We start from the raw sequence: 110,167 nt of genomic DNA on the forward strand, positions 1-110,167 counted from the left end.
CTTGGCCTGTCCGGCAGCTTCGCGGCGGGCGGCACCGCGCTGCCGGCGACGACGGTCCTGGGCACGGCGGGGGATGACTGGCTGAAGGGCGGCACCGGGGCGGATTATTTGCAGGGCGGCGCGGGGTCGGACGATCTGCAAGGGCTGGGGGGCAATGACGTGCTGCGGGGCGGGCTTGGCGATGATGGGCTGACGGGCGGGGTGGGGGCGGATCTGTTCGTCTTCGCGAAGGGGGATGGGCAGGATTGGGTGGTGGATTTCGCCCGCGGCACGGACAGGCTGCGGCTGGAGGGCTATGCGGCGGGCGACCTGACCCAGGCGGTGGAGACGCGCTGGGGGATGGCCGGCCTGGCCATCGACCTTGGCACGGGGGGGGATGAGGTGTTCCTCCAGGGCGTCACCGCGGTTTTGGAAGCGACCGACCTCATTTTCGGCTGACCCTCACGCCCAACCCATGACCGGCGGCCCGGGGTTTGCTTAACTGCATTCCATGATCGGGACCTCCCTCAGCTTCATCCTCAACGGCCGGCCGGTCGTTCTGCCGGCCGGCACCTCGCCCACCACCTCCGTGCTGGACTGGCTGCGCGCCAGCGGCATGACCGGCACGAAGGAGGGCTGCGCGGAGGGCGATTGCGGCGCCTGCACGATTGTCCTGGAGGATGCGGACGGCGCCCGTACCCCGATCAACGCCTGCCTGGCCATGCTCGGCCAGATGCAGGGCCGCGCGATCCGCACGGTGGAGGGCCTGCGCGCCCCCGATGGCGGTGCCCACCCCATCCAGCGCGCCATGGCCGAAAGCGATGGCACGCAATGCGGCTTCTGCACCCCCGGCATCGTCATGACCGCCTGGGCACATGCGCGGGAGGGCGGGGAGGTGCATGGGGCCCTGGCCGGCAACCTCTGCCGCTGCACCGGCTACCGCCCGATCCTGGATGTCTTCGCGACCCTGGCCGATGACGGCGCGCCATCGCCCGCCCTGCCCGAACCCGCCCCCGCGCGCTTCGACGCCCCCGGCCAGGTCTTCCACCTGCCCGCCACCCTGCCCGAATTGCTGGCCCTTCGCGCCGCCCATCCGGAGGCCTGGCTGCTGGCCGGCGGCACCGATCTCGGCCTTCGCGTCTCCGATCACCGTGAACAGCCGCCCGCCATCATCTGCCTGCTGAACGTGCCGGAACTGCACCGGCTGGAAGCGACGCCCGACGCCATCGAGGCCGGCGCCGCCGTGCCCTATGCCCGCCTGCTGGCGATGTTCCGCCGCGAAGCCGGCTTCGGCCCCTATGCGGCGTTGCTCGCCCGGCTGGGATCGCGCCAGATCCGCGGCCTCGGCACCCTCGGCGGCAATCTCGGCACGGCCTCGCCGATCGGGGATGCGCTGCCGCCGCTGCTGGCGCTGGGCGCTTCCGTCACGCTGGCGTCGGAGGCCGGCACGCGGACCCTGCCCGTCGCCGATTTCCTGCTGGGCTACCGCCGCAACGCGCTGGCGCCCGGGGAAATCATCCTCTCCGTCACCCTCCCGCGCCCCGACCCCGCCGCGCTCTTCGCCTGCGAGAAGATCAGCAAGCGCCATGACCAGGACATCGCGACTGTCGGCGCCGCGATGATGCTGCGGCTCGATGCCGGGTTGGTCGTGGAAGCGCGCCTGGCCTTCGGCGGCGTCGGTCCCATCGCCGCCCGCGCGCCCCAGGCGGAGGCAGCCTTCCTCGGCCGCCCCTTCGACGACGCCGCCGTCAACGATGCCGCGGAGGCGCTGATGCAGGATATCGCGCCCCTGTCCGACTGGCGCGGCACCGCCGATTACCGCCGCCTGGTCGCGCAGGGCGTGCTGCGACGCCTCCATCTCCGCGCCACCCAGCCGGATTTGCCCGCCGACATCATGGAGGTGGTGTGATGGACGGCACGCTCCCCCGCCGCGGCGCCGGCGCCGCGCTGCGCCATGACAGCGCCTTGAAGCACACAACGGGCGAGGCCCGCTTCGCCGATGACGCGGCGGAAGCGCCCGGCACGCTGCATGGCGCGCTGGTGCTGTCCGATGTCCCGCACGGCCATGTCACGGCGCTGCACCTCGATGCCGCCCGCGCCATGGAAGGTGTCGTCGCCATCATCGGCCCCCGGGATATCCCGGGGAAGAACGACATCGCAGCGGTAGGCTCGGGCGAGCCGCTTTTCGCCGATCCGCTGGTGGAATTCGCGGGCCAGCCTTTGGCATTGGTGTTGGCGACGACGCGCGACCAGGCGCTGCGCGCCGCCGCCGCCGTGCGCGCCGATATCGCGCCGCTGGACCCCGTGTTGTCCATCGAGGCCGGGCTCGATCGCGCGCAATACGTCATCGCCCCGCAGACCATGAAGCGCGGCGACGCCGCCGCCGCCATCGCCGCCGCGCCGCGCCGGATGGAAGCGGAGTTCCGCGCCGGCGGGCAGGAGCATTTCTACCTCGAAGGCCAGATCGCCGTCGCGACGCCGGGGGAGGATGGCGACATCGCCGTCATCTCCTCCACCCAGCACCCCTCCGAAGGCCAGCATGTCGTCGCCCGCGTGCTGGGCTGCGACTACAACCGCGTCACCGTCACCTGCCGGCGCATGGGTGGCGGCTTCGGCGGCAAGGAGAGCAATGCGAGCTGGGTCGCCGCCGCCGCGGCGCTCGGCGCGCGCGTCAGCGGCCGGCCCGTGAAGCTGCGCCTGGCGCGGCGCGCGGACATGATCGCGACGGGCAAGCGCCATCCCTTCCTCTATCGCTGGACCGCCGGCTTCGATGCCTCGGGCCGCATCCTCGGATTGCAGGCGCTGCTGGCGGCCGATGGGGGCTGGAGCCTCGACATGTCCGGCGGCGTGGTGTTCCGCGCCATCACCCATGCCGTGAATTGCTGCGACGTCCCGGACGTGGAGATCACGGGCTGCGCGGTGAAGACCAACACCGTCTCCCACACCGCCTTCCGCGGCTTCGGCGGCCCGCAGGGCGCGCTGCTGATGGAGGATGTGGTCCATCGCGTCGCGAGCGCCTGCGGATTGCCGCCCGATGTCGTGCGCGCGCGCAACTTCCTCGGCAGCAACGGCAATTCCGATGAGCTGCCCTATGGCCAGAAGGTGGAAGGCGACCTGATCACCCGCGTCTGGGCGGAAGCGAAGCAGGACAGCGAATGGGATCGCCGCCGCGGTGAGATCGCGGCCTTCAACGCGCGCCACCCGACGCTGCGCCGCGGCCTCGGCTCCATGGTGCTGAGCTTCGGCATCTCCTTCGGCATCATGCATCTCAACCAGGCCGGCGCGCTGGTGCATGTCTATACCGATGGCTCCATCCGCCTGAACCATGGCGGGACGGAGATGGGGCAGGGGCTGTTCGTGAAGATCGCGCAGGTGGTCTCCGACGTCTTCGGCACGGACCTCGAGCGTGTCGCCATCACCGCGACCAGCACGGCGGAGGTGCCGAACACCGCGCCGACGGCGGCCAGCACCGGCAGCGACCTGAATGGCTGGGCCGCCCACAACGCCGCCATGACCATCCGCGACCGCATGGCCACTATCGCCGCCGCGCGCTGGGGCATCGCGCCCACCGATGTGGTCTTCGCCGACAACCGCGCCTGGGCCGAACGCGCGGGTTCCAACCGCTTCCTCGAATTCGGGGAGTTGGCGAAACTCTGCTACCTGGAACGGGTCTCGCTATCCTCCACCGGCTACTACCGCACGCCCGACATCCACTGGGACCCCAAGGCGATGCGGGGCAACCCGTTCTTCTACTTCTCCTATGGCGCCGCGGTGTCCGAGGTGATCGTGGATACGCTGACGGGGGAGCACCGGTGCCTGCGCACCGACGTCGTCCAGGATTGCGGCCGCAGCCTGAACCCCGCCGTCGATCGCGGCCAGATCGAAGGCGCCTTCGTCCAGGGCATGGGCTGGCTGACCTGCGAGGAACTCTGGTGGGACCAGGGCGGGCGGCTGCGCACCGTCGGGCCCTCCACCTACAAGATCCCTGGCAGCCGGGACGTCCCGCCCGCCTTCAGCGTCCGCCTGCTGGAAGGCGCGCCCGCGCGCAGCGAGACCATCTTCCGGTCCAAGGCGGTGGGAGAGCCCCCGCTGCTGCTGGCCATCAGCGTCGCCAACGCCATCAAGGACGCGATCGGGGTGGAGGGGCTGGACCTGCCCGCCACCCCCGAACGGGTGCTGATGGCGATCCGCGCGAAGGGCTAGGGGCGCGGGGCCAGAGAGGGTTATGCTCCCTGTGCTATCGCGGGGAGCAAGCCATGGCCGAGGACAGCGCTGCCGCCATCCGTCCCTTCTTCGACGGCGCCACCAACACCGTCAGCTACCTGGTCTGGGACCCCGCCACCAGGCGCGGCGCCGTGGTGGACCCCGTGCTGGACTGGGACAACCGGAGCGGGGAGGCCGATACCGCCTCCGCCGCCGCTATCCTCGCCGCGGCCGAGGCCGAGGGCGTCACCATCGACTGGGTGCTGGAAACCCATGTCCATGCCGACCACCTGACCGCCGCCCCCTGGATCAAGGCCCGCACCGGCGCGCGGATCGGCATCGGCGCGGGGGTGAAGCAGGTGCAGACCATCTTCCGCCCGGTCTTCGCGCTGTCCGATGTGTTGCCGGAGGGCGGCGACTTCGACCACCTCTTCGCGGATGGTGAGGTTTTCGCGCTGGGCAGCCTTCAGGTGGAGGTGCTGCACGTGCCCGGCCACACACCGGCCTGCGTCGCCTTCAAACTCGGCGCCGCGCCGGAAGCGCGGTCCAACCAGCCCGCCGATGTCTTCGTGGGCGACACGCTGTTCATGCATGATGCCGGCACGGCGCGGGCGGATTTCCCGGGCGGCGATGCGCGAACGCTCTACCGCTCCATCCGCCGCATCCTTTCCCTGCCGCCGGAAACGCGCCTCTGGATCTGCCATGACTACAAGGCGCCGGGGCGTGATGCCTTCGCCTGGCAATCCAGCGTCGCCGCCCAGCGCGCGCAGAACCCCCATGTGAAGGACGGCATGACGGAGGAGGATTTCATCGCCTTCCGCACCGCCCGCGACGCGACGCTCGCCGCGCCCACGCTGCTGTTGCCCTCCATCCAGGTGAACATCCGCGCGGGGCGGTTCCCGGCGGCGGAGGTGAATGGCGTGCGCTACCTGAAGATCCCCGTGACGGCCAAGCGCGGCGCCAGCCTGGGGTAGGGGCGGCTTGCCGAGGGCGGACCACGCCCGCATGCTTCCAGACGACGCGCATACCCCCACCCCGACCCTCCCCCGGCAGCCCGGGGGAGGGTCGGGGTAGGGGTCAGCCGCGCGCATCTGGTTTTCGGGAGGACACCCCAGAATGCGTCTCGGCATGGTCGGCCTCGGCCGCATGGGCGGCAACCTCGTCCGCCGCCTGGCTCGCGCCGGCATCTCCTCCGTCGTGTGGGACCGGGACCCCGCCGCCGTCGCGGCGCTGGCCGCGGAGGGCGCGGAAGCGGCGACCGACCTCGCCGACCTCGTCCGCCGCCTGGAAGGCCCGCGCGCCGTCTGGGTGATGCTGCCCGCCGGCGCGGCGACCGAGGACGCCATCGCGCAGCTCTCGACCCTGCTCTCCCCCGGCGATGTCGCCATCGATGGCGGCAACGGCATGTGGAAGGACGCCATCCGCCGCGCGGCACTGCTGCGCGAACGGGGGATCGACATGCTCGATATCGGCACCTCCGGCGGCGTCTGGGGCCTGGCGCGCGGCTACTGCCTGATGATCGGCGGGCCCGATGCGCCCGTCCGCCGCCTCGACCCCATCTTCGCGGCCCTGGCGCCTGGCGAGGCCGCCGCTTCGCCGACCCCCGGCCGCGCGCCCGATGCCGACCCTCGGGCGCCGAATGGCTACGTCCATGCCGGCCCGAACGGTGCCGGGCATTTCGTGAAAATGGTCCACAACGCCATCGAATACGGGATGATGCAGGCCATGGCGGAGGGGCTGGAACTGCTGGAACAGGCGGGCAGCGAGACCCTGCCGCCCGAACACCGCCTCGACCTCGATGTGCCGGAGATCACGGAAGCCTGGCGCCGCGGCTCCGTCGTCGCCTCCTGGCTGCTGGATTTGACGGCGCAGGCGCTGGCGGCGGATGGGGAGCTTTCCACCTATTCCGGTCGCGTCGGCGACAGTGGCGAAGGGCGCTGGGCGGTGCAGGCCGCGCTCGACTCCGCCGTGCCCGCGCCGGTGCTCTCCGCCGCCGTCTATGCGCGCTTCCGCTCGCGCCAGAATGGCCCCTTCGCGGATCGTGCGCTGTCCGCCATGCGCAACGCCTTCGGCGGGCATCTCGAGCCGAAATGACGCCGCTCATCCTCGTCATGGGCGTCTCGGGCGCGGGCAAATCCACGGTGGGCCAGGCCATCGCCGCGGCGCTCGGCCTGCCTTTCGCCGATGCCGATGATTTCCACCCCGAAGCCAATATCGCGAAGATGAGCCGGGGCGAGGCGCTCAACGACGACGACCGCTGGCCCTGGCTCGCTGCCATCGGTGCACATCTGGCGGCGCATCGCGGGCGCGGCTGCGTCGTCACCTGCTCCGCCCTCAAGCACGTCTATCGCGATGCGCTGCGGGAAGCGGCGCCGGACCTGCGGCTGGTGTTCCTGACCGGCGATCCCGCGCTTGTCGCCGCCCGCCAGGCCGCGCGCCAGAACCACTTCATGCCGCCGAGCCTGGTCGCCAGCCAGTTCGCCACGCTGGAACCACCTGCGCCCGAGGAAGCCGCCATCACCCTCGATGTCGGCGCCACGCCCGAAACTCTCGCCACCGCCGCCATCAACGCCCTGCAAGAGGCCCGAACGTCATGAACGGCATCTACCCGATCCTCTACGCCTATTTCACCGCGGATGGCCGGCTGGACGAAGCCGCGATGCGCAAGCAGGTGCGCTGCTGCCTGGCCGGCGGCGCGCATGGCATCGCGGTGCTGGGCCTGGCGACGGAGGTCAACAAGCTCTCGCCACAGGAAAAGCGCGACGTGGTCCGCTGGTCGGCGGAGGAGATCGCCGGCCGCGTGCCCCTCGCCGTCACGGTGGCGGAGGCGACGGCGCGGGAGGCCGCGGATTTCGTGGTGGAGGCCGCTGATCTCGGCGCCGCCTGGTGCATCCTCCAGCCGCCGCCCGTGCGCGGCCTGCCGGAGGCCGAGTACATCGCCTGGTATGGGGAGGTCGCGACGATGGTCGCGCGCCGCAGCGCCATCCCGATCGGCATCCAGAACGCCGCCGCCTATATCGGCGTGGGGCTCTCCGCTAACGGCGTCGCGACGCTGGCGCGCAACCACGCCAACGTCACGCTCATCAAGGCGGAGGACAGCGCCGTCGATGTCCAGCGGCTGATCGAGGTGACGGGCGGCGGCCTGACGGTCTTCAACGGCCGCGCGGGCATGGAACTGGTGGATTGCCTGCGCGCGGGCTGCGCCGGGCTGATCCCCGCCCCCGAATGCGCCGACATCCAGGCCAGCATCTACAACAGCTTCATCGCCGGTGACGAGGCCGCGGCGGAGCGCGACTACCAGCGCATCCTGCCGCTGATCGCCTTCGCCATGCAGGGCGTCGCCATGTTCCTCTGCTACGGCAAGCGCGTCACCGGCTGGCGGATGGGGCTGGGGGAGGTGATCGAACGCACGCCCGCCCTCGCGCCCACCCCCTTCGGCCTGGCCTGCGCCCGCCGCTTCGCCGATGCGCTGGGCCCCTATCCCGGCGCCTGAAGGCGTGGTCTGATCGGCCCCGAGGAAGCAAGCTGCCAGGGCGTCCGCCGCGGGAATGATCCCCGGGGCCGGAGGAACTTCCCATGCGTATCGCGCTGCTCGCCGACATCCATGCCAACCGGGAGGCCTTCGAGGCCTGCCTCCTCGACATCGCCCGCCGCGATGTCGATCGCCTGGTGCTGCTGGGCGACCTCGTCGGCTATGGCGCCGATCCCGGCTGGGCGGTGGCGAAGGCGCGGGAGTTGCTGTCGCAGGGCGCCGTCATCATCCGCGGCAACCATGACGAGGCCGCGGCCTTCCCGCGCGGCGGCATGACGAATGACGCCGCTGCCGCCATCGCCTGGACGCGCAACGCGATCAGCGCGGAGGACGCCGCCTTCCTCGGCGCCCTGCCGATGGAGGTGGAGGAGGATGACCGCCTCTATGTCCATGCCGATGCCTCCGCCCCCGATCGCTGGATCTATGTGCGGGATGCCGATGATGCGCGTCGCAGCCTGGAAGCTGCGACCGCGCGCCTCATCTTCTGCGGCCATGTCCATGCGCCGGCGCTCTATGGCCTGACGGCCACGGCGAAGCTGGTTCCCTTCAAGCCGGTGACCGGCGTTCCCGTGCCGCTGCCCCGGCCGCGCCGATGGCTGGCGGTCTGCGGCGCCGTCGGCCAGCCCAGGGATGGCGACCCCGCCGCCGCCTGGCACCTGTTCGACGTGATCAGCGGCGAGATCACGCTGCACCGCGTGCCCTATGATGTCGTCGCCGCCAGCGACAAGGTCCGCCAGGCCGGCCTGCCGGAGACCCTCGCCGCCCGTCTGCTGCGGGGGCGCTGAGATGATCCGCCTGGTGGAGGGCGAGGTGCTCGATGGCTTCACCATCGGGCGCCTGCTGCATGTCGGCGGCATGGCCGTGCTCTGGCAGGTGACGCACCCCGACCACGATTCCGACCTGCTGATGAAGGTGCCCCGCCTGGCGGAAGGGGAGGACCCCGCCGCCATCGTCAGCTTCGAGATGGAGCAGATGATCCTGCCCCGCCTCACGGGTCCGCACGTCCCCCGCTTCATCGCTTCCGGCGGCTTCGACCGCCAGCCCTACCTGGTAATGGAACGAATCCCCGGCCGCAGCCTGCTGCCGCTGATCGACGACTTGCCACGCCCCATCGAGGAAGTCGCCGATATCGGTGCGCGGGTGGCGGAGGCGCTGGACGCGCTGCACCGCCAGCACGTGGTGCACCTGGACGTGAAGCCCTCCAACATCCTGATGCGCGACAGCGGAGAGGCCGTGCTGATCGATTTCGGCCTGTCGCGCCATGCGCAACTGCCGGATCTGATGGAGGAGGAGTTCCGCCTGCCCTACGGCACCGCGCCCTACATGGCGCCGGAACAGGTGATGGGCATCCGGTCCGACCCGCGCAGCGATCTGTTTGCGCTGGGGGCCATGCTGTATTTCCTGGTGACGGGCACGCGACCTTTCGGCGATCCGCAGCGCCTCAAGGGATTGCAGCGCCGGCTGTGGCGGGACCCCGTGCCGCCCCGCGCGCGGCGTGCGGAATGCCCGGACTGGATGCAGGAGATCATCCTGCGCTGCCTGGAAGTGCGCCCCGAGCGCCGCCACCCCACCGCCGCGCAACTCGCCTTCGACCTGCGGCACCCCGACCAGGTGGCGCTGACCGCACGCGCCGCGAAGCAGCGCCAGGATGGCTGGGCCACCACGATGCGCCGACGCTTCCACCCCGATCATCGCGTGCGCTTCGACCGTGCCGTTGCGATGACGGTGGAGGATGCGCCGATCCTGGCCGTCGCGGTGGATGTGACGGAGCAGGATGAAGCACTGTCGGCGACGCTGCGCGGCACAGTGGAGAAACTGCTGGCCACCATGCCGGGCGCGCGCCTCGCCTGCCTGAATGTGCTGCGGCAGAACCGCATCGCGCTGGACAGCACGCTGGATGATGTCGGCCGCAACAAGCATGTGCAGCGCCTGGTGGAGTTGAAGCACTGGGCCGCGCCGCTCGGCCTGGCGGAGGGGCGCGTGACGTTTCATGTGCTGGAGGCCGTGAACCCCGCCCACGCCCTGCTGGATTATGTCCGCATGAATGGCGTGGACCATCTGGTGATGGGCGCGCGCGCCGTGTCGCTGAAGCGCAAGCTGCTCGGCAGCGTCAGCGGGGAGCTGGCGGCGGAGGCGCCTTGCAGCGTGACGGTGGTGCGGGCGCGGACCTAGCTTCCGGCGCCGAACTTCCGCACCAGCGCCACCCAGGCCGCGAAGCCATCCGGCATCGCGCTCTCCCGCCAATTCTCGTCCGGCGCGTGGAAATCCTCATCCGCCGTGGCGAAGGAGAACATGACGGTGTCGATGCCGAGCACCCGCTGCACGATATCCGTCAGTGGCAGCGTGGCGCCCATGCGCACGCGGAGTGGCTTGCGCCCCGTCGTCGCTTCCAGCGCCGCTTCCGCCGCCAGCAGCAGGGGGTGGTCGCCGGGCACGGCGGTGGCGAGCGATCCGTCGCGCGCGGAGGTCACGGTCAGCGTCGCGCCTGGCGGGCAATGCTGGCGCAGATGCGCCTCCACCGCCGCCGCCACGCGCTTCGGCTGCTGCCCTGGCACGATCCGCATGGAGAGTTTTGCGTGTGCCTCCGCCGGGATCACGGTCTTGCCGCCCGCGCCGGTATAGCCGCCCCATAGCCCATTCACGTCGAGCGTCGGCTTCAGCCAGAGCCGTTCGAGAAACCCCGCCGCATCCCGCCCGCTCGGCGCGATGCCGATGGAGGCGTCATGCGCCGCCACATCGTAGGGAATCGCGGACAGCGCGGCGCGATCTTCCTCCGTCACCGGCGCGGCGCCTTCGCCGAAGCCCTCGACCAGGATCGTGCCCTGTTCATCGTGCAAGGTGGCGACCAGCCGCGCCATCGCGTGCAGCGCATTCGGTGCGACGCCGCCATAGCGGCCGCTATGCAGATCCTTCGCCGCGGTGCGCAGCGAAATCTCCATCGCCATGTTGCCGCGCGTCGCCACCGTCATCGTCGGCAGGTCAGCCCGCCAGCGCGCGCCATCGGCCGACAGCACCGCATCGGCGCGCAGCCAATCCCGGTTCTGATCGAGGATGCGCGCCAGGGACGCGGAGCCGCATTCCTCCTCCCCCTCCAGCAGCACCGTGACGTTGAAGGGCAGCCGCCCTTCCTCCGCCAGGAAGGCGCCGAGCGTTTCCATCGCCAGCAGCGATGGCCCCTTGTCGTCGGAGACCCCGCGCCCGTAGAGCCGCCCGTTGCGCGACGCCAGCACGAAGGGGGCGGAGGTCCAGGCCTCCACCGGATCGGGCGGCTGGACGTCGTAATGGCCATAGACCAGCAGCGTCGGGGCGCCGGCTCGCGCGCCATGCCAGCGCGCCGTCACCGCGGGGTGCCCGCCCGCGCCCAGTTCGCGCGCGCCCTCGAACCCCATCGCCGTCAAGCGCGCGATCCACCACTCCCGCGCCTGCGCCATCCCTTCGGCATAGGCGGGATCGGTGGAAACGGATTGGCAGGCCACCAGCGCCGCCAGCCGCGCGACGAAGCCTTCCTGCCCGGCCAGCAGCCGGGCCAGTACCGCATCGCTCATCAGATCGAATCCAGCAGCGCCTGGAAGGTATCCCGCGACTGTTCGCGGCGGCCTTCCTCGATATCCGCGATCAGCCGGCCAACGGCGGACAGGGCAGGGGTCGGGATGCCGAGTTCCGCGGCGAGCCGCGGCGTGATGTTCAGCTGCGATGCGGCTTCCGTCTTCCGCTTGCGTACCGCCAGGTCGCGCCAGATGCCGCTATGGGTCTTGGCGGATTGGGAGGTGAATTCGCGCAGCCAGGCCACGACCGCGATGCCATCCGCATCGGGCCGCCCTGGCGCGAAGGCCATGGGCTCATACCCCCCGAAGCCCCGCGGCGCGACACCACGCGCCAGCGCCACCGCCACCACTTCCCGCCCCAGCGCCAGCCAGGCCTTCATGCGGGCGGGATCGGCGAAATTCTCCGTCATGCTGTCATGGGTCAGCGCGGTCGCGAACAGCATCGCCCCATAGCCCATCTTGCCCCAGAGATAGCCCCAGATGTCCTCCGTCAGGATCGCATCAGGCTCGAAGATCCGGCACAGATCGAACATCGCCCGCGTGCGGTCGCGAACGCTGCCATCGATCTCCCCTACCACGACGGAGCCGCGGCTGCCGTAGAGGATCTCCCCTGGCCCGTGCCAATCCGCGGAGAAGTTGACGAAGCAGCCCATTGTGCGCTCGGCGCCCACGGCTTCCGCGATTTCCACCTCGTTCAGCCCGTTCTGGGCGGAGAAGACGTAGCCGCCAGGCGCGAGGTGCGGCGCCAGCATCGGCAGCGCATCCTTCGTCGCCTGCGCCTTCACCGCCAGCACGATGCGGGAATAGGTGCCCTTGAGTTCAGCGGGCGTCACCGCCGGGATGGTCAGGCGAAAATCCTCCACCGGCCCGAAGATGTGCAGGCCCGTGGTGCGGCAGGCCTCGACATGCTCGGCCACGGTATCGACCAGCAGGACGTCATGCCCCGCCCGCGCCCAATAGGCGCCGAGCGTGCCGCCGATGGCGCCCGCGCCCCAGATGACTATCGGGTCTGCCATGGTCCCTCCAGCGCCTCGCGAGTCTCGGCCACGCCTTCGTCCCAGATGCGCTGCATCAATTCATCCGGCAGTTGCCACGGCCCGCCGAAGGCGCCGTCGCCCAGGATCTCCCGCACCCTGGCCGGACCGCTCGCCTTCATCAGCGCGAGATCCGGCCTCGGCTTCACGCCTTCCGGCGCCTTCGCATGGGGCAGGCGCGTCCAGGGGAAATTCTCGAACCAATTGCCATGGCTGGCCGAGGGATCGGCCGCCATTGCCGCCGCCCAGGTGCGCGGCGCATTGTACCAGTTGTGGAACTTGATGGAGAGCTCCGGCCGCTCCGTCATCATCTCCTGCGCCAGCGCGCCGACCGGCGCATTCCCGCCATGGCCGTTGACCAGCAGGATGCGCTTGAAGCCGACGCGCGCCACGCTCTCGATCAGGTCGCGCGCCACAGCCAGCAGCGTCTCCACCCGCAGGCTCACGCTGCCCGGAAACGCCGCGAAGTAGGGCGCCAGCCCGAAGGGCATGGCCGGATAGACCGGCACCCCCAGCGGCGTGGCGGCTTCCACCGCCACCCGCTCCGCCAGGATCGCATCGACGCAGAGCGAGAGCTGCGCGTGCTGTTCCGTGCTGCCGAAGGGCAGCACGACCCGGTCATCGAGGCGAAGATACGCCTCGATGTCCATCCAGTTGCTGTCGGCGATTCTCATCGTGTCGCCGGCGTCACGTCCCAGGCGTAGGTCTCCTCATCCGCGCGGCCGGATGGCATGGACACACGGTCCCGTCGCATCGCCCAGGCGGAGCCGACGGAGGCCAGCGGCAGGGAGACGCGTTCGCGGTTGAACAGCGCCCCGATCTGCTGCAGCAACTCCCGCCGCTTGGCGTCGTCCAGCTCGAACTCCGAGGCCTGGATCAGGCGGTCCATCTCCGGGTTCGAATAGCCGTGCCAGTTGAAGGCGCCGAGCCTCAGTTGCGGGTTGTTGGTGTGGGCGTTGGAGGAATAGGTGTAGCTGGCCTCACCGGTCAGCGTGCCCCAGCCCGCCATGATATTGGACAACTCGCCGCGCGCGCGGGCGGGGAAGATCACCGCCGCGGGCTGGCCGGCGGCCTGAACCTCGATCCCGATCCGCGCCAGCATCTGCGCCATGGCGGTGCCGACGCCGCGGTCGCCGGGCAGGCGGTCATTGCTGAAGTTCAGCACCATGCGGAAGCCGTTCGGGAAGCCGGCCTCGGCCAGCAGCGCGCGGGCGCGGGCCAGGTTCGGCGTCGGGATCGGCAGGGCCGGGTTGAAGCCGAAGATGTTGGGCGTGACCATCTGCCCCTGCGGCGTGCCCATGCCCTCCATCGCGATTTCCGCCAGCGCGCGGCGGTCGATGGCGAGGTCGATGGCTTCGCGGACGCGGGGGTCGCGATAGGGGTTGGCGGCCAGGCGCGACCCGTCCCGCGCCGTCACCTGCGGCGTGTTCTCCCGGAAGTCGAACTGGAAGTTGAAGACATAGACGGTGTCGGACTTCACGACGGACAGCGTCCGGTCACGCTCCAGCGTCGCGACGTCGGCGGCCGGCACGCGGACGATCATGTCCACCTGGCCGGTGCGAAGCTGTGCAACGCGGTTCGCGTCGTTCGGGATCTCCCGGCGCACATGCCGCGCCCAGGCCGGGCGGCCGGACCAATGGCCTTCGAACCGATCCACCACGAATTGCTCGCGCGGCGTCCAGGACACGAAGCGGTAGGGGCCCGTGCCGATGGCGGCGCGGCCGGTGTTGAAGGCCTCGTTGCTCGCCTCCGGCGTCAGACCCGCGGTGGCGCGGGCGGAGACGACGAAGAGGCGGATGAAATCGTTCGGCAGGGTGGGGGAGGGCCCGCCCGTGATGATGTGCAGCGTGTGCGGATCGACGATGCGGACATCGGTGATGCGGCGCACATAGATGCGCGTCGGGTTCGGCCCCGACAGGGTCTGCATCCGCCGGATGGAGGCGACGACATCCTCCGCCGTCATGTCGCTGCCGTCATGGAACTTCACGCCGCGGCGCAGCTTGAATTCCCAGGTCGTCGCATCGATCGGGCGCCAGGATTCCGCCAGCCCCGGCTCGATCTGCAATTGCGGGCCGGAATGCGTCAGCGTGTCGAAGATGTGCTTCAGCGCCTCGCTATGCGTGCCGGTGGCGGTGAAATGCGGGTCGATCGATTCCGGCCCGGCGCGCACGCCCATGGTCAGGGTCTGCGCGTTCGCCGCGCCCACGAGCATCGCGCCCATGGTGGCGGACAAGGCAAGGTGGACAAATCTGCGGCTCATCGACGTGTCTCCGGGGGCTTCGTTCAATCACATGCTAGGAACGGCTTGCGTCCGCTGTCCATGCCCCGATACTGCGAAGGATGCTCGGCTTCATCATTCAGCGGCTGCTCCAGGCCGGCCTCGTCATGCTGGCGATGTCGGCGCTGGTCTTCATCGGCGTATACGCCATCGGCAACCCGATCGACGTCCTGATCTCCCCGGACGCGACGCAGGACATCCGCGCGGCCGCCATCAAATCCATGGGGCTGGACCTGCCGTTGTGGCAGCAATACCTGGCCTTCCTCGGCCGGTTGCTGTCCGGCGATTTCGGGCGGTCCTTCGTTTTCGGCACGCCCGTGATCGATCTTGTGCTGGCGCGGCTGCCGGCGACGCTGGAACTGGCACTCGCTTCCGTGCTGATCGGCGCCTTCATCGGCATCCCTCTCGGCATCTATGCCGGCTACAAGCCGGAAAGCCCGATCGCGCGCGGGATCATGGCGGTCTCCGTGCTCGGCTTCTCCGTCCCCACCTTCTGGGTGGGGCTGATCCTGATCCTGTTCTTCGCCGTGCACCTGGACTGGCTGCCGGCCGGCAATCGCGGGCCGACCGCCGAATTCCTCGGCATCCAGTGGTCCTTCCTGACGAAGGAAGGGCTGACCTTCCTGATCCTGCCGGCCTTGAACCTAAGCCTCTTCAAGCTCGCGATGATGATCCGCCTGGCGAGGGCCGGGACGCGGGAGGTGATGCTGACGGATACCGTGAAATTCGCCCGGGCCGCGGGGCTGTCGGAGATGACGATCCTGCGCCGCCACGTGCTGCGGCTGATCTCCATCCCGCTTGTGACGGTGTTCGGCCTGGAATTCGGATCGACGCTGGCCTTCGCGGTGGTGACGGAGACGATCTTCTCCTGGCCCGGCGTCGGCAAGCTGATCATCGAGAGCATCACCTCCCTCGACCGCCCCGTGATGGTCGCCTACCTGGTGCTGGTGGCGTTCCTGTTCGTGACGATCAACCTGGTGGTCGATTTGTCCTACGCACTGCTTGATCCACGGTTGCGTCGTGGTGGTCGCGGGGCATGAAGGCCTTCTGGCAGGAATACCGGGAGAACTGGATCGCCGTCGTCGCGCTGGCGGTGGTGGTCATCATCGTCCTGGCGGCGCTGCTGGCGCCCTGGATCACGCCGCAGAACCCCTATGATCTGGCGTCGCTCGACCTCATGGATGCCCGCAAGCCGCCGGGCTTCGTGGGGTCGGAAGGCTATGTCCACTGGCTCGGCACCGATGCGCAGGGGCGGGATTTGCTGAGCGCGATCATCCACGGGCTGCGCATCTCGCTCCAGATGGGCATCGCCGCGGGCCTCTTCGCCATGACCATCGGTGCGACGCTCGGCATCCTCTCCGCCCATGCCGGCGGATGGGTGGAAGCCGCGATCATGCGGGTCGTGGATCTGCAGCTGTCCTTCCCGGCCATCCTGCTCGCCCTGGTGCTGGTGGCGGTGCTGGGGCAGGGGAAGTACCAGCTCGTCATCGCGCTCGTCGCCGCGCAATACGCCTACTTCGCCCGCACCGCCTATGGCGCCGCGACCGCGGAACGCCAGAAGGATTATGTGGAGGCCGCGCATGCCACGCCCCTGCCGGGCTGGCGCATCGTGCTGCGCCACATCCTGCCGAACTGCCTGCCGCCGCTGATCGTCGTCGGCACCGTGCAGGTCGCCAACGCCATCGCGCTGGAGGCGACGCTCTCCTTCCTGGGCCTCGGCCTGCCGCCGACGGAGCCCAGCCTCGGCATGCTCATCGCCAACGGCTTCCAGTACATGATGAGCGGCCGCACCTGGATTTCCGTCTATCCCGGCATCGCGCTGATCGTGCTGATCGTCGCCATCAACATCGTGGGCGACCAGATACGCGACCAGTTCAACCCGAGGCTCCGCCGATGAGCCTTCTCGAGGTCCGCGACCTCCGCACCCATTTCTTCACCCGCGCCGGCGTGGTGAAGGCGGTCGAAGGCGTTTCCTTCTCGCTCGAGAAGGGCGAGATATTGGGCCTGGTCGGTGAAAGCGGGTCCGGCAAATCCGTCACCGGCTTCTCCCTCATCGGCCTGGTCGATCCCCCCGGGCGCATCGCTTCCGGCTCGATCAAGTTCGAGGGCCGCGAACTCGTCGGCCTTCCGCCCGCAGAGATGCGCGCGCTGCGCGGCAAGCGCATCGCCATGGTCTTCCAGGACCCGGCGGCGACGCTGAACCCCGTGCTCTCCATCGGCCAGCAGATGACGCTGGCGGTGCAGGCGCATGGCCGCATCAGTGACAACGCGGCGCGGGACCTGGCGGCGCGGACGCTGACGCGCGTCGGCATTCCCGATGCGGCGGCGCGGCTCGATGCCTATCCCCATGAATTCTCCGGCGGCATGCGCCAGCGCGTCGCCATCGCGACGGCGCTGCTGCACGGCCCCGACCTCATCATCGCGGATGAGCCGACGACGGCGCTCGACGTCTCCATCCAGGCGCAGATCCTGGCGGAGATGAAGTCGCTGGCGAAGGAAACTGGCACCGCCCTGGTCTGGATCAGCCATGACCTCGCGACCGTGTCGTCCCTCGCGGATCGCGTGCTGGTCATGTATGCCGGCCGCATCGTGGAGGCCGGCGCGGTGGGAGAGACGCTGCGCGCGCCGCGCCACCACTACACCCGCGGGCTGCTGGACAGCCTGCCCGCCATGGCGCGTCCTGGCCAGAAGTTGAACCAGATTCCCGGGACCACGCCATCGCTGCTCTCGCTGCCGCCCGGCTGCCCCTTCGCACCCCGCTGCCCGCGCGCCGATGCGGTGTGCGCAACTGACCCGCCCGATGTCGTCACCGCATCCCGCCTGGTGCGCTGCCACCACCCGCTGGAGGCCGCATGAACCAGATCCTGGTGGCTGAGGGCGTCACCAAGCGCTTCTCGCCCAGCCTTTCCCTCGGTGACCGCATCGCCGGCGCGCTGGGCGCGAAGGTGGACAGGCGCGCCGTCCATGCCGTGACGGATGTGTCCCTCAGCGTCACCGCCGGCGAAACGCTCGGCCTGGTCGGGGAAAGCGGCTGCGGGAAATCCACGCTCGGCCGCATGCTGGCCGGCATCATGCCGCCAACGGAAGGCCGCGTGCTGGTCAGCGGCACCGCGCCGATGCGGGGCCGCCACAAGGCCACCACGCGCATCCAGACCGTCTTCCAGGACCCCTTCGCCTCGCTCAACCCGCGCATGCGCATCGGCGACAGCATCGCTGAAGGCCCCGTCACCCACGGCCTGACCACCCGCGCCGATGCGCCTGGGATGGTGGCGGATTGGCTGGCCCGCGTCGGCCTCGACCCCGCCTTCGCTGCGCGCTTCCCGCACCAATTCTCCGGCGGCCAGCGCCAGCGTGTCGCCATCGCGCGGGCGCTGGCGATGCAGCCGGATGTGCTGGTCTGCGACGAACCTGTCGCTTCGCTCGATGTGTCGATCCAGGCCCAGATCCTGAACCTGTTTCTCGACCTGCGGCGCGACCTCGGCCTGACCTGCCTGTTCATCTCCCACGACCTGAGCGTGGTGCGGCATGTCAGCGACCGCGTCGCCATCATGTATCTCGGCCGCATCGTGGAGGCCGGGAGCGCGGCCAAGGTCTATGCGAGCCCACGCCACCCCTACACCCAGGGCCTGCTGGACAGCGTGCCGAAGCTGCGGCTGTCCCTCGACGATGTGGCAAACTTCAAGCCCATCGCCGGCGAATTGCCCTCGCCCCTCTCACCGCCCTCCGGCTGCGCCTTCCACCCGCGCTGCCCGAAGGCCACGGCGCTGTGCCGTGCCGAACGCCCCGCGCTGACGGCGCGGGATGATGGGACGCTGGTCGCCTGCCATCACGCCTGAGGCGTGCCGCGCATCCAGGGCAGCACGCTGCGCTGCGCGACCATCGCCGCCAGGAAGCCGATCCCCAGCACCACCACCGTGACCGCCACGGGGTCCGACCGCTGCACGCCCGCGACCGGCACTGCCTGGTGCAGCACGCCCAGAACCAGCGCCAGCGCGCAGACCACGCCCAGGCACAGCACCACCAGGTGCCGCGGCCCGTGGCGATACATAGCCCATGCAGCGATCCCGAAGCCAAGCCAGGAGATGCCACGTTCGTCCAGCCAGTCCGGCAGCCGGAGGGGCACGACCTGCATCACGAAGGAACGCCACGCCAACAGCGTGAAGCCCATCACGCTGGCGCCAGCCCAGCCCCACCACACGCGCCCACGGGCCAGGCCCTGCGCCAGCAGCCCCAGCGTCCCATGCAGCAGGATGGCCGCCGCCAAGGGCACGACCCAGCCGATGGATGGCGCGAAGAAGCGCGGGAAGCGGATCGCATTCCCCACCAGCTGCCAAAGGTCCCAGCAGGCGGCGAGCGTGCCATAGGCGATGCCGAGCGCGAACCATTGCCCGGTGTTCCGCCCCAGCAGCCACCACAGCACCGCCAGCTTGCAGCCTTCCACCACTGCGGTTCGCAGCAGAGGGGCCAGGTTCAGCCACCACTCCAGCATGGCCGCGGGCATGAACGCCGGCAGCACGCGCTGCGTCACCATCCCCAGCGGGATCAGCAGCCCGAAGGCCAGCAGCGACGCCGCCAGCGCCGCCAGCCATACGCGGCCGTACCGCAACCCGCGCAGCGCCTCCGCGATCACAGCGCCACCGCCGCTACGGCCAGCAGCGCGCACCCCACGGGATGCAGCGGCAGGATCCTGCCGAAGCTCTTCATGCGCGCGGCCTCGTCCCCGATCATCGCGACCTGCGGCAGGAAGGACGCGACCCCCACCAGCGTTACGACGCTGAGATAGACCGGCAGGCGCCAGATGCCCGGGCTGGCCGGCGCAACGACATAGCCCACCACCAGGCAGAGCACGGCCAGGCCATGCAGGCCGAGCAGCCAGAGGATCAGCCGCAGCCCCGCCCCGTGCCGAGGGTCACGCGCCCGCCCGGATCGCCAGCCCAGCAGCGCCACCGCGGCGATCACGACCTGGATCGCCGCGAAGGCCGCGCGCCACGCCCACGGAAAGGGTTCGGGCTCGATCGGCACGGTGCGTCCTCAGAACCCCACCTTGTCCCCGCCCTTGAGGCTCAGGATCTCCCGCGCCTCATCCGGCGTCGCGACTTCCATCCCCAGCCCCTCGATGATCTGCCGCGCCAGGCGCACCTGCTGGGCGTTGCTCTCCGCCAGCTTGCCCGGCCCGGCCCATAGGCTGTCTTCCAACCCCACGCGGATGTTGCCGCCCATCGCCGCCGCCATCGCCGCGACGCGAAGCTGGGACGCGCCGGCGCCGAGAACGCTCCACTTGTACTGGTCGCCGAACAGGCGATCCGCGGTGCGCTTCATGTGCAGCACATCCTCGGGATGCGCGCCGATGCCGCCCTGGATGCCGAAGACCGTCTGGATGAATAGCGGCGCCTTCACCAGCCCCTGATCCAGGAAGTACTTCAGATTGTAGAGATGCGCGGTGTCGTAGCACTCGAACTCGAAGCGCGTGTCGTTCTCCGCGCAGGTGGTCAGGATGTACTCGATATCCGCGAAGCTGTTGCGGAACACGATGTCCTTGTTGGCGAGGTAGTCGGCCTCCCACTGATGCTTGAAGCTCTTGAAGCGATTCAGCATCCCGAACAGGCCGAAATTCATCGATCCCATGTTGAGCGACGCGACCTCCGGCTTGAACGCCGCGGCGGGGGAGACGCGCTGCTGGATCGACATGGTCGGCGCGCCGCCGGTCGTCAGGTTCAGCACGGCATCGGTGCGCTGCTTGATGACGCGGAGGAAGGGCGCGAAGGCCTCCGGCGTCTGGTCCGGCCTTCCATCCTTCGGGTCGCGCGCATGAAGATGCACGATGGCCGCGCCGGCCTCCGCCGCGCCGATCGCGGCATCCGCGATCTCCTCCGCCGTCACCGGCAGATGGGGGGACATGGAGGGCGTGTGGATCGCGCCCGTCACCGCGCAGGTGATGATGACTTTGCGGCTCATCTTTTCTTTCCCTCAGACGCCGGGCGCCGGCTCCGCCGGCTTGGCTTCGCCGCATAGGCGGCGGCGGCCATTCGGCCGCTCGGATTGCGCTCAGGCGCAATCCGCAGGTCTTGCATCAAGACGCAGTTCATCCCTGCTTCTCCTGCTTCCGCTTATGCGCGGCCAGTGCCGCCAGCCGCTTGTCCCGCCGTGCGCTCCGCGCCGCGATCTCCTCGCGCGATGGGCTCTCCCCCCACGCCTCCACGACCTTGGCACAACCCTCCGCGCCGAACACCGCGGGGGAGGGCGGCTTCTCGATCATGCGCTGGAACAGGCCGCCGTAGCGCGCGCAGTAATCCGCCATGCCGCCTGGCGCGTTCAACTCGATCGTCGCGAAGGGGCCGAGGAAGGACCAGCGCAGGCCGAGCCCCTCCGCCACCGTCACGTCGAGGTCGCGCGGCGTCACATAGCCTTCCTGCACCAGGCGGAAGGCCTCCGCCAGCAACGCGCCCTGCAACCGGTTGAGGATGAAGCCCTCGATCTCCTTCAGCACCGTGATCGGCGCCTGGTCCACGCTTTCATGAACCGCTCGCGCGGCGGCGATGGTCTCGGCGGAGGTCCAGGGTGCGCCGGACAATTCGACGACGGGCACGAGGTGCGGCGGGTTGACGGGGTGCGCCACCAGGCAGCGCGCGCGGCCCGGCAGCGCCTCCGTGAAGGCGGAACACGGGATGCCGCTGGTGGAGGACGCCAGGATGCAACCCGGCGCCGCCAGGCGGTCGAGCTCCGCGAAGATCGCGATCTTCTCGGCCACGCGTTCCGGCCCGTTCTCCTGCACGTATTCCGCGCCGGCCAAGGCATCGGCCAGCACCGGCACCACGCGGATGCGCGCGGCGGCGCCGGCGGGGTCCTCGCACAGCCCCTGTCGATGCTGCTCCGCCAGCCCTTCGGCGCAAAGCGCGGGTGCTGCATCCAGAGCGGCCGCCACCGGATCGTACAGCGCCACATCCCAGCCCGCGCGAGCAAAAACCATCGCCCAGGCGCGGCCGATCAGCCCCGCGCCCACCACCGCCATCTTCCGCGCCATGCAGCCGCACCCCCCGAGATCCTGGGTGCCACGATACCCCGCGGCCGGCGCGCCGCAACCTCAGTCCCGCGCCGGCACGGCCATCAGCAACAGCGCATCCGCCAGGAAGGCCAGCGCCGCCGTCGCCGCGGCGCCCTGCAGCACCAGCACCTGGTTCTGGTTCTGCAGCCCTATCACGATCGGCGTGCCCAGCGTCGCCGCCCCCGCCAGCGCGCCCACGGCGGTGGTCGCGACGGCCAGCACCAGCGCCACGCGCAAGCCATCCAGCACCAGCGGCCAGGCCAGGGCCAACTCGACCTCCTGCAAGACCTGGCGGGGGGAGAGGCCCACCGCCTCCGCCGCCAGCCTGGTCTCCGGCGGCACGGCTTCCAGCGCGCCCACCGTCGCCCGCAGCACCGGCATCACGCCGTAGAGCATCAACGCCAGGATGGTCGGCGCCCAGCCGAAACCGAAGGCTGGCACCGCCAACGCCACCACCACCACGGGCGGCACGGCCTGCGCCACCGCGGCCGCCGCATCCGCCGCCGGCCGCAAGCCGCGCCCGCCAGGCCTGGTCACCACGACGCCCAGCAGCAGCCCGATCAGCCCCGCCGGCAGCACCCCCGCGAGCGACAGCGCCGCATGGTCCAGCGCCAGATCCATCAGCCGTGCGGCGGGGTAGGGGCCCTGGCTGCCCCCCATCAGCCACCCCGCCACCCCCGGCATCGCCAGCACTGCCAGTGCCACGGCCAGCAGCAACGCCGGCAGCCCGCGCCGGAAGCGGATCACCGCCGGGCGCCCAATATGCCCTCGGCGCGGAGCGACCCTTGCTCCCCCTCCAGCCCCAGCGCCTCATCCCCACTTTCCGCCAGGGAGGAGAGCGCATCCGCGAGGCTCGCATCCCGCGCCAGCACCGTGCAGCCTTCCGGCGCCGGCCGAGGGTCCAGCGCCCCCCGCGCCGGCAGCAGCGACAGCCACCGCAGCCCTGGCTGCCCGCCACCCAGCAGTTCCCGCACGAAGGGCGCCGCATCCGGCGCGACCAGTTCGGCGGGTGCCCCATCGGCCTCGATCCGCCCATCCCGCAACACCACGACATGGCTGGCGAGTTCCAGCGCCTCCTCCGGGTCATGCGTCACCAGCAGGATGGTCTTGCCGGTCTCCGCATGGATGCGCCGCATCTCCGCCCGCAATTCCCGCCGCGTGATGGGGTCCACCGCGCCGAAGGGCTCGTCCATCAGCAATATGTCGGGGTCGGCCGCCAGCGCGCGGGCGATGCCGACGCGCTGCGCCTGGCCGCCGGACAGCGCCCGCGGCAGCCTGGCCCCCATGGAGGGGTCGAGCCGCAGCAGCGCCAGCAATTCCTCCACCCGCCGGGCGATGCGGGGCGCGTCCCAGCCCAGCAGCCGCGGCACCGTGCCGATATTCTCGGCCACCGTCCGATGCGGGAACAGGCCGACGGATTGCATGGCATAGCCGATCGACCGCCGCAGCACTGGCGCGGCCTCCGTCGCCACATCCCGCCCGCGTACCCGCACCTGCCCGGCACTCGGCACCACCAGCCGGTTCACCAGCCGCATCAGCGTGGATTTCCCCGAACCCGATGGCCCCACCAGCGCGCAGAATTCGCCGGCATTCACATGCAGCGTCACGTCCCGAAGCGCCTCGGTCCCCCCGAAGCGGACGGTCACGCCCTCGATCGCGATGACGGGCTGAGCGATCATGCGGGCCTCCGGAGGCGCGTTTCCGCCGCGCGGGCCAGCGTATCCGCCGCCAGCGCCAGCACCAGGATGGGCAAGGCGCCCAGCAGCATCAGGTCGGTCGCGAACTGGCTCAGCCCTTCGAACACCAGCGCGCCAAGGCCCCCCGCGCCGACCAGCCCGCCCAGCGTCACCAGCCCGATCGCCTGCACCACGGCCACGCGCAGCCCGCCCGCGAAGACCGGCAGCGCCAGGGGCAGGCGCACCTCCACCAGGATGCGCCCTTCCGTCATGCCCATCGCCTCCGCCGCCTGCACCGCCGCCGGGTCAGCCGCCGCCAACCCACCCGACAGGCTCCGCCACAGCGGCAGCGCCAGATAGGCCGCGGTCGCCAGCACCGCCGGCAGCCACCCCACGGCGCCGAGGCCCCATTCCCGCAACGCCGGCACGGCCCGCAGCAGCGCCGCCAGCAGCGGGATCAGCAGGGCAAACAGCGCGATGGCCGGCACCACCTGCACGCCCGAGAGCGCCGCCCCCATCACGGCGCCGATCCGCGGCCGCCGGAACCCTGCCCAGGCCAGCGGCACCGCCACCAGCAGCGCCAGGGCCAGCGCCGCGCCCGCCAGCGCCAGATGCGTCCAGATCGCGGCCCGCAGGGCATCCGCCCGCGCCGTCGCCTCCACCACCAGGGAAAGCCGGTCGAGCCAGCCCAGCCACCACAGCATCACGGCCCCCGCGGCAACGGCCAGGCCCATCCAGGCCCCACGCATCGCGACCAGTGCCAGCCCCGCCGCCACCGCCACCCAGAACCCCGCGCCGAAGCTGGCCCGCGCCGCCGGGGCCAGGTCGGCCAGCCGTTCCGCCGCCGCCATGCCCGCCAGGCCGAGCATCGCGACCACCGCCAGCCCCGCCGCCGCGGCTCCCGCCCAGCCCGGCAGCCGACGCCAGGCGCCGAGGCCCAGCAGCGCCACCGGCACCACCAGCCAGAAGCCCATCGCGGCCATGGCGGAAACGCCTTCGCCCGGCAGCAGCCGGTTCGGCGCCACGCCGATGAAGCCCAGCGGCAGCAGCAGCGCCATGATCGCAGCCAGGGCCGGGATCACCGGCCGAGATGCGCCCGCGCCACCGCCTCCGGCGTCCGCCCCTCCACCGCCACCTGGCCGTTCAGGCGCTGCAGCACTTCCTGCGTCAGCCCGGCGAAGACCGGGGCGAGAGCCGTGCGGATCTGGGGAAAGCGTTCCAGCACGGCCTGGCGGACCACCGGCGCGGGCTCATAGACGATCTGCGCCTGCTTGTTGTCCTGCATCACCACCAGGCCCAGCGGCTGGATCGCGCCATCCGTGCCGTAGACCATCGCGGCATTCACGCCCGAAAGGCCCTGCGCCGCCGCGCGCATCGTCACCGCCGTGTCGCCGCCCGGCAGGATGGTGATGCGGTCGCGCGGGAAGGTCGCGCTATAGGCACGTTCGAAGGCCGGCAGCGCCACCGGGCTCTCGACGAACTCGGCCGAGGCCGCCAGCCGCAGCTGCCCCGCCTTGGCGAAGAACTGTTCCAGCGTGACCAGCCCTTCCCGCTGCGCGACATCGCGCCGCACGGCGATGGCCCAGGTGTTGTTCGCCCGCGCGCGTTCCAGCCAGACCAGCCGGTTGGCCTCCAGGTCCAGCCGCGCCACCAACGCCGCGCCCTGGTCGCCGTCGCGCCAGGCCGCGTCCGCCAGGCGTTCGAAGAAGTAGGCGCCATTGCCGGTGTATTCGGGATAGAGGTCGACCTCCCCGGCCAGCAGCGCGCCCCGCACGATCCGCGTCGGGCCGAGTGCCAGGCGCGGCTCCACCGTCAGCCCCGCGCCCCGCAGCGCCTGCACGATCAGATTGCCGAGCAGCGCGCCTTCGGTGTCGATCTTGGAGGCAACGACGATCCGCTGGTCCCGCCCTTGCGCCATCACGGCGCGCGGCGCGGCCATCAGCCCCGCCGCCGCCATGGCTACCCCGCGCCGTCCCCAGTTCCGCATGCCCGCCATCCCGATGCTCCCTCTCGCAGGGTCATCGCATGTCGGGGCCGGGCGGTTACTGTCCAGACACAGCTGCGCGGGCGGGCACGGTTCCTATCGCCGGGTGTCGAGCGCTTTCCACAATCCGATGATGGCGGTCCGGGCCGTTTCCTCATCGGCCGACAGGCGCATCAGCCTGCCGTCCCGGGACATGAGGTGGATTTCGGAGCCCTTGTCGGATGTCAGCAACGATGCCGCGATGAGTTCCGGTGCAGGGTGGTCGCGGCGTGCCGGCGCGCGCGCCTGGCCGTGGTTTTTCGGCGTCATGGGTGGCCCTCTTGCCGTCTCGCCGTGATTTTCGCGGCCTATGGCAACAGCTTGGCCTGTCTCGGTTGCGCCTTCGTGAATCGCCGACGCAACCCGACAATGTTCCGCCCGCGGTTTACCGTTTCGCGCGGCCGTTGCGGCGCGGCGCGGGCGCCGCTTCCGGGCTGTCGGGCTGCGCCGGTAGGGCAGGGGGCGCCGCCAGCACATGCCGCAGCCGCGCCATCATCGCCAGCGCGCGGTCGCCCAGCTCCTCCTCCGGCCCCGCTACATCGGCCACGGTGGCCAGGGCGCGGCTGCGGTCGGCGGCTTCCGGCAGCAAATCGGGCAGGGTCGCCAGCGCCTCCTCCGGCGCCATCTCCACCACCACCGTCTGTTCCCGGATCAGCGCCTGCCGCGCCGCGGCGGAGAGGGAGGCGAAGGGTTCCTCCCCCGTCAGCAGCGCGTTGGACCGGGCAAGCCGGTTGCGCCGCACGCCACCGCGGGCCTTGGCCAGCAGGATCATCATGCGCACGACGGCCTCGGCGTATCCGCCTTCCGCGATGCGGGACAGGGCGGCGCGCACGTCGGGCGTGTCGTCCAGCATCCCCACCACGCCATCCTGCACCACATCCACGGGGGCGGAGGCGACGCCGAAGGCCGCGAGGCTGCCATAGACCGCGTGGAAGGCGCTTTCCTGCCAGGCGTCGCGCATGTCCCGCCAGCGGTCGATGGATTGCTCCACCGCATCGGCCCAGGCGCGTTCCATCGCCAGGAAGGGGTTGTCCGGCGACAGCGGCGCGCGGTTCTCCTTCACCACCGCGGCCAGTCCCGCCAGCGGCTTCATCGCCGGGTTCTGGTCGCTCACCATGTAGCGCCGCGCCCGCATCGGGTTCATCTGGCGCCGCATCTCGGCCGTCTTCTCCGTCGCGAATTGCCGGATCACCGGGGACGCGAAGGTGTCGTAGGCCATCTGGTTCATCGCGGAGATGCGGGCCACCGCCGGGAAGGCCTCATTCGCCGCCTCGCCACTCACGGCGCGGATGTCGGCGACGGTGCGCTCCACCAACTCCACCTGGTAGCCGGCATTGAGGCCCGATCCCTCCGCCCCCGTGATCCGCATCTCATACAGCCCCGGCGCCACGCTCTCGATCAGGTCGAGGGTGTTGGCGATCTCGGTATGCTCCTTGTTGGCGATCTTGCCGGAGACGAAGATGCCGAGATGGCCGATATCGTCATGCACGAGATAGACGATGGTCTGGCCGAGCGTCTTGATCTCCTGCTCGTCCCGATAGACGTCGGCGATCCAGCGCAGCGCCTGGCCGGGCGGCGTGATATTGTCGCCGGCGGAGGCGAAGACCACGATCGGCGACTTCACCGACCGCATGTTGAAGGACGCACCCTTGCCCGCGCTGATCTCGCCGCGGGCGAAGCGGTCGCCGATGAACAGGTTCTCGACGATCCAGCGGATCTCGTCCCGCGTCATCAGGAAGTAGCCGCCCCACCACTTCTCGAATTCCAGGAAGCGTTCGGATTCGGTATCAACCTTCTCGTACAGGTTGAAGTACTTGCGGAATTTCGTGTTGCCGGGGGACAGGCTCTCGAAATTCGCCACCAGATTGGCGCCGTCGAAGGTCCCGTTGCCGAGGTCCGCCAGCATCGCGGCGGGCCAGGAGCCACCGGCCAGGCCGCCGGTGTAGCGCATGGGGTTGCGCCCCTTCTCCCCGGCCCAGTAGGACAGCGGCGCGCCGTTCAGCACCAGCGGCCCCGTCAGCTCCGGCTCGCTCGCCCCCAGCATCATCACCGCCCAGCCGCCCTGGCAATTGCCGATCACGACCGGCCGCTGCGCCTGCGGGTGGCGTTCATGGATGGTGCGGAGGAAGGTGGCCTCCGCGCTGGTGATGTCGAGGATCGTCTGCCCCGGCTCCGGGTCCCGGAAGAAGATCACGAAATAGACGGGGTGGCCGCGCCGCAGCGCGACACCCACCTGACTGTCCGATTTGAACCCGCCGATCCCCGCCCCGTGGCCCGCGCGCGGGTCGATGATGACGAAGGGGCGCATGGTGGGGTCGGTGGGCTTGGACCCCTCCGGCGGCTTGATGCGCACCAGGGCGTAGTTGCAGCGGCGCGGCAATTCGCGGCCATCCACCACCATGTCCCAGTCGAAGACCAGCACGGGCGGGCAGCCCGCCTTCTCATGCGCCACGAAGGCGTTGCCGGCCTGGCGCATCGTGTCCCAGAACAGGATCGACCGCTGGGAGGCATCGACCGCATAGGCCATGGCGTCCTGCGCCAGCGCGACGGGCGACTTGCCCGCCAGCGCCGCCGTCGGCAGGCGCTCACTCGGCGCGGAGAAGGTGGGGCGCATCACCGGGGCGAGGGCCGCCATCTGCCTTGCCGCCACATCGCCCATCTGCCGCGCCTGGTCGAAGAAGCGGGCCATGGTTTCCACGCCCCTGGCCATCAGGTCGGGGCCCCCGGGCCGGCTCGTTGACGTGCTCATCCTTGCTCTTCCTTGCCGTCTGGCGTCCGGTCATGCCCGGGCGGGTTGCAGCCCCAACGGGGCCGGCTTGCCGCCGGTTCGCCAGCAACCCAGGCTTCTGCCGTGCATTTTGCTGCGCTGCAACACAACTCCGTGAAGTCTAGGCTGCGAGTGTGAACCGATCCTGGTGGAAAGCCGCGATCGGCAGGTTCGTCGCCCCCCGCGCCAGCAACTCCGCCACCGCGGCCCCGGCGGCCGGCGAGAGCTGGAAACCGTGCCCGGAGAAGCCGAAGGAGTGAAACAGCCCCGGCATGGCCCGGCTTTCCCCGATGATCGGCACCTCGTCGGCCGTCCGAGCCTCGATCCCCGCCCAGCTGCGGACCATCCGCGCGTGCTTCATGATCGGGAACAGCTCGCAGGAGATGCGCGCGGCGTGGGAGAGGCTGCCGAACAGCACGGTGGAGGTCTCGCCTTCCACATCGTTCAGCCCCTGGTGCCCGCCGCCGATCACGACGGTGCCATTCGCCACCTGCTTGAAGGACAAGGATCGGGACGTGGCCCCCACCGTCGGGTCGCAGAAGGGCGGCAGCCTCTCCGTCACGATCATCATGCTGGCCTTCACGCCGCAGGGGATTTCCTCCCCCACCATCCGCGCCACGCGCGTCGCCCAGGCGCCGGCGCAATTCGCCACGCGCTCGGCCTCATGCCCGCCCTGGTCGGTCTCCACGGTGATGGTGCCGGCGGCCGTCGCGCGCAGGCCGGTGACGGCAACGCCCTCGATGATCCGCACCCCCGCCTGTTCGGCAGCACGGCGGAAGGCCATGACGGTGCGCATGGGGTCGGCCGAGCCATCATCCCGCGTCACCAGCGCGCCCACGACATGGGGTGCCACGGCGGGCAGCAGGCGCCGCACCTCCGCCTGGTCCACCACCTCCTCATGGTTCCAGCCGAGTGCGCGCACGGCAGCGACGCGGGCCTCGTTCTTCGCCATGTCGGCCGCGCTTTCCGCGACCTTCACCTGGCCGGTGGCGCGGAAGCCGCAATCATCGCCGACGAGTTTCTCGATCCCCGCCCACATCTCCGCCGAGACGACGGAGAGCGCGATCTCCCGCAGATCCCGCCCGAGCCGCCGGACACCGCCCGCATTCACGCCGGAGGAATGCCGCCCGACATGCCGCCTTTCCAGCACCGTGACCTGCCACCCGGGCGTGCGTTGCAGGTGCAGCGCGGTGGAAAGCCCGTGCAGACCCCCGCCGATGACGATCGCCTTTTTCATCGGCCCGGCCGATTCAGATGTCCGCGCCGTTCGGCGCTCCCATCATCGGACGGGCTCGTCACGATGCGAGCGCCGCCAGTTCGCCCAGCGTCAGCGGCTTGGTCGGAAACCGCGTGCGGAAGGGATCGACCGAAGCGGGATCGACGCCGCGCGCCGCCGCGATCACCCCATGCACCGCCGGCCCGCAGATGCGCCCCTGGCACGCCCCCATGCCGGCGCGGGTGAATGCCTTGGTCTGGTTGGCGCCGAGGCAGCCCAGCGCGACCGCGCCCCGCAGCTTCCCCGCCGTCACTTCCTCACATCGGCAGACGATGGTGGCGTCTTCGATCGCCGCTTCCGGCAAGGGCGGGAAGAGCGCGTCGAGGAAGCGCCGCGGCGCCCTCTGCCGCTTCCATTCCAGCCGGGTGCGGCCGGCTTCCGCATTGCGCTGGTCCACCGTCAGCTTGCCGAGTGCCCGCGCCGCTTCCATCGCCGCCAGGCGCCCCGCCAGCGCGGCGACCTTCGCACCGCCGATGCCGCCGGAATCGCCGGCGACCATCACGCCCTCGACGGTCGTGTTGCCCCATTCATCCAGCGTCGGCCGCCAGCAGCGCTGGCGCTCATCCCATTCATGCGCGCAGCCCGGGATCGCGCGCGTCACCTGCGTATTCGGCACCACGCCATCATGCAGCAGCAGCAGATCCGCCGGCCGTGACCATCCGTCGAGGATGATGCGCTCCAGCCGGCCATCGCCTTCCGCCACCAGCCGCGTCGCGCGGCGGATGGGGATGCCGGCGTTGCGGATGCGCTGCTGCCAGGCCAGACCCTTCAGCAGGTATTCCGGCGCCCGCAGCGCATTCGGCAAATGCCACGCCGCCCGCGCCAGGCCTCCGGGCGGGGAGAGGTCGATGACCCCCTGCACCGTCCCGCCGCGCGCCACCACCTGGTTGGCATAGAGCCACAACAGCGGCCCCTGGCCTGCGATCCAGGCCTTCCCTTCCGGCACCATCCCCGCCGTCTTCAGCGCGATCTGCGCCGCACCCACGGTCATCACCCCCGGCAGCGTCCAGCCCGGGATCGGCACCGGCCGTTCCGTCGCGCCCGCACACAGGATCAGCCGCTTCGCGCTGATGCTGCGCGCCGCGCCCGCTTCGGACCAGAAGACCTTGCCGCCCGGCTCCACGGCCCAGAGCGTCGCATCCGGCCGGTATTCGGCGCCGGAGGCCCGGAACGCCGCCGCCAGCCTGGCCCCGTCCCGGTCCTGCCCATCCTTCGCCGCGCGCGCTTCGACCGCGCGATGCACCTGCCCGCCCGGCCGCGCATTCTCATCCAGCACGAGGACCGAAAAGCCGCGCGCCCGCGCCTCCGTCGCCGCGGCCATGCCGGCGGGCCCGGCGCCGAGGACCAGGATATCCACCTCGCTCACGCCGCATCCTCCGATTGATGAAAATGCCGTGCGCCGCGCTGCATCGCCGCCACCATCCCCGGCCGCACCGGCGCCAGGCAGGCCTGGACGTTCTGCTGCCCGTCCAGCTCCACCAGGCAATCATAGCAGGCGCCCATCAGGCACAGAGGCCCGCGCTCCGTCCCCGTCACCGGCGTCTGCCGGAAGGCCGTGACACCAGCGGCCAGCAGCGCCACCGCCAGGCTCTCCCCGGCCCGGGCGGGAATGTCCCGCCCCTCCCAGCTGATGGTGCAATCCGTGGGTTCAGTGCGACGAAACATGGGTCATCCCCCGGAAGCGGTCCGGATGCAGGTCGATGGCGAATTCGGGCAGATGCCCGGCGAGGATCCCCGCCGCGAGCGGCCCCGCATGAACAGCGGCGAGCGTCACGCCGGAATGGCAGGTGGCGACGAAGCAGCCGCGATGCGTGGCGCTTTCCGCATAGGCGGGAAAGCCATCCGGCGTCATCGGCCGTAGCGCCGCCCAGGCGCGGTTCATGCGGGCGGCCTTGATGGCAGGCAGCACGCGCACCGCCCGCGCCGCCATGCGCGCCAGCGCCGCGGTGGTTGTCGCGATCTCGAAGCTGCCGTCATCCTCGTTGGTCACGCCGATCTGGATGGTGCCGTCGCCGGTCTGGCGCAGCGCGCTGGCGGGCAAGGGCAGGATCGGGTCCAGCCTCTCCGTCACGATGTTCTGGCCGCGCACGGGCCGAACCGGCACATCCATCCCGACCATCGCCGCGATGGGCGTCGTCGCCACCCCCGCGGCGATCACCACGCGCGAAGCCTCGATGGCGCTGCCATCGGCGCGCGTGATCCGCCAGAGCCCCGCGGCATCATCGATGCCCGTGACGGCCGCGCCCGGCAAATGCCGCCCGCCCGCCCGCAGCAGCCCCGCCTGCATCCCGTGCAGCAGCACCAGCGGATCGGCATGACCGTCGGAAGGATCGAAACTCGCCCCCAGAACCTCCGGCCCCAGCGGGCAGCCCGGCATCAGCTCCAGCAATTCCCGCCGGTCCAGCATCCGCAGCGTCGCGTGCCCGTCATTGTGGCGGCGGCGGACGAAATCCGCCTTGGCCGCCAGCTCCTTCTCATCCAGGCAGAAGCCGAGGCCGCCCGTCGCGCGGTAATGCACATCCCGCCCCGCCAGGCCCGACACGCGCGCGGCCAACTCCGGCCACAACCGGATGCTCTGCCTGGTCCAGTCGCCATAGGCGGGCATGCCATCGCCCTTGGACTGGCCCCAGACCAGGCCGAAATTCCCGCGCGCCGCCCGCAGCGCCACGTCGCCCTCATCCAGCACCGCCACGCGCGCGCCCAACGCGGCACAGCCATAGCCGATTGCCGTGCCGACCATGCCGCCACCGATCACCGCGACGTCGAAGCGTTCCATGGTTGCGAGCGTGGCCCGCATGGCCCCATCCTGCAAGCCATCAAGGGGTGGGGAACAGCACGGTGGCATCAAGGACATGGCTGGCGCTGGCGGCAACACTGCCGCTGCTGGCAACCGCGCCGGTCGCGGCGCAGACACTTCGCGTCGGCATGATCGCCGACACCATGGGCACAACGGACCCGCACCGCGCCACCGCATCCCAGGACAAGGCGCCGATGTCCTGGGCGCATGACGGACTTCTCCGCTTTCCCCCCGGCAGCGCCGACCCCGCCGCGATCGAGCCCGATCTGGCCGAGCGCTTCGAACGATCCGCCGATGGCCGCACCTTCACCTTCCACCTCCGCGCCAATGTCCGCTTCCACGACGGCAGCCCGCTGGAAGCCGAGGACGTCGCCTTCTCCCTCCGCCGCGCCGCCCATGCCGCGCGCAGCAGCTTCGCCGGCGACTACGCCGCGATGACGGCGGTGGAGGTGGTGGATGCCCGCACCGTTCGCGTCACGCTGCGCGAAGCGGTGGCGGGCGCGCAGGGCCTTTTCGCCAACTACCATGGCGGGCTCATCGTCTCCCGCCGCGCCGATGCCGCGGGCTACCAGCAGGGCACGGGGCCCTTCCGCCTGGCCAGCCATGGCGGCGCCCAGGCGCGCATGGTGGCCTTCGACGACCATTGGCGCGGCCGCCCCGCGCTGCGCGCCATCGACATCCGCTTCATCAACTCCGACGCAACCCGCGAACTCGCCTTCACGGCCGGTGAACTGGATCTCATCAGCGGCCGGCGCGAACAGCGCTGGGTGGAACGCATGAAGGCGCAGGCGAACACGGTGGTGGACGTCTTCTCCCCCGGCGAATTCCGCACCCTGCTCATCAACACGCGCAGCCCGCCGCTGAACGACCCGCGCGTGCGCCGCGCGCTGCAGCACGCGCTCGATGTCCCCGGCATCGCGCGCTTCGTCGGTCTCGATGTCGCGACGCCCTGGCCGAGCCCGGTGCCGCCCGGCTACCTCGGCGCCACGCAGGATGTGCCGCGCTTCGCCCCCGATCCCGCCCGCGCCCGCGCGCTGCTGGCGGAGGCCGGGCACCGCGACGGCATCACCATCCGCGCCGTCGTCTCCTCCATCAACTCCCAGCTTCCCATCATGGAAGTCGTGCAGGCCCAGCTTCGCCGCGCGAACATCCGCCTCGACATGGATGTGGTGGAACACCCGACCTACCACGCCCGCATCCGGGAGAACCTGTCCCAGCTCACCTTCTACGGCGCCGCGCGCTACCCCGTGGCAGACAGCTACCTGAGCCAATTCTACCACTCCCGCAGCGCGCCCGGCCTGCCCACCATGTCGCTCAATTTCGCGCATTGCAGCGCAGCCGATGAGGAAATCGACGCCGCCCGCGCCGAACCGGACGAGGCACGCCAGATGGCGCTCTGGGCCACCGCCCAACGCAAGATACTCGACGCGGGCTGCAGCGTTCCCCTCTTCGACCTCAAGCAGGTCTGGGTCCGCCGCGCGAACGTGAACCTGGGCTACACCCTGACCGGCGCACTCAACCTGGGACCGGCGGTGACGTTCCAGACGCGGGTGGAGTGAGGCGCTGGTTGCTCCTGGAGAGGGGCTGCGCGCCCCTCTCCAGACCTCTCCCGCGCCAGGGGCGTCGCGCCCCTGGACCGCGAGGTTTTGAAAGGTGATGGGAGGGGCATTGAACGCGCATGTGACATGAGCGCGCACCGAGCCCCTCCCATCACCTTTCAAGTCACATGGGTTCAAAGGGCCCGCTGGCCCTTTGCGGGGAAGGGGTACGGGGAAGGGGCGGAGCCTCTTCCCCGGGCCACCAGCGCTACATCACACCCGCGTCACGGAAACGCCGCGCAGGCGTCCCAGCCGATCTCGCGGGCCTGGGCGTGGGCGCCGTCCACCCATTCCTGCACGAAGGGATGGGCGAGGACGGCGTCGGCGTAGGCTTGCGCGTCGGCGGCCAGCGGCACGGAGTATGTGCGGAAGCGCGACGCCATGGGGGCCCACATCGCATCCGCGAAGCAGAAGCGGTCGCCGAACAGGTAGGGCCCGCCGGCGCCCCATGTGGCGCGCGTCTGGCGCCAGGATTCCTGCGCGCGCGCGACCTGCCCGGCGACGCCGGGGCGCCCGAGCAGCTTGGCGTTGGAGGGGACGCCATTCGCGACCGGCCAGCGCTTCACCAGGTTCATCGGCATGGCCGCGCGCAGTTCGACGAAATGCGCGTGCATCTCCCCGGCCGAGGATCGCGCCGCGGTGCGGGCGGGAAGGGCGGTTGGCCAGATGTCGCAACCCGGCGCCTTCTCCCAGAGGTATTCCGCGATCGCCCAGGTGTCGGTGATGGCAAGGTCGCCGTCGAACAGGATGGGGATGAGCCCGGTGGGGGAGATGGCGGCGAGTTGCGCCTTGCTGTCATCGCGCGAGAGGAACAGCGTCTCCGCCTCGAAGGGCAGGCCGGAGAGTTTACAGGCAAGCCATCCCCGCATGGTCCAGGTGGAGGACCACTTCCCCCCGATGATGAGCTTCACGCCGCCGGCCTCCCTGCTGTCACCATTCCGAGAGCGGCTGCGCGAGTGGCGCGGTCCTGTCGCCATCACGGCATACGATCACACGGAATGGCCTGTCTTCCTGGCCATGACGCGATCGCGAGCCATGCTGCCGGGACGCGCGAGGATGGACAGAAGCCCCGATCCATCGCAACCCCGCCATGTTGACGCGACGCGCGCCGCGCTGAACCATCGCGATGACAGGCACAAGGACAACGAGACCCCATGGACAGCATCGCGACCAAGGTTGACCAGGCGGCGGAAGCCCATGGCGAAGCGGCGGTTGGCTTCCTGCGCGACCTGATCCGCCTGCAGGCGCAGGGGGAGGAAGCGGTCCAGGCGCGCATCGCCGCGGCGTGCGAGGAACTCGGCTGCGTCGTGGAAAAGCGTCGCTACAAGCCGGCCTCCGTCGTGCTGAAGGAGGAATTCGCATCCGATGCCGCCATGGCGGCGGAGGAGCGTGAGGCCGTCCTCGCCCGCTTCCCCGGCAGCGGCGGTGGCCGCAGCGTGATCTTCTTCGCGCATCCCGATGGGGAGCCGTTCCAGCCCCAGCATGGCTGGGTGCATGACCCGCTGGCCGGCGAGATCGACAAGGGCCGCATGTACGGCTGGGGCGTGGCGGATGATCTGGCCGGCGTGGCGACGATGGTGGAGGCGCTGCGCGCGGTCCTCGCCGCCGGCGTTAAGCCGAAGGGCGATGTCATCATGGCCAGCACGCCGTCCAAGCGCCATGCGCGTGGCGTCCATGCGCTGCTGCATGGGGGCGTCCATGCCGATGCGGCGGTCTACCTGCATCCCGCGGAATCCGGCGTCGGCATGCGGGAGGTGAAGGCGCTGGCCTCGGGCCAGCTCATCATCCGCATCATCGTGAAGGGCCGCCTGCCGGATACGCAGGAACCCGGCCACGCCGCCTTCGCGCATACCGCGATCAACCCGATCATGAAGGCGCAGGCCGTGCTGGCGGCGCTGGCCGCGCTGGATGCGAAGCGCGGCGCCCGCGTGCATCATCCCGCGCTGGATGCCGCCATCGGCCGCAGCACCAATCTTCTCGTTGGCGACTTCAAGACGCTCGGCGATGGCCGCGCCGCCCGCGTGCCGCCGGCGGTGCAACTCTCCTGCGCGCTCGCTTTCCCGCCCGGGGAAAAGCTGGCCGATGTGCAGGCGGAGGTGGAGGCCGCGCTGGCCGAAGCCCGCGCCGCCGATCCGGAGCTGAATGTCGAGGCCATCTTCCTCTCCGGCGTCACCGGCGCGGAAGTGCCGCTCGACCACCCGCTCTGGGTCGAGACCTCGGCCGCCGTGCTGCGTGGAACGGGCACCGCGCCGCACATCAACCCGCTGCACACCTCCTCCGACATCCGCAACCCGATGGTGCAGTCGGGCATTCCCTGCGTCGGCCTCGGCCCGCTCTGCGGCGACCTGACGCAGAATGGCGGGCGGGACGAATGGGTGGATGTCGCGGATTACCGCCGCGGCGTCGCTGTGGTGGCGGCGCTGATCGCGGGGTGGTGCGGCGCCGCCTGACGGCGAATTTGCTTCCCCTCGGTGTCGCGGCTTGCGCAAGCTGGCCGCGACACCGGGGAGTGCCCAAGCATGATGCCGCCGATTCCGATCACCGAACCCGCTTGGCTGCGCGAGTTCAAGGCTTTCATCATGCGCGGCAATGTCATCGACCTTGCCGTCGGCATCGTCATCGGCGCCGCCTTCACCACCATCGTCGGCAGCCTGGTGGAGGATTTGATCAACCCGCTGATCGGCCTTCTGATCGGCGGTATCGACTTCTCCAACCTCTTCATCGTCCTGACGGGCGAACGCCGGCCGAGCCTGGAGGCGACGCGGGAGGGCGGCGCGGCCGTGCTGGCGATCGGCCGCTTCATCAACGCCATCATCAAGTTCCTGATCGTGGCGATGGCGATATTCTGGCTGCTGAAGATCCTGACCAGGCTGCGGGTGCGGGAGGAAGCGGTGAAGGGCCCGACGCCGTCGGAGAAGCTGCTGGCGGAGATCCTTGAGGAACTGAAGAAGAAGCCCTGATCAGGGCTTCCATTCCGTGCCGGAAAACTGTTCCGGCACCGCCACCGCGCCGCCGAGGATCGCGATGCGCAGCGCCTCGCACCGCGCCGCGATCTCCGGCGCCACATCGGACGCATAGGCCAGGCGCACCGCGGCCGGATCCTCCAGCCCGATGCGCCGGTCCTCCCACCGATCGGCCAGGAAGGCTGCGATCGCGGCTTCCATCGTCACGCCATTGTCGGCGATGGCGGAGGCGATGAACACCGCATCCTCCCGCGTCCAGTCATGGACATTGCCGATGCAGCGGATGCCCGCTTCGCGGCAGGCCTCGATGGCGCCGGGGCGGCCGGCATCCAGCATCTGGAACTGCACCTCCGCCCCCGCGCCCGCCTGCGCCGCGGTCCATGCCTTCGCCAGTGCGGGGTCGTGCTGGTTGCCGCAGAAGCCCGTCAGCAGCCTTGCACCCGGTCGCGCATGGGCCAGGCCCGCCGCGAAGCCCGCGCGACCGCGCAGCCCCGGTGGCACGGGTTCGCCGGACAGATGCGCCGCCACGCCGCGCTGCATCCACCACCCCGCCAGCGCGCCGGCCAGGTAGGCGGATTGCTCCTGCAGCACCTCGAAGCACGCGATGTTGGGGCCGCTGATCCGGCCCTGCGTCACCGCGAAGGCGACATCCGGGAAGGCTGGCGCCACCTGGCGCACCGCTTCCTCCCCTTGCCCGCCATGGGCGATCACCAGGTCGCTGGCCCGCGCCGCTTCCTCCACCGTATCCGCGCGCCGCGCGGGGTCGTGCTGCCAGGCCTCCTGCACCGCGACAGGCAGGCGCGCGGCCGCGCGGCGGATTCCCGCCACCCCCGCGGCATTGAAGGCGCCGCCGCCGGGCTGGCCGAAGAAGATGGCGGTGACGCGTGGCTGGGTGCTCATGCCCACACGTCCCGCGCCCTCAATTCGCCGTCAAGCCGAGTGCCCTGACCGCGCCGCCCACCGTTCGGACCTCCTCCGCCACGAAGGCGGTGAATTCGGGCGGGGTCATCGCGCGCATGGCGATGCCGTGTTCGTCGATGCGCGCCCGCACCTGCGGGCTGGCCAGGGCGGCCATGGTTTCGGTGTGAAGCCGCTGGGTGATGGCGGGCGGCAGGCCGCGCGGCCCTGCCAGGCCAAGCCAATTCTCCGCCAGCAGGCCGGGGAAGCCGGCTTCCGCCGTGGTCGGCACCTCCGGCGCCATGTCCTGCCGGGCGGGGGCGGTGATGGCGATGGCGCGCAGCCTTCCCGCGCGGATGTTCTCCACATTCTGCGGCAGCGTGTCGAAGGACAGGGGAATGGCGCCGCCGAGCAGATCCGCCTGCATCGGCGCGCTGCCGCGATAGGGCACATGCGTCAACTGCGCGCCGGTGCGCTGCATGAACTGCTCTCCGAAGATATGGGCGACGGACCCGGCGCCGGATGTCCCGAAGCCCGGCGGCACGCGCTGCGCCTTCACCCAGGCCACCAGCCCCGCCAGGTCGGTCGCCGGCACCAGGCGCGGGTTCACCACGATCACCAGCGGCGTCGCGCCGAGATAGGCGATGTGCGTGAAGCCGCCGACCGGGTCGTAGGTCACGGATGGATAGATCGGCGGGGACATCACGATCGGCGCTGTGTTGGACAGCATCAGCGTGTAGCCATCCGCCGGCTGCGCCGCGACATAGGCGGCACCCAGCGTGCCGCCCGCGCCCGGCCTGTTGTCCACCAGGACCCGCTGCGGCAGGCGCTGGGACAGCACATCCGCCAGCACCCGCGCGACAATGTCGGACGACCCGCCGGGAGGAAAGGTGACAATGATTCGAATGGGCCGGTTGGGCCAATCCGTGGTTTGCGCCAGCGCCGGGATGGGCAGAAAAGGGGCGACAAGTGCTGCAATAACGGGCAGTTGGCGACGGCGCATGGGCAGAACTCCGGATGGCCGGCCACCCCCGCAAACCTCATGCCGGGGCCATGATCAACTGTCATGATTTACTGACATCAGAAAGTGTAAGGTTCCGATAGTGATTGCTGGCGGAGTCGTCAGGCTCGGTGCTAGGGTTTTGTTCAATGATCACCCAGCCCGCCCGCGACCGAGCCTGCCAGCCCCACCGGGGCCGGTATGCCGTCGCCGCCCAGGTATGGGTGGCGCGATGAGTGCCGGCGGCATTTCCACCCACGCGGTCGATGTGGCGCATGGTCGCCCCGGCACCGGCATGCGCGTCGAAATCCACCGCATCATGCCGGATGGCGAACGCCTTGTCCTGGCCGATGGCGTGCTCGGCGCCGATGGCGCGCTGGACCATCCCGTGAAGACCGGCGAAGGCGTGGAAGCCGGGGTGCATGAGGTGCTGTTCCACCTCGGCGCCTTCTTCGCCGCCACCGCGGAACGCCTGCCGCCGCCCTTCCTGGAAGTGGTGCCCTTCCGCTTCCGCGTCTTCGATGCGAGCCTGCACTACCACCTGCCCATCAAGTTCACGCCCTGGGGCTTTTCGCTCTACAGAGGCGCGTGAACTGGCATAGGGCTCGGGTCGTGCGTCTTCTCGTCATCAACAGCAACACCACCGATAGCGTCACCGCGCGCATCGCCGCCGCCGCCCGCGCGGCCGCGCGCACCGGCACGCTGGTCGAAGCCGTCTCCGCCCCCTTCGGCCTGCCGCTCATCGTCAGCCGCGCGGATTGGCTGGTGGCCGGCCCGGCGACGCTGGCCGCGCTCGCGGAACGGCGCGGCAGCTATGACGCCGCCATCATCGCCTGCTTCGGCGATCCCGGCCTCGATGCCGCCAAGGAACTGGCCGGCGTCCCCGTCATCGGCATCAGCGAGGCCGCCTTCCACGCCGCCTGCATGCTCGGCCGCCGTTTCGGCATCGTCAGCTTCACCGCCGCACTCCGCCCGATGTTCGAGGATGTGCTGGCCCATCACGGCCTGGCGTCCCGCTGCGCCGGCTTCCGCATGGGCCCCGCCTTCGCCGGCGACCCCGGCCTGGTGGCGGAGGAACGGTCCGCGCTGCTGGTCGATCTCTGCCGCCAATCGGTGGAACAGGATGGGGCGGAGGCCGTGATCCTCGCCGGCGGTCCGCTCGCGGGCCTGGCGCCCGTCATCGCATCCCAGGTCCCGGTGCCGCTGGTGGATGGCACCGTCGCCGCGGTCCGCCTGGCGGAGGCGCTGGTCGGCCTGGCGCCACCGCACGCCGCCGCCGCGCCCCGGCCCCGCGCGCTGACCGGCTTCGGCGACGGATTGGCGCGCCTCTACGGGGGATAGCGGCACGCGGATTGCTCCCCTCCCGGTCGCGTTTCAACACCGGAAGGCCCGCATGACCCCGAACCGCCGCAGCCTGCTGCTTGCCGCCGCTGCCACGACCCTCGCTGCCCCCCGCTTCGGCCATGCCCAGGCCGCCTGGCCCAACCGGCCCGTCCGCATCCTGAACCCCTATGCCCCCGGCGGCACCAGCGACCTCATCATCCGCCCGCTGCTGGAACGGCTGGAACGCGCCTTCGGCCGGCCCTTCGTGGTGGAGAACAGGGCCGGCGCCGGCGGGTCGCTCGCGACCGGGGAAGCCGCTCGCGCCGCGCCGGATGGCCATACGCTGCTCGTCTCCAACACCGGCCCGCTTGCCGTGGCACCCTTCCTCTTCACCAACCTGGCCTATGACCCGCGGCGCGCCTTCACCTGGGTCGGCATGCTCGGCGGCGCGCCCATCGTCTGCGCGGTGAAGGGCGATGGCCCGATCCGGGACCTGGCGCAGTATCGCGCCATGGCGGCCCGTGGGGCGGAGGAAGTGTCCTTCGGCTCCTCCGGCATCGGCTCCGTCGGCCACCTGACCGGCGTGATGTGGGGCATGCAGGCGGGCGTCCGGATGCTGCACGTGCCGTTCCGCGGTGCGGCGGAGGCGCAGCAGAGCGTGCTGGGTAACAACACCACCTCCCTCTGGGACACTTCCGGCGCCAATGCGGGCGCGATTCGTGGCGGGTTGCTGCGCGGCATCGCCGTCTCCTCCGCCCAGCGCATCAGCGCCATGCCCGATGTGCCGACGGTGGGGGAGGCCGGCTTCCCCGGTGCCGTCGCCACCAACTGGTTCCTGATGGCCGCCCCCGCCGGCATGGACCCCGGCATCGCGGCACGGGTGAATGAGGTGCTGCAACAGGGCCTCAACGATCCCACGGTGAAGGAGAGGCTGGAGGGCATCGGCGTCGTCTCCCTCGGCAACCCATCGCCGGCGGAGATCGCTGCCTTCGTCGCTTCGGAAGCGGATCGCTGGGGCCCCGTGGTGCGCGCCGCCGGCGTCCAGCCGAGTTGATCGGAACCGGGCGGCGGGGCCTTCGCGCCGCCCGATCGTCCTGGCAGCATGGGCACCCAACCGAGGTGACGCCCATGACCCCTTCGCGCCGCCGCCTTCTCCTGCTGACCATGGTCGCCACGCCGTCTCTGGCGCTGGCGCAGCCACAACCCTGGCCGACGCGGGCCGTGCGGATCATCGTCCCCTTTCCCGGCGGCGCGGGCACGGACACGCTGGCGCGCGCCTATGCGCACCGCCTGTCGGAGATCTGGGGCCAGCCGGTGGTGGTGGAAAACCGCGCCGGCGCCGCCGGCATCATCGGGACGGAGGCCGCCTTCCGCGCGCCGCGCGACGGCTACACGATCCTGATGGCCAATTCCTCCGTCCTCGCCATCGGCCCCGCCATCAACCCGACCCTGCCCTATGACCCCATCGCGGGCTTCGATCCCGTGGCGCTGGTAGGGTCCAACGACAATGCGCTGGTCGTGCGCATGCAATCGCCCTTCCAGACCGTGGCCGATGTGGTCGCCGCCGCCCGCGCCCGCCCCGGCATCCTGACCTATGCCACGCCCGGCACCGGCACCTCCGGCCACATGGCCGGGGAGTTCTTCAAGCAGCTCGCCAACATCGACATCACCCATGTCCCCTATCGCGGCAGCCCGCAGGCGCTGACGGATACGCTGGGCGGCCAGGTGGACATGACGATGACGACGCTGAATTCCATCGTCGCCGCCGTGCGCAGCGGCCAGGCCCGGGCGCTGGCCACCACCGGCCGCACGCGGGACCCGCTGCTGCCGGATGTGGCCACCCTCGCGGAACTCGGCTTCGCGGGCTACGAGGCCAGCGGCTGGCTCGGCTTCGTGGTGCCCGCCGGCACGCCGGCTGAGATCACCCGGAAGATCGCGGCCGACATCCGCCGCATCTATGACGATGCCAGCTTCACCGCCCGCATCGCCTCCCAGGGCATGCGCCCCATCATCAGCACCCCGGAGGAGTTCCGCGCCATCCTCGCCCCCGAACTGGCGCGGTGGCGAGAGGTCGCGCAGAAGGCCGGCGTCAAGCCGGAGTGATACCAACGGCCGGACGGAGTGACCTGCGGCGGGCGAAGCCGGCCGAGGCCGCGAATGCGGTCCGCCGGTCGTCCGGCGAGCCAAGGCCGCGAAGCGGCTGCCCGGCGCTTGAGGGCGGCAGAAGAATACCAACGAGTCGCTGCAAGCGGCCGTTGGCATGAGTCGCCTCCGCGCCATCCTGGTCCTGGCGGCGCCGACGGCCCTCGGCTCCATCCTCCAGGCCGGGGCGCAACTCGTGGAGATGTGGCTCGCGGCGCGGCAGGGCACGCCGGCGCTGGCGGGCTGGGCGGTGGTGCTGCCCTTCGCGCTGCTGATGCAGATGATGTCGGGCGGCGCCATGGGCGGCGGCGTCGTCTCCGCCATCGCGCGCTCGCTCGGCAGCGGGCGGCCGGACCAGGCGGCGGGGCTGGTGCTGCATGCCGGGCTGATCGCCGTGCTGGCGGGCCTGGCCTTCGCCATCCCGCTGGCGGTCTTCCCGAGGGAGGTGCTGGGCCTGGTCGGCGGCCCGGCGGCCGCGGAGGCAGCGGCGGCCTATTCCATGTGGCTCTTCGGCCTCGGCGCCGTGCCGTCCTGGATGGCGAATACCCTGGCCTCCGTCCTGCGCGGCGGCGGGCGCCATGCGCTGGCGGCGCGGGTGCTGGTCATCGCCTGGGCGGCCTATCCGCCGATCGGCTGGCTGCTGGCGGAGCCTTTCGGGATGGGGCTCGCGGGCCTCGGCGCCGCCTTCGGGGGTGTGTTCCTGGTGGCGTCGCTGGCGATGATGGTGGTGGTCTGGCGCGGCGGCGCGGGCTTCCGGCCGACGCTGCGCGTGCGTCCCTCCGGCGCCATGTTCTGGCGCATCCTCTCGGTCGGGCTTGTTGCCTGCGTCATCGCGGCCATCGCCAACATGACGACCATCATGGTGACGGCGCAGCTTGCCCCGCTGGGTCCGGCCGTGGTCGCGGGCTATGGCATCTCCGCCCGGCTGGAATTCCTGATGATCCCGCTGGTCTTCGCGGTGGGATCGGCGCTGACGGCGCTGGTGGGCCGCGCGGTCGGCGCCGGGGATTGGGCGGAGGCACGGCGCATCGCCTGGACCGGCGGCGCCATGGCCTTCGGCGTCGCCTTTTCCATCGGCGTGGTGGTGGCGATCTTCCCCGCCTTCTTCGCCCGCCTGTTCAGCGGCGATCCGGCGGTGGTGGCGGTGGCGACGCAGGCGCTGGGCATCATCGGGCCGGCCTATGGCGGCTTCGGGCTCGGCATGGCGCTGTACTTCGCCTCCCAGGGTGCCGGGCGGATGCGCTGGCCGCTGGCGGCCGCGGCGTCCCGCTTCGCCTTCGCGGTCGGCGGCGGCTTCGTGCTGGCGCAGTGGCTGGACATGGGCCTGGCGGGCCATTTCATCGGCGTGGCGCTCGGCATCACCGCCTATGGCGCCGTCATCGCCGCCAGCATCCGTCCAAGCCTCTGGCGCTGAAAACGCGCGGGCGGCATCCTGGCCGCGGAGGAAACACCATGACCCAGGACATCGCCGCATGAGCCGCCCCGTCGCGCTGGTGACGGGCGCACGACGCGGCATCGGCCGCGCTTCCTGCGTGGCCCTGGCCCGCAAGGGCTACGACATCCTGGGCTGCGACCTGGCGGAGGACGGCTTCGCCGAGACCGCGTCAGCCGTGGAGGCCGCCGGCGCGCGCTTCGACTGGACGCTTTGCGATGTCGCGGACCTCGATGCCGTCGCCGCCATGGTCGCCTGGGCCTGGGACGCGGGGCAGGGGCTGGAGGCGCTGGTGAACAATGCCGGTGTCGGCGCCATGCAGCGGGGCGACATCCTCGATGTTTCCGCCGAATCCTGGGACCGCTGCATGGACATCAACGCCCGCGCGCCCTTCTTCGTGACCCAGGCGGTGGCGCGGCGGATGGTGGCGGAAGGCGCGCCGATGCGGGGCAACCGCGCGGTCGTCTTCGTCTCCTCCGCCAACGCCCTGATGGCGTCCCCCGACCGCACCGAATACACTGCCAGCAAGACCGCGGTCAGCATGGTGGCGCGCTGCTACGCCTTCCGCCTGGCGGAGGACGGCATCCCCGTCTTCGACATCCGCCCCGGCGTCATCCGCACCGACATGACGGCACCCGTGGTGGCGAAATACGAACAGCGCATCGCCGATGGCCTGTCCCCCATCCGCCGCTGGGGCCAGCCGGAGGATGTCGGCAACGCCATCGCCGGCCTGGTCAGCGGCGCCATCCCCTTCAGCACCGGCGACGCCTTCCACATCGATGGCGGCCTGCACATGCACAAGCTGTGAAACTCGACCCCGCCCTGCTGCGGTTCGAGGACGCGGCCATCGGCCTGCAATTCGAGACCGGCGGCATCGTGGTGACGGAGGCGCATATCGTCGCCTTCGCCGGCCTCACCGGGGATTTCTTCGACATCCACATGGATGACGACTACGCCCGCGCCCTCGGCTACCCCGGCCGTGTCGCGCATGGCCTGCTGGGCCTGGCGCTTTGCGATGGCCTCAAGAACCGCGCGCCGGTGAAATTCGCGGCCATCGTGTCGCTGAACTGGCGATGGAGTTTTGCCGGTCCGATCCTGGTGAATGACCGCATCGCCGCGCGCATCACCGTGCTGTCGAAACGCGCCACGAAGAACCCGGCCCGCGGCATCATCACGCTGGGCTTCGACCTGCTGAACCAGAAGAACGACGTGGTGCAGCGGGGTGAGAACGACCTGATGGTCCACACCCGCGCTGCGCCCTGAGGCGACGCTACCGCGCCGCCTTCCGGATGTTCCACGCGATGATGATGCCCGGCATCGCCAGCACGTCGCTGATCCGTGGCGTGACGGCGGATGGCAGGTACCACTGGCCGAAGGGGACGTAGGGCACCAGGCGATAGGCGCTGGCGTGCAACTCATCCAGGATGCGCTTCCGCTCCTCCGCCGTCGCGGCATAGGGGAAGCTGTCGATCAGCGCCTGGTGTGCCGCATCGCAGGGCCAGCCCGGCCAGGCCGCATCGCAGCTCGCCGCCATCGGCACATTGCCCACGGGATCGCTGGCGCCGAGGCCGTTCCAGAAGGTCAGGCCGATATGCCAGCCGCCCTCCGCCGGCGGTCGCCTGTTCGCCCGCCGCCCGGCCATGGAGGCGAAATCCGTGGCCTGCACATCCGTCCGGAACCCCACGGACTGCATCTGCTGCGCCAGCACCAGCGTCGCCGCATGCATGAAGGGATTGTCGGTCGGGTCCATGATGACGATCGGCGCGCCATCATACCCGCTCTCCCGCAGCAGCTGCCGCGCCCGTTCGCGCGCCGCCGGTGAACCGAGCCCCGCCGGCACCCCCGCATTCGTCTCCTGCGGCGACCCGCAGACGAAGAAGGCGTGGCACACCTGGTACAGCGAGGGGTCCGGGAACATCGCCTGGAGGAATTCCTCCTGGTTCACCAGCTGCATCAACGCCTGCCGCGCGCGCGGATCGTTGAAGGGCGGGTGGATGTGGTTCATGCGGATCATGCCCGGCGCGCCGAGCGTGTTGGTCCGCACGATCCGCATTCCCCGTCGCTGCAGCAGCGGCAGGAAATCGACGCCGGGGCTTTCGATGTAGTCGATCTCGCCCTGGATCAGCGCGAGCGCCGAGGTCTGCGCATTGGCGATGTTCAGCCATTCCACGCGATCGACATGCGCGACCTTGCCGCCCGCCGTGCCGGAAGCGGGTTCCCGCCGCGGCACATAGGCCGGGTTGCGGCGATAGACGACGGTGCTGCCCGGCACCCATTCCTCACGGACAAACATGAAGGGCCCGCTGCCGATGGTGTCGCGGATGGCGGTGAAGGGATCGGCCGCGGCGATGCGCGCGGGCATGATCGCCGGCATGTTGCCCGCGGGCTTCGACAGCGCATCCAGCATCAGCGCATAGGGCCGGCGCAGCTGCCACACCACGGTCTTCCCATCCGCATCGGCGGCCAGGCTGGTGGTGATGGCAATGATCTGCCGCCCATGCGGGTCCCGCGCCCCCCAGCGGCGCAGCGACACCACCACATCCTCCGCCGTCACCGGCGCGCCGTCATGAAAGGCCAGGCCATCGCGCAGCGTGAAGCGCCAGGTCAGCGAGTCCGCCGAAACGCTCCAGGCACCGACCATCTGCGGCTGCGGCCGCTGCTCCGCATCCCGCCCGAACAGCTGGTCGTAGATCATCTGGGCGTGGGAGGAGACGACGCCGGCGGTGGTGTTGATGGGATCGAGCGTCTGGAGATCCGCATTCGGCACCATCCGCAGCACGCGGTCCGGCGGCACCGTCTGCGCCACGGCACCGCCCGCCATCAGCGCGAGGGCCGCCGCCAGCCAGGTCTTCTTCATGGTGTCTCTCCCGATCCTCATTCCAGCCTCGCCCCTTCCGGCACGCGCATGCCGCGCCGCACCGCGGGCCTTTCGCCCATTCGCGCGAACCAGGCCGCGAGATACGGCGTCGCGGATAATTCACGCGCGGCCCAGTGGTGCTTCGCCACCCAGGGATAGGCCGCGATATCGGCGATGCTGCATGCCTGGCCCGCGAGGTAGGGAACCGCCGCCAGCCGCCCCTCCAGCAGCCGATAGACGCGATCCACCAGCGCCGTGCTGTGCGCCCGCGCCGCTTCCGGCTTCTCCGGCGCCAGGCCCGTCCAGTGATGCGCCTGGCCGGTGAAGGGGCCGAGCGAGGTCAGCGCCACCATCAGCCAGGACAGCGTCGTCGCCCGGTCCTCCCCCCACAGCACGCCGTGGCGTTCCGCCAGGTGCAGCAGGATGGCGCCGCTTTCGATGATGGCGCGCCCGTCCTCCACCAGGATCGGGATCTTGCCATAGGGATTCAGCGCCAGGATTTCCGGCGCGAATTGTTCACGCGCGCGGATGTTCACGCCCGTGACGGCGTAGGTGAGCCCGCATTCCTCCAGCATGATGGAGACGCGCTGCGAATTCGGCGTCGCCCATCCGTAGAAATGCAGCATGAGGGCCCCGTCGCGGTGTCGCGGGACCCTGCCATCATGCCGGCGGCAAGCGCAAGCCGCGCGGTCAGCCGATGGCGGCGCGCGCCGCGGCGATCCAGCTTTCCGGCCGCAGCAGGCGACTGACCTCGCCGAGCTGCTGCGCCAGCCGCGCGGGGTCCGCCTCCGCCAGATCCTCGCAGCTGCGATAGCCGATCTGCGCAAGACGGTGGCGCATCCCCGGGCCGAGTTCGCGGATCGCGGAAAGGTCCGTGGCCACGGCAACCAGGTCGATCGCGGTCGGCGCATCCGCCGTCACGTCGATTGCCGCTTCCACGGCGATGGGCTGCGCGATGACGGGCTCATCGACGACCGGTTCATCGAAGACCGGTTCATCGTTGACCGTCTCGGCGACGCTGGACTCATCGGCGATGGGGCTCTCCGCCACCATCGCCTCCTCCGCCGGCGCCGTGTCGTCCTCGACCGGCAGAGGGACCTCCGCCACCGCGGGCGGGGGCGGTTCCGGTGGCGCCAGGGCGCGCTCCGCCTCCATCAGGCTGGCGAAGACGGAACGCGGTGCCGCCTCCGTCACAAGCGGAGCGGGCGCATCCGCCATCGCCGCCGCCTCCGGCGTCTTCTTCGCGGGCGGCAGGATCCGGGCGGCGCGCAGCGCCTCCCGGTTCGCCCGCAGCGCGGCGCGCAGATCGCCGCGCTGGGCCACGCGCGCGGCCCGGTAGGCTTCCAGCGCCGCGCGGCCACCCAGGCCGTGCGACACCTGTTCCCGTTCCTCCGTCACGGCGCGCGCGGCGCGCTTCAGGCCGCGGCCGCGGCCGGGTCGGTCGTCAGGCCCACCGCCTCGGCATATTTCAGGTAGGTCTCGACGGAGGCGACCACCGCGCGGATCTCGATGGCGATGAGCTCGATGCCCACCAGCGCGACGCGGATGAAGGCGTCGACGACGACGCCCTTGTCGAGGATGCGGTCGATCACCTCGGCGAGGGAGGAGGAGGCGAGGCTCTTGTTGATGGTCATCGGGCGACTCCATGTTGGGTTCCGCGCCGCCCGGACATCCGGGATGGCGCCGCGCCGCCCGCTCCGCGGTGGCGACATCCGTCACTCTCGTCGCGCCAGATTGCGGAACGGTTCACGCGGGGGCCGTCAAGCAAAAATGACGCGATCATCATGAATCACTCAGTGCCGCGCCATCACTGCCGGTGCATCGCGGTCAGGAAGGCGGACAGCACGGCGCGATAGCCCGAAACCGCTTCCGCCAGGCGCACCTTCAGCGTCGCCGCATGCACCATCAGCTCCGCGGGGGACAGCGCGGCATCGTCGATCGGGATGTCGCTCACCACGTCGCGCCGCGCGTCATGGGCCTCGAAGAAGCGCAGCGCCTCCTCCAGCTCGTTGAAGGTGGCGACATGGAACTGCCCGGCATTGCCATGCGTCTCCCCCAGCACGCGGATATCGGCGACAAAGCCGCCCTCATCCGTCTCGTAGAGGCTCAGCTCATGCCACTGGCTCGCGCCCGCGCGTTCGCCGCTGTGGCGGCTGACCAGGCGCCCCGTGAAGCTCAGCGGCCGCGCGCCGCTGCGCCGCAGCGTGAAGCTGCCAGGCGCCGCCCTGTCGGCGCGGGCGACGCCGGCGCGCGCGAAGGCCGGCGCCGCATCGCGCAGGCTCACCGGTTCATCCACGCCATAGGCTTCATAGACGCCGATCGGCTCATGCACGTTGATGACGTTCATCGTGATTCTCCTCCGGGGGCGGGATGGCGGGATGCCGTCCGGCCTGGGTCGTTCTCCGCGTCGTCCGGCGCCGATACCGGGCCGAAGCTCGCCGCCAGCAGGTCCCGCCACACTGCGCGCAGCCGCGGCGCGATGGTCGCGGCCTCCGCCAGCGCGGCGCGGCTTGGCCCGGATGTCGCGGCCTGCGGCACCAGCGCCGCCGGCGGCAGGTCGCGCAGCGGGTCATGGCCGTGCAGGAAGCGCAGCAGCGTCGGCGCATCGCCTGCCGCCAGCGCGTAGCAGCGTTCCTCCGCCCCCGCCGCATCGCGCAGCCGGTGGCGGATGGCGCAGACGAAACCGCCGGAGGCCGCTTCATGCAGCGTGACGCAGGACGCCACCGGCAGGTCCGGCGGCGCCGCTTCCATCCGCGCCAGCAGCCGTCCCTGGAAGCCCAGCGGGCGGAGGCCATGGCGCGGCAGCAGGATGAAGTCGAAGCCAGCCGCCATCTCCGCCCCCGGCGCCGTCATGCCGGGATGTCCGCATCCAGCACGAACAGGACATCGCCCAGCAGCCCGCGCCATTCGCGCGTCACTGCCTCCGCCCGTCCGCGCAGCGCCGCCGCGCGCAGCGCCACCTCCACGCCGGAAAGCCGCCGGTCGGAGGCATCGAAATCCACGCTCAGGTCAGCCAGCGGGTCGAAGGCCTCCAGCCAGTCCAGCGCCTCCGCCAGATCGGGGAACAGCTCCGCGCGATGCACATCCGCGGCGTCCCCGCCCGGGCTTCGCGTGCGCAGCGCCACCGCGACCTCCCGCGATCCCTCGATCTGCCAGATCGAGACCTCATGCCAGGCGGTGCTGGCCGCCGCGCAGGACCGGCCTTCGGTCAGCAGCCGGCCGCGCAGCCGCACCGGCTTCGCGCCGCTGACCCGCAGCGTCACCGGCCGCACTGCCGGATCGGCCGCGGGCGGCCCCGCGGCGGTGGCCTGGCCGATGATTGCCACTGACACCATGGCCAACCTCCTGTCGCCCCGCTCGGCGCGGGGCCTGGCGCGCGCATGGCGGCGCGCCTCGTGGCTTCCCCTGGCCTACACCCGCCGCAGTGAAGCGCGGGTTAAGGTCATGCCGCGCGGGCCGCCGTGGTCGCTGGGCTGCCCGCCGCGTCGCTCGCCAAGGCCAGCGCCGTGGCCACCGCCTGCAACTGCCCGATGACGGTGCCGATGCTGTCCAGCAGCGCCGGAGTTTCCGCGCCGAAGGCCGCGGGCAGGGCAGGGGGCGCGGGCCCCGCGCTGGCCTCCGCCAGGCTTTCCGCGGCCGCCAGCAGGGCGGAGGCTTCCCGCCCCACCGCGCCCAGATGGTCCAGCGCCTCCTGCAGCGCCGCCGGCGCGGCCTGGCCCGTCAGCGCCGCCCGCAGCCGCCCGGCAGCACCCTCCACTGGGCCGCTATCCGCTGGAGCAGTCAGGTCGCGCAGCGTTCCCACCTGGCGCGCCAGCTCCGCCATCACCTCCTGCCCCGGCCGGGCGGCGTCCTGCAGCAGCCGGGCCGCGGCTTCCACCGCGCCGGCGCTTTCCTCCATCCGCTCCCGCGCCGTCCCGGCGGATTGCGTGAGTTGCGTGGCCAGCGACACCAGCTCCCCCGTCGCCTGGGCGCGGGAAGCCGCTTCCGCCTCCGCCTGCCGCGCCAGGCGTCCGGCCAGGTCGGTCGCGGCGGCGGAAACACTCGCCCCCGCCGCCGCCGCGGCCTCCGCCAGGCCCTCCAGCCGCGCCGCCGGGGCGGCCAGCGCTTCGGTCACCTGGTCCGGCAGCCCGGCCTCCAACTGCTCCGCCAGCGCGGCGGACAGCGTCGCGGCCTGGGCCACCAGATTGTCCTCCAGCCGCTGGTCCAGCGCCTCTCCGATGCGCGCCGGCAGCCCTTCCAGCGCCGCGAGCCCGGCTTCCAGCCTTTCCCCGATCCCCGCCGCCGCCACCCGTTCGCCCACCGCCTCGGGCAGCGTGGAGAGCGCCGATTCCAGCCGCTCCACCTGCGCCAGGGCTGCGGCGGCCAGCGCCGGCTCCATTCGCGCTGCCACCGCTTCCGGCAACTCCGCCAGGCCCGCTTCCAGCGCCATGGCCGCCTGTTCCGCCTGCATCGCCGCCGCCGCGATCGCCGGCTGCACCTGCGCGGCCAGCGCGCCCGGCATGGCCGCCAGCCCGGCATCCAGCCGCTGCGCGACGGCGGCGGAAACGGCATCCGCCACCGCCATCCCCTGCGCCGCCGTCGCCGTCGCCAGCCCGGCCTTCACCCGGTCCGCGATCGCGCCCGGCAGCGCGGCCAGCCCGGCGCCGACGCGCTCCGCCAGCCGCTCCGCCACCGCGGCCGAGACCTCCGCCCCCTGCGCGGCCGAAGCCGAGAGCAGCGCCGTCTCCACCCGGTCCCCCACCAGCGAGGGCAGCGCCACCATCCCCGCCTCCAGCCTTTCGGAGGCCACGGCCAGCGCCACGCGGTTCTCCTCCAGCTTCGGCATCACCGCGTCCCGCATCTGCGCGCCGAGTTGCGCCGGCAGCGCCGCCAGCGCCTCCTCCATCCAGGCCGCGCGGCCCGCCTGTTCCACGCGCCCGCTTGCCACCAGCGTCTCCAGCCGCGCGGCCAGCGGCGTGATCGCGGCATCCACCCGCGCGGCGGCTTCCTCGCCCTGGCGCAGCACCTCGGCCGTCACCGTCTCCGTCGCCGCGGCGACGCGCGCTTCCAGCCGCGCCGCCGTCGCCTCGGCCCGCGCCTCGGCGCCTTCGGCCACCCGCGCCATCGCCGCCCGAGCCTCGGCCGCCTGGCTGGCGAGGGGTTCGATCTCCTCCGCCAGGCTGCCCATCGCCGCCTGCGCGGAGGACGCCTGCTCGACCACCGCCGCCACTTCCGCCCGCAGCGCATCGAGCGTCGGCGTCGCCTGCCCGGCCGCTTCCAGCCGCGCCATCAATTCATCGATCCGTGCCCGCAGCGGCTCCAGCCCCTCGGTCGATCGGTCGATCCGCGCGGCGGAGGTGACGAGCCGCGCCTCCGCCCCCTTGGCGATTGCCTCGATCAGCCGCGCCGATTCCTGCGCGGTGGCGAGCGCGCCGCCGATCGCGGCCTGTTCCCCCGCCGCGCCGTCCCGCGCCGCATCCCGTGCCGCGCCACCGGCCAGCGCCGCCAGCGCCGCCGCCAGCGCCAGGCCCGCGGCCAGCAGCAGCCGCAGATCGACGGGGCCGGACCGCCCCTGTTCCCGCAGCGCCGCCACGGTGCCGTCCAGCCGCTGCACCAGCGATGTCAGCACCAGGGCCGGCGGCGTTTCCTGCGCCCGCCGATCCTCCGCCGCCGCCACGGCTTCCAGCCTGGCCCGCGCCACCCGCGCCGCCAGCGGCAGGTCGCTGCCCTGCAGCAGCGCCGCGACGCCGCGCAGATCCTCCACCAGCGCGCCGCGGTCCCCCGCCGTCAGCGCCGCCACCAGCGCCGCCGGATCGGCCGCCGCCATCGGCGCACCCGCCGGCATCACCGGTTGCGGTTGCAGCACCGCCCAGCCCAGCAGCGCCGCGCTGGCCAGCGCCGTCCCGCCCGCCAGCCAGCGCCCCAATTCCATCCCGCCGGGAGCCCTCATCGGCATCGCCCTTCAGAGCAGACGGCCCAGCGGGCCGAGATCAAGGTTCAGATCCTGCGGCCGGATTCCCAGCCGCCCGCACAGCGTCTCCACGGCGCCGCGAAGCTGCATCAGGCCAAGGCCCAGCCGCTCCGCCTCCTCCGCCGTCACCGTGCCGGCCTCCAGCCGCCGCAGCGCCTGGCCTTCCATCAGCCGGCGCACCAGTTCGACCAGCGTCAGCACCAGCCGCGCCAGGTCCTGTTCGATGGTCGCTGGGTCCAGCGCGATCCGCGCCAGCGGCGCCATGGGCTGCACCGGGGGTGGTGCTTCCCGCACCGGCATGTCCTGCAAGCCGATCATCGCATCCCCTCCGGCCGCGCCGCGGTCAGGCCGGCCGCGCGATCGACGGAAGCGAGCAGCGCCCGCAGCCCGAGATGCACGAGGTCCACGCCCGCCAGCGACAGCACGATCTGCCCATCCACCACCACGCCGGTGTCCAGCAGCCGGTCCAGCACATCGACCAGCGCCTGCGGTTCGCTGCCCAGCGGCGGCAGCGGCGTCTTCAATGAATCACGCATGCGAAAGCGCCGCCCGCGCGAAGGCATAGGGCGGCCAGGGCCCGACAAGGCGCAGCGCGATGCCGCTTTCCGCCAGGTCGCTGGCCGTTGCCGCGACATCATCCATCAGCGCCGGCAGGTCGGCGCGCCGCACCAGCGCCGTCAGCGCCTCCGGCATCACATGCGCATGCCGGCCGAGCCTGGCCGCCACATCCCGCGCCAGCATCGTCGCCCGCGCCGCGCGCGCCTCAGCCATCCGCTTCTCCCGCGTGCGGGCCAGCAGGAAGGCCGTGCCCGCCGTCGCATCCCGGGCGCGCCGCGCCAGGTCGCGCAGATTCTCGTCATGCTCGTCGAGCCAGGCGGCGTGGCGCGCCGGGTCTTCCTCCAGCTTCGCGGTGCATTCCGCGCAGCCTTCCACCTGCGCCAGCGCCGCCATCAGCGCCGCCTCCCGCGCCGCCAGCCAGGCGGCCAGGGGTGCGGCGCCGGAGAACAGCGCCCCGAAGGCCAGCGGCAGCACCGCCCCCGGCAGCGCCGCGACCACGGCGTGATGCGCCGCCGCCCGCGCCGCCACCCAGGCGGGATCATCCCCGCGGCAGCCCGGCCCGGCCTCGAAGGGCTCCCGCGCCACCAGGCTTACCAGCGCCGCGCAGCCGCCCGCCTGCACCAGGGCGAAGCCGGCGCCGGGCAGGATGGCGTCCACGTCGCGTGGCAGCGCCGCATCCGCCGACACCACGGCATAGGCGTAGAGCGCTTCCATCACAGCGCCTCCGGCAGCAGCAGCCGGCAGGCATCGCGCCCGACCAGCGCCGCGCGCCGCACCTCCCCGGCCCCGGCCAGGCTGTGCAGCAGGCGGTAGGCTTCCGCCGCTTCCGCGAAGCGCCCGGGATCGGCTTCCGGCCCGGTATGGTCGGGGTGCAGCCGCCCGGCGATGCCGCGCCAGCGCCGCTGCAATTCCGCCGGCGCCACGGCATCAGGCAGTTCGAGCAGGCTCCACGCCCGGTCGATCGCATCCGCCGGCACCGCCGCCACGCGCGCCGCGGCGAAGGACAGCGGCGGCAGCGGCCCCCGCAGATCCGCCGCCACATCGGCGGTCAACTCCCCCGGCATGGCGAAGAGCGCCGCTTCGATCGCCGCCTCCCCGCCCGCCGGCACCCGCACCGTCAGGCCCACGGCCGTGTCCTCCGCTACCGGCGCGGCCTCCGCCACCGCCAGCACGCGCCCCGTCAGCGCCGCGCGCAGCGCTGCAAGCCGCGCCATGCGCGCTTCCGCCAGCAGGCCGGACACCGTCGCCGCCATCGCTGCCCGGCCCAGGCCCTGCAGCGCGCCGCGCGCCGGCCCCAGCACGCTGTCCGGCGACCAGCGCAGGATCACGTCCCACTGATGCGTGCCGCCGTGATCCGCCAGCGCGCGCGCCGCGGCCTCCGCCTGCGCCGCCAGCAAAGCGGGCCAGGTCTCCGCCGGCAGGGTGGCCGCGCCCGGATCGGCGGGCAGGAAGGGGCCGGCCATGCAGCCCGCCTCCAGCCGCCGCTGCAGCGCCGCCAGGCGCTTCAGCAGCCCCGCGCGATCCCTTGCCAGCAGCAGCGCCTGGGCCGGCGCCTCCGCCTCCTGCATCAGCGCCGCCACCCCGCCCGCGCGCAGCAGCGCCATGGGCGGCCCGGGCAGCGCCTCCATCCGCGCCAGCAGCGCGCCCGCATCCCCGCCCGGCGCGATGCCGAGCATCCGCAAATCCGCGTTCATGGCGCATCTCCCCGTGTCATCGCCAGCGCGGCCGCGAAATGCGCGGCGGAGACCACCGCGCCCATCGGCTCCGCCGCCTCCTCCATCGCCGCCAGCGCGGCCCGGCGGCACAGCCCCGCGAGGTCCGCGCCCACCATCCCGTCGCTGGCCTGCGCCAGCGCATCCAGGTCCACATCCGCTGCCAGCGCCATGCGCCCGGCATGCAGGCCGAGGATCGCGCGCCGCGCCTCGGCCCCCGGCGCCTGCATCCGCACCACCAGGTCGAAGCGCCCGGGCCGCAGCAACGCGGGGTCCATCGCCTCCACGCGGTTGGTGGCGCCCAGCACCACGATCCCCGGCGGGTCCGAAATCCCGTCGAGTTCCGCCAGCAAGGTCGCCACCATGCGTTCCACCGTCGCGCCATCGCCGCCGCCGCGGCGCCCCGCGATGCAGTCGATCTCGTCGAAGAACACCAGGCAGGGCCGCGATTGCCGCGCCCGGTCGAACACCCGCCGCAGCGTCGCTTCCGACGTGCCCTGCCAGGGGGAGAGCAGTTCGGCGCCCCGCACCGCGATGAAGGCGATCCCCGCTTCCGCCGCCAGGGCGCGGGCCAGCAGCGTCTTGCCCGTGCCCGGCGCGCCATGCAGCAGCACGCCCCGCGGCGGCCGCAGCCCCATCCGCGCGAAGGCACCGGGATGGCGCAGCGGCCACAGCACCGCGCGTTCCAGCGTGCCGCGCAGCGCCTCCATCCCCGCCACGTCGCCCCAGCCGCCGCGCGGCATCTCCAGATGCGTCTCCCGCAGCGCGCTCGGCACGATGCCCGCCAGCGCCTCCGCGAAGTCGCCCTGCGTCACGGCCAGCCCCGGCGCGATCTCCGCCGCCTCCAGCGCGCCCGCCCGCCGCAGCGCCGCGATCGCCGCTTCCCGGCACAGCGCGGCGAGGTCCGCGCCCACATACCCCGCCGTCAGACCCGCCAGCACGGCCAAATCCACATCGCCCGCCAGCGGCATCGCCCGCGTATGCACGCCCAGGATTTCCCGCCGCCCCTGCTCATCCGGCGGATCGACGCGGATCTCGCGGTCGAAGCGCCCCGGGCGGCGCAAAGCGGGGTCCAGCGAGTCCGCCATGTTGGTGGCCGCCAGCACCACCACATCGCCCCGCGCGCCCAGCCCATCCATCAGGGTCAGCAGCTGCGCGACGATGCGCTTTTCCACCTGCTTCTCGCCGGACAGCCCATCGCGACGCGGCGCGATCGCATCCAGCTCATCGATGAAGATGATGGCGGGCGCTTCCTTGCGCGCGCGTTCGAACACCGCCCGCAGCGCGCCTTCGCTGGCGCCGTAGTAGCGGTCCATGATCTCCGGCCCGTTCACCGCGATGAAGGCGGCGCGGCTTTCGGTCGCGACGGCGCGTGCGATCAGCGTCTTGCCCGTGCCCGGCGGCCCCACCAGCAGCACGCCCCGGGGGGGCGAGATGCCGAGCCGCGCGAAGGCATCGCGATGCCGCAGCGGCAGTTCCACCACCTCCCGGATCCGCTCCACCACGCGCGACAATCCGCCGAGGTCCTCATACCGCACCGCGCCGGCGGCTTCCGGCGCCGCCGAACCCTCCAGCGCCACCACCGTCGTCGCATCCACCAGCGCAGGGCCCTCGGGCTGCATGGCATGCACGCGCAGCGCCGCCTCCCGCCCGCCGGGCAGCGCGATGAGGAGCGAATCCCCCGCCGCCAGGGGCATCCCTTCCAGCACGCGCCCCAGCGCGATCAGCCCCGGCTTGATGGCGGGGCCCGCCAGCACCACCCGCGTCGCCCGGGGCACATCCCCCGCCGCGCGCACCGTCACGGCTTCACCGAGTGCCGCGCCCGCATTGCCGCGCGTCACGCCATCCAGCGCGATCCGCCCGCCGCCGCGCGACGCCACCGGTAGCGGCAGCGCCCGCGCATGGGCGATGCGCCGCCCCTCGATCGCCAGCACATCGCCGATCCGGCAGCCCAGCGCCGCCATCGCATCCGGGTCCAGCCGCGCGATGCCGCGATTGGCATCATCGATGGCGGCGCCGATGACGCCGAGCGAAAGCCCGCTCATCCCCGCGCCGCCCGGATCGCGGCGAGTTCCGCCAGCTGCTCGGCTTCCGCCGCCTCGAACTGCTCCTCCGTGATCTCGCCGGCCTCCAGCCTGCGTTCCAGCGCCAGCAGCGCGGCTTCCACCCGGCGCGGGTCGTGCCATTGCTGGTCCACCGCCTGCGCCACCTGGTTCGCCACCCAGCCGATGCCGCCCACGGGCAGGGAGATCGGCAGCGTCAGCAGCGTGCGCAGGATGCCCATTCGCGCCTCACGCCGCCTGCGCCGGCGCGCCGAACCATTCGGCACGGAGCGAGACGAAGTTGAAGGGCGGCACCGGGCCGACATAGCGGAACAGCAGCCGCGCACCCTGCCTCGCCTCCAGCGCCGCCACCGCGGCATCGAAGCGCTGTTCGTCGCAGCGCCTGACAAGGAAGGCGCGGTTGGCGATCATCGCCTCATCCACCTCCCGCAGCGCCACCATCTGCGCGGCGAGTGGCGCCAGCGCCGCATCCAGCGCGGCGGCTTCCTGCGCGCGCCGTTGCGCCAGCGCCGCTTCCACGCGCCGGCCCAGCGCGATGCGGTCCTGGTAGGTCTCCTGCATCGGCCGCGTGGCGAGGCGATCGCGCAGCGCGCGCAGCGAAGGCTCCGCGGCCAGGATCTCCTCGAAGATCACGCCCTCGCGCCACGAGACGCGCAGGCCGAGCTCCACGCTATCGCTGATCCCCGCCATGGCGTCGCGCAGCTTCATCGCGTTCACCGCCAGGCATCGCGCCAGCGTCACCGCGCAGGGCGCCACCGTGCCGAAGCGCACCGGCAGCACATCCGCCGCCGCCGTCGCGCGTTCCAGCACCGCGGTATGCGTCAGCATGTGCCGCCGCGTTGGCGCCGGCCGTTCCGCCGGCGCCTGGGAGACGAGGGCCACGAACCCCGCCGCATCCATCGCCTCCACCGCCGCGCCGGCGACACCATCGCCCAGCGGCGCGCCGCCCGGCGCCGCCATCCCGATGCCGTAGAGCCAGAGCCCGCCGCTCATGCGCCCGGCTCCAGGCGCAGCAGCCGGACTTCCAGGATGCCGTTGCGCAGCGCATGGCTCATGCCCGCCGCCGTCACCGTGCAGGGCAGCGTCACCAGGCGGTGGTAGCGCGCGCGCCCGGTGCCGGTGATCTCCAGCGCGCCTTCCCGCACCGTGAGTGTCAGGCCATCCGGCGCCACCCCCGGCACTTCCGCGACGATGAGGATCGCCTCCGCTTCCTCGAACACGTCCACCAGCGGCTCCCGCGCCGCCGGCTCCTCGCGCCTCGGCTGCACGGAGGGGGAGAATCCCGGCATGGAGGAACCCTGGACCGCGCCTTCCATCGTCCGCACCGCATAGCCGAAGGCGATCTTCGGCTCCCCGTCGGCGGATTTCGCAGTCTCGGCGAGCTTGCCGAGCCCCTCCGCCAGCCCCTTCAGCCCCTCCATCATGCCCGTGATGGAGGCGACGGGATCGATCGCCGGCCGGTCGCCACGCGCCTGTTCCGCCATCGCCCTTGCCACGGAAATCGGCCGCCGCGGCCCGCGCGCGCCGCTCATGCGCCCACCCCTGCCAGCCGCTTCTCCAGCAGCGCCACGCGTTCCGCGAGCATCGCATTCTCCTGCGTCAGCTTCTGCGCCTGGCCCGTCAGGCCCGTATCCGCCTCCCACCAGCGGATGCCCATCTCCAGCGCGCGATCGACGGAGGCGACGACAAGCCGCACCCGGATGGTCAGCAGTTCCACGCCGACCAGGCTGACGGAGATGTCGCCCGCCACCACGATCCCCTTGTCGAGGATCCGCTCCAGGATATCGGCGAGGGAGGAGCCGCCAACCGCGTGCTGCATGGGATCAGGCTTCCTCGCGCGCCTGGCCGCGCTGGAAGCGGCCCGTGCGCTTCCAGCGCAGGATGCGCCCGCCATTGTCCAGCGTGACCTCGAAGGCCGCGATCAGGTCATGCGTGCGCGGGATGGCGCGGTGTTCCAGCATGTCGATCGCGACCGCCCAGCCATCCTCCGCCGGGTCCAGCCGCGCGACGGTATCGGCCGGCAGGCCGGTGATCACCGTCATCTGCCGCTTCGCCGTCTCCACGATCTCGGTGAGTTCCATGGTCTCCGTTCCTCAATAGGTCATCGGCACGCCGCGGCGGCGCGCCACGGGGGGCGGCTTTTCCGCCTGGGGTTCCGTCGCATCCTCGGGCACCAGCGTGCCGATGCGGGTGGACAGCGCGGCCATGCGCGCCATCACCTGTCCCATCGTCGTCGCCGCGGCCTCATGCTGGCGCCGCAGCAATTCCATCTGCCGCGACAGCCGCGACCGCCGCTGCGCCAGCAGCGCGAATTCCGTGGCGGCGCCTTCCAGCGCCGTCTCCACGCCCTGCCGCCGGGCACGCGGCCGCGTGGTGGCCAGGCTGCTGCGCGGGCGTGCCATCACGCCACCTGCCCGGCCAGGCGCGGCCCGCAGAAATGCTCCACCAGCCGCACCAGCATCTGCCGGTGCTTCGGGTCCTGCGCCCCGGCGAGGGAGGGCTTCACCCGGCTGCCCAGCACGTCCAGCACGATCTCCACGAAGCGTTCCTCCTCGGCCGAGGCATCGATCCCCTGCGCCTTGGTCAGCCGCGCGATCATGACGGAGGCGCGGAGCGTCGGTCGCCGCGTCCATTCGCGGGAGATGCGGAAATCCCTGACCAGGTCGACGATCCTGCCGGCCTGATCGGGATCGAGCCCGGACCGCGCCACCGCGATCGCCACTTCCGTGTCCCGGTCGAAGCCATCGAGGTCGATGGTCACCATCCGGTCCAGCAGCGCATCCTGCGCCTCCTCCGTCCCCGCATGGTCCTCGGGGTTGGAGGTGAAGATGGCGCGGAAATTCGGATGCACGCGGATCGCGGTGTCGCTGCCGCGCGCCTTGGGCAGCGACAGCACGCGTTCCTCCAGCACCGTCAGCAGCACATTGTTGGCGGCGGGCGGCGCGCGGTTGAATTCGTCATAGACCAGCGTGCAGCCTTCGGTGCACGCGACCGTCAGCGCGCGGTCCAGCCAGACCGGCACCGTCTCCGTCTCCACCTTCATCACGCTGGTGATGTAGCGGTCCACCACACGCCGTGTGCGGCTGCCGGCTTCCCGCCCCACCAGCGCCGCCGTGTCGAAGCTGGCATCGCCCACCAGCAGCAGCACGGGCCGGCCCAGCCGATCCGCCAGATCCATCGCCGTCTTGGTCTTGCCGCTGCCGGCCGGCCCCCGGAAATGCACGGGAAACCCGGCATCGAGATAGGCCAGCGCGCGCGCCGCCAGCCTTTCCGTCGCCGGCGTCCGCACATGGTCGGGCCCCGGCTGCAACTGCAGCAGCCCTTCCGCCTCTGCCACCGCCCGCTCACGCGCCATCGTCTTCATGCTCCACTGAGTTCGAGCGCGACGCCGCGCCGCCAGGCGACAAGGACGGAGGCGTGGCGCGCGGGATCGTCGGTCCATTCCAGATGCTGGTCGGCCAGCAGCCGCAGGCGCGGCAGCGCCGCATCACGGAAGGCATCGCCGCCCGCATCCTCCGCCGCCAGCACCAGCGCCGCCTCAGGCCCCAGGCCGCCGCCGGCCAGCAGCGCCGCACCGATGTCGCAGGCCGCCTGCATCGCGGGATGCACGACGATGCCGCCCAGCGCATGCCCGCAGGCCGCGCCGAAATCCGCCGCCAGGCCGGGCGCGATGCCGCGCCGGTGCGCCGACAGCTGCGCCAGCGCCGTCACGCTGCGCGCCAGGGCCGATGCCGCGTGCGGCGCAGGCCCGGCCAGCGCCAGCCCATCCGCCCAGGCCAGGCGCGGCATGGCGCCCGGCGCTTCCGCCGCGGGCCACAGCGTGATGGCGCATTCCGCCAGCGGCAGCGCATGGCCCTCGATCCCCAGCCCCTCCGACAGCAGCGCCCACACACGTGCGAAGGCAGCGCGCGCCGCCCTCAGGTCGGGCTGCAACACCAGTTCGGGGCGCAGCCCGTCGCGCAGCGCCACGCGGCACGCCAGCCCCGCCAGGCCGCGGAAGGCCGGGGGCAGCGTGACCTCGACGCTGCCGCTGCCCTGCCCGGCGGACCGGATGCTCCGCGTGCCGAATTCCATGCGCGCCGTGGCCTCCTGCCACCTGCGGCCCACCGGGATCGCCGGGCCTAGCAGCATGGCTAGCAGCCCACTGGTTTCGCCTTCGTGAAGATGCGGAAGGCGGCAATCCGCTTACCAGATGGGCAAGGTTGCCGCCGGTTTGCCCGAATTTCATGCGTCATCACACGACGTCAGCCCCGAAACAAACCTGTCCTTAAGTCTCCTCTCGCCATGATGATCGTCGCCATCCCGACCGACGGGATGCCAGGCGATCACGCCCGGCATTGATGCGATGTCTCCGGATGTCCCACGTGGCAGGGCCGAGAAGGGAAGCCGAGGCATGGCGAACATCCGAGCACACATCTGGAACGGGCGCCCCGCGCCCTGCGAGCATGATGCGCTGCCACTGGCGCGCATCGGCACCGTCCAGCCGCATGGCGTGATGATGGTGGTGGTGCCGGAAACCGGCATCGTCGAGCATGTCAGCGCCAATGTGCAGGAGATCCTGGGCGTCGCGCCGCAGGCCGTGCTGGGCCACTCGCCGGCCGCGGCCTTCCGCGATGCCGAAAGCCTGGCAAGGCTGGGGGAGATCCTGCGCCCCGGCCGCCGCTACTTCGACAACCCGACGCCCATCGTTGCGCAGGGCCGGCGCTTCGAAGCCATCTGCCACATCCGCGACGGCCGCCTCTTCATCGAGATCGAGCCCTTCGTGGAGGCCGAGCACGACTACCAGACGATGGTCACGACCGCGCTCGATGCCGTGGCGCGGCAGACCACCGTGCAGGGGCTGTTCGAGGCCTCCGCGAAGATGATGCATTTCGTGACGCGGTATGACCGCGTGAAGCTCTATCGCTTCCTCGCCCATGGCCATGGCGTCGTCGCCGCGGAATTCCATGCGCCCGACAGCAGGCTGCCGAATTCCTTCCTCGGCTACCACTTCTCCGCCTCCGACGTGCCGGAGAATGCGAAGGAGATCCTGCGCAGCGGCAAGACCCGCCAGAAGCCGACCCAGCGCGGCTCCGTGCCCCTGCTCACCATGGGCGGCGGCGGCGAACCGGTGCCGAGCGGCGATGCCATCGACATGACGGATTGCTGGCTGCGCGGCATCCACCCCTGCGACAACGGCTACAACCGCAACCTCGGCGTCGGCAGCAACATCATCTTCCCCGTGAACATCGACAACAATGTCTGGGGCCTCTTCGTCGTCCACAACAAGGACGAGAAGTTCCTGAACTACGACAGCCGCGCGGTCATCGAACAGCTCACCATGATGTTCGCCTCCCGCCTCGTGGAGCTGGAGGCGCAGGAAGCCCGCATCGCGGACCGCCAGCGCCTGAGCGCCGAGATGATCGCGACGGTCGATGGCAGCCAGGCCATGCTCGCCGCCGCCGCCGCCATGCGCGGCGAACATTTGACCAGCGCGCGGCTGCACGCCATGCACGCGGTCTCCCGCCACGTCGCGGCGCTGGCCCCCACCTATGTCTCGATCAGCGGGGTGGAGGTCGCGGCCGCGGGAAGGGCGGAGGATCGCTTCTCCTCCGACCTGCTGCGCCTCGCGGATGCCGATGGCGCCGCCGTGCTGCGCGCGGGCCCCGCGGGCCATGTGCATCTGGTAGGCACGACGCCCGATGCGCTGACGGTGCGCGGCATCGCCTCCCTCTTCGGCTCCCGCCTGCCGGCCTTCGACACGTCGGAATGGCGCGTCTTCGCCACCGATGCGCTGGGCGACTACACCCCGGCGGGGCCCGAACTGCGCGCGATCGCCAGCGGCCTCCTCGCCGCCCCCATCGGCAACCGCGGCGACATGATCATGTGGTTCCGGCGCGAAAGGGTCATCGACGCCGTCTGGGCCGGACGCCCGCCGAGTGGGGCGGAGTTGAACAGCGAGAAGATGTTCAAGCCCCGAGAGGATTTCGCCGCGCATCGCGCGCCGCTCGGTGGCGCATCGCGCCCCTGGCTGGATCAGGAAATCCTTCTCGCCGCGAAATTCGCCGGCGCCATCGGCGATGTCTGGTTGCGCCAGGCGCGCGGCGTCTCCGCCCCCGCCTCCGACCAGCCCGGCGATCCTGTGGTGGTCGACGCCCGTTCGGAAGCCGATCTCTTCGCCCCGCGCGGTGCGGGCACCCTGCCGGCCACGCTGCCTGCCGCCCCCGGCAGCCGCTGGCATTCCGTGGCCTGAGGAGACACGCCATGTCCATCAACGTCTCCGTCCAGGCCAGCGGTTCGCAGGCCTCCGTCACGCTCCGCGGCGTGCTCGACAGCATGAGCCAGGTGACGCTCAAGCAGCAGCTCGAACCCGTCCTCGCCAATGGCGCGGTCACGCAGATCCGCCTCGATTTCGCCGGTGTGCAGAGCATGGAGGCCGCGAGTGCCGGCATGCTGATGATGCGGAGCCACACGGCAAAGTCGAAGAACAAATCCGTCGGCATCGTCAACGCGAACCCGGCGGTGCTGTCCCTGATGCACAAGGCCAATCTCGGCAAGGTGCTGCAAATCCAATAGCAACGGCCGGAGGCCATCATGGACGGCATGTCGATGGTTGCCGGTTCCGGGGATTCCGCGGGGGGCGAAGACCGCCGCGGCAGGCCCCGGCCCGAAGGGGAGAAGGATTTCTCCCGCCTGGATTTCCTCTCCTCCCGCGTGCTGGAGGAATGCTCGGTGATCCGCGACGCGGGCGCCAAGCTGTCCAACACGCTGGAAGGCACGATGATGGAGGCGTGCTCGCTTTCCGTCAGCGCGGCGGAGACGTCGGACTTCCTTCAGCGTTCGGAGGCCGCCGGCCAGGCCCTGCTGTCCTCGACGCAGGAGATGACGAGCCTGACGGATGCCGCCCGCGCCCAGGCGGAGGATGCCGAAAGCCGCGCCGCCGCCGGCGCCACCTCCATCGATGCGCTGGTCTCCACCTTCGGCACGATCGGGGAGTTCCTGCGCGGCATCAACAAGATCTCCGCCCAGACCAACCTGCTCTCGCTCAATGCGCGGATCGAGGCGACGCGCGCCGGCCAGCACGGCGCCGGCTTTGCCGTCATCGCGCAGGAGGTGAAGGCCCTGGCCGGGGAGGCCGGGACCCTCAGCGCCAATATCGAATCCCGCCTGCGCGACCTCGTCTCCGCCACCCGTGGCGTGCAGGCGGATTTCGGCGCCATCGTCGGCGCCGTTCATGGCGCGACGGCGACGCTGACGGACCTGCTGCAACGCCAGCGGTCGCTTGCGGAGCGCATCGGCGATGGCTGCCAGCAGACCGTGGACGCCGCCGCCATGATGGCCGGCGTGAATGATGTGATCACCCGCATGCAACTCGCGATCAGCGATACGGGGGAAGCCTATGTCCAGCTCACCCGCTCGCTCGACACGCTCACCGTTTCCGCCGAGGGCGTGGTGCGCAACCGCGAGGGCCTGCTGAATGCCACGATCGAAACGCAGAAGGCGCTGACATGATGTCCATCGCACTGGCGGAAGCCCCCGTCTTTCCCGCCTTGGCCCCGCCGCTGACGCTGCGCCTGCGGCAGGAAACGCGGGATCTGCATGACCGGATCGAGGCGAATGCCCGCTTTGCCCGCCTCATGGCGCCAGACCTGACCATGGCGGAATATCGCCGCCTGGTCGCGCGCCTGCACGGCCATCACGGGCCGCTGGAAACGGCGCTGGATGCCGTCTCCCATCGCCTGCCGGCCTGCCTGGTGCTGCACCGCCGCCTGACGCGCCGGGCGGCGCTGGCCGCGGATCTCCGTGCCCTCGGCTTCGCGCCGGATGACATCGCCGCCCTGCCGCGCTGCGAGGCCCATGCCATCCGCAGCGTCGAACAGGCGCTCGGCGCGCTCTACGTCCTCGAAGGCTCGACGCTCGGCGGCCAGCTCATCGCGCGGCACCTGAACGCGGCACTCGGCATCGGTCCCACCAACGGCGCCGCGCATGTCGTGCCGCATGGCGCGGAGACCGGCACGCTCTGGCGCGATTTCCGCCTTGCGCTGGATGCGGGGGCGGAGGCCGCGCAATTCGACCCGGACGCCGTCATCGCCGCGGCCCGGCACGCCTTCGATGTGCTGGATCGCTGGGTGGCGGGCGCCTGATCCATGTCCCTGTTGCAGAAGCTGGAGGAAGCGGTCGATGCGCTGGCCACGACGGCCGCCTCGATACCCGGCGCGCGCATCCTGCCCATGCCGGATTGGCGTTCCCGCGCCGCCGCGGAAGGCACGCTCCGCCGCCCCATCGCCTGGCGCAACACCGTGGTCCGCACCCCCGCGCTGCGGCGCCTGCATGTCGAGTATTTCGCCATCCCCGGTGAGATCGCGGTGCTGCATGCCTGCGCCTTCCCGCATCTCGACCAGGCGCTGCCGATCTACGGTTTCGATGTCATCGCTGGCCAGGATCGCGCCACGGGCTGCTTCCTCGATCTCTCGCCGACGGTGCCGGAGGCCGATCCGCTGATCGCCGCCTGGGCCGATGGCCTGGAACCGCACCGCGCTGCCCTTGGCACGCAGCGCGTCCTGCCGGAGTGGACGGCGATCTTCTCGCCGCGTGTCATCGCCGTGCGGCCCGCGGATGCGACGGCCTTCCAGGCGGGGCTCGATCTCGGCGCGGCGACGCTCCGCTGCCTCCTTCCCGCCACGCGCTGCGATCCCGCCGCCATGGCCGCCGCGCAGGCCCGCTACATCGAGGGCCAGCGCCGGAACGACCGCACGCGCCGCATGCTGGCGGGCTGCATTGGCGCCGACATCGCCGACGCCTTCATCGCGGAATGCCTATTCCCGCCCGTGCCGGCGGTGGAAGCCGCTTAGGCGCGCGCGCGCCGTTCCCGCGCATTCCGCAGCAGCGCGATGCCGCGATACACGCCGTGCACCATCTTGCTGTAGGGCAGCACGGCGAAGAACGCGAGGACCAGGCCGAAATGCAGGGCCAGCATGAAGCCCATGGCGCCGGTATGCCGCACCGCCAGCAGCAGCAGGCCCGTCGATCCGATCAGGAACAGCAGGCCGAGCATCGCGAATTCACCGCCGAGCAGCTTGCGCGCCACCGGCACCGGATCGGTGATGACCTTCACCCGCATCAGCCCCGCCGTGCCGATGCACAGCAGCACGCCGCCCCAGGTGCCCAGCTGCACCGGCAGGCTCAGGAAGGCATGCGGCGACTTCCAGCCGAAGACATGGTGGTAGATGGCGCCCGTCGTCGTTGCCGCGAAGCACAGCATGAAGCCGTAGAACATGGCCTGGTGCAGCCAGCGCCGCTGCTGGGCGAAGCTGTCATCCACATCGTTGCAGCCATGCCCGCCACCGCCGAGGTTGCGCAGCGTCAGCACATCCACCGCCGCATCCGCCACGGGCGCCGGCGCGATCGGCCCACCCAGCCAGCCCGTGCCCCTGAGGTAGCGCACAGCCCCCATCGCCATCGCCAGGATCCCGAAGCCGAAGCTCGCCCCCGCCAGCGTGTTGATCAGCCAGAGCGGGATGATGCGGAAGAAGGCGCCCGTGCCCGTCTGCGCCGTCCACAGCCTGGACGGGTCCACCAGCGCCACCGCCAGCAGCAGCGCCAGCGTCACGAACAGCGTGGCAACGGCGACGACGACGGTGCCGTTCTTCTCGAAGGCGCGGCCCATTGCCGGCGGCCAGGCGTATTGCGCGTAGCTTTCCTGCCGGATCGTCGCGAAGGTGGCGGGGATGTTGATGGCGAAGGCGTGCGGCGGCGCATACTGGCAGGCGTGGTAGCAGCCCTTGCAGCCATGGCAGAGATTGGCCAGGTGCGTGAGGTCAGCGGTGGCGAATTCCCGCCGCGCCGCCATCGCCGGGAAGACGGCGCAGTAGCCCTCGCAATACCGGCAGGCATTGCACACCGCCATCTGGCGCCGCGCATCCTGGTAGGCATCGCTTTCCGTCACTTCCGCCTCGCGCAGCAGCGCGTCCAGCTTGCTCATCTCAGTTGCGGACATGCTTCGCCGCTCCCTCTCCGGCCAGGCGGCCGAACACCGTGCCCAGCGTCATGCCGAAACCCGCCAGGTAGCCCTGGCCCAGGATGTTGCCGGACATGATCTCGCCGCTGGCGAACATGTTTCCGGAAGGCTTGCCATCCGCCATCAGCACGCGGGCCTTGTCGTCCACCTTCACGCTGAGGAAGGTGAAGGTGATGCCGGGGCGCAGCGGGTAGGCGTAGTAGGGCGGCTTGTCGATGCGCCGTGCCCAATGGCTTTTCGGCGGGCTGAGCCCTTCTGTCCGGCAATCATCGGGCACCATCGGCGTGAAGGTGCCGGGCACGACGGCGGCGTTGTAGTCCGCGATCACCTTCTCCAGCTTCGCCGCATCCATGCCCGCCTGGGCCGCGATGCCCGCGATGCTGTCGGCCTTGTAGGGCGGATAGACGGACGGCAGGAAATTCATCACCGCCTGGCTGTCCGTGACGGCCAGCGCTACCTGGCCCGGCTGCTGCGCGATCAGGCGGCCCCAGATGGCGTAGCGCTTCGGCCAGACATCCTCGCCCTCATCGTAGAAACGCTCGACGTTCCGGTTCACCACCACGGCGAAGGGCACGCAATCCAGCCGCATGGCCAGGCCGCCATCCTCCATCGGCGCGCGGGCGTCATTCGCTACCGCGTGGAACTGCGTGGGATCGCCCACTTCCTGCACGCCCTGCGCCAGCAGATCCTTCAGCACGACGCCCTGGGCATAGGGCGTGCCGCGAATCTGGAAATTGTCGGCCGCATCGCCCCAGTATTCCCGCAGCCAGTTCCGATTGGCCTGGAAGCCGCCGGAGGATGCCACCAGCGCCTTGAAGCGGATGCGTTCGGGGAAGCCGGCATGGCTGACCACCGCCTCCGTCGCCCAGCCTTCCTCGACCTTGATGTGCTGCACTTCCGTGTCGAACAGCGTGACGATGCCAAGCCGCGCGCATTCCCGGTACAGCGCATTCACCAGCGCCTTGCCGCCGCCCAGGAAGAACGCATTGGTGCGGGACAGGGACAGCGTGCCGGACAACGAGGGCTGGAACACCACGCCGCAGCTCGCCAGGAAATCCGGCGCATGCTGGCTCGCCCGGATGCACATCCGCGCCAGATGCTCATCCGTCTTGCCCGCGGTCACGCGGCGGAGGTCGTCCCAGTACTCCTCCTCCAGGTAGCTGTCCGTCATCACCTGGGTCGGGCCGGGATGCATGGTCCGCAGGTTGCGCGTGTGCCGCGAATTGCCGCCGCGCAGCGGGGGAGGGGACGCCTCGCACAGGATCACGCTCGCCCCCGCCCGCGCGGCGGTGATGGCGGCGCAGAGCGCGGCATTGCCGCCACCCACGACCAGCACGTCATAGACACGGGAGAAATCGGGCATGGCGGCCCCTCGGTCAGCTTCTGAGGCTCTTTGTATCCAACGGTATCCACCGATGTCCAGATACCCGTTCCAATCCAGGCCTGCCCTGCGCTAGACCGGGCGCATGGACATGCCCCTGCCCAGCCGCGACCTCGGCCAGGAAGCCTATGCGCGCATCCGCGCCGCCATCCGGGACGGCACCCTGGCCCCCGGCCTGCGCCTGACGGAAACGGACCTCGCCGCCCGCTTCGGCGTCTCCCGCACCCCCGTCCGCCAGGCGATCGCGCGGCTGGAATCGGAGGGGCTGCTGACCCACGAGGCCCGCCGCGGCCTGACCGTCACCCGGCCCGATCACGCCCAGGTGGTCGAACTCTACGTCATGCGCGAAGTGCTCGAAGGCGCGGCCGCGCGCCTCGCCGCCCAGCACGCCAGCCCGACGGAGATCGGCGCCATGGCCGAACTCATCGCCTCCGAACCCGGGCATTTCGACGATGCGCGCGCCCTGGCCGAGACCAACCAGCGCCTGCACGGCCTGCTCTATTTGGCCGCCCACAACCGCTACCTGCTGCGCAGCCTGGAACAACTCGGCGCCACCATGGCCCTGCTGCCCACCCTGCTGACATTCGGCGGCCGCGCCGCCCAAGCCCACGCCGAACACCAGGCCATCCTCGCTGCCCTGCAAGCCCGCGACGGCAACGCCGCCGAGGCCGCCGCCCGCGCCCACGCCCAGGCGGCGCAGCGCCACCGCCTGGCCTGGCTGGTGCGCACGGTGGGGGTGCCCTACGCGGCGCCGGGCGGGGGGTAGGCGGGCACGTGCGCGCGTTGGTGGCCTGCAGGGGGACGCTGTCCCCCTGCACCCCCTGCAAAGGGGCAGCGGCCCCTTTGATCCCCCTTCAATCGATGGGTGACGGGAGGGGCCAGGAACGCGCGCTTGTCCCGCGGTCGTTCTGTGCCCCTCCCGTCACCCATCGATAAAAAGCCTGGGGTCCAGGGGCCCGCTGGTCCCTGGCAAAGGGGGTGCGGGGGAAACGGCGTTTCCCCCGCGAGCCACCCGCGCATACCGTGCCCGCCTACCCCCCGCCCGGCGCCCCGCCGGCGCCCTCATCGTGTCGCGCCAGGCTGACGCGGCGGCGCAGCAGGTTCGCGTGGCCGTCGCCGGTGATGGCGGGTTGGTAGGCGAGGGGGATGGCATCCCGCATGCGGGTCCAGGTGGTGGTGTCGGTGTTGTCCGGCACGGTCACCGTGGTGACGCCGCAGCGCAGCAGCGCCGCGTATTGGTCGGGGATCACGTGGCCGGTGGCGCGGATCTCCCCGGTGTAGCCGTGGTATTCGCGGAGCGCCCGCGCCTGGGTGAAGGCGCGGCCGTCGCGGTGTTTCGGCAGGGTCAGCGCCACCAGCGCCAGGCGGGGCAGCCAGCGTGCCAGCACGGCGGGGTTGGTCCCGGGCGGCAGCGCCACGCCGAGGGGCGCGTTGCGCCCGGCCAGCGCATCGCCTTCGCGGTGGAGGCGATCGATCGACACCAGCGCCGCGCAATCCGGCAATGCTTCGTCGTCAGCGACGTTGAGGAATGGGTCCGCGACCAGCCGGCCGTCTTCAAGCAGGGGCATAGAGCGCCTCCTTGAATGGCGCCGGGCCGATGCGGCGGTAGGTGTCCTTGAAGGGTTCGCCGGGCTCGCGATGCGCGACATAGGTGTGCACGAGTGTTTCGACGGCGTCGACGACGCTGTCGTAGCTGAAGGCGGGGCCGATCAGCTCGCCGATCGTCGCGTCGTTCGTCGCCGATCCGCCGAGGGTGATCTGGTAGACTTCCTCCCCCCGCTTATCCACGCCGAGCAGCCCGATATGGCCGACATGGTGATGCCCGCAGGCGTTGATGCAGCCGGAGATGTTGACGTGCAGCGTCCCGATATCGAGCTGCCGGTCGAGGCTCGCGAAGCGTTCGCTGATGCGCTGCGCGACGGGGATGCTGCGGGCCGTCGCCAGCGCGCAGTAATCCATCCCCGGGCAGGCGATGATGTCGCTGATCAGCCCGACATTCGGCGTGGCGAGGCCGTGCTGCTTCAGCCCCTGCCACAGCGCGTGCAGGTCTTCCTGCCGTACATGCGGCAGCACCAAATTCTGCACGTGGCTGACGCGGATTTCGCCGAAGGAGAACGCCTCCGCCAGCGCCGCCACCGCCTCCATCTGCTCGGCCGAGGCATCGCCCGGAATGCCACCGATGGGCTTGAGCGAGATGACGACGGAGACGTAGCCCGGCGCGCGGTGGGGATGCGTGCTGTTGCGCGCCCAGGTCGCGAATTCCGCATCGGCTTGCATCGCACGGCGATACCGCGGCGGGTCGTCCCGTAGGGTAGCGAAGGGCGGCGGCGCGAAATGCGCCTCGATCGCTTGCACCACCGCGGGGTCCAGCCGGTAGCGGCCTGCCGGCATCGCCGCCAACTCCGCCTCGACCAGGCGACGGAACTCATCGCCGAGGTCGCGGACCAGGATCTTGATGCGCGCCTTGTAGATGTTGTCGCGCTGGCCGAGCGCGTTGTAGACGCGCAGCACCGCTTCCATCGTCGCCAGGAAGTCGGCTTCCGGCACGAAGTCGAACAGCTTCGTCCCGATGATCGGCGTGCGCCCGAGCCCGCCGCCGACCCAGATCTCGAAGCCCGTCTCGCCGGCCTCGTTCCGCTTCGCCGTCACGCCGATGTCGTGCACCTTGATCGCCGCGCGGTCATGCGGCGCGCCGGTGATGGCGATCTTGAACTTGCGCGGCAGGTAGGTGAATTCGGGGTGCAGCGTGGACCATTGCCGCAGCACCTCCGCATAGACGCGCGGGTCCACCAGCTCATCCTTCGTGGCGCCGGCGAATTCATCGGTGGTCACGTTGCGCACGCAGTTCCCGCTGGTCTGGATGGCGTGCATGTCCACGTCGGCCAGCGCCTGGAGCATGTCCACCACATCCTCCAGCTTCGTCCAGTTGAACTGGATGTTCTGCCGCGTGGTGAAATGGCCGAAGCCGCGGTCCCAGCGCCGCGCGATGTGGCCGAGCTGCCGCATCTGCCGCGCATCGATCACGCCATAGGGGATGGCGACGCGCAGCATGTAGGCGTGGAGTTGCAGGTATAGGCCGTTCATCAGCCGCAGCGGCTTGAACTCGTCCTCCGTCAATTCACCGGACAGACGCCGCGCCACCTGGTCGCCAAATTCCGCGATGCGCGCGGCCAGGAAGTCCCGGTCCACCTCGTCATGGCGATAGGTGCGGGCATGGGGCGGGATCGCGTGGGTCATCTGGTCCATGGCGGTCAGGACGCCAGGCGCAGCGTCGCGCGCGGCGCCGCATCGATGGTCGGGCCCTGCGCCCGCAGCCTTTCCCGGAATTTCAGCGGCACCGCCCCGGCCGAGACCTCCACCAGATAGGCGCCGACCACGATCCGCGCCTTCTCCGCCGCCTGACCCAGCGCCAGCGCCGCCGCGGCGTCCGCGGCCGCGAAGACCCGTGCGGCGGCGACATCGCCGGTCCAGCCGGCGCTGCCCAGCCAAACCACGCGCCCGGTGCGCAGATCATTGGCGGTGACGACCACCGGGGCGGTGGCTGGGCGGATCTTCGCCGGTGCGGACATGGCTGCTTCCTTCCCGTCGGCGTGGGGCGCACGCCGCAATGACCAGGGGATGCCTGATTAACGCAGCACGGTCGCGTATTCAACGGTATCAAACGACAAAAGATCGCGAAAACAGAAAACCTTCCATAGAACGGACATGATATCGGTGATTCGGCCGCCAAATACGCTATTGTTGATCGTGATAGAGTGTGGTGTTCTCCGGATGGCAAGACACACGATGGTATTCCGTGAATAATTGCTCTGCCCTAGGCCCCGCCCATGGTCCACGCCCCGGCGAGGTCTGGCTGGTCGGCGCCGGCCCCGGCGACCCCGGCCTTCTCACGCTGCGCGCGGCGGAGGCGCTGAAGCGCGCCGACCTGGTGCTGCACGATGCCCTGCCGGGCCGCGCCGTGCTGCGCCTTGTCCGCCCGGGGGCGGAGGTCGTGGCGGTCGGCAAGCGCAAGGGCGCCGCCCCCGTCAGCCAGGCCCGGATCAACGCCCGCCTGGTGGCCGGCGCGCGGGCAGGGCTCCGCGTCATCCGCCTCAAGGGCGGCGACCCCTTCGTCTTCGGGCGGGGCGGGGAGGAGGCTCAGGCGTTGGAGGAGGCCGGCATCCCCTGGAAGGTCGTGCCCGGCGTCACCGCCGGCACCGCCGCCCCCGCCGCCGCCGGCATCCCGCTGACGCATCGCGGCGTCGCCAGCGCCGTCACCTTCGTCACCGGCCATGATGAGGGTGGCAACCTGCCCGGCGCGGTGGATTGGCATGCCCTGGCGCGGGTCGGCGGCACCATCGCCGCCTTCATGGCGCTGTCGCGGCTGGATGAGATCGCGCTGCGCCTGCTCGCCGGCGGCCTGAGCGCCGCGACACCGGTCGCCGTCATCGCCCAGGCGACGACGCCCGGCCAGCAGGTGCTGCACAGCATGCTCGGCACCTGCACCCTCGATGCCCGCCGCGCGAACCTGCCCACGCCGGCCCTGGTGGTGATCGGGGAGGTCACGGCGCTCGGCCTCGGCGCCCTCCAGCCGGCGGAGGAAGCGCGCCGGGCGGCGTTCTAGATCGCGAAGTTCAGCGGCTCCGTCGCCGGTCGCTTCAGCCCGGCGGCCTGGGCGCGCTTCAGCAAATCATCCAGCGTCAGGCCGGCGAAGCGTTCCCGCAGCCCGTCCTCCATCTCCCGCCACAGCGGCGCCACCACCGCCACCTGCAACTTGCCGGTCAGGTCGCCCGGCATCGCCTCCGGCTCCTCCGTCACTGCGCCGATGATCTCCAGCAGCTTGATGTCCCGCGGTCTGCGCCCCAGCCGGTAGCCGCCGCGCGGCCCGCGCACGCTGTCCAGCAACCCCGTGCGCGAGAGCGCCTGGAAGACGGGCTCGATCCCCCGCCGCGCCGCGCCCATCCGCTCCGCCACCTCGGCGCCGCCCGTCACCTCTCCCCCGCGCCCGGCGTGGAACCCCACATCCAGCATCACGGCGATTGCGGTCATGACACGGTCCTGGCGGAGCAGCATTTTTCTCGAATCCCGCGCGTTGGAGGCAACGCTATCTACGGCTTTTCCGCGTGATTTGCCAGCCCTGGCATGGACAGCCCGTTCCGCCCGCGCCAGAACAGCCGCATCAACGCCGCGCGCAGCCGAAGGCTTCCCCGCATGCCCGACCGTTCCAGCCGGAAATCCACGCCCGCCTTGGCCACCGGCCACGGCCGTGTCTATGGCAGCGTCCTCGACATCGTCGGCAACACCCCGGTCGTGCGGCTGCCAAGGCTGGAGGCGAAGGAAGGCCTCGCCGCCCACCTCGCCCTCAAGCTGGAATTCTTCAACCCGCTCGGCTCCGTGAAGGACCGCATCGGCCTTGCGATGGTGGAAGCCGCGGAGCGCGAGGGCCTGATCGCCCCCGGCCGCTCAACCCTGGTGGAGCCCACCTCCGGCAATACCGGCATCGCGCTCGCCTTCGTCGCCGCCGCCAAGGGCTACCGCCTGATCGTCGTCATGCCCGACGGCGCCAGCATCGAACGTCGCAAGATGATGAAGCTGATGGGCGCGGAGCTCGAACTCACCCCCGCCCGCCGCGGCATGGCCGGCGCCATCCAGCGGGCGGAGCAGATCATCGCCGCCACCCCCGGCGCCTGGATGCCCCGGCAGTTCGACAACCCCGCCAACCCCGCGGTGCATGAGGCAACGACGGCGGAGGAGATCTGGGCCGATACGGGCGGGGAGGTCGATGCCATCATCGGCGGCGTCGGCACCGGGGGCACGCTGACCGGCATCGCCCGCGCCCTCAAGCCCCGGCGCGCCGGCCTGCGCATCATCGGCGTCGAGCCCGCCGAATCGGCGGTCCTGTCCGGGGAGGAACCAGGCCCGCACGATATCCAGGGCATCGGCGCCGGTTTCCGCCCCTCCGTCCTCGAACTCGAACGCCTCGACTCGATCATGCGCGTGTCGGAACGAGAGGCCCTGGCCGCCGCCCGCGCCTGCGCACGGGAGGAAGGGCTGCCCATCGGCATCTCCTCCGGCGCCGTCCTGCACGCGGCGCTGGAGGTGGCGCGCGATCCCGCGATGAAGGGCCGCCTCGTCATCGGTATCGCCGCCAGCTTCGCCGAACGCTACCTCAGCACCAGGCTGTTCGAGGGGATCTGAGGGTCCTCACGCTTCCCCGAACTGAAGCGCCGCCAGGCGGGCATAGAGCCCGCCCTCCCGCACCAGCGCCTCATGCGTCCCCATCGCCACGATGCGCCCGGCCTCCATCACCACGATCCGGTCGGCGTTGCGCACGGTGGCCAGGCGGTGCGCCACCACCAGCGTGGTGCGGCCGCGGGACAATGCCTCCAGCGCCTGCTGCACCACCTGCTCGCTTTCCGCATCCAGCGCGCTCGTCGCCTCGTCCAGCAGCAGGATCGGCGCATCGCGCAGGATGGCGCGCGCGATCGCGATGCGCTGCCGCTGCCCGCCGGACAGCGTGACGCCCCGCGCGCCGAGATGCGTGTCATAGCCCTGCGGCAGCAGCCCGATGAAGCGATCCGCCGCCGCCGCCTCCGCCGCCGCGCGCACCTCGGCATCGCTCGCATCCGGCCGCCCGTAGCGGATATTCTCCGCCACGCTGGCGGAGAAGATCGCCGCATCCTGCGGCACGATGCCGATCCGCCCCCGCAGCGCCGCCGGATCGGCCTGCGCCACATCCACCCCATCCACCAGCACGCGCCCGGATTGCGGATCGTAGAAGCGCAGCAACAGCTGGAAAACCGTCGTCTTGCCGGCGCCGGAGGGCCCGACCAGCGCCACCGTCTCCCCCGGCTCCACGGTCAGCGAAAACCCGTCCAGCGCCGCCGCATCCGGCCGGGTCGGGTAGCGGAAGCCCACATCCTGGAAGGCCAGGCGCCCAGCGGCCGGCACCGGCAGCGCCACCGGGTTCGCCGGCGCCGCGATGGCGGGCACCGCGGCCAGGATCTCCAGCAGCCGGTCCGCCGCGGCCGCCGCGCGCTGGATCTCGCCCCACAGCTCGCTCATCGTGGCGCCCGAACTCGCCAGCAGCACGGCGTAGAAGACGAAGGCGGACAGCTCGCCCCCCGTCATCCGCCCCGCCACCACATCCTGCCCGCCCACCCAGAGGCTGAAGGTGATGGCGCCGAAGCCGAACAGGATCACCGCCAGGATCAGCGCGGTACGTGATGCGATGCGGCGCAGGGCGGCGCCGACGGACCGCTCCACCTCCTCCCCGAAGCGCTTGCGGTCCTGCGGTTCATGCGTGAAGGCCTGCACGATGCGCAGCCCGTTCAGCGCTTCCTCCGCCGTCGCCGCCAGATCGGCCACCCGTTCCTGCGCGGTCTTGGAGAGTTTGCGTTCCCGCCGCCCGAACAGCACCAGCGGCGCCACCACCAGCGGCAGCACCACCAGCATGATGCCGGCGAGCTTCGCGCTGGTCGCCACCAGCATCGCCAGCGCCCCCAGCCCCGTGAGCGCGTTGCGCAACCCCATGGAGATGGCGGAGCCGATCAGCGATTGCAGCAGCCCCACATCCGCCGTCATGCGGGACAGGATGTCGCCGGTGCGCGCCGTTTCGAAGAAGGCGGGGGACAGGGACAGCACATGGTCGAAGACCCGCCGCCGGAGGTCCGCCGCCACCCGTTCGCCGAGCCATGACACCAGATAGTATCGGGCCGATGTCGCCACCGCGAGCACGGCGACGATCCCCCCCATGGCCAGCGCGGCGCCGTTCAGCCCCTCCGCGCCGCCGCTGAAGCCGTTGTCGATCAGCCCCTTCAGCCCCTGGCCGATGGCCAGCGTCATGGCCGCGGCCACGAACAGCGCGACCACGGCGCCGATGGCGCGGGGCAGGTAGGGGCGAAGCTGCGGCAGCAGCAGACGCAGCGAGGTGATCGGCGCGCGGGGGGGATTCGGGTTCACCCCCCCAAGGTGGCGCTTCCCCGCCGGGTCGGAAACCCCCGCAACCCGGCATGAAAAAACCCTCTCCCCCGGGCGGGGGAGAGGGTGGGATGAGCGTGGGCGCGCGCCTTTCGGCGTGGAGTGCCACGCCTATTTGAGAAAGTCCGGCTCGATCAGACGGGGCAGCAGCAGCGCCATGTCCGGCCACAGGATCAGCAGCGCCAGCACCCCGAACATCGGGATCAGCATGATCATCGTGTCCTTCAGTGCATCCGTCATCCGGATGCCTGCCACCGAACAGGCGATCATCAGGCACAGCCCGTAGGGCGGCGTCACCAGCCCGAAGGCCAGCGACACGATGGAGATCATCGCGAAGTGGATGGGATGCAGCCCCGCATGTTCCGCCATGGGCTGCAGGATGGTGCCGACGATGATGATCGCCGGGATCGCATCCAGGAAGCAGCCCACGATGAGGAAGACGAGGGAGATGAAGAACCCCGTCGCGACCGGCCCCATGTCCCAGGCGATGACGCCGGACAGCATGGCTTCCGGGATCTTGTAGTAGGCCAGCAGCCAGCCGAAGGCGCTGGCCGTGCCCACGCAGAACAGCGTGATGCCGGACAGCTTGCCCGTATCCATGAAGGCCGTGCGCAGGCCCTTCATGTCCATCTCCCGGTACACGAAGATGGACAGCGCGCCGGCGTAGAGCACCGCGATGCAGGCCGCTTCCGTCGCCGTGAACCAGCCGAAGATCTTGCCGCCGATGATGATGAAGGGCGTCAGCAGGGCCGGCACCGCCACGATGAAGGCGGCGAAGAATTCGCGCAGCGTCGCCCGCGTATAGGTCGGGTAGTTTCGCATCTTCGCATAGACATGCACGGTGGCCATCTGCGCCACGCCGATCAGCAGCCCCGGCAGCACGCCGGCCAGGAACAGCCCGCCGATGGACACCGTCAGCACGCCACCCCAGACGATCATCAGGATGGATGGCGGGATGATGACGGCGAGCACGGCGGAGACGGCGGTGATGGCGACGGAGAAGCTGTCATCATAGCCCTCCCGCCGCTGCGCATCGATGAAGATCTTGGACTGGCTGGCCGCATCCGCCGTCGAACTGCCGGAGATGCCCGCGAAGAAGATCGAGAGCACGACATTGATCTGCGCCAGGCTGCCCGGCATGTGGCCGACGATGGCGCGGGAGAATCGCACCAGCCTGTCCGTGATCCCGCCGATGTTCATGAGGTTCGCGGCCAGCAGGAAGAAGGGCACCGCGATCAGGATGAAGCTGTTGAAGCCGTTGAACGTCTCCTGCACCATGATCATGGGCCAGAGGCGATCTTCCAGCAGCAGCAGCGGCAGGCAGGAAAGGCCCAGCGCCACGGCGACCGGCACGCGCAGGAATAGCAGCCCGAAGAAGCCACCGAAGAGGAAGGCCGCGGCCTGCCCCGCCGAAAGGGTGGAGGCCATCATTTCAGGGGTTCCTCGGCACCGGTCAGCACCGCCAGGTCATCCCAGATGCGCTCTGCCATGAAGATCAGGAAGGTCAGGCCGGTGATCGGCCAGGCGATGTAGATGGTCCAGAGCGGCAGCTCCGCCAATTCGCTGATGCGGTACCAGGCGCTGTCCGTGAATTCCCAGCCCCACCACACGAAGACCAGGGCGAAGATCACCACGAAGAAACCTGCCAGCAGATCCGCCGCCGCCTTTCCGCGTCCCTTCAGGTTGGGGAAGAGATCGACGTTGAAATGCGTGCCTTCCCGGATCGCGACCATGGCGCCGATCATCACGGTCCAGACCAGCAGGAAGCGGCTCGCCTCCTCCGTCCAGATGTAGCGCGGCAGCAATTCCGTGAAGCGCGCGAAGATCTGCAGCGCGACGGGCGGGATGATGCTGGCGACGGAGAAGACCAGCAGCCATTCCAGGAAGCGGGCGTAGTATTCGTTGAAGCGGCGCAGCGCGCCACGAACGCCGGATTGCGGCGCCATGCTGGTGATTCCTTGGAATGGCGGCATAGGGAAGATAGGCGGGGTGGCACGCGCCACCCCGCCGGTCACGTCACCCGATCACGTCACGAGGTGATGGCGTTGATGCGGGACTGGATGCCCTCGGCATCGATTTCCCGCGCATAGGCCGCCATCACCGGCAGCACGGCGGCGTTCATCGCCGCGCGCTCGGTGAAGGGGATGCGGCGCAGGCGGCCCGCGGTCTCCAGCGCCGTGATCTTCTGCTCATCCTCGCTGCTCTCGGTCTGGCGGCCGAAGACGCCGGCTTCACGACCCGCGCGGCGGACCGCTTCCTGCAGTTCACGCGGCAGGCGCGCCAGCGTCTGGGAGGAGAAGCAGAGCGGGCGGATGGTGATGGCGTGCTGCGTCATCAGCAGGTTCGGCCCCACCTCGAAGAACCGCATCTGCTCGACACCCGCGGCCTCGTTCTCGCCGGCCTCGATGACGTTGTTCTGGATGGCGTTGTAGACCTCGTTATAGGCGATGACCTGCGGCGCCATGCCGATCGCCTGGAAGGTCCGCGACCAGATCGGCGCGCCCTGCACGCGCACGCGCAGGTTCCGCAACTCCGCCATGTTTCGCGCGGGGCGGGAGGAGAAGATGTTGCGGACGCCGCCGCCGGCATAGCCGATCAGCTCGACGCGCGCGCGCCGCGCCACCTCATCCGCCACCGGCTTGAACAGATCCTGGTCCAGCACCGTGTTCCAATGGGCCAGGTCGCGGAACAGGAAGGGCGCGTCGATGAAGGGCGCCGCGCGGCTGAAGGTGGACATGTGGGCGGGGCTGACGATCGCGTAATCCACCGCGCGGCCGGCCGACATGTATTCGAAGAACTGCTTCTCCAGCCCCAGCGAGCTGTTCTTGTGCATGACGAAGTTGATGGGCCGCCCGTAATACTGCTTCACCAGTTCCTCGAACCGCGTCATGCAGCGGTTGAAGACGTGATCGTCGTTGAACTGGCTGGCGCCGTTCAGCGTGATCGGGGCCTGGGCGATGACGACACTGGGCGCGGCCAGCAGGCCGGAGGCAGCGGCGATGCCGCCGAGCAAGGCGCGACGTTCCATGAACTTTCTCCCCATTGATGTGGCCGGGTCAGGCGCCCGGCTCCGGCAGGGAGGCTAGCGCGGTCCCGCCCCGCTTGGGAACCGCCCAGTTACCGGGATTCCGTCACCCATTTGAGGATGTGCCGCGCCACCAGGCAGCGCGTCCCATCCGCCTTCACCACCTCGCAGGCCGCCTCGCTCCGCCCCCTGGCGGGATCGACGCTCTCCACCCGGTAATGCGCCGTCAGCCCATCCCCCACGAAGACCGGCGCCAGGAAGCGCACGCGGTCATAGCCCAGCGAGACCGGCACCCCCTCCGCCCCCGCCGCGATGGCGCGATGCGCGATGCGCGACGCGGTGGAGGACAGGAGCCCCAGCACCAGCGCCCCATGCGCGATCCGCTGGCCATAGGCGGTGCGGGCGGCATAGGCCTCATCGACATGCAGCGGGTCATGGTCCCCCGTGATCTCCGCCGTCAGCAGCAGGTCGCGCTCCGTCACCATCTTGGTGAAGCGCTCCTCCGCCCCGGCCTCGATGCCGAGTCTCACAGCGCAGCCAGCCTGGGATTGGCGGGCTTGCCGGGCTTGCCCGCGATCTCCGCCGCCAGCCCCATCCGCGCCGGGTCGAACAGCCGCGCATCCATCGCCCGCAAGCCAGGGTGCACCGCCGGCCGGAACCCCATCCGCCCGGCCACATCCTCCACCGTCAGCCCCGGCGCGATTTCCACCAGTTCCGGCCCCGATTCCCCCAGCCGGAACACCGCCGCCTCCGTCACATACAGCACCGGCTGCCCGCGGCTGCGCGCATAGGCGCCGGAGAAGGTGATCTGCTCCACCTCGCGCACCGCCTTGGGCTTGCCCCCGGCCGTCAGCGTGCCGCCGAAGACCACGCGCTTCGCGTTCTGGCTGATGTTGATGAAGCCGCCCGGCCCGATCAGCTTCCCCCCGAAGCGGCTGACATTGACGTTCCCCGCCGTATCGAATTCCGCGAAGGACAGGAAGGCGAGGTCCAGCCCCCCGCCATCGTAGAAATCGAACTGGTAGGGCTGGTCGAGCTGCGCATCCGGGTTCATCGCCGCCCCCGCATCGCCGCCACTAGCCGGCGCGCCGCCGACATTGCCCTGTTCATTGGTCAGGCAGATGGCGTCGAGGCACCCTTCCTCCGCCGCCACATTGGCGATGCCGGTGAAGATGCCGGAGCCGAGGTTGCAGATGGCGCGTGGGAACAATTCCAGCGCCCCGCGCCTCGCCACCACTTTCCGGGAGTCCTGCGGCAATACCGGGATGTCATCCAGCGGCACGCGAAGCTCCCCCGAATAGGCGGTGGAATAGGGCACCAGGAAGGTCTGTTCCTGGCTCGGCTCCACCACCACCAGGTCCACCAGGATGCCCGGTATCTTCACCATCTTCGGATGCAGCGATCCCCGCGCCGCCATGCGCTTCACCTGCACCACCACGATGCCGCCGCAGCGCTTCGTCGCCTGCGCCTCGCTCAGCATCTCCAAGGTCACCGCCTCCTGCTCCATGGAGACGTTGCCATCCTCATCCGCCGTGGTGCCGCGCAGGAAGGCGATGTCGATGTGATAGGGCTTGAAGAACAGCATCTCCTCGCCCCGCACGATCTCCAGCGTTACCAGATCCTCGATGGCCGACGCACTCTGCCGCCCGCCCTGCAGCCGCGGATCGACGAAGGTGTGCAGTCCCGTCTTCGTGAACAGCCCCATCCGCCCCGCCGCCATCTCCCGCATCAACTGGGACAGCGCGCCCTGCGGCAGGGACCAGGCCTCGATCTCATCGGCCAGGGCCATGCGGCCCACGGGCGGGCTGTTGACGAAGCTGCCCGCGATGTTGCGCCGCAGCAGCCCCTTCTGCGCCAGATGCCCCATGCCCCGATGGCCGCCATCGCCGACTCCGACGGGATGCAGCGCCGTGATCCCGCGCGGCGATGCCTCATCCCGGAAGCGTTGCCCGAGTGCCGCCAGCAGCGCATCCGGCACCGCATGGCCGCCGCCCGACCCGCCGATCAGCAGCGTGTCGCCATCCCGTACCAGCGAAGCCGCCTGCGCGGCCGAGACCCTGCGCATCCCGCCCATTCCCTCCGGTTCATTTGCGGCTACCCTATCCCCCAACGATCGGGGATGGAAACGCATGGACGGGCAGGTCACGCTGGCCAGGGAAGGGGCTGTCGCGTTGCTGACGCTCGACCGTCCCGCCAAGCACAACGCCATCACCAACGCGATGGCGGAGCAGCTCGCCGCCCATGCCCGCACGATCAACGCCGATGAAGCGATCCGCGCCGTGCTGCTGGAAGGCGCCGGTCCCCGCGCCTTCTGCGCCGGCATGGACCTCAAGGCCATCGAGGCTTTTCGGACGCCCTGGGATTTCCGGCATCGCCCGGACTACCCCGGCGCGGTGCGGTCCATCCGCAAGCCCGTCATCGCCGCGCTGAAGGGCTGGGCGCTCGGCGGTGGCTTCGAACTCGCACTCGCCGCCGATATCCGCCTGGCCGCCCCCTCCACCCGCATCGGCTTCCCGGAGGTGACGCGCGGCTGGGTCGGCGGCGGCGGCGCCAGCCAACTCCTCCCCCGCCTCATCGGCCAGGGCCAGGCCCTGCGCCTGCTGCTGACCGGCGACACCATCGATGCGGAGGAAGCCCAGCGCCTGCGCCTGGTCGAACAGATCGTCGCGGAGGATGCGCTACAGGCCGAGGCCCGCGCGCTGTGCGAAAGGATCGCGTCCTTCCCCCCCGTCGCCACCCAGGCCGTGAAGGCTGCCGTGCGCCAATCCTTCGAGGCCCCGCTCACCGCCGGCCTCGCCTATGAGAACGAACTCAACGTCCTCTGCCTCGCGGCATTGCGCGAAGGAACCGCCCCATGATCGGCATCGGCATCATCGGCCTCGGCATGGCCTCCCAGCCCCACATGCTGGCGCTCAAGGACCTGGAGGCAGCCGGCCAGGCCCGCATCGCCGGCGGCTTCTCCCCCAGCGCGGATCGCCGGGCGGCCTTCGCCGCCCGCTGGTCGGTGCCCGTCTTCGACACGCTGGATGGCGTCATCGCCGCCAGCGACCTGCTGCTGGTGCTGACACCCCCCGGCACCCACCTGCCGCTGATCCAGGCCGCCGCGGCCGCGGGCCGGCATGTGCTGGTGGAAAAGCCGCTGGAGATCACCGCGGAACGCGCCCAGCGGATGCTCGACGCCGCCGCCGGCATCACGCTCGCCGTGGTGTTCCAGCATCGCTTCCGCCCGGCCTCGCTGCGCCTGAAGCAGGCCATCGAGTCGGGTGCGCTCGGCACGCTTCTCTCCTGCTCCGCCTCCATCCGCTGGTGGCGCGATGCCGCCTACTTTGCGCAACCAGGCCGAGGGATGAAGGCCCGCGATGGCGGCGGCGTGTTGCTGACGCAATCCATCCACACGCTGGACCTGCTGCTGCACCTCGCCGGCCCCGTGGACCGCCTGGCCGCGCTGGCCCGCACCAGCCCGCTGCGTGCCATCGATACGGAGGACATCGCCGCCGCCACCCTCCATTTCGCCAGCGGCGCGATCGGCGTGCTGGACGCCACCACGGTGGCGGAACCCGGCTTCCCCGAACGGATCGAGATCGCCGGCACCGGCGGCAGCGCCGTGCTGGTCGCCGAACGCCTGGAACTGCACCTGAAGGGCCAACCCGTCGAAATCCTGGACCGGGGCATGTCCGGCGGCGGCGGCGCGGACCCCATGGCCTTCGACCACGGCCCCCACCGTTCCATGATCGCGGAGGTCCTGGCGGCGATCGCGGAAAAACGTCCACCCAGCAACAGCGGCGCCTCCGGCCTTTCCGTCCAGCGGACGATCGAGGCCATTCTCCGCAGTGCGAAGGATGGAAGCTTCGTCACGCTGTAGCCCCCGCTTGAAGCCGGCCCGTCGCTGGCGCAACGTGGCCGCGATGGACAAGCCCGCCCTCGAACTCCCCGCCTTGCAGCTGATCGGCCTCCGCACCGAATTCCGCATCGGCGGCCGATGGCACCCCGCCGTGCGGGACCTGTCGCTGACGCTCAACAGGAACGAGACGCTGGCCCTGGTCGGGGAAAGCGGCTGCGGCAAATCCGTCACCGCGCTCTCCGTCATGGGCCTGGTCCAGCCGCCCTATGGCCGCGTCGCCGCCGGCCGCATCGTGCTGGATGGCCAGGACATCGCGGGCCTGTCGGAAAAGCAGCTGGAATCCGTGCGCGGCAACCGCATGGCGATGATCTTCCAGGAACCCATGACCAGCCTGAACCCGGTCATGACCGTGGGCGACCAGGTGGCGGAGTCACTGCGCCTCCATCGCGGCATGGACCGCAAGGCCGCGCTGGCCCGGGCGAGGGAACTGTTCGAGGAGGTGAAGATCCCCTCCGCCGCGCAGCGCCTGTCGGAATACCCGCACCAATTCTCCGGCGGCATGCGCCAGCGCGTGATGATCGCGATCGCGCTGGCCTGCGAACCCGCCGTGCTGCTGGCGGATGAACCCACCACGGCGCTGGACGTGACCATCCAGGCCCAGGTGCTCGGCCTGCTGGCCGACCTCCGCGCGAAATACGGCATGGCGGTCGTCTTCATCACCCACAACCTCGGCGTCGTCGCGCAGATCGCGGACCGCGTCGCCGTGATGTATGCCGGGGAGATCGTGGAGCAGGGCCCGGTCGAGGCCATCTTCGCCAACCCCCAGCACCCCTATACCCGCGCCTTGTTCTCCGCGATCCCGCGCCTCGATGCTGCCGGCCAGGCGCTCTCCGCCATTCCCGGCCGCGTGCCGCCGCTGGATTCCATGCCCGCCGGCTGCCGCTTCGCCGCCCGCTGCCCGCAGAAGCGCGCGGGCTGCGAGCAGGAACAGGTGCTGGCCGAGACCGAGCCCGGCCACGCCGCCCGCTGCCACGTCGCCACCGGAAAGGTTTTGGCCGATGCTTGATCCCGCCCGCCGCGGAGCGGCATCAGGTACCCGCCGCGGAGCGGCATCAGTAAAGGCCGACGGGGTCCCTCATGCTTGACCCCGTCGGCAGGGTGGTCCTCATCACCGGCGGCACCCGCGGCATCGGGCGGGAAGTGCTGCGCCGCCTGCACGGCTCCGGCTGGCTCGTCTCCGCCGGCATCCGCGGCAGCGCGTCCAAGCTCGCCGCTGGCCCCGACCTCATGCTCCACCCCTGGGACGCGGAGAAGGATGGCGCCTCGGAGGCCTGGGTCGCCGCGACCATGGCCCGCTTCGGCCGGATCGACGCCGTGGTGAACGCCGCCGGCATCAACCCCATGGGCCGCCTGCTGGATGAGGATGAGACCCCCATCGACCAGCAATGGCGCGTGAACGTGAAGGGCCCCATGCGCCTGATCCGAAGCGCCTGGCCGCATCTGGTGGCCGGCGGGCAGGGCAGGGTGGTCAACCTCGCCTCCCTCTCCGGCAAGCGGGTCGCGAATGAGAATCTCGGCTACGCCATGAGCAAATTCGCCGTCGTGGCCCTGACGCAGGAGGTCCGGCGCCTCGGCTGGGAACACGGCATCCGCGCCACCGCAATCTGCCCGGGCTTCGTCGCCACCGACATGACCACCAAGGCCAAATGGCCCCGCGATGCCATGAGCCGGCCGGAGGATGTGGCCGTCCTGGTCGAAACCGTCCTCCGCCTCCCCAATTCCGCAACTGTCGGGGAGATTAAGGTTAATTGCCGGTTCGAGGCCCTGGCATGACCGTCACGCGCCTGGTGGACCAGGACCGGCCCGCGCTGTCATTCACCGTGGATGGCGCGGAAATCGTGGGAAAACAGGGCGATACCCTGCTGACGGCGATGCTGGCCGGCGGCCTGACCCATGTCCGCACCAGTGAATTCGGGGATGGCGGAAGGGCCGGCTTCTGCTGGATGGGTGCCTGCCAGGATTGCTGGGTTCGTGTGGAGGGCTCTGGAATCCGCCGCGCCTGCACCACATTGGCGGAACCTGGAATGAAGGTGATCCGTCGATGAAGAGAGTTGTTGTGGTTGGCGCCGGCCCGGCCGGCATCCGCGCGGTTGAACAGCTTGTCCGGTCGGGCCTCCGCCCGATCTGGATCGATGAGGCGCCTGATGGCGGCGGCCGCGTCACCCAGCGCCCGCCCGCCGGCTTCAAGCGGGATGCCGCCGCCCTCTACGGCGCCGATGCCGGCCGTGCGAAGCGCCTGCACGCGACGCTGGATGCGATGAAGCCGCGCACGGATTGGCGGCCGGACACCCTGGTCTGGAACATCCGGCCGGAGACCCGCACCCTCCAGACCCTCACCGGCGGCACGGAACAGGGGGAGGTCACCTACGACGCCCTCATCCTCTGCACCGGCGCGGTGGACCGCGTGGTGCCGATCCCCGGCTGGACCATGCCCGGCGTCACCACGCTGGGCGGCGCGCAGGTGGCCCTCAAATCCCAGGGCGTGGGCATCGGCATGTCCCCCGTCCTCATCGGCAGCGGCCCGCTGCTGATCCTGACGGCGCTGCAATACATCAAGGCGGGCGCGAAGCCGGCCCTGGTGCTGGACACCACCCATTTCCTGCAGAAGTTCTGGGAAACCTCCGGCCTGCTCTGGAACACGCCGACCTTCCTGCGCGGCGTGATGATGGATTTCCGCCTGCGCCTGTCCGGCGTCCAGTATGTCGAGGACGCCACCCCCCTCGCGATCGAGGGCGACAGCGCCGTCACCGCCATCCGCTGGCGCGATACCAGTTGGAAGGAACACGTCACCCCCTGCGATGCCGTGGCGCTGGGCTGGGGCCTGAAGCCCGAAAGCCAGCTGGCGGACCTGGCCGGCGTGCCCTTCGACTACGACACGAAGCAGCAGAACTGGGTGCCCCGCCATGACGGCGCCGGCCGCACCCAGGTGCCTGGCGTCTTCCTGGCCGGTGATGGCGCCGGCATCGGCGGCGCGGATGTCGCGGAATTGTCCGGCGCCCGCGCGGCCCTCGCTTTGCTGGCCGATGCCCACCTGCCCAGCGATGCCGCGCTGACGGTCCACCTGGACACGCGGCTTCGCACGGAAGCCCGCTTCCGCGCTGCGCTGGACCGCGCCTTCCCCTATCCCGCCAAGCTGGCGGCGAAGATGGCGGATGATGTCTCGGTCTGCCGGTGCGAGGTGATCAGCGCCGGCGAACTCCGCGCCGCCGCGGCCGCCGAGGCGCCGGAGATGAACCGCGCCAAGGCCTTCTCCCGCGTCGGCATGGGCCGCTGCCAGGGCCGCCTCTGCGGCCCGCCGGCTGCCGCCGTGTTGGCCGATGCGCTGGGCGTGAAGGTGGATGAGGTCGGCCGCCTGCGCGGCCAGCCGCCCGTTAAACCCATACCCGTTCAGTAGGTCGGATGCAGCAGGACGCCCCCAGCGTATCCGCTTGGCCGAAGGCGCCGCGCTCTTCCGCGGCGGTCGAGGCCGACCGGATACGCTGTGTTGAAACAGAGGTACTCATCATCGGGGGCGGCGGGGCAGGGACCTCCGCCGCCCTTCACCTGGCGCTCCGCGGCGTCTCCACCATCCTGCTGGAACGCGGCCTGGTCGGTAGCCAGGCCACGGGGTCCAATTACGGCGGCGTCCGCCAGCAGGGCCGCCACCCCGCCGGCATCCCGCTCGCCATCAAGTCCCGCGCCATCTGGGCGCGGCTGCCGGAACTGACCGGCACCGACGCCGAATTCGACCCCTGCGGCCACCTGAAGCTGGCGCGGACCGAGGCCGAGGAACAGTCGCTGCTCGACTGGAACGCCATGGCCGCGGAATACGGCCTGCGCCCCCGCATGGTCGGCCGCAACGCCATCCGCGACCTGCACCCCTATTTCAGCGACACGGTCATCGCCGGCAGCCTGATGGAGGAGGATGGCACCGCCAATCCCCGCCTGCTGGCCCCCGCTTTGGCCCGCGCCGCCCGCACCGCCGGTGCCTCCATCCGCGAACACCACGCGGTCACGGCGATGGCGCATGACGGCGCGCTGTTCCATGTGACGGCCAATGGCCACGAATTCCGCGCCCCCTGGCTGCTGAACTGCGCCGGCTTCTGGGGCGGGCAGGTCGCGGCCAGCTTCGGGGAAGCCGTGCCTATCCAGGCCCTGCATCCCAACATGCTGGTGACGGAGCCGCTGCCCTACTTCCTGCGCAACAGCCTGGGCGTCGTCGGCGGTGACCTCTACCTCCGCCAGATTCCCCGCGGCAACGTCATCTTCGGCGGCGGGCATGGCGAAGGGGACGAGGATGCGCTCAGTGTCCGTCCCACGCCGGAGGCGAGTTTCGGCGCCATGCAGCGCGCCATCGCCGTGCTGCCGGCGCTGCGCGATGCCATGATCATCCGGTCCTGGTCCGGCACCGATGGGCAGTTACCCGACAAATTTCCCGTCATCGGCGCGTCGCACACGACACCCGGCCTGTTGCATGCCTTCGGCCTTTGCGGCGAAGGTTTCCAGACCGGGCCCGGCATCGGCGCCGTGCTGTCCGAACTGGTGATGGATGGCCGCACCGACGTGCCGCTGGACGCCTTCGACATCGGGCGCTTCAGGGTCCAGGATGCGGCTGCTTGAAAAAGCCCTGCCCGTCATCGGGCCTCGGGTTGAATGAACCGGCCCCGAAGGGGCCATCGACTGGGACGGGGAAGGCGAAAGCAATGCGAGGATTCAAGGCGGCGCTGCTCGGCAGCGTCATGGCGCTGGCGGCGGCCATCGGCGCGGTGCCGAACGAGGCCCAGGCGCAAGGCCAGACGCTCCGCGTCGGCATGGCCGCGCAGGATGTCGGACGGCTCGACCCGCATTTCGCCGTCTCCACCATCGACCGCGTGGTCGTGGCCTGGATGTTCAACGGCCTGGTCCGCTTCAAGCCCGGCTCCATCAACCCCGCGGAGATCGAGCCCGACCTGGCCGAGCGCTGGGAAAGCAGCGCGGATGGCAAGACCTGGACCTTCTTCCTCCGCCGTGGCGTGCAGTTCCATGGCGGCTTCGGGGAGCTGACGGCGGAAGACGTGGTCTTCAGCCTGCGGAAATCCGGCACGGCCGCCTCCTCCGCCTTCGCCGCGGATTACCGCGCCTTCCAGAATGTGGAGGCGGTGGACAGCCACACCGTCCGCATCACGCTGCGGGAAAATGTGCCGAGCATGCTCGGCATCCTGACCAATTATTCCGGCGGCTACATCGTCAGCCGTCGCGCGGTGCAGGAACGCGGCGACGCCTTCGCCCGCAACCCGATCGGCACCGGCCCCTTCGCGCTGGATCGCGTCACGCCGAACCAATCCGCCGAACTCGTCGCGCACCAGCAGTATTTCCGTGGCGCGCCGCAGCTCGGCCGCATCTCCTACCGCTTCATCCCCTCCGACGCCTCCCGCGACCTGGCCTATCAGAACCGGGAGCTGGACGTGAATTACGGCCGGGCGGACCAGACCTGGCTGAACCGCACCCGCGCGCTGCCCAACACCGTGGTCGATGTGTTCGAACCCGGTGAGCTGGCGATCCTCAACCTCAATACCCGCCAGCCCCCCTTCAACGACATCCGCATCCGCCGCGCCTTGGCCCATGCCGTGAACCGCCAGGAACTGGTCCGCTTCCGCGGCCAGGACGTGACGCGGGAAGGGCAGAGCCTGGTGCCGCGCGGCTATCTCGGCTTCTCCAACGCCACGCCGCTGCTGCCCTTCGACAGCGCCCGCGCCCGCGCCCTGCTGGCGGAGGCCGGCCACCCCAACGGCCTGACCATCCGCGTCATCCACACGCAGCTGCCGGAAATGCTGACGATGATGCAGGTGCTGCAGCAGCAGCTGCGCCGGTCCGGCATCACGCTCGATCTGCAGGTGGTGGAACACGCGACCTGGCACCAGCAGATCCGGCAGGACCTCTCGCCGCTGGTCTACTACTCCGCCGCGCGCTTCCCGGTGGCGGACATCTACCTGACGCAGTTCTACCACGGCCGCTCGCGCGTGCAGACGCCGACGGCGGTGACGAACTTCTCCCATTGCGACCAGGCCGACAGCCAGATCGATGCCGCCCGCGTCTCCACCAACCCGGAGGAACAAAACCGCCTTTGGGCGGAGGCGCAGAAGATCCTGCTGGAGAATGTCTGCGGCGTGCCGCTGCTGGAAACCCTGCTGGTCTTCGCTCGCCGCGACAATGTGGATTATGGCTATGAGCTGAAGGGCAGCATGTCCCTCGGCCCGCTCATCACCGAAGCGACCCGCATCCGGTGATGCGCATCACCTCCACCCCAACCGCCACGGCTCCCTCCCCCGCGCTTGCGGGGGGTCGCGGCACTGCCGCGACGCCGCAGGCTGGTTGGGGTGAGGGTTGCGCACACCAAGACCCGATCGCGCATACCCCATGATCGGCTTCGTCCTCCGCCGTCTCCTCGCCGCGATCCCCACGCTGATCGCGGTGCTGACTCTCGTCTTCGTCATCGTCCGCATCGTCCCCGGCGACCCCGCCCTGGTCATCCTCGGTGACCAGGCGACGCCGGAGGCGATCGCGGCACTCCGCACGCGCCTAGGCCTCGATGCCTCCCTCTGGGAACAGTATTTCCGCTTCATCACCAATGCGCTGATGGGTGATTTCGGCAACTCCATGGTGACCAACCGCCCCATCATGGCGGAGGTCGCCGCCGTGCTGCCCCACACCATCGACCTGACGGTGGCGGCGATGATCTTCGGCGTCATCGTCGGCGTTCCCGTCGGCATCTGGGCCGCGCTGCACCGCAACGGCATCATCGATGTCGGCGCGCGCATCCTTTCCCTGATCGGCCTCTCCTTCCCCGTCTTCGTCTCCGGCATTTTTCTGCTGCTGGCCTTCGCCCTGCACTGGCGGATCTTCCCCGTCATCGGCAGCGCGAATCTGGAGGATTACGGCGACCGCCTGCACAAGCTCATCCTGCCCGCCATCACCCTCGGCCTGGTCATGGCCGCCTACATCACCCGCGTGACGCGCAGCGCCATGCTGCAATCGCTGGGGGAAGATTACATCCGCACCGCCCGCGCCAAGGGCGTGCCCTGGCGGCGCGTGGTCTGGGTGCATGGGCTGCGCAACGCCTCCATCCCCATCGTCACCGTCGTAGGCCTCTATGTCGGCATCCTGCTCGGCAATTCCGTGCTGACGGAGATCGTCTTCAACCGGCCCGGCCTCGGCAAGATCATCGTCGGCGCGCTGAACCAGCGGGACTACACGATGCTCCAGGGCCTCATGGTCATCTACTGCTTCCTCATCGTGGTGGTGAACCTCGTCACCGACCTGCTCTACGGAATCCTCGACCCGCGGGTGAAGCAGGCATGAGCGCGTCCGACACGACGGCAGAACTCGTCGCCCCCGCCGCCATCCCCGCCTGGAAGCGGGCGCTTGGCAAGGCGCGCAGCAACCCCACCACGCTCGCCGGCGCGCTGATCTGCCTCGCGATCCTCCTCGCCGCGGTGCTCTCCCCCTGGCTCGCCCCCTATGACCCGGCGGAGCAGGACATCATCAACCGCCTCCAGCCGCCCTCCGCCGAATACTGGCTCGGCACCGACCAGTTCGGGCGCGACATCCTGAGCCGCCTCATGTGGGGCGCGCGCATCTCGCTCACCGTCTCGCTCGGCGCCATCGCGGCCGCCATGGTCATCGGCGGCGCCATCGGCCTGGTCTCCGGCTATATCGGCGGCAAGTTCGACCTGTTCGTGATGCAGGTGATGGACGTGCTGCTGTCCTTCCCCTCGCTCATCCTCGGCCTCATCGTCGTGGCGCTGCTGGGGCCGGAGCTGGAGAATTTGGTCGTCGCCATCGCGCTGACCGCCATCGCCCCCTTCGCCCGCGTGGCGCGCGCCCCCACCATGGCGCTGAAGGAACGCGCCTTCGTGGAGGCCGGCCGCGCGCTCGGCTTCAGCCACACGCGCATCCTGTTCCGCCACATCCTGCCGAACATATTGTCGGAGGTGATGGTGATGGGCACGCTCTGGCTGGCCACCGCCGTGCGCGTCGAAGCCTCGCTCTCCTTCATCGGCCTCGGCGTGAAGCCCCCCACCCCCACCTGGGGCGGCATGACGCGCGACGGGTTCGAGAACATCCTCGATGCCCCCTGGCTCGCCATCTTCCCCGGCATCGCCATCCTGCTGCTGGTGCTCGGCCTCAACATGGTCGGCGACGGCCTGCGCGACGCCACCGATCCGAAGCTGAGGAACGAATGAGCCCGGTCCTCGAAGTCACGAACCTCCGCAAGCACTTCGTCTCCCGCAAGGGCTTCCCGACGCCGAAGACCGTCACCGTCCGCGCGGTGGAGGACATCTCCTTCACCATCAATGCGGGGGAGGCCTTTGGCCTGGTCGGTGAATCCGGCTGCGGCAAATCCACCGCCGCCCGCGCGCTGCTCCGCCTGATCGAACCTGACGGCGGCAGCGTCCGCTGGAAAGGGGAGGACGTTCTTGCCGCCCGCGGCCCGGCGCTGAAGGCGCTCCGCCGCCGCATGCAGATCGTCTTCCAGGACCCCTATTCCTCCCTCGACCCGCGCCAATCCATCGGTTCCGCCCTGGTCGAGCCCATGCATGTCCACGGCATCGCCGAAGGCGCGGAAGCCCGCCGCCGCGCCGGCGCGCTGCTGGAGGAGGTGGGCCTCCCCGCCGCCGCCCTCGACCGCTTCCCGCATGAATTCAGCGGCGGCCAGCGCCAGCGCATCGGCATCGCCCGCGCGCTGACGGTGGAGCCGGAACTCATCGTCGCCGACGAACCCGTCTCCGCCCTCGATGTCTCCGTCCAGGCGCAGGTCCTCCTGCTCATGCAGGAACTCCGCAAGCGCCGGGGCCTGTCATTCCTGTTCGTCAGCCACGACCTCAGCGTCATCCGCTGGTTCTGCGACCGCGTCGCGGTGATGTATCTCGGCCGCATCGTGGAGGAAGGGCCGGCGGCCCGGGTCCTGGCCAACCCCTTGCACCCCTACGCCCAGATGCTGCGCGATGCCTCGCCCATCCCGGACCCGTCGCGCCGCGGCATCCTGCCGCGCATCATCGGGGAGATTCCGAGCGCGGCGAACCCACCCCCCGGCTGCCCCTTCCACCCCCGCTGCATCCACGCCATGCCGCAATGCTCCCGCGACATGCCCGCCTGGACCAGCGCGGAGGGGCAGAACCAGGGCGGCGTCGCCTGCCACCTGCACGGCTGAACGCACCGCCGCCGGATTGCCACCCACCCTCGCGCCCGGCATCGTCCTGCCTGTCCAGGACAGAACAACGATGCCCAGCACGCTCTTCACCCCCATCACCCTCGCCGGTCGCGTCCTGCGCAACCGCATCGCCTATGCGGCCATGTCCACCCGCTTCCCCTCCGGCGGCCGGGTCACCGACACGCTGGTGAACCACCTGGCCGCCCGCGCCGCCGGCGGTGCCGCGATGGTCATCACGGAAGCCCTCTGCGCCGCGCCCTCCGCCGCCACTTCCGTCCGCATCGCCGCCTATGATGATTCCACGCGCCCGGGGCTGGAGAAGCTCGCCGCCGCCATCGCCCGCCACGGCGCGCTGCCGATCGGCCAGCTCTGGCATGGCGGCAGCGCCCATCACGGCGCGCGGGGCCTCGATTCCGTCGGTGCCTCCGCCGTCGCGGACGGCATGTCCTGGACCGTCCCCCGCACGCTGACGGCCACCGAGATCGAAGGCCTCATCGAGGATTACGCCGAGACCGCCCACCGCCTGCTCCGCGCCGGCTTCGCGGGGGTGGAGGTCTCCGCCGCCCACGGGTTCCTGCCCCTCCAGTTCCTCTCCCCCGTCACCAACCGCCGCACGGATGATTGGGGCGGTGATGTCACGGGCCGCACCCGCTTCACGCGGGAGATCATCCGCGCCATCCGCGCCCGCTGCGGCGACGGCTTCATCGCGGCCCTCAAGATGCCCGCGCATGATTTCGTCCCCGGCTCCATCGACCAGGCGGAGGCCGCGCGCCTGGTCGCCGCCATTGTCGCCGATGCGCCCCCGGATGTGCTGACCTTCAGCCAGGGCAGCCACGCCCATGGCTGGGCGCTGCACCGCCATGCGCCGGACATGCACGAACCCGTTGCCCCCTATCGCGATCTGGTCGCGGCCATGCGCGACGCCGCCGGCCCTGTCCCCATCGGTTTCATTGGCCGCGTCCCCACGCCCGCCCTCGCCGAGGAATTGCTCGGCGACGGCACCGCCGACCTCATCATGCTGGCCCGCCCCCTGCTGGCCGATCCCTTCTGGCCCGCCAAGGCGGAAGGCGGCCACGAAGCCGCCATCACCCCCTGCATCCACTGCAACACCTGCTGGGGAGAGATCCATCGCGGCGCCGCCATCGCGTGCTCCGTGAACCCGCATGTCGGCACCCCCCGCGATGCCGCCCCCGCCGTCCCCCGCGCGCCCGTTGCCAAGCGCGTCGTGGTGGTCGGCGCCGGCATGGCGGGCCTGCAGGCCGCGACGGCGGCGGCGGAGCGCGGCCATGCCGTCACGCTGCTCGGCACCGGCCAAGGCGGCGCCGCGGCGCTGCATGCCAGCCTGCCCGGCTGCGCCGACATTGCCGCCGCCATCGCCCAATCCGTGAAACGCGCCGAGGCCGCCGGCGTCACGCTGCGTCTCGGCGCGCCAGCCACGCCGGCGGATATCCTGGCACTCCGCCCCGATGCCGCGATCCTCGCCACCGGCGCCACCATGGTCCCGCCCCCCGGCTTCACGGACCAGGACGGCACCGCCCTCGATATCCGCGCCGCCAGCGCGGCCCTGCTGGCCGACCCCGCGCGCCGCGGATCGCTGGCGGTGATCTTCGACATGGACGCCACCCCCGGCGCCTATGACGCCACCCTGCTGATCGCGTCCCGCTACGACCGCGTGATGCTGGTGACACCGCGGGAGGTGATCGCGCGGGACAGCCCGGTCCTGACCATGCAGGCCATCCATCGCCGCCTGGCCGCCGCCAAGGTCTGGATCATGACCTGCCAGGAACCCATCCGCCTGGCCCGCGGCGCCCTCACGCTCCGCCATCTGCTGACGGGCGCGGAGATGGAGATCCCCGGCGTCAGCCTCTTCGCCCACGCCACCCCCCGCGCGCCTAACGACGCCCTGCTGGCGCCGCTGACCGCCGCCGGGGTGAAGGTGAGGGCGGTGGGCGACGCCCTCGCGCCCCGCCTGATGATGTCCGCGGTGCGGGAAGGGCAGGCGGCGGGGGAGGCCGCCTGACCGCCTCTCTCGCGTCGCACCCGAAAAGCCCTCCCCCCCTGCGGGGGGGAGAGGGTCGGGTGAGGGGGGCAGCAGCACCAAGCCCCCCGCCAGAGACTTAGGTATTATTTCCTTGCGATGCGCCGTGGCGCTGGCCTATGGTCACCCCACCACGCGCCACATCTGCGCCCGCCACCCCCCGGATATTCCCTGAACGCCTGCTCAGCGAATCCCGGGGCCACCGGATGCACTTCCAGACCGCGCGTTCAGCTAATCCGCCCGCGCGCCCGACAGCTCCACCGCCCGCTTCCACTTCTCCAACTCCCGCCGATGGAAGGCCGTCGTCGTCGCGGGATCGCTGCCCACCACCGTCGCGCCCAGATCCAGCAACCGGTCCCGCACCTGCGGCCGGTTGAGCGAAATGCGGATCTCCGCCGACAGACGCTCGATGAAGGGCGCCGGCGTGCCCGTCGGCGCGAAGAAGATCACCCAGGCCGCGGCATCGAAGCCCGGCACGGTTTCCGACACCGCCGGCACATCCGGAATCTTCGGCGACCGCTCGGCGGAGGTCACGCCGATCGCCCGCAACTGCCCGCCGGACAGGAAGCCGGGGAGGGAGGGCAACCCCTCCACCGCCACCTGCACCTCGTTCTGCATCACCGCCTGCACGGCCTGCGTCCCGCCGCGGAAGGGCACATGCACCATGTCGATGCCCGTCGCCGCGCGCAGCAACTCCACCGCCAGATGCGCCGTCGATCCGGCGCCGGAGGACCCGTAGTTCAACGCCCCCGGCCTGGCCCGCGCCGCCGCCACCAGATCGGCGATGCTGCGGATCGGGCCGTTCGGGTTCACCACCACGACCTGCGGGAAGGACACGGTATGCGCCACCGCCACGAAATCCCGCGTGGCGTCATAGGGCAGGGTGCGGAACAGGAAGGGATTGATGCCCATCGTGCCGGGGGAACCCACCAGCAGCGTCTGCCCATCCGGCCGCGACCGCGCCACGAACTCCGTGCCGATATTCCCGGAAGCGCCGGTCCGGTTGTCCACCAGGAATTGCTGGCCCAGCCGCTCCGACAGATCCTGCGTCACCAGGCGCGCCACGACATCGGTCGCCGACCCGGCAGTGAACGGGTTCACCAGCCGCACCGGGCGGTCCGGCCAGGGCGTCTGCGCCCCGGCGCCCTTCAGCGCGGGCAGGGCAAGGCTGGCGGCAAGCAGGCTGCGTCGGAACATGGTCAAGGCACCCCCGGTTGGCGGCGCCAACTCCGCGGTCTGCGGGCGCCGCTGTCAAGCACTTCGCAACCCCGCCGATGGGCGGGGCGTCAGCACGACAGCAATTAGATCAGTCAGATAGCGCCAACAGATCGGTGGGGAAGGCTCCGCCTTCCCCACACCCCATCCGCCCAAGGGACCGCTGGGGCCGAACCGGCCCTGGACCGTCTCGAATCAAGCCACCCCGCCTTCACAGCACCCGCAACCCGCGCGATGGTCCCACCCATGAAAACCCACGACGTTCTCGTCGCCGGCGCCGGCGCCGCCGGCCTGGTCGCCGCCCTCGCCGCGGCCGAACGCGGCGCCCGCGTGCTCCTGCTCGATTCCGGCCAACCCTCCACATTCGCCACCTCCGGCGGCCTCTTCTCCGCCCCCGGCACACGCTGGCAACGCGAAGCCGGCATCGAGGACAGTGCCGACCTATTCATCGCCGATGTCCGCGCCAAGAACGGCGATACCGTCCCCGAACAACTGCTCCGCACCGTTGCTGAACAGGCGGCCGCCACGGCGGAATTCATCGACGGCCCCGCCGGCGTGCCACTCCACCTCCACATCACCACCAACTGGCCAGGCCACGCGGTGAAACGCCTGCACGCCACGGCCGGCGAAAGCGGCACCGAATTCAACACCCTGCTCCGCGCCGCGCTCGCCCGCTTCCCCACCATCACCTTCATGGACGGCGCCGAAGTCACCGCCCTGCTGCCCGGCATCACCGGCGCCACCTTCACGCATGACGGCACCACCCACCATGCGGAGGCCGGCGCCACCATCCTCGCCACCGGCGGCTATGGCGGCGCGCCGGACCTGCTGGCCCGCTTCGCACCCCCCGCCCGCCACGCCGTCCATGCCGGCGGCGCCGGCTCCACCGGCTTCGGCGTCCGCGCCGTGGCCGAACTGGGGGCGGAGATGCAATGCATGGACGCCTACCAGGGCCAGCCCCACGTCTCGCCCCACCTGATCGGGACGGTGCGCCCCCGCTACGGCGCCTCCCTCCCGGCGCTCGGCTCCGTCATGGTCAACCGCGAAGCCCGCCGCTTCTGCGCGGAAGACATGGGCCCGTCGGAGATGACCGGCGTCCTCCTCTCCCAGCCCGAGGGCCGCGCAGTCGAGATCTGGGACGAACACGCCCAGGCCGCCGCCCAGGCCGGCGGCCCCTTCCGCCGCGCCGTCGAACTCGGCGCCATGAAGCGGTTCGAGACGGTGGCCGCCATGGCCGCCCATTTCGGCCTGCCCGAATCCGTGCTGGCCGAAACCCTGTCCCACGCCGCCGCCTGCGCGGCGGGACAGGCCACGGACCCCTTCGGCCGCCGCAACTGGAAGGCCCCGATCGCCGCGCCCTTCTTCGCGGCGGAGATCACCGGCGCGCTCGCCCACACCCAGGGCGGCGCCCGGGTGGACCAGGTCGCCCGCGTGCTGCGCCCGGACGGCACCGCCATCCCCCGGCTTTTCGCCGCCGGTGGCGTCGCCTGCGGCATCAGCGGCACCGGCACCGCGGGCTACATCCCCGGCAACGGCCTGGCGCAGAGCTTCGTGCTCGGCTTCCTCGCCGGCCGCGCGGCGGCGGGCGCGTGACGGCGGAAAGCCCCTGCATCCAGGTCTGCGTGCTGGACCGCCTGACCGGCCACTGCATCGGCTGCGGCCGAACGGGGGAGGAGATCGGCGCCTGGTCCCTGCTGCCAGAGGCCGCGCAACGCCACCTGCTGGCCCTGCTGCCCGCCCGCCTGGCGGCGCTGGAGGCCCGCGGCCTGCGCGCCGACCTCTCGCCGCGCCTGCCGAGGGCCTGAAAACGGTGCTAAAAGTGCTAAACGGGGTTAGTCGGGTTAGCGACTAAAATGCCACAGTCGGCGTCGGGCGGAATTCACTCCGCCCGGATGTTGAACCGCCGGACCACCTCGGCATAGCGGGCGGCGTCGTCGCGGATGGCGGCGGCCAGCACCTCCGGCGCCTCATCGGTCGCCTCCACACCCAGGCCCGCAAAGCGCTCCGCCAGGTCAGGCCGCTTCGCCGCGGCGCGGCTGGCGGCGTTGATCCGGGCAATGATGGCGGGGTCCGTGCCCGCCGGCGCCACCAGCCCGTGCCAACCGACGGAGGTGATGGCGCCGAGGCCGAGTTCGCCCAGCGTCGGCACGTCCGGCAGCGCCTTGGTGCGGGCATCGGCGCTGACCACCAGGCCCCGCAGCCGCCCGCCGCGGACATGGTCCGTGACCGCGCCGATATTGATCATGACGCCCTGCAGCTGCCCCGCCATCAGGTCGTTCACCGCCAGCGCCCCGCCGCGATAGGGCACATGGGTCCAGCTGCTATCCGCGGCGCGGGAGAGTTGTTCGAGCAGGAGATGCGCCAGGCTGCCATTGCCCGGCGTGCCCACCGCCGGCGGCTCCCGCCGCGAGAGCGCGAACCACTCGCCGAAATCCTTGGCGGGATGGTCGGCGCGGACGACAAGGATCTGCGGCACGCGCACGGTGCGATGCACCGCCGCGAAGCCCAGCGGATCATAGGTCAGCCGCGGCGTCAGCGCCCCGGTGATGGACAGCGTGTCGGACCCCGCCAGCAGCGTGTAGCCATCCGAAGCGGCGCGCGCCGCGGCCGCATAGCCGATATTGGACCCGCCGCCCGGCAGGTTCTCGACCGTGATGGACTGGCCCAGCGCCTCCCCGATCGCCCGCGCCGACAGCCGCGCGACGATGTCCTGGCTGCCGCCGGGCGCCACGGGGACGATCAGGCGGATGGTCCGCTCTGGCCACCCCTGGGCGCGGGCCAAGCGCGGCGCGCAGAGGCCCGCGACGGCGAGCCCGAGCAGGGAGCGGCGGCGAAGGGCGGGAATGGCGGTCATGGGTCGGGAATCCTCTGCCGGCCCAAATCACGCCGGGATCCCGCAGATACATACTGCGGTCGTGGAAATCAAGAACGCCGCAAACAACGACGTTGAATCGGGTTATTCGGCGTAGATCATCTTCCGCGTCATGCCCCCATCCACCACGAACTCCGCCCCGGTCACGAAGCCGGCTTCCGGGCCGATCAGCCACGCCACCAGCCCCGCTACATCCTCCACGGTGCCGACGCGCCCGGCGGGGTGCTGGGCATGGTCCTCCGCCCGCAGCGGCTCCCCCCTGGTCGCGATCCAGCCCGGGCTCACGCAATTCACCCGGATGGCGGGGCCGAGGCTGATGGCCAGCGCATGGGTCAGCGCGACCAGGCCACCCTTGGAGGCCGCATAGGCCTCGGTCTCCGGCTCCGACTGCCGCGCGCGGGTGGAGGCGATGGTGACGATCGCGCCGCCCTGCCTTCGCAGCAGTGGCGCCGAGGCGCGGGCCAGCAGGAAGGCGGCGGTCAGGTTGGTGCGGATCACCCGGTCCCAGTCACCCGGCGCCAGTTCATCGAGAGGAGCACGCTTCATCATGCCCGCATTGCTGACCACGGCATCGAGCCGCCCTTCGGTGGCCTCGATCCCCGCCACCACGGCGGACACCGCATCGGGGTCGCCCACATCCGCCCGCACCATCCGCGCGGGCCCTGGCGATGCCTCGGCCAGGTCCACGCCGACCACGCGAAATCCGTCTCGCGCCAGGCGTTCCACGATCCCGCGGCCGATGCCGCGCGCCGCTCCCGTCACCAGCGCCACGCGATCCGTCATGCCATGCCCCCTCGATGCCGGCGCGCAACGCGGGGCGCCGGCATCGGTTCAGGCGGCCCCGGATTCAGGCCGCCCTGGCCCGCGCCAGCAGGGGCACGCGGCCGGGCAAAACATGGCCGCGCGTCAGCAGGTCGAGCAGCGTCTCCGCCGGCGGCCCGCCGACGACCGGCACGGCCAACTCCCGGAACTTCGCCGCCAGGTCCGCATCCGTCAGCGGCGCGTCCGGGTCGCCCTTCCGGGTCGGCTGGAAATGCTCCAGCACCCGCCCATCCGCCAGCGTCACGCGCAGCCTGGCCGCCCGCCGGCCGGGATAGGCGCCGGCCAGTTCGGGGTCGAGGCTGACGGTCACGCGCGGCATGATCGCCCGGATGCGCGGGTCCGCCAGCCGTTCCGGCGTGAAGGCCGCGACGCGAACGCCGCCCAGCACCAGCAGGGCGGAGGCGCAGTATTGCAGGCTGAACCGTGCCTGCTGCTCGGTCGAGACCTCCGGCCGGTCGCAGATGTCCTTGGTGGGGCCGTAGCCGCCGACATGGATCGCCGCGACGTCATCCGGCCCGAAGCCATGCGTGGCCCGCAGCGCGTCGATCCCGTCCAGCGCCGCGAAGATGTGCCCGCAGCAGCCATGGTTCTTGAAGGTGATGCCGGTGATCAGCGGCGTTGCCTCGCCGAGCCCCGCCAGCGCCCGGTCCCATTCGCCCGCATTCTCGCTGGTCGCGGCCGCGAAGCCGACCGGCCCGTGCAGCACATCCAGCGCGCCCGTCACGCCGCCGGATGCCGCGAGCGCCGCCAGCGCGCCCGCTTCCGCCGCATGGCCGGGATGCATGGGCTTCGACATGCCTTCCCCCCGGAAGGCCTGCTGCAGCCCACCGGCCATGGTCGCGGCCGTGGCGATCGCATGCGCCATCCGCGTGGCATCGAGGCCGAGCACCACGCCCGTGGAAACGGCCGCGCAGATCGTGCCGACCGTGCCGGTGATGTGCCAGTTGCGGTAATGGCTGGGCTGGATCGCAAGCCCGATGCGACCACCGACCTCATACCCCGCCACCACGGCGCGCAGCAGCGTGTCCATGGACGCGCCCCGCGCCTGCGCGGTGGCCAGCGCGGCGGCGATGGTGGGGCCGCCGGGATGCAACCCGCTGTCGCGGTGGATGTCGTCGAATTCAACGACATGGCTCGCCACCGCGTTCAGCAGCGCGGCGTGGCGGATGCCCGCGGCTTCGCCATCCCCGTAGCAGATCGCGCCGCCGGCGCCGCGTTCCGTCGCCAGCGCCGCGGCCAGCAGCGTCGCCGGCGGCTGCAGGCAGCCCGGCAGGATGGCGGCGAACCAGTCGACCAGCGCGCGTCTGGCGTGATGCGCGACATCATCGGGCAGGGGCGCCAGGCGCCACGCCGCGGCGTAGTCGGCCAGGCGGATCAGGGGGTTTTCCATGGCGGTCTCCTCTGCGCCCAGGCTAGCCCGTCACGCCACGCGCTGGAACACCGCCGCCACGTCGCGCCCGGCCAGGGTGCGGTGCGCCCGGAAGCCGCCAGCGCCATCGCTACAGCCAGCCGCTCCGCCGGAAGAGCCAATAGGGCAGCACGGCCGACGCCACCATCAGCCCCAGCGCCATGGGATAGCCGAAGACCCATTTCAGCTCTGGCATCGCCTCGAAGTTCATCCCGTACACCGTGCCGACCAGCGTCGGCGGCAGGAACAGGACGGAGGCGATGGTGAAGACGCGGATGATGCGGTTCTGCTCCGCATTGGTCAGGCCGAACAGGGCCTCCAGCACGAAGGAGAGTTCGTTGGAAAGCTGCGCATCGAACTCCGCCAGCGCGCGCACGTCGCCTTCCATGGAGGCCAGGCGCCGCAGCGCGGATTCCGGCAGCGCTGCCGCGGCATTCTGGCGGAAGAAGGCCAGCATGCGGCCGAGCCCCAGCAGGCTTTCCCGCAGCCGTGCCACCAGCGCGTTGATGCGGCCAAGCCGCTTGACGAGGACGCGGGGATCGATGGCGCGGCGGCGGCCCTTCCGATCCGCATCGGCGAAGGCTTCGGCGGAAACACGCTCGAGGTCCACCTGCGCGCCGTCCAGCAGCGCCGCCGCGCGATCGATGATCGTCTCCACCAGCGCGAGGAAGACCGTCTCCGGCATCTCCCGCACCGCGGGTTCGCGCCGGCATTTCTGCACGAAGGCACGGAAGGGCAGGGGGTCCGCATCCCGCACCGTGACGAGGAGCGATGACGTCAGCACGAAGGTCACATCCGCCGCGACCGGGCGCTTGCCCTCCGACACGCCGGCCACCACCGCCGCCGTCATCACCAGCGCGCCATCCTCGACATAAAGCCTGGCGCTTTCGCCGATGGCGGCAGCCTCCGCCCGCGTCGGGATGTCGAGGCCGACGAGGCGCTCCACCGCAGATTCCTCCTGCGCCGAGGGACTCTGCAGGTCGAGCCACAGCGCGCCCAGGGGCAGGGATCCCGTTGGGGCGTCTTCCTCCACATGCAGGTGGCCGTCACGGACGGAGAAGGTGCGGAGCATCGGTGCAGCATAGCCGCACCACGGGGCGGCGAAAGGTGGTTGACGCGGCGCCGTGGCGGGGCCTAGCGTTCCGTATCCCGCAACTTTGGTTCCATTTTATGGAACTTCTGCCGAAGGCGGCCCTGGTGACGATCCTCGATGGCGCGGCGCAGGTCCTGCGCTGCTACGGCGCCGATTGCACGGAACTCACGGTGACCGACCTCGTCGGCCGCCTCGGCTGGCCGAAAAGCAATGCGTCGCGCCTGCTGCGGGCGATGCGCGACGCGGGGCTGCTGGAGAATGTCGGCGACAGCAAGCGCTACCGGCCCGGCCTGCTGCTGGTGGATGTCGCGCGCGCCTATCGCCGATCATCATCCCTGATCGATCGCGCCGATGCGGTGGTGGCGGAAGTCTCCGCGGCCTGCGGCCATACCGGCTACGTGACGCTGCGCGCGGGGCTGGAGGTGACGGCGGTGACGGACCACCAGGGCAGCAATGCGCTGCGCGTCTCCTCCTCCATCGGCCGCCGCCTGCCCGCCTTCGCCAGCGCCACCGGCCGCAGCCTGCTGGCCCGCCTGCCCGATGCCGAGATAAGGCGCCTCCACGCCGCCGGCTTCGAACCGCCATCGCCCAGCGCCCCGCAGGATATCGAGGATCTGTTGCGGCGCATCGCGGAGGTGCGGCGCCGCGGCTACGCGACATCGCATGACGAAGCCAATCGCGGCGTCGGCGCCATCGCCGTGGCGGTGGCGGAGCCCGAGACGGCGGAGGTCGTCAGCCTCTGCATCTCCTACCCCGCTGCCACCACGGACGCGGCGGAACGACGCACCATCGCCCGTGCCCTGCTGGAAGGGGCGGCGCGCATTGGCGCCATCACCGGCGATGCCGCGCACCTGCCCGCCAAGCGTAGCGCCTGAAGGAAGAACGAGCATGGACACCGCACGCTGGCGCATCGGCTTCGATATCGGCGGCACCTTCACCGACTTCGTGCTGGTGGACGCGCAGGACGGCCAGGTGACACTGCACAAGCGCCTGACGACGCCACATGACCCCGCCGAGGCCGCGCTGCTGGGCCTTGAGGAACTGGTCGCGATGCGCGGTATTGCGCTGCCCGATGTGAGCGAGATCGTCCACGGCACCACGCTGGTGACGAATGCGATCATCGAACGGCGTGGCGCGAAGCTCGGCCTGATCACCACCGATGGTTTCCGCGACATCCTGGAGATGGGCACGGAGCAGCGCTACGATATCTACGACCTGTTCCTGCAATTCCCGCAGCCGCTGGTGTCGCGCGATCTGCGCCTTGAGGTCGCGGAGCGGATCGATGCGCAGGGCGGCATCGTGACCCCGCTGGATGCGGCGGCGGTGGAGGCCGCTTCGGATGCGCTGGTCGCTGCGGGCTGCCAGGCGATCGCGGTGGCCTTCCTGCACGCCTACGCCAACCCGGCGCATGAGCGTGAGGCCGCGGCGCTGATCCGGGCGCGGCATCCCGGGCTTGCCGTGTCGCTGTCCTCCGGCGTGGTGGCGGAGATGGGCGAGTACCAGCGGATCGTCACCACCTGCGCCAATGCCTATGTGCAGCCGCTGATGCAGGGCTACCTCGCGCGCCTGCACGGCGCGCTGGTGGCGCGCCACTATGACGGGCCGCTGCGGCTGATGCATTCGGCGGGTGGCCTCGTGTCGCTCGACACCGCAAGGGAAGTCCCGATCCGGCTGCTGGAAAGCGGGCCGGCGGGCGGCGGGTTGGCAACGGCGCTGTTCGGCGCGCTGGCCGGCAAGGCGGATGTCATCAGCTTCGACATGGGCGGCACCACCGCCAAGGCCTGCATGATCGAGGATGGTCGCGCGGAAGTGGCGCCGATGCTGGAAGCCGCGCGGCTGCAACGCTTCACGCGCGGGTCGGGCCTGCCGATCAAGGCACCGGCGATCGAGATGATCGAGATCGGCGCCGGTGGCGGTTCCATCGCCGCGATCGATGAGGTCGGCCTGCTGAAGGTCGGGCCGCATTCCGCCGGATCGGACCCTGGCCCCGCCTGCTACGGCATGGGCGGCGCCAGGCCGACCGTGACGGATGCGAACCTCGTGCTGGGCTACTACGATCCCAGCTTCTTCCTCGGCGGTCGCATGAAGCTGGACCTGGAGGCGGCGCGCCGCGCGGTGGCGACGGTGGCGACGCCACTCGGCCTGTCCATCGAGGAAGCGGCCTGGGGCATCCACAAGGTCGTGGTGGAAAGCATGGCCGCCGCCGCCCGCGTGCATCTGGTGGAGAAGGGCAAGGACCCGCGCCACTACGCCATGGTGGGCTTCGGCGGCGCAGGCCCCGCGCATGCCGCCGACGTGGCGCGCGCGATGGGGGTGACTGAGGTGATCATCCCTCCCGCTTCCGGTGCGGCCTCCGCGCTCGGCTTCCTCGCCGCGCCGCTGTCCTTCGACGGCGTGCGCAGCCTGCGCTGCGAGTTCCGCGACGGCTTCGACAGCGATGCGATCAACGCGCTGCTGGCGGCGCTGGAGGATGAGGGCCGCGCGCGCCTGGCCGAAGCCGGGATTGCGCCCGGCGATGTGATGGTGGAACGCAGCGCCGATATGCGCCTCGTCGGCCAGATGCACGACATCAGCGTGAAGCTCCCCGCCGGCCACATCGATGCCAGCGCGCTACCCGCGATCCGCGACAGCTTCGCCCGCACCTATTCCGCCCGTTACACGATGGTGCCCGATGGCGCGCGGATCGAGGCGGTGAATTTCCGCGTCCGTTCCGCGGGACCGACTCCCACGCTGCCGCTGGCCGGTGCTGCCGGCGGCGCGGCGACCGCGCACCTCAAGGGCCGGCGCCGCGCCTGGTTCGCCGAGGGTTCGACCGACGCCACGGTGCATGACCGCTATGCGCTGCGCCCCGGCGATATCGTCGAAGGCCCCGCCATCATCGAGGAGCGGGAATCCACGACGATCATCGCGCCGGGCGATCGCGTGACGGTGGATGAAAGCCTCAACCTGCGCATCGCCGTCGCACAACCCAGGGCTGCTGCCGCGCTGGTGACGGCGACGATGGACCGGGTGGAGGCCGTTCGCCGCATCGCCGCCGATCCCATCGGGCTCGAGATCATGTGGTCCCGGCTGGTCAACGTCGTCGAGGAGATGTGGCTGACGGTCTGCCGCACCGCCTTCTCCCTGGTCATCTCCGAAAGCCAGGATTTCGCCTGCGAATTGCTGGACCATCGCGGGGAGCCGCTGGCCCACAGCCCGCGCGCCATGCCGGTCTTCAACCTGACGCTGCCGCGCGCGGTGAAGGCGCTGCTGGAACGCTACCCCGCGGAGACGCTGAAGCCTGGCGACGTGCTGGTGACGAATGATCCCTGGCTCTGCGCCGGGCATCTGTTCGACATCGCCGTGGTAACGCCGGTGTTCCGCCAGGGGGTGCTGGTGGGGCTGATGGGCACGGTCGGCCATGTCTCCGACATCGGCGGCACCAAGGATTCCATGCGGGCGCGGGAGATCTATGAGGAAGGCTTCCAGATCCCGCCGATGAAGTTGGTGGAAGCGGGCCGGCCGAACGAGACCCTGTTCCGGCTGCTGGCCGAGAATGTCCGCAATGGCGACCAGGTTGTGGGCGACGTGAATTCCTTCATCACGGCCAATGCCATCGGCGCGGACCGTTTGCTCGCCTTTATGGATGATTACGGCATGGAGGAACTGGGCGCGCTGGCGGAAGTGGTGCAGGGCCTGTCGGAGAAGGCAATGCGCGACGCGATCCGCGCGCTTCCCGACGGCACCTACCGCTCCACCATCTGCAACAACCCCTTCGGCAAGCTGGTGGAATACCCCGTCTCCATCACGGTGCGGGGCGACGAGATGGTGATCGATTTCGCCGGCGCGCCGCCGCAGATGGCGCAGGGCGGGTTGAACTGCACCATGAACTACACGGCGGCGCATGCGACCTATCCGCTGAAATGCATGCTCACCCCCGGCGTGCGCGGCAATGCCGGCTGCTACCGTCCCTTCACGGTGCTGGCGCCGGAAGGATCGATCCTGAACTGCACCAGGCCCGCATCGGTGAACATCCGCACGCGCACGGGCTGGTACCTGGCGCCGGTGATCTTTCGCGCGCTGGAGGATGCGGCGCCGCGCCAGGTGCAGGCCTTCACGGGCCTCGCGGTCGCGGCCACGATCTACGGCCAGGATTCGTCGGGTCGCTTCTACTCCGACATGCTGTTCTGCGGCGGCGGACAGGGCGGGTCGGATCGTGGCGACGGGCTTTCGACCATGCTCTGGCCGACCTCGGCCTCCAACACCTCCATCGAGTTGCTGGAAAGCCGCGTGCCGGTGCTGGTGATGAGTAAGCGCTTCGATGCCGATAGCGGCGGCGCCGGGCGCCATCGCGGCGGGTTGGGGCAGAGCGTGCGGCTGCGCAAGCTGCTGGATGACGGCAGGCCGACGCTGGTTTCCGTCTATCCCGAGGGCGTGCGCAACCCCATTCCCGGCCTGGCCGGTGGCGCAGCCGGCGGCAGCGCGATGGGACAGGTGCTGGACGCGAAGGGGAATCAGGTGCGTGATTGCGGCACCGGGCAGTTGGTGGAACTGACGCGCACGGATGAGATCGTGGAACTGACGCTCGCGGGCGGCGCCGGTTATGGCGACCCGGCGGAGCGGGATCAGGCGCTGCTGGCGCGGGATGTGGCCATGGGCTTCGTCTCCGCGGCAGCGGCGCGGCGTGACTACGGGCAGGCGATGGCGGCGGAAACAGCCGCGTGAAGGAGATGGGCATGACGAACCGGATTTCGGCTGCGCTTTCGCGGCGCGCCTTGCTGGCAACGGCGGCGGGTGGGCTGGGTGCGCTGGCATTGCCGGATGGCGCCTTCGCGCAGCAGGGCGGGCGGCGCATCCTGGTGATCGCGTCCAACCAGGACATCCCGAACTTCGATCCGCATCTGGCGACTGGCTATTCCGCCAGCATGCTGCTGCGGAACACCTATGACAGCCTGGTGCGGGTGGAGGGCAATCCGCCGCGCCCGGTGCCACACCTCGCCGCGTCCTGGACTGTCTCCGCAGATGGCCTGGTCTACGACTTCAAGCTGGACCCCGCGGCGAAGTTCCAGGATGGCAGCGCGGTGACCGCGGAGGATGTGGTCTATTCCTTCCATCGCCTCATTCGCCTCAACCGCGGCAATGCCTGGATGATCCAGGGCGTGGTGACGCCGGAGGGTGTGACGGCGGTGGATGCCGGCACGGTGCGCTTCACGTTGGCTAAGCCCTTCTCGGCCTTCCTGCAGGTGCTGCCCTGGGCCTGGATCGTGTCGAAGAAGCAGGTCGAGGCGAACCTTGGCAGCGATGACGGCCAGACCTTCCTGCGCTCCAACCTCGCATCCTCCGGCCCCTTCCGCGTGCGGCGCGCGGAGGCCGGGAACCTTTATGAGCTGGAACGCCTGGCGAATGCCTGGAAGCCCGGCGGCGGCAACCTGACCGGCGCCATCTGGCGCATCGTGCGGGAGACGGCGACGCAGCGCCTTCAGCTGCAGCGCGGCGAGGTGCAGATCGCCGTCGACCTGACGAGCGAGGACATGGACGCGCTGCGCGACCGCCCCGGCATCGTCCGCGTGATCGAGCCGGAGTACCGCACCTTCTCCATCAAGCTGAACACCCGGCACGGTCCGCTGATGGATGTGGAGCTGCGCAAGGCCATCAGCTACGCGACCAACTACCAGGCCATCGCCGATGCGGCGGGGTATGCTGACCTGATGATCGGCCCGCTGCCCAACGGCATCCTTGGCCATAATCCCGAACTTGCCGTCTATCGCACGGATCTCGCCAAGGCGCGGGAACATCTGGCGCGGTCGCGCAGCCCGAATGGCGGCATCAAGCTGACCATGGTGCATGTGGCAGGGCTGGACCAGCAGCGGCGCTGGGCGCTCATCATGCTCGACAGCCTCAAGCAGCTGAACATCGAACTGGAAATTCGCCCGATGAACTGGCCGGACATGGTCGCGGCCTGCCGGTCGCCGGAGACTTTCCCGGACCTGTTCCCGGTCTATCAGACCGCGAATTACGGCGACCCCGACAATATCGCCTTTGCCGCTTACCATTCGTCGCGCAACGGCAATTGGCAGAACGCGGTCTACAACAGCCGCGAGGTCGATGCGCTGATCGAGGCCGGGCGGTCGGAGCCGGATGAGGCGAAGCGCATCGCCATCTACCGCCAGTTCCAGGAGAAGGTGGTGGCGGATGCGCCCGACATCTTCGGCGTGCTGGAACGGCGCAAGCTGGCGCTGCGCGACAATGTCCAGGGCTTCCGCTTCGTCCCCGTCGCGTCCAACGCGATCGAGGTCGCGGGGCTTTCCCTGCGATGAGGCGCGCGGCAGGGAGCATCGCATGATCCGCTTCCTGCTGCGGCGCCTGCTGCTGACGGTGCCGGTGCTGGTCGGGCTCACGGCACTCGTCTTCATCATCGGCCGGATGCTGCCGGGGGATCCGGTGGCGCTGGCCGCCGGGCCGAATGCGAGTGCTGCGGAGATCGCCGATGTCGCGCGCGAATTCGGCCTGGACCGGCCGCTACTGACGCAATACGGCAGCTACCTGTCGGGCCTCATGCGCGGCGATTTCGGTGTCTCCATCTTCACGCGCCGGCCGGTGGCGGAGGACCTTGCGGCCTTCCTGCCGGCGACGCTTGAACTGGTCTTCGCCGCGATGTTCATCGCGGTTGCGATCGGCCTGCCGATGGGCCTGGCAACGGCGGTGTGGCGGGATCGCTGGCCGGACGCGGTCTCCCGCGTCGCAGCACTCGGCGCCATTTCCATGCCGCGCTTCTTCCTGGGCCTGCTGCTGCAACTCGGCCTTGCCATGTGGCTGGGCTGGCTGCCGCTGTCCGGCCGCTTCCCGATCACGGAGGATCCGCCGCCCTGGGTGACAGGCTTCCTTACCATCGATGCGCTCGTCGCCGGTGACAGCTATGCCTTCGGCGTCGCCTGCCAGCATCTGCTGCTGCCGGCGCTCGCCATGTCGCTGTCGCCGCTCGCGACCATCATGCGGATGATGCGGGCCTCGACGCTGGAGGTGCTGCAACAGGATTATGTGCTGACGGAACGCGCGCTCGGCCTCTCGCGATCGCTGATCCTGTTCAAATATGTCAGCCGCAACGCCGTGGCGGCGACGCTCACCGTGATCGGCCTGTATTTCGGCTGGCTGCTCGGCGGCACGGTGCTGGTCGAGACGGTGTTCGACTGGCCGGGGATCGGGCTCTATGCGACGAAGTCCGTGGTGTCGCAGGACTTCATGCCGGTGATCGGCGTCACGCTCGTTATCGGCACCATCTTCGTCTTCGCCAATCTGCTCGTCGATGTGATGCAGGGCCTGGTGAACCCGCGGGTGCGCGTGGAATGAGCGCGACCGTCGCGCCGCGCCAGGCCTTCCGCCGCGCGGCCTACCGCTTCACGCGCAGCTGGCTGTCCGTGCTCGGCCTGGTGATGGTGGCGGGGCTGCTGCTGCTGGCGGTCGCGGGGCCCTGGCTGGCGCCCTTTCCGGATCACGTGGCGGGCAGCGTGAACACCGCCGCGCGCTTCCGCCCGCCATCGCTGGCGCATCCCTTCGGCACGAATGAAGTCGGGCAGGATGTGCTCTCCCTCGTCATGGCCGGCGCGCGCGTTTCCATCGTCGCGGGGCTCGCGGTGGTTATGCTCGGCACGCTGGTCGGCACCGTGATCGGCGCCATCGCGGGCTATGCGGGGGGATGGGTGGATGAGGTGCTGATGCGCCTGGCCGACCTCAAGCTGACGATCCCCGGGCTGATGCTGGCGATGGCAGTTGCCGCCGCGCTCGGTGCCGGCATGGCGAACATGGTCTTCGCCATCGCGCTGTCCTGGTGGCCCGGCTATGCGCGCCTGGTCCGCGCCGAAGTGATGGCGAGGAAGGAGGAGATGTTCGTCACCGCCGCGCGCGCCATCGGCGCCAGCGGCACGCGCATCCTGTTCCGCCATATCCTGCCGAATGTCGCGACGCCGGTGATCGTGAAGATGTCGCTCGACATGGGTTTCGCGATCCTGACGGTCGCCTCGCTCGGCTTCATCGGCATCGGCGTGCGGCCGCCGACGCCGGAATGGGGGGCGATGCTTTCCGTCGCACGCGGCTACATGCCGGATTTCTGGTGGATGGCGCTGGCGCCGGGCATGGCGATCTTCGTCGCAGTCTTCGGCTTCAACCTGCTGGGCGATGGGCTGCGCGACCTGTTCGACCCCAAGGCGCGGCGATGACGGCGTTGCTGGAGATCCAGGGCCTGCATCTCGGCATGCAGTCCTTCGATGGGGAAGCGCATGTCCTCAACGGCATCGACCTGACCATCCGGCGCGGAGAGGTCTGGGGCGTGGTGGGGGAGACGGGCTGCGGCAAGTCGCTGACCGGCCTTTCCGTCTCCCGCCTCGTCCCCACGCCGCCGGCACGCTACCGGGCCGGCCGCATCCTGTTCGAGGGGCAGGACGTGCTCGCGCTGCCGGAGGGCGAGTTGCGGAAGCTGCGCGGCCGGCGTATCGGCATGATCTTCCAGGACCCCACGACGAACCTCAATCCCAGCTTTCGCATCGGCGACCAGCTTGTGGATGTTGCTCTCGCTGCCGCGCGGCACAGCGATGACATCCTGGGCGCGAAGCCGTCGCGCCGTGCGGCACGGGAATTGGCGGCGGCGATGCTGGACAAGGTCGGCAT

109 protein-coding genes and 1 pseudogene (1 of these 110 cut by a window edge) are annotated in these 110,167 nt (G+C 70.8%); 51 read left to right on the top strand and 59 right to left on the bottom strand.

Going from position 1 to position 110,167, the window contains the following annotated elements; translation table 11 throughout:
- From ACTIE5_RS18135 to ACTIE5_RS18175, 9 genes and pseudogenes are all read left to right on the top strand, one after another.
- Positions 1–438 (top strand): annotated as a pseudogene (locus ACTIE5_RS18135) (hypothetical protein); the annotation flags it as partial.
- A gap of 52 nt (positions 439–490) precedes the next feature.
- A complete protein-coding gene (locus ACTIE5_RS18140) occupies positions 491–1,888 on the top strand; it encodes a xanthine dehydrogenase small subunit (protein WP_439551116.1) in 1,398 nt (465 codons plus the stop codon).
- A complete protein-coding gene (gene xdhB / locus ACTIE5_RS18145) occupies positions 1,888–4,182 on the top strand; it encodes a xanthine dehydrogenase molybdopterin binding subunit (RefSeq protein ID WP_439551117.1) in 2,295 nt (764 codons plus the stop codon). The genes ACTIE5_RS18140 and xdhB overlap by 1 nt, the downstream gene beginning before the upstream one ends.
- Before the next feature lie 53 nt (positions 4,183–4,235).
- Positions 4,236–5,156, top strand: a complete 921-nt coding sequence (locus tag ACTIE5_RS18150) for an MBL fold metallo-hydrolase (protein ID WP_439551118.1) — start codon at positions 4,236–4,238, stop codon at positions 5,154–5,156.
- Between the two features lie 142 nt (positions 5,157–5,298).
- On the top strand, positions 5,299–6,276 hold the full coding sequence (gene gnd, locus ACTIE5_RS18155; protein ID WP_439551119.1) for a phosphogluconate dehydrogenase (NAD(+)-dependent, decarboxylating): 978 nt from the start codon (positions 5,299–5,301) through the stop codon (positions 6,274–6,276).
- Positions 6,273–6,779, top strand: a complete 507-nt coding sequence (locus tag ACTIE5_RS18160; RefSeq protein WP_439551120.1) for a gluconokinase — start codon at positions 6,273–6,275, stop codon at positions 6,777–6,779. Before gnd ends, ACTIE5_RS18160 begins: the two co-directional genes overlap by 4 nt.
- Positions 6,776–7,675 (top strand): dihydrodipicolinate synthase family protein, encoded by a 900-nt coding sequence (locus ACTIE5_RS18165; RefSeq protein ID WP_439551121.1) that lies wholly within the window; start codon positions 6,776–6,778, stop codon positions 7,673–7,675. The genes ACTIE5_RS18160 and ACTIE5_RS18165 overlap by 4 nt, the downstream gene beginning before the upstream one ends.
- Before the next feature lie 83 nt (positions 7,676–7,758).
- Entirely contained in the window at positions 7,759–8,499 is a 741-nt protein-coding gene (locus ACTIE5_RS18170) for a metallophosphoesterase family protein (RefSeq protein ID WP_439551122.1), read from the top strand.
- Position 8,500: 1 nt separating this feature from the next.
- The gene (locus tag ACTIE5_RS18175) at positions 8,501–9,886 is read left to right on the top strand and encodes a serine/threonine protein kinase (protein WP_439551123.1); all 1,386 of its coding nucleotides are present in this window, start codon (positions 8,501–8,503) and stop codon (positions 9,884–9,886) included.
- Here ACTIE5_RS18175 and ACTIE5_RS18180 read toward each other — a convergent pair.
- Genes ACTIE5_RS18180 through ACTIE5_RS18195 form a run of 4 tightly spaced genes read right to left on the bottom strand, consistent with a single transcriptional unit; the run spans position 9,883 to position 14,553 of the window.
- Positions 9,883–11,259, bottom strand: coding sequence for a M20/M25/M40 family metallo-hydrolase (locus ACTIE5_RS18180; RefSeq protein WP_439551124.1), 1,377 nt, complete (start codon positions 11,257–11,259; stop codon positions 9,883–9,885). The two genes, ACTIE5_RS18175 and ACTIE5_RS18180, sit on opposite strands and share 4 nt — an antisense overlap.
- Positions 11,259–12,275 (bottom strand): ketopantoate reductase family protein, encoded by a 1,017-nt coding sequence (locus tag ACTIE5_RS18185; RefSeq protein ID WP_439551125.1) that lies wholly within the window; start codon positions 12,273–12,275, stop codon positions 11,259–11,261. The genes ACTIE5_RS18180 and ACTIE5_RS18185 overlap by 1 nt, the downstream gene beginning before the upstream one ends.
- Positions 12,260–12,967, bottom strand: a complete 708-nt coding sequence (locus ACTIE5_RS18190; RefSeq protein WP_439551126.1) for a creatininase family protein — start codon at positions 12,965–12,967, stop codon at positions 12,260–12,262. Before ACTIE5_RS18190 ends, ACTIE5_RS18185 begins: the two co-directional genes overlap by 16 nt.
- Positions 12,964–14,553 carry an ABC transporter substrate-binding protein gene (locus ACTIE5_RS18195; protein ID WP_439551127.1) on the bottom strand — a complete coding sequence of 530 codons (1,590 nt, stop codon included), beginning with the start codon at positions 14,551–14,553 and terminating at the stop codon, positions 12,964–12,966. Before ACTIE5_RS18195 ends, ACTIE5_RS18190 begins: the two co-directional genes overlap by 4 nt.
- A gap of 80 nt (positions 14,554–14,633) precedes the next feature.
- On the opposite strand from ACTIE5_RS18195, the gene ACTIE5_RS18200 reads away from it, so the two are divergent.
- Genes ACTIE5_RS18200 through ACTIE5_RS18215 form a run of 4 tightly spaced genes read left to right on the top strand, consistent with a single transcriptional unit; the run spans position 14,634 to position 18,407 of the window.
- The gene (locus ACTIE5_RS18200; protein WP_439551128.1) at positions 14,634–15,611 is read left to right on the top strand and encodes an ABC transporter permease; all 978 of its coding nucleotides are present in this window, start codon (positions 14,634–14,636) and stop codon (positions 15,609–15,611) included.
- Positions 15,608–16,468, top strand: a complete 861-nt coding sequence (locus tag ACTIE5_RS18205; protein ID WP_439551129.1) for an ABC transporter permease — start codon at positions 15,608–15,610, stop codon at positions 16,466–16,468. Before ACTIE5_RS18200 ends, ACTIE5_RS18205 begins: the two co-directional genes overlap by 4 nt.
- Positions 16,465–17,427, top strand: coding sequence for an ABC transporter ATP-binding protein (locus ACTIE5_RS18210; protein ID WP_439551130.1), 963 nt, complete (start codon positions 16,465–16,467; stop codon positions 17,425–17,427). Before ACTIE5_RS18205 ends, ACTIE5_RS18210 begins: the two co-directional genes overlap by 4 nt.
- Positions 17,424–18,407 (top strand): ABC transporter ATP-binding protein, encoded by a 984-nt coding sequence (locus ACTIE5_RS18215; RefSeq protein WP_439551131.1) that lies wholly within the window; start codon positions 17,424–17,426, stop codon positions 18,405–18,407. The genes ACTIE5_RS18210 and ACTIE5_RS18215 overlap by 4 nt, the downstream gene beginning before the upstream one ends.
- Here ACTIE5_RS18215 and ACTIE5_RS18220 read toward each other — a convergent pair.
- From ACTIE5_RS18220 to ACTIE5_RS18285, 14 genes are all read right to left on the bottom strand, one after another.
- Positions 18,398–19,234, bottom strand: a complete 837-nt coding sequence (locus ACTIE5_RS18220) for a hypothetical protein (RefSeq protein WP_439551132.1) — start codon at positions 19,232–19,234, stop codon at positions 18,398–18,400. The two genes, ACTIE5_RS18215 and ACTIE5_RS18220, sit on opposite strands and share 10 nt — an antisense overlap.
- Entirely contained in the window at positions 19,198–19,593 is a 396-nt protein-coding gene (locus ACTIE5_RS18225; protein WP_439551133.1) for a hypothetical protein, read from the bottom strand. Before ACTIE5_RS18225 ends, ACTIE5_RS18220 begins: the two co-directional genes overlap by 37 nt.
- A 9-nt stretch (positions 19,594–19,602) precedes the next feature.
- Entirely contained in the window at positions 19,603–20,526 is a 924-nt protein-coding gene (locus ACTIE5_RS18230; protein WP_439551134.1) for a 3-keto-5-aminohexanoate cleavage protein, read from the bottom strand.
- Positions 20,527–20,653: 127 nt separating this feature from the next.
- The gene (locus ACTIE5_RS18235) at positions 20,654–21,592 is read right to left on the bottom strand and encodes a 3-hydroxyacyl-CoA dehydrogenase (protein ID WP_439551135.1); all 939 of its coding nucleotides are present in this window, start codon (positions 21,590–21,592) and stop codon (positions 20,654–20,656) included.
- Between the two features lie 60 nt (positions 21,593–21,652).
- Positions 21,653–22,360: an ABC transporter permease gene (locus ACTIE5_RS18240; RefSeq protein WP_439551136.1), complete on the bottom strand. Its 708-nt coding sequence runs from the start codon at positions 22,358–22,360 to the stop codon at positions 21,653–21,655.
- Positions 22,357–23,292: an ABC transporter ATP-binding protein gene (locus ACTIE5_RS18245; protein WP_439551137.1), complete on the bottom strand. Its 936-nt coding sequence runs from the start codon at positions 23,290–23,292 to the stop codon at positions 22,357–22,359. Before ACTIE5_RS18245 ends, ACTIE5_RS18240 begins: the two co-directional genes overlap by 4 nt.
- Entirely contained in the window at positions 23,289–24,371 is a 1,083-nt protein-coding gene (locus tag ACTIE5_RS18250) for an ABC transporter permease subunit (protein WP_439551138.1), read from the bottom strand. The genes ACTIE5_RS18245 and ACTIE5_RS18250 overlap by 4 nt, the downstream gene beginning before the upstream one ends.
- Positions 24,368–25,285: a glycine betaine ABC transporter substrate-binding protein gene (locus tag ACTIE5_RS18255; protein ID WP_439551139.1), complete on the bottom strand. Its 918-nt coding sequence runs from the start codon at positions 25,283–25,285 to the stop codon at positions 24,368–24,370. The genes ACTIE5_RS18250 and ACTIE5_RS18255 overlap by 4 nt, the downstream gene beginning before the upstream one ends.
- Positions 25,286–25,369: 84 nt before the next feature.
- Positions 25,370–25,582, bottom strand: coding sequence for a hypothetical protein (locus tag ACTIE5_RS18260; RefSeq protein WP_439551140.1), 213 nt, complete (start codon positions 25,580–25,582; stop codon positions 25,370–25,372).
- Positions 25,583–25,697: 115 nt separating this feature from the next.
- Positions 25,698–28,061 (bottom strand): DUF3141 domain-containing protein, encoded by a 2,364-nt coding sequence (locus tag ACTIE5_RS18265; RefSeq protein ID WP_439551141.1) that lies wholly within the window; start codon positions 28,059–28,061, stop codon positions 25,698–25,700.
- Between the two features lie 139 nt (positions 28,062–28,200).
- Complete coding sequence (locus tag ACTIE5_RS18270) at positions 28,201–29,316, bottom strand: NAD(P)/FAD-dependent oxidoreductase (protein WP_439551142.1); 1,116 nt, start codon at positions 29,314–29,316, stop codon at positions 28,201–28,203.
- A gap of 58 nt (positions 29,317–29,374) precedes the next feature.
- Positions 29,375–30,721 carry an NAD(P)/FAD-dependent oxidoreductase gene (locus tag ACTIE5_RS18275; RefSeq protein ID WP_439551143.1) on the bottom strand — a complete coding sequence of 449 codons (1,347 nt, stop codon included), beginning with the start codon at positions 30,719–30,721 and terminating at the stop codon, positions 29,375–29,377.
- Entirely contained in the window at positions 30,718–31,020 is a 303-nt protein-coding gene (locus ACTIE5_RS18280; protein ID WP_439551144.1) for a (2Fe-2S)-binding protein, read from the bottom strand. Before ACTIE5_RS18280 ends, ACTIE5_RS18275 begins: the two co-directional genes overlap by 4 nt.
- Complete coding sequence (locus ACTIE5_RS18285; protein WP_439551145.1) at positions 31,004–32,152, bottom strand: NAD(P)/FAD-dependent oxidoreductase; 1,149 nt, start codon at positions 32,150–32,152, stop codon at positions 31,004–31,006. The genes ACTIE5_RS18280 and ACTIE5_RS18285 overlap by 17 nt, the downstream gene beginning before the upstream one ends.
- A 41-nt stretch (positions 32,153–32,193) precedes the next feature.
- Here ACTIE5_RS18285 and ACTIE5_RS18290 point away from each other — a divergent pair, with 41 nt between their 5' ends.
- Positions 32,194–33,711, top strand: a complete 1,518-nt coding sequence (locus ACTIE5_RS18290; RefSeq protein WP_439551146.1) for an ABC transporter substrate-binding protein — start codon at positions 32,194–32,196, stop codon at positions 33,709–33,711.
- 263 nt (positions 33,712–33,974) lie between these two features.
- Here the strand turns inward: ACTIE5_RS18290 and ACTIE5_RS18295 are convergent, their stop codons facing one another.
- Positions 33,975–34,661: a glutathione S-transferase N-terminal domain-containing protein gene (locus tag ACTIE5_RS18295; RefSeq protein WP_439551147.1), complete on the bottom strand. Its 687-nt coding sequence runs from the start codon at positions 34,659–34,661 to the stop codon at positions 33,975–33,977.
- A 243-nt stretch (positions 34,662–34,904) separates the two neighbouring features.
- On the opposite strand from ACTIE5_RS18295, the gene ACTIE5_RS18300 reads away from it, so the two are divergent.
- Positions 34,905–36,200 (top strand): M20 family metallopeptidase, encoded by a 1,296-nt coding sequence (locus ACTIE5_RS18300; RefSeq protein ID WP_439551148.1) that lies wholly within the window; start codon positions 34,905–34,907, stop codon positions 36,198–36,200.
- Positions 36,201–36,272: 72 nt separating this feature from the next.
- Positions 36,273–36,710 (top strand): large conductance mechanosensitive channel protein MscL, encoded by a 438-nt coding sequence (mscL, locus tag ACTIE5_RS18305; RefSeq protein ID WP_439551478.1) that lies wholly within the window; start codon positions 36,273–36,275, stop codon positions 36,708–36,710.
- Here mscL and ACTIE5_RS18310 read toward each other — a convergent pair whose 3' ends face one another.
- Together ACTIE5_RS18310 and ACTIE5_RS18315 are read right to left on the bottom strand one after the other, a co-directional pair.
- Entirely contained in the window at positions 36,711–37,613 is a 903-nt protein-coding gene (locus ACTIE5_RS18310) for a BMP family ABC transporter substrate-binding protein (RefSeq protein ID WP_439551149.1), read from the bottom strand.
- 19 nt (positions 37,614–37,632) lie between these two features.
- Complete coding sequence (locus ACTIE5_RS18315) at positions 37,633–38,613, bottom strand: Bug family tripartite tricarboxylate transporter substrate binding protein (protein WP_439551150.1); 981 nt, start codon at positions 38,611–38,613, stop codon at positions 37,633–37,635.
- 229 nt (positions 38,614–38,842) lie between these two features.
- Here ACTIE5_RS18315 and ACTIE5_RS18320 point away from each other — a divergent pair, with 229 nt between their 5' ends.
- From ACTIE5_RS18320 to ACTIE5_RS18350, 7 genes are all read left to right on the top strand, one after another.
- Complete coding sequence (locus ACTIE5_RS18320) at positions 38,843–39,202, top strand: hydroxyisourate hydrolase (RefSeq protein ID WP_439551151.1); 360 nt, start codon at positions 38,843–38,845, stop codon at positions 39,200–39,202.
- A 20-nt stretch (positions 39,203–39,222) separates the two neighbouring features.
- The gene (locus ACTIE5_RS18325) at positions 39,223–39,951 is read left to right on the top strand and encodes an aspartate/glutamate racemase family protein (RefSeq protein ID WP_439551152.1); all 729 of its coding nucleotides are present in this window, start codon (positions 39,223–39,225) and stop codon (positions 39,949–39,951) included.
- A gap of 52 nt (positions 39,952–40,003) precedes the next feature.
- The gene (locus ACTIE5_RS18330; protein ID WP_439551153.1) at positions 40,004–40,987 is read left to right on the top strand and encodes a Bug family tripartite tricarboxylate transporter substrate binding protein; all 984 of its coding nucleotides are present in this window, start codon (positions 40,004–40,006) and stop codon (positions 40,985–40,987) included.
- Between the two features lie 74 nt (positions 40,988–41,061).
- Positions 41,062–42,036, top strand: coding sequence for a Bug family tripartite tricarboxylate transporter substrate binding protein (locus ACTIE5_RS18335; protein WP_439551154.1), 975 nt, complete (start codon positions 41,062–41,064; stop codon positions 42,034–42,036).
- 157 nt (positions 42,037–42,193) lie between these two features.
- A complete protein-coding gene (locus ACTIE5_RS18340) occupies positions 42,194–43,489 on the top strand; it encodes an MATE family efflux transporter (protein WP_439551155.1) in 1,296 nt (431 codons plus the stop codon).
- A 58-nt stretch (positions 43,490–43,547) separates the two neighbouring features.
- Positions 43,548–44,315, top strand: coding sequence for a 3-ketoacyl-ACP reductase (locus ACTIE5_RS18345; protein ID WP_439551156.1), 768 nt, complete (start codon positions 43,548–43,550; stop codon positions 44,313–44,315).
- On the top strand, positions 44,312–44,770 hold the full coding sequence (locus ACTIE5_RS18350; protein ID WP_439551157.1) for a MaoC family dehydratase: 459 nt from the start codon (positions 44,312–44,314) through the stop codon (positions 44,768–44,770). The genes ACTIE5_RS18345 and ACTIE5_RS18350 overlap by 4 nt, the downstream gene beginning before the upstream one ends.
- A gap of 7 nt (positions 44,771–44,777) precedes the next feature.
- Here the strand turns inward: ACTIE5_RS18350 and ACTIE5_RS18355 are convergent, their stop codons facing one another.
- From ACTIE5_RS18355 to ACTIE5_RS18455, 21 genes are all read right to left on the bottom strand, one after another.
- Positions 44,778–46,364, bottom strand: a complete 1,587-nt coding sequence (locus tag ACTIE5_RS18355) for an ABC transporter substrate-binding protein (protein ID WP_439551158.1) — start codon at positions 46,362–46,364, stop codon at positions 44,778–44,780.
- A gap of 17 nt (positions 46,365–46,381) precedes the next feature.
- A complete protein-coding gene (locus ACTIE5_RS18360; RefSeq protein WP_439551159.1) occupies positions 46,382–46,990 on the bottom strand; it encodes a glutathione S-transferase family protein in 609 nt (202 codons plus the stop codon).
- A 64-nt stretch (positions 46,991–47,054) separates the two neighbouring features.
- On the bottom strand, positions 47,055–47,741 hold the full coding sequence (locus ACTIE5_RS18365) for a hypothetical protein (RefSeq protein ID WP_439551160.1): 687 nt from the start codon (positions 47,739–47,741) through the stop codon (positions 47,055–47,057).
- Between the two features lie 38 nt (positions 47,742–47,779).
- Positions 47,780–47,998, bottom strand: coding sequence for a gas vesicle structural protein GvpA (gene gvpA / locus ACTIE5_RS18370; RefSeq protein ID WP_092960919.1), 219 nt, complete (start codon positions 47,996–47,998; stop codon positions 47,780–47,782).
- A 173-nt stretch (positions 47,999–48,171) separates the two neighbouring features.
- Positions 48,172–48,711: a hypothetical protein gene (locus ACTIE5_RS18375; protein ID WP_439551161.1), complete on the bottom strand. Its 540-nt coding sequence runs from the start codon at positions 48,709–48,711 to the stop codon at positions 48,172–48,174.
- Positions 48,708–49,217, bottom strand: coding sequence for a hypothetical protein (locus tag ACTIE5_RS18380; protein WP_439551162.1), 510 nt, complete (start codon positions 49,215–49,217; stop codon positions 48,708–48,710). Before ACTIE5_RS18380 ends, ACTIE5_RS18375 begins: the two co-directional genes overlap by 4 nt.
- Complete coding sequence (locus ACTIE5_RS18385) at positions 49,214–49,699, bottom strand: hypothetical protein (RefSeq protein ID WP_439551163.1); 486 nt, start codon at positions 49,697–49,699, stop codon at positions 49,214–49,216. The genes ACTIE5_RS18380 and ACTIE5_RS18385 overlap by 4 nt, the downstream gene beginning before the upstream one ends.
- A gap of 107 nt (positions 49,700–49,806) precedes the next feature.
- Positions 49,807–52,293 (bottom strand): hypothetical protein, encoded by a 2,487-nt coding sequence (locus ACTIE5_RS18390; protein ID WP_439551164.1) that lies wholly within the window; start codon positions 52,291–52,293, stop codon positions 49,807–49,809.
- Between the two features lie 12 nt (positions 52,294–52,305).
- Positions 52,306–52,632, bottom strand: a complete 327-nt coding sequence (locus ACTIE5_RS18395; RefSeq protein ID WP_439551165.1) for a gas vesicle protein K — start codon at positions 52,630–52,632, stop codon at positions 52,306–52,308.
- The gene (locus tag ACTIE5_RS18400; protein ID WP_439551166.1) at positions 52,629–52,850 is read right to left on the bottom strand and encodes a gas vesicle protein; all 222 of its coding nucleotides are present in this window, start codon (positions 52,848–52,850) and stop codon (positions 52,629–52,631) included. The genes ACTIE5_RS18395 and ACTIE5_RS18400 overlap by 4 nt, the downstream gene beginning before the upstream one ends.
- The gene (locus ACTIE5_RS18405) at positions 52,843–53,586 is read right to left on the bottom strand and encodes a GvpL/GvpF family gas vesicle protein (protein ID WP_439551167.1); all 744 of its coding nucleotides are present in this window, start codon (positions 53,584–53,586) and stop codon (positions 52,843–52,845) included. Before ACTIE5_RS18405 ends, ACTIE5_RS18400 begins: the two co-directional genes overlap by 8 nt.
- A complete protein-coding gene (locus ACTIE5_RS18410) occupies positions 53,586–54,566 on the bottom strand; it encodes a J domain-containing protein (protein WP_439551168.1) in 981 nt (326 codons plus the stop codon). The genes ACTIE5_RS18405 and ACTIE5_RS18410 overlap by 1 nt, the downstream gene beginning before the upstream one ends.
- Complete coding sequence (locus ACTIE5_RS18415) at positions 54,563–56,629, bottom strand: AAA family ATPase (RefSeq protein ID WP_439551169.1); 2,067 nt, start codon at positions 56,627–56,629, stop codon at positions 54,563–54,565. Before ACTIE5_RS18415 ends, ACTIE5_RS18410 begins: the two co-directional genes overlap by 4 nt.
- Positions 56,626–56,868, bottom strand: a complete 243-nt coding sequence (locus ACTIE5_RS18420; RefSeq protein ID WP_439551170.1) for a gas vesicle protein GvpG — start codon at positions 56,866–56,868, stop codon at positions 56,626–56,628. Before ACTIE5_RS18420 ends, ACTIE5_RS18415 begins: the two co-directional genes overlap by 4 nt.
- A 7-nt stretch (positions 56,869–56,875) precedes the next feature.
- Positions 56,876–57,640 carry a GvpL/GvpF family gas vesicle protein gene (locus ACTIE5_RS18425; RefSeq protein WP_439551171.1) on the bottom strand — a complete coding sequence of 255 codons (765 nt, stop codon included), beginning with the start codon at positions 57,638–57,640 and terminating at the stop codon, positions 56,876–56,878.
- Entirely contained in the window at positions 57,637–58,179 is a 543-nt protein-coding gene (locus tag ACTIE5_RS18430; RefSeq protein WP_439551172.1) for a hypothetical protein, read from the bottom strand. Before ACTIE5_RS18430 ends, ACTIE5_RS18425 begins: the two co-directional genes overlap by 4 nt.
- Complete coding sequence (gvpJ, locus tag ACTIE5_RS18435; protein ID WP_439551173.1) at positions 58,176–58,466, bottom strand: gas vesicle protein GvpJ; 291 nt, start codon at positions 58,464–58,466, stop codon at positions 58,176–58,178. The genes ACTIE5_RS18430 and gvpJ overlap by 4 nt, the downstream gene beginning before the upstream one ends.
- A 4-nt stretch (positions 58,467–58,470) precedes the next feature.
- On the bottom strand, positions 58,471–58,728 hold the full coding sequence (gene gvpO, locus ACTIE5_RS18440; RefSeq protein WP_092960907.1) for a gas vesicle protein GvpO: 258 nt from the start codon (positions 58,726–58,728) through the stop codon (positions 58,471–58,473).
- 12 nt (positions 58,729–58,740) lie between these two features.
- The gene (locus ACTIE5_RS18445) at positions 58,741–59,049 is read right to left on the bottom strand and encodes a hypothetical protein (RefSeq protein ID WP_439551174.1); all 309 of its coding nucleotides are present in this window, start codon (positions 59,047–59,049) and stop codon (positions 58,741–58,743) included.
- Positions 59,049–60,002, bottom strand: coding sequence for a gas vesicle protein GvpN (gene gvpN / locus ACTIE5_RS18450; RefSeq protein WP_439551175.1), 954 nt, complete (start codon positions 60,000–60,002; stop codon positions 59,049–59,051). The genes ACTIE5_RS18445 and gvpN overlap by 1 nt, the downstream gene beginning before the upstream one ends.
- 5 nt (positions 60,003–60,007) lie before the next feature.
- Complete coding sequence (locus ACTIE5_RS18455) at positions 60,008–60,721, bottom strand: hypothetical protein (RefSeq protein ID WP_439551176.1); 714 nt, start codon at positions 60,719–60,721, stop codon at positions 60,008–60,010.
- A gap of 319 nt (positions 60,722–61,040) precedes the next feature.
- Between ACTIE5_RS18455 and ACTIE5_RS18460 the strand changes: the two genes are divergently transcribed.
- Genes ACTIE5_RS18460 through ACTIE5_RS18480 form a run of 5 tightly spaced genes read left to right on the top strand, consistent with a single transcriptional unit; the run spans position 61,041 to position 65,478 of the window.
- The gene (locus tag ACTIE5_RS18460; RefSeq protein ID WP_439551177.1) at positions 61,041–62,879 is read left to right on the top strand and encodes a GAF domain-containing protein; all 1,839 of its coding nucleotides are present in this window, start codon (positions 61,041–61,043) and stop codon (positions 62,877–62,879) included.
- 11 nt (positions 62,880–62,890) lie between these two features.
- Positions 62,891–63,202, top strand: coding sequence for an STAS domain-containing protein (locus ACTIE5_RS18465; protein ID WP_439551178.1), 312 nt, complete (start codon positions 62,891–62,893; stop codon positions 63,200–63,202).
- Between the two features lie 18 nt (positions 63,203–63,220).
- Positions 63,221–64,138 (top strand): methyl-accepting chemotaxis protein, encoded by a 918-nt coding sequence (locus ACTIE5_RS18470; protein ID WP_439551179.1) that lies wholly within the window; start codon positions 63,221–63,223, stop codon positions 64,136–64,138.
- Entirely contained in the window at positions 64,135–64,770 is a 636-nt protein-coding gene (locus ACTIE5_RS18475) for a biliverdin-producing heme oxygenase (protein WP_439551180.1), read from the top strand. Before ACTIE5_RS18470 ends, ACTIE5_RS18475 begins: the two co-directional genes overlap by 4 nt.
- A gap of 3 nt (positions 64,771–64,773) precedes the next feature.
- A complete protein-coding gene (locus tag ACTIE5_RS18480; protein WP_439551181.1) occupies positions 64,774–65,478 on the top strand; it encodes a hypothetical protein in 705 nt (234 codons plus the stop codon).
- Here ACTIE5_RS18480 and tcuB read toward each other — a convergent pair.
- Both tcuB and tcuA read right to left on the bottom strand, forming a co-directional pair.
- The gene (gene tcuB / locus ACTIE5_RS18485; protein ID WP_439551182.1) at positions 65,475–66,623 is read right to left on the bottom strand and encodes a tricarballylate utilization 4Fe-4S protein TcuB; all 1,149 of its coding nucleotides are present in this window, start codon (positions 66,621–66,623) and stop codon (positions 65,475–65,477) included. The two genes, ACTIE5_RS18480 and tcuB, sit on opposite strands and share 4 nt — an antisense overlap.
- Positions 66,610–68,007: an FAD-dependent tricarballylate dehydrogenase TcuA gene (tcuA, locus tag ACTIE5_RS18490; protein WP_439551183.1), complete on the bottom strand. Its 1,398-nt coding sequence runs from the start codon at positions 68,005–68,007 to the stop codon at positions 66,610–66,612. Before tcuA ends, tcuB begins: the two co-directional genes overlap by 14 nt.
- Positions 68,008–68,116: 109 nt before the next feature.
- On the opposite strand from tcuA, the gene ACTIE5_RS18495 reads away from it, so the two are divergent.
- Complete coding sequence (locus tag ACTIE5_RS18495) at positions 68,117–68,791, top strand: GntR family transcriptional regulator (RefSeq protein WP_439551184.1); 675 nt, start codon at positions 68,117–68,119, stop codon at positions 68,789–68,791.
- A gap of 265 nt (positions 68,792–69,056) precedes the next feature.
- Here the strand turns inward: ACTIE5_RS18495 and ACTIE5_RS18500 are convergent, their stop codons facing one another.
- Genes ACTIE5_RS18500 through ACTIE5_RS18510 form a run of 3 tightly spaced genes read right to left on the bottom strand, consistent with a single transcriptional unit; the run spans position 69,057 to position 71,594 of the window.
- On the bottom strand, positions 69,057–69,593 hold the full coding sequence (locus tag ACTIE5_RS18500; protein ID WP_439551185.1) for a DUF934 domain-containing protein: 537 nt from the start codon (positions 69,591–69,593) through the stop codon (positions 69,057–69,059).
- On the bottom strand, positions 69,580–71,271 hold the full coding sequence (locus ACTIE5_RS18505; protein WP_439551186.1) for a nitrite/sulfite reductase: 1,692 nt from the start codon (positions 71,269–71,271) through the stop codon (positions 69,580–69,582). The genes ACTIE5_RS18500 and ACTIE5_RS18505 overlap by 14 nt, the downstream gene beginning before the upstream one ends.
- A 5-nt stretch (positions 71,272–71,276) precedes the next feature.
- Positions 71,277–71,594, bottom strand: coding sequence for a DUF2849 domain-containing protein (locus ACTIE5_RS18510; RefSeq protein WP_439551187.1), 318 nt, complete (start codon positions 71,592–71,594; stop codon positions 71,277–71,279).
- 227 nt (positions 71,595–71,821) lie between these two features.
- On the opposite strand from ACTIE5_RS18510, the gene cobA reads away from it, so the two are divergent.
- A complete protein-coding gene (gene cobA, locus ACTIE5_RS18515) occupies positions 71,822–72,628 on the top strand; it encodes a uroporphyrinogen-III C-methyltransferase (RefSeq protein ID WP_439551188.1) in 807 nt (268 codons plus the stop codon).
- Here cobA and ACTIE5_RS18520 read toward each other — a convergent pair.
- A complete protein-coding gene (locus tag ACTIE5_RS18520) occupies positions 72,625–73,077 on the bottom strand; it encodes an RrF2 family transcriptional regulator (protein WP_439551189.1) in 453 nt (150 codons plus the stop codon). The two genes, cobA and ACTIE5_RS18520, sit on opposite strands and share 4 nt — an antisense overlap.
- 138 nt (positions 73,078–73,215) lie before the next feature.
- Between ACTIE5_RS18520 and cysK the strand changes: the two genes are divergently transcribed.
- Positions 73,216–74,202, top strand: coding sequence for a cysteine synthase A (gene cysK, locus ACTIE5_RS18525; RefSeq protein ID WP_439551190.1), 987 nt, complete (start codon positions 73,216–73,218; stop codon positions 74,200–74,202).
- A 6-nt stretch (positions 74,203–74,208) separates the two neighbouring features.
- Here the strand turns inward: cysK and ACTIE5_RS18530 are convergent, their stop codons facing one another.
- The 6 genes from ACTIE5_RS18530 to ACTIE5_RS18555 form a co-directional block, all read right to left on the bottom strand.
- A complete protein-coding gene (locus ACTIE5_RS18530; protein WP_439551191.1) occupies positions 74,209–75,966 on the bottom strand; it encodes an ABC transporter transmembrane domain-containing protein in 1,758 nt (585 codons plus the stop codon).
- Positions 75,967–76,095: 129 nt separating this feature from the next.
- Entirely contained in the window at positions 76,096–77,415 is a 1,320-nt protein-coding gene (locus tag ACTIE5_RS18535; protein WP_439551192.1) for a TRAP transporter large permease, read from the bottom strand.
- Positions 77,412–77,930, bottom strand: a complete 519-nt coding sequence (locus ACTIE5_RS18540; RefSeq protein ID WP_439551193.1) for a TRAP transporter small permease — start codon at positions 77,928–77,930, stop codon at positions 77,412–77,414. Before ACTIE5_RS18540 ends, ACTIE5_RS18535 begins: the two co-directional genes overlap by 4 nt.
- Before the next feature lie 83 nt (positions 77,931–78,013).
- The gene (locus ACTIE5_RS18545; protein ID WP_439551194.1) at positions 78,014–79,012 is read right to left on the bottom strand and encodes a TRAP transporter substrate-binding protein; all 999 of its coding nucleotides are present in this window, start codon (positions 79,010–79,012) and stop codon (positions 78,014–78,016) included.
- 89 nt (positions 79,013–79,101) lie between these two features.
- On the bottom strand, positions 79,102–79,539 hold the full coding sequence (locus ACTIE5_RS18550; protein WP_439551195.1) for a MaoC/PaaZ C-terminal domain-containing protein: 438 nt from the start codon (positions 79,537–79,539) through the stop codon (positions 79,102–79,104).
- The gene (locus ACTIE5_RS18555) at positions 79,536–81,074 is read right to left on the bottom strand and encodes an acyl CoA:acetate/3-ketoacid CoA transferase (RefSeq protein ID WP_439551196.1); all 1,539 of its coding nucleotides are present in this window, start codon (positions 81,072–81,074) and stop codon (positions 79,536–79,538) included. Before ACTIE5_RS18555 ends, ACTIE5_RS18550 begins: the two co-directional genes overlap by 4 nt.
- A gap of 64 nt (positions 81,075–81,138) precedes the next feature.
- Here ACTIE5_RS18555 and ACTIE5_RS18560 point away from each other — a divergent pair, with 64 nt between their 5' ends.
- The 12 genes from ACTIE5_RS18560 (at position 81,139) to ACTIE5_RS18615 (ending at position 94,099) form a co-directional block, all read left to right on the top strand.
- On the top strand, positions 81,139–81,867 hold the full coding sequence (locus tag ACTIE5_RS18560) for an enoyl-CoA hydratase/isomerase family protein (RefSeq protein ID WP_439551197.1): 729 nt from the start codon (positions 81,139–81,141) through the stop codon (positions 81,865–81,867).
- On the top strand, positions 81,864–82,871 hold the full coding sequence (locus ACTIE5_RS18565; RefSeq protein WP_439551198.1) for a Gfo/Idh/MocA family protein: 1,008 nt from the start codon (positions 81,864–81,866) through the stop codon (positions 82,869–82,871). Before ACTIE5_RS18560 ends, ACTIE5_RS18565 begins: the two co-directional genes overlap by 4 nt.
- 43 nt (positions 82,872–82,914) lie before the next feature.
- A complete protein-coding gene (locus ACTIE5_RS18570; RefSeq protein WP_439551199.1) occupies positions 82,915–83,916 on the top strand; it encodes an ABC transporter ATP-binding protein in 1,002 nt (333 codons plus the stop codon).
- A gap of 71 nt (positions 83,917–83,987) precedes the next feature.
- Positions 83,988–84,683: an SDR family NAD(P)-dependent oxidoreductase gene (locus tag ACTIE5_RS18575; protein WP_439551200.1), complete on the top strand. Its 696-nt coding sequence runs from the start codon at positions 83,988–83,990 to the stop codon at positions 84,681–84,683.
- On the top strand, positions 84,680–84,955 hold the full coding sequence (locus ACTIE5_RS18580; RefSeq protein WP_439551201.1) for a (2Fe-2S)-binding protein: 276 nt from the start codon (positions 84,680–84,682) through the stop codon (positions 84,953–84,955). The genes ACTIE5_RS18575 and ACTIE5_RS18580 overlap by 4 nt, the downstream gene beginning before the upstream one ends.
- On the top strand, positions 84,952–86,304 hold the full coding sequence (locus tag ACTIE5_RS18585; protein WP_439551202.1) for an FAD-dependent oxidoreductase: 1,353 nt from the start codon (positions 84,952–84,954) through the stop codon (positions 86,302–86,304). Before ACTIE5_RS18580 ends, ACTIE5_RS18585 begins: the two co-directional genes overlap by 4 nt.
- 5 nt (positions 86,305–86,309) lie before the next feature.
- Complete coding sequence (locus ACTIE5_RS18590; protein WP_439551203.1) at positions 86,310–87,509, top strand: NAD(P)/FAD-dependent oxidoreductase; 1,200 nt, start codon at positions 86,310–86,312, stop codon at positions 87,507–87,509.
- A gap of 83 nt (positions 87,510–87,592) precedes the next feature.
- The gene (locus ACTIE5_RS18595) at positions 87,593–89,155 is read left to right on the top strand and encodes an ABC transporter substrate-binding protein (RefSeq protein WP_439551204.1); all 1,563 of its coding nucleotides are present in this window, start codon (positions 87,593–87,595) and stop codon (positions 89,153–89,155) included.
- Between the two features lie 130 nt (positions 89,156–89,285).
- A complete protein-coding gene (locus ACTIE5_RS18600) occupies positions 89,286–90,227 on the top strand; it encodes an ABC transporter permease (protein WP_439551205.1) in 942 nt (313 codons plus the stop codon).
- Positions 90,224–91,111 carry an ABC transporter permease gene (locus ACTIE5_RS18605; RefSeq protein WP_439551206.1) on the top strand — a complete coding sequence of 296 codons (888 nt, stop codon included), beginning with the start codon at positions 90,224–90,226 and terminating at the stop codon, positions 91,109–91,111. The genes ACTIE5_RS18600 and ACTIE5_RS18605 overlap by 4 nt, the downstream gene beginning before the upstream one ends.
- Positions 91,108–92,079: an ABC transporter ATP-binding protein gene (locus ACTIE5_RS18610; RefSeq protein ID WP_439551207.1), complete on the top strand. Its 972-nt coding sequence runs from the start codon at positions 91,108–91,110 to the stop codon at positions 92,077–92,079. The genes ACTIE5_RS18605 and ACTIE5_RS18610 overlap by 4 nt, the downstream gene beginning before the upstream one ends.
- 70 nt (positions 92,080–92,149) lie before the next feature.
- On the top strand, positions 92,150–94,099 hold the full coding sequence (locus ACTIE5_RS18615) for an FAD-dependent oxidoreductase (protein WP_439551208.1): 1,950 nt from the start codon (positions 92,150–92,152) through the stop codon (positions 94,097–94,099).
- 249 nt (positions 94,100–94,348) lie between these two features.
- On the opposite strand, the gene ACTIE5_RS18620 is transcribed toward ACTIE5_RS18615, so the two are convergent.
- The gene (locus ACTIE5_RS18620; protein ID WP_439551209.1) at positions 94,349–95,314 is read right to left on the bottom strand and encodes a Bug family tripartite tricarboxylate transporter substrate binding protein; all 966 of its coding nucleotides are present in this window, start codon (positions 95,312–95,314) and stop codon (positions 94,349–94,351) included.
- 264 nt (positions 95,315–95,578) lie between these two features.
- Here ACTIE5_RS18620 and ACTIE5_RS18625 point away from each other — a divergent pair, with 264 nt between their 5' ends.
- Together ACTIE5_RS18625 and ACTIE5_RS18630 are read left to right on the top strand one after the other, a co-directional pair.
- Positions 95,579–96,925: an FAD-dependent oxidoreductase gene (locus tag ACTIE5_RS18625; protein ID WP_439551210.1), complete on the top strand. Its 1,347-nt coding sequence runs from the start codon at positions 95,579–95,581 to the stop codon at positions 96,923–96,925.
- Positions 96,922–97,137 (top strand): DUF1289 domain-containing protein, encoded by a 216-nt coding sequence (locus ACTIE5_RS18630; protein ID WP_439551211.1) that lies wholly within the window; start codon positions 96,922–96,924, stop codon positions 97,135–97,137. Before ACTIE5_RS18625 ends, ACTIE5_RS18630 begins: the two co-directional genes overlap by 4 nt.
- A 74-nt stretch (positions 97,138–97,211) precedes the next feature.
- Here ACTIE5_RS18630 and ACTIE5_RS18635 read toward each other — a convergent pair whose 3' ends face one another.
- The 4 genes from ACTIE5_RS18635 to ACTIE5_RS18650 form a co-directional block, all read right to left on the bottom strand.
- Positions 97,212–98,186, bottom strand: a complete 975-nt coding sequence (locus ACTIE5_RS18635) for a Bug family tripartite tricarboxylate transporter substrate binding protein (protein WP_439551212.1) — start codon at positions 98,184–98,186, stop codon at positions 97,212–97,214.
- A 102-nt stretch (positions 98,187–98,288) separates the two neighbouring features.
- Positions 98,289–98,987: an SDR family oxidoreductase gene (locus ACTIE5_RS18640; RefSeq protein ID WP_439551213.1), complete on the bottom strand. Its 699-nt coding sequence runs from the start codon at positions 98,985–98,987 to the stop codon at positions 98,289–98,291.
- Between the two features lie 64 nt (positions 98,988–99,051).
- Positions 99,052–100,416, bottom strand: coding sequence for an MmgE/PrpD family protein (locus ACTIE5_RS18645; protein ID WP_439551214.1), 1,365 nt, complete (start codon positions 100,414–100,416; stop codon positions 99,052–99,054).
- Between the two features lie 109 nt (positions 100,417–100,525).
- Positions 100,526–101,506 (bottom strand): magnesium transporter CorA family protein, encoded by a 981-nt coding sequence (locus ACTIE5_RS18650; RefSeq protein ID WP_439551215.1) that lies wholly within the window; start codon positions 101,504–101,506, stop codon positions 100,526–100,528.
- A 98-nt stretch (positions 101,507–101,604) separates the two neighbouring features.
- On the opposite strand from ACTIE5_RS18650, the gene ACTIE5_RS18655 reads away from it, so the two are divergent.
- The 6 genes in view from ACTIE5_RS18655 to ACTIE5_RS18680 are tightly spaced (at most 22 nt apart) and all read left to right on the top strand, a layout consistent with a single transcriptional unit that may run on beyond the window.
- Positions 101,605–102,402 (top strand): IclR family transcriptional regulator, encoded by a 798-nt coding sequence (locus tag ACTIE5_RS18655; protein WP_439551216.1) that lies wholly within the window; start codon positions 101,605–101,607, stop codon positions 102,400–102,402.
- Positions 102,403–102,415: 13 nt separating this feature from the next.
- Complete coding sequence (locus ACTIE5_RS18660) at positions 102,416–106,231, top strand: hydantoinase B/oxoprolinase family protein (RefSeq protein ID WP_439551217.1); 3,816 nt, start codon at positions 102,416–102,418, stop codon at positions 106,229–106,231.
- Positions 106,232–106,242: 11 nt separating this feature from the next.
- Positions 106,243–107,823 (top strand): ABC transporter substrate-binding protein, encoded by a 1,581-nt coding sequence (locus ACTIE5_RS18665; RefSeq protein WP_439551218.1) that lies wholly within the window; start codon positions 106,243–106,245, stop codon positions 107,821–107,823.
- 22 nt (positions 107,824–107,845) lie between these two features.
- A complete protein-coding gene (locus tag ACTIE5_RS18670; RefSeq protein ID WP_439551219.1) occupies positions 107,846–108,853 on the top strand; it encodes an ABC transporter permease in 1,008 nt (335 codons plus the stop codon).
- Positions 108,850–109,719 carry an ABC transporter permease gene (locus ACTIE5_RS18675; protein WP_439551220.1) on the top strand — a complete coding sequence of 290 codons (870 nt, stop codon included), beginning with the start codon at positions 108,850–108,852 and terminating at the stop codon, positions 109,717–109,719. Before ACTIE5_RS18670 ends, ACTIE5_RS18675 begins: the two co-directional genes overlap by 4 nt.
- Positions 109,716–110,167: the beginning of an ABC transporter ATP-binding protein gene (locus tag ACTIE5_RS18680; protein ID WP_439551221.1), read on the top strand. 541 nt of this gene lie beyond the right edge of the window; 452 of the gene's 993 nt are visible here — the first part of the coding sequence; the start codon lies at positions 109,716–109,718; its stop codon lies off the right edge, out of view. Before ACTIE5_RS18675 ends, ACTIE5_RS18680 begins: the two co-directional genes overlap by 4 nt.

The organism is Falsiroseomonas sp., assembly GCF_051859025.1.
Taxonomy (GTDB): domain Bacteria; phylum Pseudomonadota; class Alphaproteobacteria; order Acetobacterales; family Acetobacteraceae; genus Falsiroseomonas.

Excerpts from the sequence above, each read along its gene's own strand:
- ACTIE5_RS18190 (WP_439551126.1), bottom strand. The coding sequence starts at position 12,967 with ATGAGAATCGCCGACAGCAACTGGATGGACATCGAGGCGTATCTTCGC.
- ACTIE5_RS18635 (WP_439551212.1), bottom strand. The coding sequence starts at position 98,186 with ATGACCGCCATTCCCGCCCTTCGCCGCCGCTCCCTGCTCGGGCTCGCC.
- ACTIE5_RS18340 (WP_439551155.1), top strand. The coding sequence starts at position 42,194 with ATGAGTCGCCTCCGCGCCATCCTGGTCCTGGCGGCGCCGACGGCCCTC.
- ACTIE5_RS18675 (WP_439551220.1), top strand. The coding sequence starts at position 108,850 with ATGAGCGCGACCGTCGCGCCGCGCCAGGCCTTCCGCCGCGCGGCCTAC.
- ACTIE5_RS18640 (WP_439551213.1), bottom strand. The coding sequence starts at position 98,987 with ATGACGGATCGCGTGGCGCTGGTGACGGGAGCGGCGCGCGGCATCGGC.
- ACTIE5_RS18390 (WP_439551164.1), bottom strand. The coding sequence starts at position 52,293 with ATGAGGGCTCCCGGCGGGATGGAATTGGGGCGCTGGCTGGCGGGCGGG.
- ACTIE5_RS18655 (WP_439551216.1), top strand. The coding sequence starts at position 101,605 with ATGGAACTTCTGCCGAAGGCGGCCCTGGTGACGATCCTCGATGGCGCG.
- ACTIE5_RS18545 (WP_439551194.1), bottom strand. The coding sequence starts at position 79,012 with ATGGAACGTCGCGCCTTGCTCGGCGGCATCGCCGCTGCCTCCGGCCTG.
- ACTIE5_RS18480 (WP_439551181.1), top strand. The coding sequence starts at position 64,774 with ATGTCCCTGTTGCAGAAGCTGGAGGAAGCGGTCGATGCGCTGGCCACG.
- ACTIE5_RS18570 (WP_439551199.1), top strand. The coding sequence starts at position 82,915 with ATGGACAAGCCCGCCCTCGAACTCCCCGCCTTGCAGCTGATCGGCCTC.
- ACTIE5_RS18510 (WP_439551187.1), bottom strand. The coding sequence starts at position 71,594 with ATGTCCGCACCGGCGAAGATCCGCCCAGCCACCGCCCCGGTGGTCGTC.
- ACTIE5_RS18400 (WP_439551166.1), bottom strand. The coding sequence starts at position 52,850 with ATGCGTGATTCATTGAAGACGCCGCTGCCGCCGCTGGGCAGCGAACCG.
- ACTIE5_RS18520 (WP_439551189.1), bottom strand. The coding sequence starts at position 73,077 with ATGCTGCTCCGCCAGGACCGTGTCATGACCGCAATCGCCGTGATGCTG.
- ACTIE5_RS18395 (WP_439551165.1), bottom strand. The coding sequence starts at position 52,632 with ATGATCGGCTTGCAGGACATGCCGGTGCGGGAAGCACCACCCCCGGTG.
- ACTIE5_RS18345 (WP_439551156.1), top strand. The coding sequence starts at position 43,548 with ATGAGCCGCCCCGTCGCGCTGGTGACGGGCGCACGACGCGGCATCGGC.
- xdhB (WP_439551117.1), top strand. The coding sequence starts at position 1,888 with ATGGACGGCACGCTCCCCCGCCGCGGCGCCGGCGCCGCGCTGCGCCAT.
- ACTIE5_RS18285 (WP_439551145.1), bottom strand. The coding sequence starts at position 32,152 with ATGCGGGCCACGCTCGCAACCATGGAACGCTTCGACGTCGCGGTGATC.
- ACTIE5_RS18150 (WP_439551118.1), top strand. The coding sequence starts at position 4,236 with ATGGCCGAGGACAGCGCTGCCGCCATCCGTCCCTTCTTCGACGGCGCC.
- ACTIE5_RS18230 (WP_439551134.1), bottom strand. The coding sequence starts at position 20,526 with ATGAGCCGCAAAGTCATCATCACCTGCGCGGTGACGGGCGCGATCCAC.
- ACTIE5_RS18330 (WP_439551153.1), top strand. The coding sequence starts at position 40,004 with ATGACCCCGAACCGCCGCAGCCTGCTGCTTGCCGCCGCTGCCACGACC.
- ACTIE5_RS18565 (WP_439551198.1), top strand. The coding sequence starts at position 81,864 with ATGATCGGCATCGGCATCATCGGCCTCGGCATGGCCTCCCAGCCCCAC.
- ACTIE5_RS18375 (WP_439551161.1), bottom strand. The coding sequence starts at position 48,711 with ATGAACGTCATCAACGTGCATGAGCCGATCGGCGTCTATGAAGCCTAT.
- ACTIE5_RS18205 (WP_439551129.1), top strand. The coding sequence starts at position 15,608 with ATGAAGGCCTTCTGGCAGGAATACCGGGAGAACTGGATCGCCGTCGTC.
- ACTIE5_RS18495 (WP_439551184.1), top strand. The coding sequence starts at position 68,117 with ATGCCCCTGCCCAGCCGCGACCTCGGCCAGGAAGCCTATGCGCGCATC.
- ACTIE5_RS18645 (WP_439551214.1), bottom strand. The coding sequence starts at position 100,416 with ATGGAAAACCCCCTGATCCGCCTGGCCGACTACGCCGCGGCGTGGCGC.
- gvpJ (WP_439551173.1), bottom strand. The coding sequence starts at position 58,466 with ATGCAGCACGCGGTTGGCGGCTCCTCCCTCGCCGATATCCTGGAGCGG.
- ACTIE5_RS18445 (WP_439551174.1), bottom strand. The coding sequence starts at position 59,049 with ATGGCACGCCCGCGCAGCAGCCTGGCCACCACGCGGCCGCGTGCCCGG.
- ACTIE5_RS18575 (WP_439551200.1), top strand. The coding sequence starts at position 83,988 with ATGCTTGACCCCGTCGGCAGGGTGGTCCTCATCACCGGCGGCACCCGC.
- ACTIE5_RS18475 (WP_439551180.1), top strand. The coding sequence starts at position 64,135 with ATGATGTCCATCGCACTGGCGGAAGCCCCCGTCTTTCCCGCCTTGGCC.
- ACTIE5_RS18410 (WP_439551168.1), bottom strand. The coding sequence starts at position 54,566 with ATGAACGCGGATTTGCGGATGCTCGGCATCGCGCCGGGCGGGGATGCG.
- ACTIE5_RS18235 (WP_439551135.1), bottom strand. The coding sequence starts at position 21,592 with ATGGCGCGGAAGATGGCGGTGGTGGGCGCGGGGCTGATCGGCCGCGCC.
- ACTIE5_RS18165 (WP_439551121.1), top strand. The coding sequence starts at position 6,776 with ATGAACGGCATCTACCCGATCCTCTACGCCTATTTCACCGCGGATGGC.
- ACTIE5_RS18415 (WP_439551169.1), bottom strand. The coding sequence starts at position 56,629 with ATGAGCGGGCTTTCGCTCGGCGTCATCGGCGCCGCCATCGATGATGCC.
- ACTIE5_RS18170 (WP_439551122.1), top strand. The coding sequence starts at position 7,759 with ATGCGTATCGCGCTGCTCGCCGACATCCATGCCAACCGGGAGGCCTTC.
- ACTIE5_RS18310 (WP_439551149.1), bottom strand. The coding sequence starts at position 37,613 with ATGAGCACCCAGCCACGCGTCACCGCCATCTTCTTCGGCCAGCCCGGC.
- ACTIE5_RS18610 (WP_439551207.1), top strand. The coding sequence starts at position 91,108 with ATGAGCCCGGTCCTCGAAGTCACGAACCTCCGCAAGCACTTCGTCTCC.
- ACTIE5_RS18425 (WP_439551171.1), bottom strand. The coding sequence starts at position 57,640 with ATGAGCGGCGGGCTCTGGCTCTACGGCATCGGGATGGCGGCGCCGGGC.
- ACTIE5_RS18600 (WP_439551205.1), top strand. The coding sequence starts at position 89,286 with ATGATCGGCTTCGTCCTCCGCCGTCTCCTCGCCGCGATCCCCACGCTG.
- ACTIE5_RS18465 (WP_439551178.1), top strand. The coding sequence starts at position 62,891 with ATGTCCATCAACGTCTCCGTCCAGGCCAGCGGTTCGCAGGCCTCCGTC.
- gvpN (WP_439551175.1), bottom strand. The coding sequence starts at position 60,002 with ATGGCGCGTGAGCGGGCGGTGGCAGAGGCGGAAGGGCTGCTGCAGTTG.
- ACTIE5_RS18335 (WP_439551154.1), top strand. The coding sequence starts at position 41,062 with ATGACCCCTTCGCGCCGCCGCCTTCTCCTGCTGACCATGGTCGCCACG.
- ACTIE5_RS18195 (WP_439551127.1), bottom strand. The coding sequence starts at position 14,553 with ATGAGCCGCAGATTTGTCCACCTTGCCTTGTCCGCCACCATGGGCGCG.
- ACTIE5_RS18260 (WP_439551140.1), bottom strand. The coding sequence starts at position 25,582 with ATGACGCCGAAAAACCACGGCCAGGCGCGCGCGCCGGCACGCCGCGAC.
- ACTIE5_RS18430 (WP_439551172.1), bottom strand. The coding sequence starts at position 58,179 with ATGAGCGGCGCGCGCGGGCCGCGGCGGCCGATTTCCGTGGCAAGGGCG.
- ACTIE5_RS18315 (WP_439551150.1), bottom strand. The coding sequence starts at position 38,613 with ATGCGCCGTCGCCAACTGCCCGTTATTGCAGCACTTGTCGCCCCTTTT.
- ACTIE5_RS18555 (WP_439551196.1), bottom strand. The coding sequence starts at position 81,074 with ATGCGCAGGGTCTCGGCCGCGCAGGCGGCTTCGCTGGTACGGGATGGC.
- ACTIE5_RS18265 (WP_439551141.1), bottom strand. The coding sequence starts at position 28,061 with ATGAGCACGTCAACGAGCCGGCCCGGGGGCCCCGACCTGATGGCCAGG.
- cysK (WP_439551190.1), top strand. The coding sequence starts at position 73,216 with ATGCCCGACCGTTCCAGCCGGAAATCCACGCCCGCCTTGGCCACCGGC.
- ACTIE5_RS18615 (WP_439551208.1), top strand. The coding sequence starts at position 92,150 with ATGCCCAGCACGCTCTTCACCCCCATCACCCTCGCCGGTCGCGTCCTG.
- ACTIE5_RS18605 (WP_439551206.1), top strand. The coding sequence starts at position 90,224 with ATGAGCGCGTCCGACACGACGGCAGAACTCGTCGCCCCCGCCGCCATC.
- tcuB (WP_439551182.1), bottom strand. The coding sequence starts at position 66,623 with ATGTCCGCAACTGAGATGAGCAAGCTGGACGCGCTGCTGCGCGAGGCG.
- gvpA (WP_092960919.1), bottom strand. The coding sequence starts at position 47,998 with ATGACCATCAACAAGAGCCTCGCCTCCTCCTCCCTCGCCGAGGTGATC.
- ACTIE5_RS18620 (WP_439551209.1), bottom strand. The coding sequence starts at position 95,314 with ATGTTCCGACGCAGCCTGCTTGCCGCCAGCCTTGCCCTGCCCGCGCTG.
- tcuA (WP_439551183.1), bottom strand. The coding sequence starts at position 68,007 with ATGCCCGATTTCTCCCGTGTCTATGACGTGCTGGTCGTGGGTGGCGGC.
- ACTIE5_RS18320 (WP_439551151.1), top strand. The coding sequence starts at position 38,843 with ATGAGTGCCGGCGGCATTTCCACCCACGCGGTCGATGTGGCGCATGGT.
- ACTIE5_RS18650 (WP_439551215.1), bottom strand. The coding sequence starts at position 101,506 with ATGCTCCGCACCTTCTCCGTCCGTGACGGCCACCTGCATGTGGAGGAA.
- gnd (WP_439551119.1), top strand. The coding sequence starts at position 5,299 with ATGCGTCTCGGCATGGTCGGCCTCGGCCGCATGGGCGGCAACCTCGTC.
- ACTIE5_RS18185 (WP_439551125.1), bottom strand. The coding sequence starts at position 12,275 with ATGGCAGACCCGATAGTCATCTGGGGCGCGGGCGCCATCGGCGGCACG.
- ACTIE5_RS18215 (WP_439551131.1), top strand. The coding sequence starts at position 17,424 with ATGAACCAGATCCTGGTGGCTGAGGGCGTCACCAAGCGCTTCTCGCCC.
- ACTIE5_RS18140 (WP_439551116.1), top strand. The coding sequence starts at position 491 with ATGATCGGGACCTCCCTCAGCTTCATCCTCAACGGCCGGCCGGTCGTT.
- ACTIE5_RS18160 (WP_439551120.1), top strand. The coding sequence starts at position 6,273 with ATGACGCCGCTCATCCTCGTCATGGGCGTCTCGGGCGCGGGCAAATCC.
- ACTIE5_RS18670 (WP_439551219.1), top strand. The coding sequence starts at position 107,846 with ATGATCCGCTTCCTGCTGCGGCGCCTGCTGCTGACGGTGCCGGTGCTG.
- ACTIE5_RS18380 (WP_439551162.1), bottom strand. The coding sequence starts at position 49,217 with ATGACGGCGCCGGGGGCGGAGATGGCGGCTGGCTTCGACTTCATCCTG.
- ACTIE5_RS18505 (WP_439551186.1), bottom strand. The coding sequence starts at position 71,271 with ATGGACCAGATGACCCACGCGATCCCGCCCCATGCCCGCACCTATCGC.
- gvpO (WP_092960907.1), bottom strand. The coding sequence starts at position 58,728 with ATGGAACTCACCGAGATCGTGGAGACGGCGAAGCGGCAGATGACGGTG.
- ACTIE5_RS18200 (WP_439551128.1), top strand. The coding sequence starts at position 14,634 with ATGCTCGGCTTCATCATTCAGCGGCTGCTCCAGGCCGGCCTCGTCATG.
- ACTIE5_RS18660 (WP_439551217.1), top strand. The coding sequence starts at position 102,416 with ATGGACACCGCACGCTGGCGCATCGGCTTCGATATCGGCGGCACCTTC.
- ACTIE5_RS18580 (WP_439551201.1), top strand. The coding sequence starts at position 84,680 with ATGACCGTCACGCGCCTGGTGGACCAGGACCGGCCCGCGCTGTCATTC.
- ACTIE5_RS18175 (WP_439551123.1), top strand. The coding sequence starts at position 8,501 with ATGATCCGCCTGGTGGAGGGCGAGGTGCTCGATGGCTTCACCATCGGG.
- ACTIE5_RS18405 (WP_439551167.1), bottom strand. The coding sequence starts at position 53,586 with ATGGAAGCGCTCTACGCCTATGCCGTGGTGTCGGCGGATGCGGCGCTG.
- ACTIE5_RS18560 (WP_439551197.1), top strand. The coding sequence starts at position 81,139 with ATGGACGGGCAGGTCACGCTGGCCAGGGAAGGGGCTGTCGCGTTGCTG.
- ACTIE5_RS18280 (WP_439551144.1), bottom strand. The coding sequence starts at position 31,020 with ATGTTTCGTCGCACTGAACCCACGGATTGCACCATCAGCTGGGAGGGG.
- ACTIE5_RS18180 (WP_439551124.1), bottom strand. The coding sequence starts at position 11,259 with ATGAGCGATGCGGTACTGGCCCGGCTGCTGGCCGGGCAGGAAGGCTTC.
- ACTIE5_RS18625 (WP_439551210.1), top strand. The coding sequence starts at position 95,579 with ATGAAAACCCACGACGTTCTCGTCGCCGGCGCCGGCGCCGCCGGCCTG.
- ACTIE5_RS18455 (WP_439551176.1), bottom strand. The coding sequence starts at position 60,721 with ATGGAATTCGGCACGCGGAGCATCCGGTCCGCCGGGCAGGGCAGCGGC.
- ACTIE5_RS18300 (WP_439551148.1), top strand. The coding sequence starts at position 34,905 with ATGGACAGCATCGCGACCAAGGTTGACCAGGCGGCGGAAGCCCATGGC.
- ACTIE5_RS18540 (WP_439551193.1), bottom strand. The coding sequence starts at position 77,930 with ATGGCGCCGCAATCCGGCGTTCGTGGCGCGCTGCGCCGCTTCAACGAA.
- ACTIE5_RS18460 (WP_439551177.1), top strand. The coding sequence starts at position 61,041 with ATGGCGAACATCCGAGCACACATCTGGAACGGGCGCCCCGCGCCCTGC.
- ACTIE5_RS18210 (WP_439551130.1), top strand. The coding sequence starts at position 16,465 with ATGAGCCTTCTCGAGGTCCGCGACCTCCGCACCCATTTCTTCACCCGC.
- ACTIE5_RS18255 (WP_439551139.1), bottom strand. The coding sequence starts at position 25,285 with ATGGCGGGCATGCGGAACTGGGGACGGCGCGGGGTAGCCATGGCGGCG.
- ACTIE5_RS18355 (WP_439551158.1), bottom strand. The coding sequence starts at position 46,364 with ATGAAGAAGACCTGGCTGGCGGCGGCCCTCGCGCTGATGGCGGGCGGT.
- ACTIE5_RS18585 (WP_439551202.1), top strand. The coding sequence starts at position 84,952 with ATGAAGAGAGTTGTTGTGGTTGGCGCCGGCCCGGCCGGCATCCGCGCG.
- ACTIE5_RS18595 (WP_439551204.1), top strand. The coding sequence starts at position 87,593 with ATGCGAGGATTCAAGGCGGCGCTGCTCGGCAGCGTCATGGCGCTGGCG.
- ACTIE5_RS18665 (WP_439551218.1), top strand. The coding sequence starts at position 106,243 with ATGACGAACCGGATTTCGGCTGCGCTTTCGCGGCGCGCCTTGCTGGCA.
- ACTIE5_RS18420 (WP_439551170.1), bottom strand. The coding sequence starts at position 56,868 with ATGGGCATCCTGCGCACGCTGCTGACGCTGCCGATCTCCCTGCCCGTG.
- ACTIE5_RS18385 (WP_439551163.1), bottom strand. The coding sequence starts at position 49,699 with ATGGTGTCAGTGGCAATCATCGGCCAGGCCACCGCCGCGGGGCCGCCC.
- ACTIE5_RS18360 (WP_439551159.1), bottom strand. The coding sequence starts at position 46,990 with ATGCTGCATTTCTACGGATGGGCGACGCCGAATTCGCAGCGCGTCTCC.
- ACTIE5_RS18245 (WP_439551137.1), bottom strand. The coding sequence starts at position 23,292 with ATGATCGCTCAGCCCGTCATCGCGATCGAGGGCGTGACCGTCCGCTTC.
- mscL (WP_439551478.1), top strand. The coding sequence starts at position 36,273 with ATGCCGCCGATTCCGATCACCGAACCCGCTTGGCTGCGCGAGTTCAAG.
- ACTIE5_RS18470 (WP_439551179.1), top strand. The coding sequence starts at position 63,221 with ATGGACGGCATGTCGATGGTTGCCGGTTCCGGGGATTCCGCGGGGGGC.
- ACTIE5_RS18270 (WP_439551142.1), bottom strand. The coding sequence starts at position 29,316 with ATGAAAAAGGCGATCGTCATCGGCGGGGGTCTGCACGGGCTTTCCACC.
- ACTIE5_RS18535 (WP_439551192.1), bottom strand. The coding sequence starts at position 77,415 with ATGATGGCCTCCACCCTTTCGGCGGGGCAGGCCGCGGCCTTCCTCTTC.
- ACTIE5_RS18500 (WP_439551185.1), bottom strand. The coding sequence starts at position 69,593 with ATGCCCCTGCTTGAAGACGGCCGGCTGGTCGCGGACCCATTCCTCAAC.
- ACTIE5_RS18590 (WP_439551203.1), top strand. The coding sequence starts at position 86,310 with ATGCAGCAGGACGCCCCCAGCGTATCCGCTTGGCCGAAGGCGCCGCGC.